We start from the raw sequence: 101,348 nt of genomic DNA on the forward strand, positions 1-101,348 counted from the left end.
GAGTGGTACCGAAAGAAACAACAAGGAGCCAAGTATGGGAGAGAGGAGTGGTTACCTATTGTGAATGAAGCGGGTGCTGTTGAAGGTAAAATGCCCAGAAGTGTGGCGCATTCAGGATCAAAGATATTACACCCTGTAGTGCATTTACAGGTTTTTAATAGCAGAGGAGATTTGTTTTTGCAAAAGCGAGCGATGAATAAATTAGTAGCACCTGGCAAATGGGATACCGCGGTTGGGGGACATGTTGCCGATGGTGAATCTATTGATTTATCGCTACAGCGAGAAGCTAGTGAAGAGATTGGGCTAAAACAATTTCAGGCCGAACCTTTTAAAACTTATGTGTGGGAAACGGATATGGAAAGAGAACTTGTGTTTGCTTTTACTTGCATTAGCGATGAAGCTCTGAGTTGTTCGCCCGATGAAGTTAGTGAAGGTAGGTTTTGGACTATCGAAGAGATTGAAGAAAACCTCAACTCAGGCATATTTACTGAGAACTTTGTGCATGAGTTTCCGATGCTGATGAAATGTATTAGTAGGTAGTGTATTGAAGAAGAATACCATTAGGTTTTTAACTATAAATAAATATAAATAGAAAAGGGTATCTAGCTAGATACCCTTTTCTATTTATATTTATTTATATGCTTAGTTATAGTAAGCAATCAACTTATTACCATCATACAAATCAATACGATGATTTGTGTTCTCATCAGCTCTCAAGTTAAAGCCAGGTTTTCGTTTCGATAGAAACTGATTCAGGCGTTTAATTGCCATTGTTGGACTTTTAGATATAAAATTATCTAATGCAATTAAAAATGAGATCTGGTTGTTTTTAGCTTTTGATGTGATTCGTAAGTTCATAATCCTACAGTTTTAAAATTCTAATGTTTAGTCAGAATTGATTGCACATATTAAAATCATTATGGTTAGTATAATTACTTATACTTATTAGTTATTGAAAAGGTTTTACTTTTAACCCTTATATTTTTATGATAATCAAAAATAATGCCAAAATAAATTACAACATGACAGAAGTCATTATATATGTGTGATTTTGCTCATTCATATTGAAATCAGTGTATTTCATTGGTGTTAATTAATTTTAAAAAAAATGGTAGTTCCTCTAGATATTCCCCAAAAGTCACAAAATTGTAGCTGTTCTTACTAAAAATGTAAACGTGGAATCAGGGTTATATTAGTCAAAATTGTTTAATTAGATTGTTAATTATCTAATATTAAGTTAAAAGTTAATATAAAACTAGAGAGGGTTTTTATTTACAAAGAGAGAATTTAGTAAAATAAGAATCTGCCATGCTAAAGCTATGCTCATACAGTCAGTATGATATGGTTTACAAAAGAATATATTTACTGAAAAGTACAGGGTTTAGATTCGCTAGTTCAATTGTAAATGAGTAAGAGTGTTAATTTGTGTTATTGAATAATATAACTGTATAACATTAAATAACACAAGATGAAGTTTATTAAAACAACAATTGTTGCCGTAATTATGGCATTTTCATTAAACGCTACAGCGCAAGATAATTTATTAAATAGCGATGTATATACCTTTGAGAATCCAGGTAAAGCATTATGGATACAGCACAAAGCAAATTGGGAGCTCACATCAGAGAAGGCATTTGAAGGTAAGCAAAGCTTAAAGTTTAACTGCGATGATTTATCTACAGTTAAAGGTAGTAATATGGCTGCGCAAATAGGAAATACTGGAAATAAGCCAAATGATGGTACAGTAAAATTAGATCCAGGTACCTACACAATTTCAATGATGGTTTGGCTTGGCGAAAATGCACCACTTTCGTTTGGTACTAACTTGGCAGCAAGTGGCTCTTCACCTTTTGTTCAACTTTCATGGAAACTTAAAAAAACCGTAAAGGGAGAATGGGTAGAATTAACACAAAAGTTTACACTTGAAAAAGCGGTGTCAACAAAAATGGCCATTCAAGTTTCAACAAATCCTAAATGGGGTGGCGCAGGAGTATTATATATTGATGATATTAAAATAACTCAATAGAAACTACATTTTTGAAGAGCCATGTTAAAGAGCAAATGTTTAACATGGTTACTTCGTTCAAAACAAAAACACCTACATACTACTATTACATGCGATTATTTAAAATTCAGTTTTGTCTATTTTTATTTATAGGCACAACAACTATACATGCACAAAACTTACTTGATGATGCCATTTATGGATTTGAAGAACCATCTAAATGGTTTATTCAATCAAAAGACTATTGGTCGTTTACAGATGAAAATGTTTTTGATGGAAATTTTAGTTTAAAATTTGATTGCGATGATTATTCAAATGTAAGTCAGAATATACAAATGCACTGTGGTGCAAAAGCAAATGCTGCAAAACGCGAGAAAGTTATATTGGAGCCAGGTGTATACAAAGTAACAGCATATGTTTGGATAAATAAGACCTATCCCAAAAGTTTTGGCATCAAGTTTAAAGAATCTGAGAACTCTCCTTTTGTAAATTTGGTTTGGAAACTTTATTCAGCACCAAAAGAGCAGTGGGTTGAGCTGGCACAACGGTTGGTTGTTGAAGAGCCTATTAATTCATCCATGATAATTTCTGTTTCTCAGAATCCTAAATTTGGTGGTCCTGGAGTTTTTTATTTAGACAGGATCATGATTCAGAAAATGTAAGTTTATTACTAAAAGTAGATCACTCATACACTCTAGCACAATGTTTGTACTCCTTAGCTCACATAAGGTAATCTTAGGTTGTAATTTTAAAATGTAAAAATAATTATTGAGCCAGCTTTATAGTTGAGGTTCTTACATATTTATAAAAATAATAAGAGATGAGGAGTATTTTGAGAGTAGCGTTATTGGCGATTGTTTTAACATTAGGAATGAGTAATGTATTTGCTCAAGAATTGAAACCAAAAATGCAGGCAAAACTAGATGGAGAAGTAAATGAGATGGTTGAGGTTATGGGATTAGATACTGACCAAAAAACTAAAGTTTACGAAATTAAAAAAGAACAATACATTCAGCGTGCAGCTGCTTACGATGAGCTAGGAAAAGGTACGGATGAGTTTAAAGCTAAAGTAAAAGAAGTAAATAAAGCTTCTATGACAAAAATTAAAGAAGTGTGTAGTAAAGAACAAATGAATAAACTTTACGCACATAAGAAGAAGAAATAAACCGCTTTTTTGCATTAGTTATTAAAGTCAGCACATAAGTGCTGACTTTTTTTGTTTGTAGATGTTATTGTCTGTTTGATAGTGAATTATATTGAGTGATAATTTCGAGTTTATCACGGAGTACAAGATTGTTATTGTACCGAACAAGCAGAAAATAGGAAATCTGTTAATTAGTGTTATCAAATATTGATAAATAATATTTACACAAACTACTTACATAAAATTTACAATTATGAAAAAACAATTACACTTTTATTTAATAGCTATCATGCTAACATTTGGGTTTAATGTTGGTGCTCAGGTAATGGATGCAGATTATTTTAACTTTAAAACTAGTGCCACATCAGATTGGTCATATACCAATAGTGGAGTGATTACCTTTGCTGAAGTCAGTGAGGATATAGCAACGGCATCATCTGGTAAGTGTATGAAGTTTGAAGTAAAGCACGATATGACTTCAGATGATAAGAAACAAGTTGCTACATCTAACCTTAATAAAGGTGGTACTTTAACACTTGTAGAAGGGAAAACTTATAAACTGTCATTAAGAGTTTTCTTAGGGGAAGGTGCAGATAAAGCCTATTTTTCTAAAGTTAGTTGCGCTATGAAGAAAAGCTCTGGAGGTACTGGCTATATGAACTTTCCTGCATTAAATGTAACATCATCTAGAGGTGTATGGCAGGAATTGGAGAGTAGCTTCACATATGCAGGTACGGATAATGAGGTTGATCAGGAAGTAAGTTCAACACTAGTTATTAATTTAAACCAAACAACATTAACCGGTTCTGAGGATGGTTTGATGTACATTGATGACATCCTTATTGAGGAAGTTATTCCAGATGAGACAGTTACATTTTTAATTCAAGATACTGAGGGTAACCCAATAGAGAGTGCCAATGTTACTATTAATGGTGAAACCTTATCTAGTCCTAAGTCTACAGATGATGTTCCAACTACAGGTATAGTGGAATTTAATGTACCACAAGGAACGTATACTGTTGCTATTGCTCGTAATGCTTACGACCTTAATATTATTGAAGATTTTGTAGTGTCTGATAACATGCCACAAGAAGTTGTTACCCTGCAAGCAGGAAAATCTGCCCAAATAATTGTTGAAGCAAAAGACGCAACTGGCGATGTATTAAAAGGTGCTATGGTTATATCTAAGGATAAGAATGGTGTTGAAGTTTATGTCAAGGAAACCAATAACGGTGCCGGAAGAGTGTGGATAGGTGGTTTAGGTGAAGATACATACACTTACGAACTTTTTGGAACCAATACTTTATCAGGTACAGTTGACTTTACTGCAACTAACAGAACTGTTCGAGTACAGGAAAGCATGTATAATGTAAACCTAGCAGTTATTAATTATGATTCGGGTATTGATATTAAAACAGCAATTGTTTCATTAACTGATGGAGCAGGTAATGATGTTTCATTAACGCAAGTTGATGCCGAATTTTATCACAATGGAGATGCTTTAACTCCGGGAACATTCTCGTATACAGTTAATGCCGATGGTTTTAATGAAGCAACAGGTTCTTTTGTCTTAGCTGATATGAATAATATCGACCTCCGCTACATTAAATTAGAGGAAACATCTACTAATATTAGTAATCCAAGCGATTTTGATCATGCAGTTTATCCAAACCCTGCAACATCTGTTGTAAATGTTGCAACGCCTGCGGGAAGTGTTGTTTCGTTCTATTCAATTTCGGGTAATAAAGCAAAAGTTATTAATACTACTTCTGAGCTAACATCAATTAGTGTTACTGATTTGGCTAAGGGCTTATACATTGTAGAAATAGTGAGCGAAGGTTCTAAAATAATTGAGAAGATTCAGATACAATAAAAATACATTGAATAAATATTTAAAAGCTGATAAGAGCCACTCTTATCAGCTTTTTTTGTTTGTGTTTTGCTTGGTAAAAGGAAATGATTGTTAATGTCTTTTGCTTGTAAGTTATAGGTTGTGAGTAGTGTATAAGTGTGATTATTCTTAAGTACACGGTATTTATTCAGCTATACATATTAACAAAATATCAAGTGTTAATTTGTGTATAAACGTAAGTTGAATAAGTAAAAATTACACTATGAACAAACAATTACAATTAGTAATGGCAATGGCATTATTGTTACTTTCAGTAAATACTAATGCGCAATATTTGCAATCAGATTATTATGGATTTGAAGATGCAGATATTAATGGAGATGGATCAAACTTAGCTTTTGGATGGTGGATTACGGCTGATGCTAATAACCATATGATACAAAGTAATGAGTTTGCATCAGAAGGTACTTATAGTTTAAAAATTGGGTCAGATGATTATTCGCTTAATGCAGATAAGGAGTGGCGTGCTGACTGCGGTGCTACAGCAAAAATAGGCTCAGAACCAAGTGTAACAATTCCAGGAGATTATGTGTTATCTTTCAAGGTTTATATACCATCTGGAGACAATACCATTGTAGATAAAATAAAAACTATTTATTCTGACCCTAAGGATAATTATGATGATGGTGTTACAAATGTATGGGCGCAAACGCAATGGGATTTATCAAGTGTTACTGTTCGTGATGCTTGGGTTACGCTTAGAGCAACTATAAATATACCAACAGTAGGTACAAAAGCAGAAAAACCAAAGCAGATACAGCTTCGTGTCTTAGGAGATTATCGTCCAAATTCAGGAGCAGGTTATATATATATTGATGATATAAAACTTGAAGATCCAATTGACACTGATAATCCTGATTTTATTATGGATTACTCTTATTTTGGTTTTGAGTATGGGCCAGATTCTTGGTGGATTAATGAAAAACACAGAACTCATGCAATGCTAAGTACTGATGAAGTAGCTACTGGAGCTTATGCTTTGGAGGTGATTGCAGATCCTGACTTTGCAGAAGATACAAAATTGCCTGTCTCTTCAACTTCAGGAAAAGGAGGTTACTTTAAGGTAATTAGCGGGTCTTATTATGCTGCATCTTTAAAAGTATTTGTAGAGAGTAATAAAACGTATTTTAGCGAATTCTTAACCAACGTGAAAGCAGCCTCTGGATCTGGTTATCAAACTATAAAGTGGGAAGTGCCTAGTGATATAGCAAGAGATGAGTGGGTTGAGTTAACACAGTTGGTGTACTATAATCCTGATGATGTAGTAGCTGGTGAGCCTGTTTTAACAGAAATGGCTATGACATTTAATATACCTAACGTAGTTGGTACAAATGTAGGCAGTATGTATATAGATGATATTTCGTTTGTGAAAACAGAGGCTCACCCTGTAACCTTTACTTTGGTAAGAAACGACAATGGTAATCCTGTATCAGGAGCGTCTGTGTCTATTAATAATCAAAACTACATAACCGATAATCAGGGTATGTGCACAACAGATGCGCTTGAAGTAGGAGAGTATTCTTATACAGCTACAAAGAATGGGTTTTATGATGCTACATCAACCATAACAGTTTCTGATGCCAGCACTGATTTTACTGTACCATTAACTGCTGATGATGCTACAATGGTAGATGGAAACGAGGATTTTGATTATAAAATATATCCTAATCCTGCAAGCGCATTAATTAATGTAGCTTCGCCTGTAGGAAGTACAATTACTATATATTCTATTTCGGGTAATAAAATTAAAGTTTTGACTAATAGTTCAAGCTTAACTACAATTAATGTAAGCGATATGGCCAAAGGTTTATACATTGTTGAAATTGTAAGTAATGAAACTAAAGTGATTGAAAAAGTACAGATAAAATAGTCTAATACTTATCGTAATAAAAACCTCAATGGAATAATTTCTATTGAGGTTTTTTTATTGTTTACAGGCAAGCTTTATCAAAAAAAAGCTCTGCAAGTCGCGAAAGGACTATAGGTTTAGTGAAATATTGGGTATCAACCTGAAATATTAGAGATTTTATTGAAAGGGTAATATCCAATGAAGAAAGGAGTGGGAATATCTTGATAAGATTGTACTCCAACATTGAAATATCAGCTTGCAAGTTGATGAGATTAATATGTAGTAGTGAAATATTGGCTTGCTAAATGAAAGGGAGGTATTCGTTAATGAAATCATTAAAAATAATGAGAGGATAATTGTATTCATGACTCGCAGGTACATTATATAAACCTTCAGACACGATTATATTTACAAATAAATGTTAATTTGTGTAAATATTAGTATTGATAGTTTAATTAGTCACCTGATTTTAGATATGCATTTAGTTCCATTCAAAATTGATTTAGTTTCACTTAAGCGAGGTAATAAGCATGCTTACGAGGCTATATACTTTGAGTTTTACGATGTTTTATACCACCTAGCACTGCAATATTTAAATAATCAGCAGCATGCACAAGAAATAGTGCAAGATGCTTTTTTAAAATTATGGGAGATAAGAGAGAGTATTAACGACAATACTAATATTCGCAACTTCTTATATACCATTGTAAAAAACAATAGTCTCAACTTTATCAGGAACAAGCAAACGGCGATAAGGCATTATGATATTATACAGCATCATGAGTTGGAAATGCAATACCAATCATTACAACGTATTGGTGATGAAGTGATGATTGCCGATGAATTACAAATTAAAATAGAAGCAGCCTTAGATAAATTACCAGAAGAGGTGCGAACTGTTTTTGAGATGAGTAGATTCGAAGACCTAAAGAATGCTGAGATAGCCGATAAACTTGGAATCAGTAAAAAAACTGTTGAGGCCCGAATGACCCGAGCATTAAAACATTTAAAGCTCGAGCTAAAGGATTATTTGTTGCTATTTCCATTAATATGGCAACAGCTGAGCTAGTTAAATTAGTTATCTAGTTCTAGTTCACTTGTTTCAGGTTCTTTTAGTTTAGCATCCTGACAAAGCAAAGTTCTTCCTTTGTATTTTTTAATAATATTGTAGTTGTGGGTAGCCATTATCACTGTTTTCCCTAACGAGGAAATCTCGTGTAATAATTTCATTAAATCATCAGTAGTTTCTGGGTCAAGGTTACCTGTTGGCTCATCTGCTAAAATAAGTTCTGGCTCATTTAATAAAGCTCTAGCAATACCAATGCGTTGCTGTTCGCCACCAGATAACATGTGTGGTTTTTTGTAACCCTTATGAACCATATCTACCTGTGATAAAACTTCACGGATCCTGATATCCATTTCCTTTTTATTTTTCCAACCAGTAGCTTTTAAAACAAAGTTCAGGTTTTCATAAACTGTTCTATCACTCAATAATTGAAAATCTTGAAAAATAATACCCATTTTTCGTCTTAAAAAGGGTATTTGTTTTGATTTAATACTCTTTAATTTATAACCAACAGCAAAGCCGTAACCTTCATGCAGCATCAATTCGGCATACATGGCCTTTAGTAAACTCGACTTTCCGCTACCAACCTTACCTATTAAATAAACAAACTCACCTTGCTTTACTTCAAGGTTAACATCCTTGAGTATAATATTTTCGCTGTGTCTGATTAGGGTATTCTTAAACTCAACAATATTTTGGTTGTCGTTTTCTATAGCTACTGCTTGCTTGCTCATATTTAAAGCTTAATTAAATTCTGCTGTGAAAATATAAAAATAATTAGGATTATTCGCGTTCACCCTCCCTAAATTAATAGGTTTAAATATGACTGTATAGAGCTCTTTAATCAACGTGGATACTAATAAAACTTTTATATCTTTAGCGCCGTTAAAAAATAAATCATTATGATAATCGTTATCATAGTGAAGAATAGAATGACTTTAATCTTATATTGAATGATAAACATTAAGCAGCTATCCGTAATAGTTCTCACTCTTTTAGTATTCAGTAATATAGAAGCTCAAAAATCATTGGGCGTTGTGCAGCCAATAAATTTATTTGATGAAGGTGTAGAATTATATCGTCTTGGAAAATATGGTTCGGCACGCGATCAGTTTGAAAAAGCTTTGAAAAATTGGCGCGATGCAGAAACCAATCAGTATGCCGAAGCAAAATATTACAGAGCTTTATGTGCTAAAGAACTTGAGAACGATGACGCAACTTATTTGTTTGAGAAGTTTATACATAATCACCCCGAGAGTAATAAAAAGGATTATGCGTATTTTCATTTAGGAGATCTTCAATTAAAGAACAAAAAATATCGCTCTGCACTTCGTCAGTTCGAAAAAGTAAACTCTCGAAGTCTCGATAAAGAAACACTTCAAGAATATAAATTTAAGAAAGGCTATTGTCATTTTGAGCAAGAAGAATTTGATGTGGCAAATCGTTATTTTAACGATCTGAAGAATATAGATGGTAAATATTACGAAGCTTCCAATTATTATTACGCGCACATACAATATCGCAAAGAAAATTACGACACTGCATTAAAGAGCTTTAATAAGCTTAACGATTCTCCATCTTTCTCAAAGGTAGTTCCGTTTTATATTGCACAAATATACTTTCTTCAGAAAGAGTATGATAAGGCCATAGAATACGCTTTGCCAATGCTCGATAATGGCAGTAACAAGCGCAAGGCAGATATGTATCGTATTGTTGGCGAAGCTTATTTTGCGAAAAAAGAATATGCCAAATCAATAGAGTATCTCGAAGAAACCATTCGTTTGTCGTCAAAGGCACGTCGCGAGGATTATTACCACCTTGGTTTCTCTTTCTATTATATGAAGGATTATTCAAAAGCTGCTGATAATTTATCTCGTGTAACGGGCGAAGCCGATGAAATGTCTCAAAATGCCTTTTATCATTTGGCAGATTGTTATATTAAGTCTGATGAAAAGAAGCGTGCACGTGTTGCATTTGATGCTGCATCAAAATATAGTTTTGATAAAGATATTCAGGAGGATGCTTTATTTAACACGATTAAATTAAACTATGAATTATCGTTTTCTCCGTTTAACGAAACCATCAATTCTTTTCTCGATTTTATTGAGAAATTTCCGAATAGCGATAAAATTGATTTGGCATACGATTATTTGGGTAGAGTATTCTTAACCACAAAAAATTACAAAAGTGCTTTAGATGCCCTCGAAAATATTCAAATGAAAAATGCGCGTATATACGAGGCGCTTCAGCGCGTAGCCTATTTTCATGCAATAGATTTATTTACAAACCTTCGTTTTGCTGATGCGATAGATTACTTTTCGTACAGTTTAAAATACAAAACATACAATCATAATTTAGAACTTAAAGCTTATTATTGGAGGGGCGAAGCAAAGTATCGATTAAGAAAATATGAAGCTGCAGTTGCTGATTATAATACGTATATTTTAAATCCGGGAAGCTTTAATACTGAACACTTCGATTTGGCACATTATAATATTGCTTACGCCGAGTTTAAACAGAAAAATTATACAGAGGCTCAATCGTGGTGGCGAAAATATATCAGTTTAGAAAAAGATAAATCATCTAGGACCATTGGTGATGCCTATAACCGAATTGGAGATTGCTATTTTGTACAGCGCGATTTTAATACCGCAATTTCTTATTATAATCAAGGGGCTTCTATTTCTAAATCATCTCCCGATTATGCAATGTATCAAGAGGCTATTTCTTTAGGGATTTTGAAAAAGCACGATGCTAAAATTGCAGAACTTCAGGATATTGTTCAAAAATATCCAAGTTCGCCCTATGTAGATGATGCCTTATATGAGATGGGACAATCCTATGTAACTATTGGGAAATATGATGATGCGATTCGAAAATTTAAAACAATTAAAGAAAAGTACCCATCAAGTAGTTATAGTAAAAAGGCGATGCTACAATTAGGTTTGGTTTACTATAATAATAACGATTATAATAATTCATTATCCTTTTATAAAAGAGTGATAAATGAGTATCCAAATTCTGAAGAAGCTCAGGCTTCGTTGCAAGGTGTGAGAAACATTTACATGGATCGTAACGATTTAAATGGATACGTAAAATATACAAAAGGCTTGGGTAGTTTTGCACAAATTGATGTTCGTGAGCAAGATTCACTAAGTTATGTTTCTGCTGAAAAATATTATATGGAGGGGAATAGCGAAGCAGCCGTTTCAAGTTTCAGAAAATACCTCGATAAATATCCTCAAGGTTTATTTGAAACAAATGCCAATTATTATTTGGCTGATTGCTTGTATAAAAAAGGAGCTAAAGCAGAAGCTTTACAGGCCTTTACAAATGTTACTCAGCGCGGTAAGAATATCTTTTCAGAAGATGCTTTATTACGCAAAGGCGAGATTAGTTTTGGGATGCAAAAATTTGCTGATGCCCTTCAGGCTTTTAAAGAATTAGAAAGTATCGCAGAGATTGCTGAAAATAAGGTAGAGGCTCAAATTGGAGTAATGCGCTGTTATAACGAATTAACCAATTACAACGATTGTATTGAAGCTGCCGATAAGTTAATGCTTAATAATAGGGTAGCTGCTGAAATTGTACGCGAGGCAAGATATCTAAAAGCAAAAGCTTTATTAAATAAAGGTCAGAAAGAATTAGCCATTGAAGAATTTAAGGTGTTGTCAGAGAGTCCACAAAGTGCTGAGGGCGCTGAATCAAGATACATTGTAGCCAATTATTATTTCGAAAAAGGTGAAAAAGAAAAGGCTGAGAATGAGGTGTTCGATCTTGCAAACAAAGGCACTTCGCACCAATATTGGTTAGCCCGATGCTTTATTCTTCTATCTGATATATATGAATCGGGTTCAGAGTATTTTCAAGCTAAGCAATACCTCGAAAGTATTAATGAAAACTATCAAGCAACCGACGATGATATTAAACCAATGGTTAAGGAGCGTTTGAAACTATTGGAAAGAAAAATGGCAGTAGTTAGCGAGCTAAAATCAGACAGTATCACTATTCAGTAAATTGACCTATTGTAATAAAATCCTTATGAATTCAACATACATCAATAAAATATCAATCTCAATTTGTTTCATTGTTTTATCAGCAAATTTATTTGCTCAAGATGATGTAAATAAAGATGTGAAAGTAGTGCGAGAATATACGCCTATTATATCTGATGCTTTTAAAATAAATGAGCTACCCAATGCTGAGGATGACAGTAATCAGCCTAACATGGATTTTGATTACGAAATACTTACCAAAGCAATGTCATCGGGTATAAGTATTGAGCCAATTACAGCAGCTAAATTAAAACCAGAACATAAAACGATTCTTGATAAGTCTTATGCCAAAGGTAGTTTAGGAAATTATACTACTGTTAATGGTGAGTTGTACTATAACATATTAAGGTCGAAAGATTATGCATTAGGATTAAATGTGGCGCATACCACTTCAATGGGCAAAGTAACATTAGAGGATGATACTAAATCAGAAGCACCTTTTCACGATACTTATGCATCAATGTATTTTCGTCGTTTTCTTAAAAAGAGCACCTTTTCTTTAGATGCTGATTTTTTACATAATGTATACCGATACTATGGATATCAAACTATTGATGAAGCGGCTAAATACACCAGTAACATTGGAAATAATGTATTAGGTAGTGATTTATTGCATGATGATAGACAACGCTTAAGTGGCTTTAAAACCACACTTGGCTTTAATAACAAAGAAATAGAAAGTAAGGATACTCCATATAGCATTAAACTAAATCTGGGTACATTCTCAAACGTAACTGGTGTGAGCGAAGGAAATATAGGTATACAGGGTGATGTTAAGTTTCTTGTGTCTAAAAACCTATCGGTAAACATTGATGGTGGTTTTGATTATTTTGGTGCTTCAGTTCCTGATTCTGACGAGATTTATCAATTTAACGAACGCAAAATGACTGTTGCCAACTTGTCTCCTAATATTGAATACGGATTTGATATGGGTAGCATTAGGATAGGATTTGATATGTTTGCTCAAACGGGAGTTGATGGTGAAAATGTTGGCGATGATTTTAATATTGCGCCTCATATCGAGGGTGATTTAGTTATTGCTGAAGGTATCGTAACTGCTTTTGGTGGTGTAAAAGGAGATTATTTTGTAAATAATTACGAAAAAATGCAGCGCGAAAATCAATTTATAGCAGCGGATCAAATGGTAGCTAATAGTTTTCATGGCTTACATTTATTTGGTGGTGTAAAAGGAAATTTTAGCTCATCGGTAAGTTTTGTAGCGCGTGTCGATCATTCTGTTTTTACTAATGAGCATTTTTATGTAAATAGATCTTATAGTACTTTTATTCCAGAGGATGCTAATGTTCTAAAATTTACCCATCAAACCAACTTATTTGATGTTGTGTATGATGATGGTAATTTGTTTAGTGCTTCAGGAGAATTGAAATATGAGCCTACTAAAAAGTTAAATGTGTTGTTTTTTGCAAAATACAATGGATGGAACTTAAATGATTTAGAATACGCTTGGCATAAACCAGAAGTTGAGATAAATGCACGTGCAAACTTTTCTCCAATGGAAGATCTTTGGATTACTATCGGCTTGAATACTCAAGGTAAAAGATATGCTTATGATGCAGCAACTAATGAAGCTAAAGAGTTAGCTGCTGTTTATGACTTTAATGTAGGAGGGCAGTATTTCATCAGTTCTAAATGGAATGTATTTGCTAACATTAATAATATGTTTGCATCAAAGTATTACCAATGGAATGGCTACCCGATGCAACGCCTTAATATGCATGTAGGGGTAGGTTATAGTTTCTAAAAAACTCATTTACTTAAGTTAAAGAAAAGTGGTTTAAGCTGCTAAAGTGAGATTCGGTTTCTTTAAAGAGTAATTTTCCGAATTACAGGCTTGTCAAATCAATGTATCCGTTGTTTCAATCAGTAAATATTTTATCTTTGCATTCAGCAAAAAATATACTATGGATTATATTGTTTCAGCCCGAAAATACCGTCCTTCTACATTTGTTTCAGTAGTAGGACAACAAAACATAACAACCACATTAAAAAATGCGATAATAGGAAGTCAGTTAGCACATGCATATCTATTTTGTGGTCCGCGAGGTGTTGGAAAAACCACTTGTGCTCGTATTTTTGCTAAAACCATCAACTGTTCTAATATTACAGATGAACACGAAGCCTGTAATGAGTGTGAGTCGTGTATCTCGTTTAATGAAAATAGGTCTTACAATATTCATGAGCTTGATGGAGCCTCTAATAACTCAGTAGAAGATATTCGTAGCTTAATTGATAAAGTACGTGTTCCTCCTCAAATAGGAACATATAGTGTATATATAATCGATGAGGTTCATATGTTATCTCAGGCAGCATTTAATGCGTTTCTTAAAACCTTAGAAGAGCCACCAAAGCATGCTATTTTTATTTTAGCTACAACTGAGAAACACAAAATACTACCTACGATTTTATCGCGATGTCAGATTTACGATTTTAATAGAATCACTATTGAAGATGCTGTAGGGCATTTAAAATATGTTGCTAAAAGTGAATCTGCTGAAATAGAAGAGGAGGGATTAACAGTTATTGCTCAAAAGGCAGATGGTGCCATGCGTGACGCTCTATCTATTTTTGATCAGATCATTGCCTTTTCAGGGAAGTCGGTAAGCTATCAACAAGTTATTGATAATTTAAATGTATTAGATTACGATTTCTATTTTAGATTGATTGATGCCTGTTTACAAGAGAATACATCCGATGTGTTGTTACTCTTCGATGAAATATTGAAACGAGGTTTTGATGCCCATCACTTTATATCTGGCTTAAATTCTCACATAAGAGATGTGCTAGTTTGTAAAGATCCGGCCACAATACAATTATTGGATGTTGGTACTAAAACCAAAGAACGATATGGCGAGCAGGCCAACAAGTGTGATGTGAATTTTTTAATGGATGCATTAGAAATAGTAAATGCATGCGACTTACAATATAGGGTAGCAAAAAATAAGAGGTTACATGTTGAGTTCTCCCTCTTAAAAGTTGCCCGGATATTAACTGAAAAAAAGTAAAGAAAAAGGCTGAGTTAAAACGCGGTTCCGGAACAAAGCAAGCCCCAAAGGTTGCAACCGGTACTCAAGCCACAGGTGTGCGAACACCTGCTAAGCCCGCAGTAAAAGCAAATAAACCAGAAGTAACACGTCAACCATTAAAAACCATTTCATTAAAGGCGGCCTTAAGCAATAATCCGCCTGCCCCTAATCCGCAGGTAAATCCTGAGAAAAGTAAGCAGGTTATAACCAGTAAGTTGTTTGTTGATCCTAATTGGAATACTGCTTTTAATCAGGACCAATTACGCGATGTTTGGTTGAAATTTGGTAGAGGCATAGAACAGAAAAATCCTAGGTTTGCTAGTATTATAGCTGTGCATGTTCCAAATATTATCGAAGGGAATAATATTGAGTTGAGTTTAAAAAATGTAACTCAAGAAAACGAAATAAAAACCAATAAGGGCTTGATATTGCAGCACCTTAGGCATCATTTACAAAATGCCAATGTGCAATTAGAAACAAAGTTGGTATTAGATAATAGTAATGATGGAAAAGCATTTACAGCAGCAGATAAAGCAAAAGTAATGCTAAAGAAAAACCCAATGTTACTCGAGTTAACAAAGAAGTTTAATCTTGATGTTGAGTAATTAAACAACGCATGTATTTAGAATTTAAATTTGGAGCATTTATACTTGATTGTATATTGAACCCTTCTTAAATTTACTTGTTAATTCTTTGGTTTGATATTGTTTAAACCAGAAATATTATAAAATTGATAAACTATAATAAGTCTATATAAAACGATGTTTTCAGGTATGAAACATCACAAATGATAAAATTGATTATGACAGAGACTTCAAGAATAATTTACACAAAAACAGATGAGGCACCAGCCTTGGCGACCTATTCTTTTTTACCAATTGTTAGAGCTTATACCGAGGCTGCAGAAGTAGCCGTAGAGTTAAAAGATATTTCTTTAGCAGGAAGAATTATTTCTACCTTTCCTGAGAAATTAACAGCTGAGCAAAAACAAAGTGATGCCCTTGCTGAGCTTGGAGAATTGGCAAAAACCCCTGAAGCCAATATTATTAAGCTCCCAAACATTAGTGCATCTATTCCTCAGTTAACTGCAGCAATTGCAGAGTTGCAGGATAATGGTTATGATATTCCTGATTTCCCTGTAGAAGCAACAACTGATGCAGAAAAAGAAATAAAAGCGCGTTATTCAAAGGTGTTAGGTAGTGCGGTAAACCCTGTTCTTCGCGAAGGAAATTCTGATCGTAGAGTAGCTGCTGCAGTGAAGCAATACGCCAAAGATAATCCGCATTCGATGGGTGCTTGGAGTGCAGATTCTAAGTCTCACGTAGCTCATATGACTGAAGGTGATTTTTACTCAAGTGAGAAGTCATATGTTTCACCAAAAGCAGATTCAGTTAGAATAGAGTTACATGCTGAAGGTAAAGTACAAGTATTAAAAGAAAGTACTGATTTATTAGAGGGCGAAGTTATTGACGGTTCTGTAATGAGTAAAAAAGCTTTGTGTGCGTATTTCGAAAAAGAAATTACATCAGCAAAAGATGAAGATGTATTGTTATCTCTTCACCTAAAAGCTACTATGATGAAGGTATCTGATCCAATTATGTTTGGACATGCAGTTACCGTTTTCTATAAAGATGTTTTTGCCAAATATGCCGATAAATTCGCTGAGCTTGGTGTTGACCAAAAGAACGGATTAGGCGATGTATACGCTAAAATAGCTAGCTTACCTGAAGCTGAAAAAGCTGAGATTGAAGCGGCTATTCAAGATGTGTATAAAACACGTCCTGAAATGGCGATGGTAAATTCGGATAAAGGCATTACAAATCTTCACGTACCTAGTGATATAATCATTGATGCTTCTATGCCTGCTGCATTGCGTACTTCAGGACAAATGTGGGGACCAGATGGAAACCTTAAGGATACCAAAGCTTTAATTCCGGATAGATGTTATGCAGGTATTTACCAAGAGGTATTTACATTTTGCAAAGCCAATGGAGCATTTGATGTAACCACAATGGGTAATGTTTCAAACGTTGGTTTAATGGCTAAAAAAGCCGAGGAATATGGCTCGCACGATAAAACTTTTGAGATTCCTGTAAACGGAACTGTTAAAGTAGTAAATAATGCAGGTGATGTTGTTTTTGAGCATGCTGTTGAAGAAGGAGATATTTGGCGCATGTGTCAAACTAAAGATGTTGCGATTAAGGATTGGGTTAAGTTAGCTGTTAATAGAGCTAGTGCAACTGGTAATCCTGCTATCTTTTGGTTAGATGAAGCGCGTTCTCATGATGCAGCTGTTATTGCAAAAGTAAATACGTATTTAAAAGATCACGATACTGCAGGTTTAGATATCCAGATTTTAACTCCAGTTGATGCTATAAAATATACTTTAAAACGTGTAAAAGCAGGAGAGGATACAATTTCAGTAACAGGAAATGTATTGCGTGATTACTTAACAGATTTATTCCCAATTCTTGAATTAGGAACTAGTGCTAAAATGCTTTCTATTGTTCCTCTTCTTGCGGGTGGTGGATTATACGAAACTGGTGCAGGTGGTTCTGCTCCTAAGCACGTTCAACAGTTTGTTGAAGAAGGGCACCTTCGTTGGGATTCATTGGGTGAGTTTTTAGCTTTAGCTGTTTCTCTCGAAGATCTTGGAATTAAAACAGATAATAAAAAGGCAATTGTTTTAGCTAAGGCTCTTGATAAAGCCAATGGATTATTCCTTAAAAATGATAAATCGCCTTCACGTAAAGTGAAGGAACTTGATAACCGAGGAAGTCACTTTTATTTGGCTATGTATTGGGCTCAAGCTTTAGCTGATCAAACTGAAGATGCTGAATTACAAATTCGATTCTCAAAATTAGCTACAGAATTAGAAGTTAAAGAATCAGTAATTGTAGAAGAGCTAAATAAGGCACAAGGTAAAGCAATTGATTGCGGAGGATATTTCCTTCCAAGCGATGCGAAGACTTCTGCAGCAATGCGACCAAGTGCAACATTCAATAGTTTGTTAGCAGCTTTATAAAAGTTGATAAATTTATTTTGTACCAATATATAATTACATATATGGTAAGTACAATATTTTTGAACGCCTCAAGGTTATCCTTGGGGCGTTCGCCGTTTAATATATAATTAACGGGTTGTAATGAAAACACTGTTGATGGTGATGAATTTAATTAACGTGAATTCGACGTAAGAAAAGTTCTATTTGAAGAGAAAATAAATAAAGTATTTGTTGTATTTATATGTCCGACTTTTAAATATATAGTGGCAAAAATTCAATCCCCATAGAGCATGTTATATTAAAAGAGAAAAGCAGAATAAGGTATTTGAAGACCTCGCTTAGAGAGGCAAATACTCAATGGGATGGTTTTACGGATTCAAACTACACTTTCATTGAAACGGTAAATGATGATCTAAAAAATATCTATCAGGTTGAACATACAAGAAAATGGTCATTTGAAAACTTTCTCGCAAATTTAATTGTCAGTTTAATAGCATATCATTTCTCACCTAAGAGGCCCTTTGTAAATATATACATCATAGATGATGACTATATTAATAAGGCTACTTAGATCGAACTCAGCTTATTTATTCTTTTTATCCCTTCATAAAAGTTATTTTCTCTTGAGTATATCCTTAAAATTCGATTACTAGCCTATCAACAAAAGCTGTATAACGATCATATGATTTTGTAATCTTGACCGTTTGCTTTTAAGTCTTTTCTGTTCATTTTGTTATTCATATCATCTTGTATTCTTAATACTATTGATGTGATATAATAATGGGTTTCTATTTTATGTGTTTTTTTACTTAAAGGTATTGTAATAAATGCTGCTTGAAAAAAAGAATCATCTGTTTTTGCAAAGCTATTAATAGTCTGCGATATTATTCCTAAGTCACTTTTATTAGAAATAGTTTTAATGTACGTAACTTTTATTTAACAGTATGTACATAAGTGTCCTTAATTACGTAAATTATGTTTACTATAAATTTGTGTATAATATGAGATTAGTGGAGTGATTATGTTTATTTATCACTACCAATTTTGTGTTCGTCAAATTAGATAGTTTATTAATGTAAAATATATATCGAGTTTTATCTAATTAATTTTACATATAAAAATAACGTCCTCTGAGTTGTAGGTAAATCACTGTAGCCCTGTGTTTACGGGCTTAATAGTAACAAAAGGTTAGTATTAAAACCAAATCAAAATATATGTTGTATAACATATAAAAAGTATTCTCATTATGAAAGCCCATGTATAGTTACTTACAACACTAAAAAAAACGACCATAAAAATGAATATCATTTATGTGTGTGTATTCTATTTTGAATATAACATAATTGTAATATTTTTGTCGCGTCATTTATTTTATTAATAATTATAATCTATTTTATGAGAAATTATGTTGCAACAGGTGCGTTGTTCTTAATTTTTTCCATTGGAGTATTTGCGCAAGGAAATTCTGATCGTACTGCTTCATTTGAAATTGGAACATCGCCATTTGTGGACAGCGAGGCGTTACTCACGCCCTCGTTTTTAAAAGCACGTTACTTCTTTTCTGATTTTGCAGCTCGTTTGAGCATTGGCACTGATATGCTTTTTGTAAGCGATCAGGAAAATAACGCAGAATCGGTAAAGAATTTGGCTGACTTTGAGATTAGGCCTGGTATTGAGTATCATATCTCGGCTAGTGAGAATGCTATACCTTTTATAGGTGTAGATTTTATTTATGCATCGCAAGCAAAAAGTTTTGATACAGAAGCTGGAGCTCCTGTTGATGGCGCTTGGGATGTAGATGATTACGAGAATTCAAGAGGCTTTAATGCCTGGGGTGTTAACCTAGTGGCTGGTGGCGACTACTTTATCAAAGGTGGTAATTTTTATGTAGGAGCTGAAGTTGGATTCGAGTTTTTAAACATTGATTACGCTGAAGTAAAATGGAACGAACAAGTGTTGAGTTCTTCTACTACTATGCGTCAATTTAAACCAACATTAAGTAGTATGCTACGTATTGGTGTTGCGTTTTAAACCTTTACTTAATTTTTAAAAGAAAATCATGAGAAACAAAAATTACACATTTAATGTGTATAGGTTGTTGATTGTATGTACCTTGCTATTTGGAGCAGTACATAACAATTCCTATGCGCAAAATTTTAGCATTGATGCAAGTCAAAGCTCAGACCCTGCTGATTCCAAGCCGGATAATGACGATGATAATCGAGTTTATCAATACGTTGCAGGGGAAACACTAATTAAAGCTGTTTTAGAAAACTTTGTTGGCCTAGATAATGGAGATCCACTTTATCTTTATTATAATAAGAGCAATGATGCATCTGATTTAAATAAAGAACAAATCATTAATACTCAAAATTTCGATACAAATTGGTCATCACGTTCTTTAAACGGTTTGATTAATACGGTAGGAGAGTATTCTGTATTTGCTGGTCACTTTTTAGGTCGTTTCGATAATTTAAGTGAATTGAATTATACGGATGATATAAATGATCTTGTTGGAGGTGAAAAGTTTGAAGGTTATGTGCTTGGTAGTGCAACAAGTACTTATACTTCTGGGCATATTCCAACATCATATAATAGCGTTAATTGTGACCCAAAGGCTCAATTAATAGTGACAATACCAGAAGGGGCTGAAGTTACTAGTGTAGATGTTAGCTATTCTATGACAGCTACTAATGGCGCTTATATGAGTGAGCAATATTCTAAGATTTCGTGTATCACTACAGGAGGTTTAAGCGAAAGTTCTTATTCTTCTGGAACAGGAAATAGTACAGGTACTTATTCTTACACTCGTTCGTTAGATATTGCTAATGGGGTTACAGCAGGTGGCTCTATTGTTTTTGAAATGGATGCATATAGAACCTGGGATTCAAATTCTGATACTGGAGGATGTGGAACTTCATTTAATAAGGTTGATAATGGAACTTGGACAATAACAGTAAACTATAGAGAAGCAGTTGTTGATTTCCCTATATCATTTACTAAAAGTGGTAACCGTTACCTAACTACTAATGCTTTTGCATTAAATGCTGAAATAGAAGGAGATGTAAATTTAGTTGTTGATTTTGATCTGCAAAATTCACAAACTTATCCTCTTGTGGTTGAGTATTCAACAAACGGAGGTAGTTCTTTTACCGCTTTAGAGTATAATAATGGTACTGAAGATGTAAGCGAAATATTCCCAACATCAAACTTCCCTGATGCATTTGAACTACCAGCTGCAGCTTTAAAATCAGCAACATTGTTTCGTGTACGTCAGGTCGATGCATCTGCTCTAACGCCTAATAGTAATTCTTTTACAATAAATTCTATGTCAATTGTAAAAGGAGAGGCTATTCAAGCAATTTACACGCAAAAATTAGGCGATTTTGAAATTGTATCAGAACATGTTAATACTGATCCAGTACCGTCCGTTAAAAGTATTTCTGCTGTAAATAACAGTGTTAAATACCCTGGAGAAGAGGTAGAATTCCAAATGGAAATTGAAAATATTGATGATTTTAATGGTTTATCTTTATTTGTAAAAGGGCCTTTAAGTGCATACCAAAAAGTAGTACCTTCTTCTACTGATTTAGCAAATGATCAATTGAATTTTAAGTACGTACTACCAAGTAACATTGAAATGTATTACGGTCAGGGAATGACAATTGATGCAATGTTAGTTGAGGGTGACGAAATTGTTGAAGGTTCTAACGGATACGATAATATTATTACTTACACAGAAATGTTCTTTGATGCGGAAAACTTAATGGGTTCTAATTCAATTGCTGGTAACGATATTGATTTTACCTTATCAGGTACAAGACAATATACAACTCTACCTATTGAGATTACTAACGCAAGTAATGCCATATTATCTGCAACAATAACACGTTTAAACGAAGCAGTACCTACTACAGGTAGTGATATTGTTATTGAGTATACCACAAATGGTACTACCTGGTTACAACTCGGTGATAACATAGCCTTAGGTGGAGATGATGGTGTTGGCTTATCAGGTAAAAGTTTCGAGTTTAGTCTTGATGAGAGTATTGTTTCTGAAATAACACAATTCCGTGCCCGTCAGATAACGGATAATAATCGTGAAGATATTAACACATGGCAGTTAAGAAATTTCCATTTGTTTATTTCTGGTAGAGGGGGGAATATTATTGAGAACCCTGTTTCTGCAGCTGTTTCGATTGCTTCTCCAACTATGACTGTTGAGTTAAAAGACAATAGCAATGAGCTTATTTATTCTGGTGATGAAGTAACATTTACTATTAAGGATGTAGACTCTGACTTTGTATTGCCTGACTATGCGTATATTGAAGTTACTTACACAAGTTACGATGATAATAGTAATGTTGTTGATAATAGGTTCTTACAAACTTTAGATGAGTTAAAGGACGGTGATTTTGATGTAAAGATCCCATTTGATAACGGAGGGTTTAAAAACTTATTTGTAAGTGTTGTGGCAGACGGATTTTCTAATAAGGCATCTGCACCGTTTACTGTTCAGTCTCCTTCGGTTGAAATTACATCTGTTTCTAATGATCTTGTTGATAATGATACTGAATTTAATGTTGCAGGCAAAAACATTGAGGTAGCATTTAAATTAGATGGTAATGTTGGTAGCGATATCGCTTATTTATCATTAGAGTATTTTGATGGTTCTGAGTGGATGAGTATTGCGCAACAAGAGCTTACTTCTGGAACAACAGGTACAATAGCAGGTGAATTACCAGTTGCTTATTTTGGTGATGTTTCTAGTATAAGAGTAGCATTATTACCAAAAGAGTGTGAGGATAGTTTTACTTGTTATTCATACGAAGATCAAACTTCGCATTTTCGTGATGATGAATACAGGTGGTACGATTTTTCATCGGCACTACCAGGCTCAAAGTATTTAACTGATGTTACAGTAATTACAGAAATAGAAACTGAGAGTTTTGATAATGTTTATCAGTATAGTTCTGATTGGGAAGTAATTTCAACAAATCCAATTGTTTCTAGCAATGTTTATCAATCATCCGTAATTAATTTTAATGATTATATCGCTGTTCCTGAAGATTTATTAGGTACTAGTGGTAAATTAGGAATTACTTATGATGCAGATGTTAATCTACGCAAGTTAAGAGTAATTACTCCTTACCAAGGAAAAGTTATATCTGCAGCAGAAGAAATTAATGTTGCTTATCCAACAGTTTCACTTTCTGATATTAATGAGTTTTATGGCTCACAGTTTTATTCAGCCCAAGAAATGGAGTTTCAATACTCTACCTTTGCTATAGAAGAGGGCGACGCTAAGTTTGCTATCTATCTTGAGCAAGGTTCTGAGTATATTATGTTAGATATTAATTCTAGCGTTGGTTTAGTAAATCGAATAGTAACAATGCCTACAAGCGCGGCTTTAACAGAGGCAGGTTTTGATCTGAATAGCAAATTTGATGTTCAAATTGTTGCTTTTGATCCAGCTGATGAAGAGGCTATAATCTCAGATATTGACAAAACGTTTGTAACAAGTGATTTTACAGGATATGGATATACCATTAATTCTGATGGATATGATTTTTATTTCTCTAAAGAAGGACAGCGTTCTATTGTAATAGTTGAGAAACTTGAAAATTTAGCTGATTATAATGAAACAGTTACTTTATCTTTTGATTATTACGCAAGCATCCAATATCCAACAGAGAGCACCTTACCAAAGGTTCAAATTTCAAGTGATAATGGAGAAACTTATACAAGTATAGAGATTCCTGAATCAGAATATGCTTCATTGGCTTGTCTTGATGCTTCAGGAACACACTCTTACGAAGTAGAGATACCTGTAGAGTATCTATCTGAAGGTAATTATATACGTTTTATACAAGATGTAGTAGCAGGAGCTGATATTAATACTTGGAGAGTGAGTAATGTACACCTTTCTGGAATTAATAATCTATTGGATTATGTACTTCGTTTACCTGGAGAGCGCGAAATTAATTACTTCGAGAATGATGAGTATGCATCATATATCAACTTTGATGCTTACCAAATGTCGGTAACTAGCTTCGATTATGATAATGAAAATAGCTTTTTACCAGAGGTTCATGAAGGGGAAACAATTACATTAGATTGGAAACCAGTTTATGACGAAGAAGGTGAGTTAGTACAAGGTATTGAGTGGCCAGCAAACACAATGTTTGAGTTCATGTTACCATGTAACAATGACGACGGCTATCATACTGTAACAGTTGACGCTGCAACACAAGAGTTTGATTTTACTTTAGCAGATTCAGTAGATGTTACTACAGGGCTTTATAATATTAAAGTTAAAGCTACTATTGTAGATGAAGAAGGAGAGGTACTTTATCAATATCCTTCTGAAGGGGCTTCATATTCGCATGTTAATATATTTACACGTGAGTGGGCAGATATGCAATTGTTATTTACTAACGAAACTACACCAACCTTACTTCGTTTAAATGCTGAACAATTAACAAGTACTGATTTCTATTTAGCAGATACAGCTGTAGTTAAATACGAATTACATGGTGAGTGGACTGAGGATATTCAAATGGCAGGTGTACTTGAGTTGTTTGACGCGTCAGATGATTTAATTGAAAGACAAGTGCTTGAAATAGCTGATGAACTAATTGGAGATTCAATAGCTGTTAAGATACCTAATTCGGTAGAAGAAGCTAATCGTTATGAATTAAAACTATACCCATATATTGGCGATGCTATCGAGTTTGGAACTACTATAAATATTGAAAATGATGAGCTAATTGTTGAAGGAGGTATTGATAATTCTTATTGGTACATGAATGCAGAAGGTAACAGATCTGTTACAACACCTTCATATGATTTATTCGGTAAGAATAATATGACATTGTCTTTTGTATATGCAACAAACTCTATTACTGAAAACCCAGCAACCTTACCTAGGTTAGAAGTTTCAATTGATGGAGAAAACTTTACGTTCTTAGAAATAAGTGAAGATCAATCTCAATTTGGAAATCTAGGTTACCTTCCTGAATCAGAAAACTGGAGAACATTTACTGTAGATGTACCTGAGGAATATTTGTCTTCTGCTACTCAGTTCCGTATTGCTCAAGAAACAAGTTTTGATGCAGACGAAGAAGTGTGGGCTGTATATAATTTTAAATATACTTACGGTACTTATAATATTGTAGAACCAAGTATTAATGTAAATGATGACGCTGAGGAAGAATTTAGATCTCAGGAAGTTAATATTCTTCAACCATTAGTTTCTGATTATACTTTCGAACTTGTGCGCGATGAAGATGGTTTTGAACCGGTATTATTCCCAACTGATGAAGCACAGTTTACTTTTACAACAGAGGCTGTAAACTATCCTGAAGGTACAGAGTTCTCTTTTTATATCGAAGATTATATCGAAGAGCCATTTATGATCGCTTCAGCGGCCGATACTGTATTTACATTTACATTGCCTAACGATATTGAGCGTGGCACTTACGATGTGTACGTACATGTTGCAAATGGTGAGTATGTATACGAGGAGTTATTGGATGAAGATGGTGATTTAAGATCATATGCTGGTTCAATTAATGTTTACAACCCAGTTCTTAAAACAGTAGTTAATGAAGAGGAAGTAATCTATGCAGGTAACACAGTGAGTGTATCTGGTGTTTACGAAAACTCTGATCGCACGCCAAATGCCGATTATTACTATAACCTAGTATTAACAGATCAAATTGGTGATCAGTGGTTATTAGCTACTAAACAAGGCAATGCTGAATTTAACAATGTTGTTATACCTACATTTGTTGGTGGTGCAAATCGTACATTCGAGATTGTAGTATCAATGAATAGTGCAGTTGGTGTTGTTGGCGAAAAATATGAGTCAATAGATGATAAAGTACTTAACAGTTCTGATGATTTTGAAGAGAGTAGAATTAATCTTCCAAATTATTCTGAAGGTACACGTGTTACATTAACTACTACAACAGAATTAGATTTAACAGATAAAGCTTTTGTTAAATTTGATATAGCAGCAACAGAATTAGCTGTTACTGATAATCAAAAAGTAGTTCTTGAGTATTCTATTGATGGTGGTTATACCTACGTTGCAATGGCTTCTTATCCTGATGAGCGTTTCGATGAAGAAAACATGAGTCAAGAAGAAAGAATTGCTATTCCATCTGAAGCTAATATCGAAGGTGCTCTTCTTCGTTGGAGAATTGAAGAGTTTAAAGAGTCATTTAACTTATCTAACATTGCGCTTGAGTATATGTCTACTGATTATACATACGCTCCAGTTATTTCTCAATCTGTTAGTGAGTTTGTATCATCTCAAAAAATTAACATTGAGGATGTGGTATATACACCAGGTTGTGAAGGTGGTGTACTTGATTTAACTTATAGTATTAAAGGTAAATTTGGAGCAGATGCAGAGCTTAAGTTAAAATCTACAAATGGTAGTTACTATGAAGATCTAGAAGGTGAAGATATTGTATGGACTAGTATTACAGAAGGTTCAGGTATTATCACGCTTCATTTAAATACAGTTGATTATTTCAGCGAGAGCGAGAATCAGACATTTGAATTTGATGTTAAAGATGAAACTGCTTCTGAATTATATGAAGAATCAGATTATGAGGTGTCTATATCAGGTGAGTCAAGTCGTATGACTGCAAGCTTATATAAAGTAGCTGAAATTAATAATGTTACTTTAAGCGCAGATAATCGTAATTGCGTTGAGGCTGATCGTATTGCAACTATTTCAGGGGTGCAAGAGCACTTTATTTATCAGCTACGTAATTATGTAACTGGTGAGCTTGTTGGAGATGCTGTTGTTGTAGATACAGAGGATGAAGACCTTATGGATAAAGAAACGTTCCCTTATTATAATGGATCTTCTTTAGATATTAACTTAGGTCTACTTACAGAAGAGTTAACTGTAGAGGTTCAAGTTACTTCTCAAGCTAACGATCATTCATTTACATGTGTTACTGAAATACCTAATGAACAAGCTAAATTTTATATAAATCCAATTCCGGCTATTCACTATACCGATGGTACAAATAGTGTAAAACAGCCTATTACGGAAGCTCAATTATTTGAAGTATGCGAAGGTACTTATCCTTATACTTTCTACTTTGGTTATTATAAAGATGGTGCTTGGAATTCGGTTTCTACAAAATGGTTACGTAATGGTACTACGGTAGCAACTTCATCTTACTACAATGATTATTCAACTAATGGTAATTATACTATTGAGTATGACTTAAATGAAAACTGTAGTTTACTAGAACCAGTAACATTCGCTATCGAAATATACGAAGTTCCAGAACAACCTACTGTTACAATGCCTGAAGAAGAGTTTACTTGTGAAACTGAAACAGTAACATTAACTGCAACAGAAGGGTACACATTCTATCGTTGGTACAAAGATGGTTCACAGCAGTATACTTATAACCAAACTCTTGAAGTTAATGAATCAGGAGTTTATCAAGTTGAAGTATCTAATGTTGCATTTGACAAAGAATGTGTAAGTGCTATATCAACTCCTGTAGCTATTGATTTACATACTTTTAATGATATTTCATTGTCTGCAACTTACATTTCTTTATGTGGCGATGATAATGTGGGCGAGTTAACAATGTATAACACTCAGGCAGAAGTTACTTACCTACTTAAGGATGAGGTTTCAAATGAGGTATTTGCCACTGTGGTTGGAACAGGTTCGACTGTAACATTTACTACAGAAGCCTTTGAGAAAGACATGCAACAACTATATGTTGAAGCTGTTTGGGATAACGACGAAAACTGTACTAAAATATTTGAAGAATTACTAGTTACGGTTGAGTTTACTCCTGAGTATGTGATGTTTGTAAATCATGAAACTGTAAATTCTTATACTGAGGTAACTGAGGATATGCAAGTTTGTTATGGTGCTAGCTTAAAAGTTTCAACAGCAGATGAGCAAAGTAACGGAACGAACATCACTTGGCACAAAGATGGATATACTTATTCTAGTTCGTATTATATTAATGAAGTTCCTGAAGGAATCTATAAAGCACGCTTTAGCAATGGTAATTGTGAGTATGATATCGCTACAGTTACAGTATTGCCAAAAGTTGAGAAACCTATGTTAACTGCTGATGGTGAGTCTCAATTCTGTGAAGGAGAAGGTGAGTATACTTTAATTGCTCCAGAAGATTTTGCTGGATATATTTGGTATAGAAACAGTACTTCAATGACAGATTATCCTTCAGATGTAAATACACTATCGCTAACCAATGGTGGAGGTTCGTACTATGTAAAAGTAAAGAACGAAGCTGGTTGTGTAAGTCCTATGTCTGATGCTGTTAGTGTTGAGATTTATTCTAAACCATCAGTTCCAGAGGCATCTCAAATTTGTGATCCAGAAATGGTTAAAGTTTCTGTGTCGAGTGTAACAACAAATGCAATTTATTCAATCATTAACTACGAAACTGGTGAGACTTTAAGTAACTCATATGTTGCAACAAGTAGCAGTAGTTTCACAATGCAGCTTTCTTCTGAAATATCGGGTAGAGTAACTGCTGCAATAGTTGCGCAAAAGGTTGGAGAAGAAGCTTGTTCTGTAGAGTCATTACCATTTGAAGTTAGTCCAAGTATGATAGAAATTGTTGCGTACGGTAATGTACTTGAAGTTGAAACAACTATTTCAGGATCGTACAGTTACGTTTGGTTCCGCAACGGAAATCGTATGAACAATCAATCAGGAAGTTCAATTACTATTTACGATGATGCTCAATATTCAGTTATTGCAACACCAAATAGTTCAGATGGATGTAAATTAGAAGCTACATTTGGTGAATTAGCAACTACTGAACCTGATACTGAGATCGAAGCATCAATTTATCCTAATCCAGCCACTAATTTTGTAAATCTTAAGCTTGCTAATTATGAAGGCGATGTAAATGTGAAGATTTACGATGTATCTGGTACTCTTTTCGGGTCATATACTTACGAGGCTGATGCTAGCTCTGATAAACAGATTGATTTAAGTAACGTTAGCAAAGGTTACTTTAACCTTGAGGTTACAGCTGGTGACAAAACTATTGTTGAGCGTTTTATTAAAAACTAAAAAAACAGTATTAAAATGAAGAATATAAAAATAGCAGTGTTATTGTTATTCATTGCAGGAGCTTTAAGCTCCTGCCTTGAAACAGAAACACCAGAGCCTGCAAGTATTTTAACAGGTGAATGGGAAGTTGAAAATGTAATGGCAGACGGAGAAGTAGAGTTTGTATCCATGTCATCACTACATTTAAATAATAATGGTAAATTTTTATTTATTAATGTAGATAATTTCGCTTCTGCTGGAGATTGGCAATCTGAAAGCACAGATAAGTTAACCTTAACGGGAGATGATGATTATATACAAGAGTATACAGTTGCATATGTTGATTGGGATAAGCTTGAAATATTTAGAGCTATGACAATTGGTGAAAGTACCGTAACAATTAGGTATTTGATGCGAAGAATAAACTAAGAACTAGTTTATTGTAATTTTTAATAATGATGCCTGGTAGTATTTTGCTACCAGGCATTTTTGTTTACTTATCTTTAAATTAAAATCTACTAAAAATAATAACCAAAGGCTTGTAATCTTTACTTAAAACCAATCTGCCAGAAATAAAATGTAAGTTCAATCGTTTGAAACGGCTTTTTTAAAAATATCTCTACTAGCTAGCACATAGAGCTTTTTATCTGCCAATAGCAGTTTATTTTTTAGTAGGTGCATTTATTTTAAAAATACAGCACTAATCAATTACGCAAAATTGTATTATAACATGCATAAGTTGATTTTAACCATGGTCTAGAAATGTACCTTTAATTTGTGTTAATTTAGGGGGGTGTATTGGTGTGTACATATATTGCTAAGTATTAATTCTTGAGTTATTGATCAAAGATTTTCATCTTTCAGGTAATAATCATTTTAAATAAATTAACTCTAATTGATATGTTATTTAAAAATTTCCATTTATTCTTTCTGTTGATGATATTTGGCACATTAGAAAGTCAAATAACTAATGAAACATTTAAAAATCCTATTTTATCTGGGTTCTACCCTGATCCGTCTATTTGCAGAGTGGATGACACCTATTATATGGTAAATTCTACATTTGAATGGTTTCCTGGATTGCCAATTCATAGAAGCAAGGATTTGGTAAATTGGGAAAAAATTGGGCATGGCTTACATCGTCCTGATCAGATAAAGTATAATGATGGCTTAAGAAACTCAAACGGGATTTTTGCGCCAAGTATTAGGTATAATAATGGTACCTTTTATATTATAACTACGATGGTAGGACAAAAGGGGAATTTTATAATTACTGCGAAATATCCTGCAGGACCATGGAGTGATCCAATGTGGATTAAGGATGCTCCGGGTATTGATCCATCATTATTTTGGGATGACGATGGCAAATGTTATTACACAGGAGCTGGTATTGTTGATGGAACCCAAGGGGAATGGCCCGGCAAAAATGGTGTTTGGATGCAAGAAATTGATCCGGATAAAGGTTTGTTATTAGGCAAGAAAAAGCAGTTAACTTATGGCCACGCTTCAAATGCACGTTGGGCTGAAGGACCGCATTTGTATAAAATTAATGGAGAATATGTATTACTAATAGGAGAGGGCGGAACAAGTGAGTTCCATGCTGTAACTATTTTTAATAGTAAAGATTTATGGGGGCCGTATGTGCCAAATCATGCAAACCCAGTATTAACGCATCGCCATTTGGGCTATACTTATCCCATCACACAAACTGGGCATGCTGATTTAGTACAAACCCAAAATGGAGAATGGTGGAGTGTTATGTTGGCAAAACGTCCTGTTGAAAAGCATGCAATTTTAGCACGAGAAACTTTTCTTGCAAAGGTTGAGCTTTGGAATAACGAAAGTGGATTAACATTAATGTACAATCCTGGTTTCGGATTACTGAAGGAAAAGATGCAAAGACCAAATTTACCCTGGACGCCAGTACCTGCTGTAAAAGAGCTTGATAATTTTGATGGCGACAATATTGATTTAGAATGGAATTGTTTGCGCACGCCAAATGTATCATGGTATGAGCAGGTAAAAGGTAAAATGCAAATTGATTTACGTCCGGAAACGGTTAATGAGTGGAAAAACCCTTCTTATTTAGCGCGCCGAGTTAAAAGTCATTATTGTGAAGCATCCACTCAAATGGAGTTTTCTTCTAAAAAGGATAATGAGAAAGCGGGTTTAGTGCTTTATCGTAAATCATCAACTCATTATCAATTACTTCGTCAGAAAAATGAGATTGTTTTGCTTAAAACAACGGCAAAAACAGTAAAAGGTGAAAAAGGAATAAGCGAAGAAATAGCTCGTTTGCCTTATAAAGGGAAACAAGTAATATTAAAAACTGTAGGCGATGGTTTGAATGTAACATTCTTCTTTGGAAGTTCAGACAAAGACTTAACACAAATTGGAGGAGTACAAGATATGTCTTCATTTAGTGATGAAGTAGCTTGGGGATTTAATGGAACCTATATTGGAATGTATGCCACGTCAGAAGGTAGTGAGAGTAATAAAAAGGCAGCTTTTGATTGGTTTAAGTTAAAGTCAAAAAAATAAGCTTTTAGTAACTTTTTAAATGCATCAGAGCCAATAGTATTAAACTGTTGGCTTTGTTGTTTTTAATAATAAAGTAATACACTAATAAATAGTTTAATATCTAGAGTTATTAAAACAAGTTTGCGATATCCTTTTTTTTAGTTTAAAATCTAGTAATTTTATGGTTACTTATAAATTGTAAATGAGAGCCAGTTTTCTTTTAATTTCCTTTGTATTTAGTCTTTTTCATTTGAGTAGTCAAAATAAATCTGATTCGCTTTATTTTACGGGTGATATAGGTACTTGGGTTCATAGTAATAATAACTATCCATTATCATTAGGAGCGCGTATAGTACCAAGCTTAACATATGACTATTCAAGTGAAAATAAGCATAAGTTTAGTGTTAATGCAGCTGCATATGCCTGGGGAGTTATAAATACTAATTTTGATGATTATACTTCTGATGGAGAAATTAGTTTGTATCGCTTAGCCGGAAGTTACTCGTATGATAACTTCTCATTTTCATTAGGCTTACAAGATATTAGTTTTGGATCGGCGCGTATGTTACGGCCATTAATGTGGTTTGATCTTCTCGATCCTCGAGATCCGATGAAGATTACAGATGGTGTTTATTCAGCCTATGGAACTTACACTTTCACCAACTCATCCAAGTTGAGTTTATGGTCACTTTATGGGAATAATAATCTTAGGGGATGGGATTGGTCTCCAAGCGTACCCACTATTCCCGAATTTGGCGGACGTTATAAGTACCCATTCGAGCGGGGACATATGGCCTTTAGTTATCATCATAGAATGATAAATGTGGAGCAAGAATCTCAATCAACCGTATTAGGAGAGCGAAAATACGGATTTGATATGAGACTAAACTATACTTTTGGCGCTTGGGTTGAAGCATCATGGAATAATATAAACAATAAAGGCTTATACTTATTTTCTAATCAATCACTGCTTACTATTGGTATTGATAGAGAGATTGAATTAGGAAATGGTCTTTACTTTGCTTTTGAGCATATGTTGGTATCCTATCATCAATCTGCTTTTTCTTTTGATAACAGCAGTAATATTTCTGCTTTAGAAGTTTCTTATCCTATTTCAAATAGAGATAAGTTTAAATCCATAATATTTTACGATTGGGATAATAAGCAAGGGTATACTTTTGTTGAGTGGGAGCGTACCTTCAAAAGATTATCGGCACATTTAATGGCCTATGTAAATGCTGATGATACTCGATTACCTAATCTGCGAAATTTGAAAAACATGTATCAAGGGCCTGGTATTCAATTAATGTTTGTGTACCGATTTTAATTGAAGTTTTTAATATAACTTTTAATAACATCAATTAATAAAGTTATTTGCCACCAAATCTTTTGTTCTCTAATTCTATGATTTCAAGATCTTTAACTTTTCCATTGTCTAAATTAAACCGAACAGCTGTTCTTACAGCATGAAACCCGCTAATGCCTGCTGCACCAGGATTGATATGTAAGCATTGCAATTTCTCATCATATATAACTTTCAATATATGAGAATGTCCTGCAATAAATAAATCTGGTGGATTATTAAATAATTCAGCTTTAACTCTTCGGTCATACTTTCCAGGATATCCACCAATGTGAGTAATCCAAACATCAACTCCTTCAATCATAAAACGCTCATTTTCTTTAATAGAACGCCTTATAATTGCATCATCAATATTACCATAAACTGCTCTTGTTTCCTTTAGCTGTTGTAATTTATCTAAAACTTTAATGTCGCCAATATCACCAGCATGCCATATTTCATCGCAGTCTGCAAAGAGATCGATGAATCGAGGGTCGAAATGAGAGTGGGTATCCGAAAGTAAACCAATTTTTATCATTAAAAATATATTAGTAAGTCGCTTCAAAAATAGGTAGAAATTTGTTTAACTCACAAAGTACTTTTTTAACTTAGCCATGTTAATAGTAAATAATAAAAAGACAAATGAAAAAGCTCATACTAGTTAGGCATGCTAAAACAGAACAGTTGTTTGATTATTCCAGATCAGATTATGATCGCAATCTCCTCCCAAGGGGCATTGAGGATAGTAAACTTATTGCAACACAACTTAAGGAAATTGGTTGCAAGCCAGATATATATATAAGCAGCAGCGCTAATAGAGCTAAACAAACTTGTGAATTGTTTTTAGAATACCTTGGTCCTATGGGAACAGAAGTTTTTTATGAGCGCTTTATATATGAAGGGTACACAACCGAAACGATGTTAAAATACTTATCTGGTATAGATAATAAGAAAGAGTCTGCAATTCTCTTTGGCCATAATCCTGATATTGCTGGGTTTACCGTAAATTTAACCTCCGAAGATTTAATTCACTTTCCAACAGGTGTGGCTGTAGTATTAAAATTTGATGTAGATTTTTGGGATCAAATAGAGGCCAGGCAAGGACGTGTTGAAACTTATTTATATCCTAGTATGTTTAAGGGTTCAAATTAATTGGAAAACTAAAATTGCAGATGCTTGTTTCATATTAAATGCAAGTAATTATGAAAGCAATCAATTTTATTATTTTACTATTGTTAATCTCTGTAAGTATGGTATCGCAAAATAAGAATTATAATAAGCTTACTGAAGAAGAACAGCGTGTTATAATAAACAAAGGAACAGAAATGCCTAATACAGGCAAATATAATAAACACAAGGCAAAAGGAGTTTATCAATGCAAGCGTTGTAATGCACCATTATATTTATCGCAAGATAAATTTGAATCTAATTGTGGTTGGCCTAGTTTCGATGATGAAATAGAAGGTGCTGTTAAAAAGGTTAGAGATGCCGATGGGTATAGAGTTGAAATTATTTGCAGTAACTGTGATGGGCATTTAGGGCATGTTTTCTATGGAGAAGGATTTACCGATAAAAACACACGTCATTGTGTAAATTCAATTTCATTAATTTTTAAGCCTTTAAAAATTGAAGACAAATAAAAAGCTTTATTTAAACTTCATTATTCTTGTTATTAACTTAATTTATCAAAAAAAAACTATTTTTGCTCAAATTTTGATTTGTAATAAAGATGTGTATTCCCTTGCGTTATCTACTTCAAGTATCTTGTATTTTTGTTTATGTATTTTTGTTAAATAGTTCTATCTATTCACAAGATAGCCTTCGTAATTCCACTCAAACTATCATTTTAAATGATAGTTTTGATTATGATGAAACTTTATTGCTATTTAAGAATTTAAATTTACAGGATTTTGAAGATCCACACGTATACCTTTCTGATTCAAATAGTATAATTAGAAATCAAATATTATTTAAAAATTTGGATGATTCTGATTACAGGGGCTATTCTTTATCGCTTAAGTATTATTCCGATGATAATTTAAAAATTGCTTACCAACCTACTCTTGAAAAAACTTATCTTTTAAGTTCTAAGCAGGGTTTTTTAGATAGTCTAGCCTACTTTAATAAAACAAGTAGTTTAATTGGAGAACCACTTAACCTTGTAAAAAGTAGTGAAAAGCTATTTGCAACCAATCCCGAGCTAGTTGAATTTGTTTGGAGTGAAATACCAGAACCACATCGTACAATAACAGATAGGAAGTATTTGAGTAAACGCTCTGCTGAAGAGGGTATTGCACTATTGTTAGATTATGATAACTATGAAACAAAAAAGCAATTAGAAAAGCGCGTTAGAAAAGAAGGTCCGTGGTACACCGGAGGCACAGAAAGTCTGCAGTTCGCACAAACTCACTTAAGTAATTGGACCAAAGGTGGAGAGAGTACCATTTCATTACAGAGTGATTTAATATTAAAGGCAGATTATAAACAGGGAAATGTTGAATGGGAAAATTATATAAGGCAGAAACTAGGTATTATTAGCTCTGAATCAGATCCTGCAAGGATTAATACGGATCAAATTGAGCTTTTCAATAAATATGGCTTAAAGGCATCTGAAAAATGGTACTATAGTTTGGTATCTAATTTTAAGTCGCAATTGTTTACTGTAGATGGTGATGAGGGAGAAAAGGCCGTATCTTCATTATTGGCTCCTGCATATATTACATTCTCGCTGGGTATGGATTATAAACCAAATGAGAATTTTACATTGTTATTTTCTCCTTTGTCTACTAAATTTACCTATGTGATGGACACGGTCAAAGTAGATCAAACTCGATATTCCATATCTGAAGATAAGAAATCTGCAAATAATACAGGTTTTTCGATGCTGAATACATTTGTATGGGATATATCAACAGAGTTTAAATTAGTATCTAATTTAGATGCTTTTGTTGATTATCGAATAGCACAAAACTTTTACCAAGTAGATTGGGAATTAATTTTTGACATGCGCATAAATAGGTATTTGTCTACTCGAATAAACACCCAGTTGCGATATTTTACTAATGAGTCTGATAAACTGCAGTTTAGAGAGTATTTTTCGGTAAGTTTCAATTATGAATTTTAAGAAAAATGTGATTTTTTTGACATTTATTTGCTTAAATATTTGGTGGATTAAAAAACAGACCATATATTTGTATCACACAATCAGAACAAACAATAGCAAGTAATGATTTGCTAAACAAAATATTAAAGGTCTTAAATTTTCTCATAGTTTAGGGTTAGGTTTGGTTAAAGATTGGAAATCGTCGAGGGTTCTGCCTGAGACGATTTCTTTATATAAGACTTAAAAAGAGGGTTAGGTTTGGTTAAAGATTGGAAATCGCCAAAGGCTCCTGCTGGAGGCGATTTCTTTTAATCAACTTCAAAATATTAGAGAGCAATCTCTTAAAGATAGGGTTAGGTTTGGTTAAAGATTGAAAGCCGTGATTAGATTAATCTAATCGCGGTTTTCTTTTTTATAAACACAGCCTAAAATATTATGGGATCACCGGCAAAAGTTCCGGATCACGGATACTTTACTTCACTAATTCCAACTTTACTTTTTGTCGGATATCGGCAGAAGAACTACCTATCCAAATTTCAAATCCTCCTGCTTCGGTAATCCATTTGTTTTCGTTTTCGCTGAAGAAAGAGAAAGACTCAGGAGCTAATTCTATGTCAATCACTTTTGTTTCATTGGGTGCTAATTGTACTTTTTTAAATGCTTTTAATTCCTTTAGTGGACGAGGTTCGCTCGATTTTTTATCTCGTACATAAACTTGAACTACTTCTTTACCAGCTATAGTTCCCATATTACTCAAGGGTACTTTTAGCTTAACAACTTCGCCTATTTTAGCTTTTGCTGATAAATTAGGTTTACCATAATTGAATTGTGAATAGCTTAAGCCATGACCAAAAGGAAATGCGGGTTCTTTTTTATACTTATCAAAAAATCTGTAGCCCACATAAATGCCTTCATCGTAAGAAATAGTTTCCTTGTTAGAATACCACTTATCAGGGAATTGCGAAACTGATTTAGGTATAGAAACTGTAAGTTTAGCCGAAGGATTAACGTCTCCAAAGAGTATGCTTGCCAATGCGTTTCCACCTTCTTGTCCTGGGAATCCTGCGTATAAGATTGCTGATACATTGTTTTTCCATTGCTCGCAAACTACACCGGCGGTAAAAGTAACCACAACCACATTCTTATTCACTCTGGAGACTTCTTTTATTAACCTTTCTTGTGCAGCTGATAAGGCTAAGCTCTCTGATCTGTTTAGTTTTTCATCGCGGTCTACTGCCTCGCGCTCCAGACTGCCAGATGTTCCAATAGGCATAATTACTACATCTGATTTTTTAGCCAACTCAATTGCTTTATCTAAATAGACATCGTTACCATAATCCCACATTAAGTGCAGTTGGTTGCGAGATGCTGATTTACGGAACTCTACTTTGATATCGTGATTTCCCTGTTCTAAATAAGCAGAGCCCATAGCATATCTATCCCATCCAACATCAGGCTTGGTTTTGTCAAGCACTAATTTTCCATCAATAAATACTTTGGTAAGTCCCTGTGCTTCCACTTCAAAAGTATATTTTCTGCTTATTGGAGCTTTTAATTTGCCTGTCCACTCTACCGAGAATCCGTCTTCAGAACCATTTTGTTTATCGTTACCTTGTTCTATAATTTCAGGTGTCTTTTGCCAGAAAAAACGAATGTTCTTATCGACCTTTACATTGGGTTTACCTTTTAGATTACTGTTGGCATAGTATTTAGCCTCTAGTCCTGGTTTATTATCTGTAGTTGTGAAAAATTCAGGTTGAATAGTTGTACATCCGTGGTCGCCATAACAGCCTGGTTCAAAAGTAACCTCAATTCCTCTGGATGCATTTTTAATTCCGGCAAACGGCGTTATCATTCGTCCTTGTTGTGGAGAAATAGAGGCACTACCTCCTCCTTGTAATAGCTGATAGCTTTTTTGTCCGTTACGGAAATGAGCTCCAAATTCACCATTAGGACCAATTACGGCAATGCTTTTCACCTTACCTCTGTCAAGTGGAAGAATATCATCGTCATTCTTAAGAAGAACAATCGCTTCTTCCGCCATTTTTCGTGCTAGTTCAATTGTTTCTGGTGTTGCCATTTCTTCAGGACGAATTTCTGGTTTAGCATCCATAACTCCAGTAAAATAGCTTACATAAAGAATACGTCTGACTTTCTCGTCGATTTCTGCTTCGCTTATTTCCCCTTGTTTTAGTGCCTTTAGAACATTGGCTGAAGTCAATGTTTTTGGTCTTGGCATCTCTAAATCAAGGCCAGCATTCAGCATTTGTGCTGCGTCATCATCAGAGCCAGACCAGTCTGTCATTACAATACCTTTAAAGCCCCATTCATCTTTCAAAATATCTTGAATTAGGTGCTTGTTGGCCGAACTATGGGAGCTGTTTACTGTATTATAACCCGTCATTACACCAAGTACTCCACCATCAATAACAGCCTGCTTATATCCCGGGAGATAAATTTCTCTCAAAGCTCTTTCGCCAACATTAACATCCATGTAATTTCTTTCGCGTTCCTGATTGTTACAGATAAAGTGCTTCATTATGGCAAAATTCCCTGGCGACTGAATCCCTTTTACATAAGCAGCAGCAATTTGTCCGTTCAAATAAGGGTCTTCGGTAAAGTATTCCATGCTTCGTCCTCCTCGCAAATCACGAATGATGTTCATTGCAGGTCCTGCGTTCGATTGTCCGCCTGCTGCCTTCAATTCTTTTCCCATTGATGTTGCAACTTCTTGCACCAATTCAGGATTCCATGTGCATGCCATATTAATGGATGATGGATAATAAGTACCATTCTTCTTAACATATCTGAGTGCACCAATGCCATAAGGGCCGTGATAAATTTTTATTGGCTCAATACCCAAGCGTTTGTTTTCTTTGGTGCCATCCCATTTGTTAGGGCCGTGTCCGCCAATGCGCATTCCGCTAATGTAATCAACCTTTTCTTCCAAGGTCATTCGCTTAAGCATATGATCCACTTTTGCATCAATTTCACTTGCTGTTTGCTGTGCAGAAACTCCAAAGCAAATGGCAAATGCAAAAGATGCGAAGATCAATTTTTGTAATTTTTTTCTCATTTCATAGAAGTTTGAAGCATTGGGCAGCTTGTTGCTGCCCAATTGCTATGTCTGTTGTTATTCAATAATAATCTCTTCAATCTCCCATGTTCCGTTGTAGGTATTCACAGCAGGTTGAACAGCCACTTGAAGCAGTCTGTCTTTGATATCTTTAAATTGAGAAAGTTTTATTTCGTAAGTCTGAAACTCAGTATCGTTAGCACTGATTGGTATGTTTATCCATTCTTGCTCATCCCAATTAACCGGATTTGCTGCACTGTTCCAAAAGTCTTGCCCCTTATTACGAGTAGCAAGAGAAATTTTCAGTATATCGGCATAACTTTGGTTACGAATTTTAATAATGACTTTTGTACAACCATCCATCGGTGTGAAAAGTACAGGCGCACTTGTCAGTAGAGCTTTCGGCTCTGAAATCTTACCAGATAATTTACCATCGTTCATGTAAATGCTGGTTCCATTTAAGGCTTTCCAGCCCATAGTACTGTTCTCAAAATGGAAAGTTCTTCCCGGTCCCGGATAAAATCTATCGCTTTTAGGAATGCGTATTGTTCCATCCTCATTAAAGAATACAGGTTTTAAGCTAGCTCCGCGATAGAATGCGCTAATATCGTGGTTTTCTTGCAGCACATATTTCTGACCGTGCCAATCGAAGAAACTGGTATGTCCGCCACTTAAAAAGGCGCCCTCGAAGGTATAGGGGCCATATAAATTATCGGACATCGCATAGCGAGAGCCAAAAACCAGATAGTAAATATTATTGCGCTTAAATAGGGTAGGCTTGTCTTCTGATCGGAATGGCTTGCCATCTTTATATTTTATCTCAACAGCTTTAGGTTCTGTTGTTAGCGACATCATATCTTCGGCCAAAGTTGCCATGTAGTATGTTCCTGCACCAAAACAGATTGTGTAAACGTCCTCCTCCTCATATATTTCAGGATCGTATGGGTTTACAGGAACAATATCTGCAGGCAATAATGGTTTGCTTAGTAGGTCTTTATAATCGCCATCAATTTTATCGGCTACAGCCACGCCAGTATCGATATGCTGATTGGAGAAGAACCAGTAATACTTGCCGTTGCGTTTTGTGATATCGCCTGCCCAGCAATGCGGAAGATCGCCAATGTAGGTATCCTTTGGTAAAATGCTATTGTGATATTTGTAGTTCTTCAGGTCTGTTGTTGACCATATTTCCCATCTGTCCATTGGGAATTTGTGTGAAGGTTCCCAGCTCTTATCATGGCCACAAATAAACCAAAGCGTATCGTTTTCAACCCATGCATGCGGATCAGCCATGCCGTGTTCCGGAACAATAAGATCTACTTTAATGGCATCAGGATTATAACCTGCAGCAGCATTGGAACGACGTAACAGTTCATCGCGCATTGCTTTTGCATTTTTAGCAAATGCCTCTTCGTTTCGTTTTTCAACATCTGGAAAGTTTAATCCATTGCTGGCGATATTATTTAAGGATACACCCCAATTACCTAGCAATGTCCAGTAGGTTGCACAATCAGAATCATCAACACGGTTTTTATTGAATTTCCCTTCGCGGAAGATCTTACCTAATTTACTTTCTGTAAATAGGTCGTAATACTGAGCACCTTTTTGAGCATTTTCAACGATGCCATATTGGCCAATTCCGCCACATTCGTAAAATTCGAAGCGACCATTTAGCGCCATTTTTTTTATGTAATCGCAAGCAATAGGATCGCCCATGCAATTGTGCGTGCGCTCAGGGTTAGCCTCATTACCCACATGAAAGTTTGATGAAGTCCAGTGACTAATAAACCGAAGTTTATTTAATAAATCGGTACGCTTTTTTTGAATACAGTAACTTACCAATATGGCTTGTTCGGTTAATGGGCCGAAACATAATACGTTTAGTGTTCCTTTGGTTTTTTCTAGCTCTTTGTATAGGGCCTGAATACTTGGGTAATCACTTAAATTATAGTTTTCGTTCCATGCGAAATTTTTGCCTTGTCCTTTAATGGATGACTCCATAAAACGAAACTTACTTTGGTATCCACCGATGTATTTGTTTAAGTTCGGAAGGTCGGCAGCATAAGCCTTTCCGTAGGTTTCTTCAGCCCAAAGTTTCATATCTTCGGTATCTTTGTTCCACGGGTGGGTTGTGCTTCCCAACACAATGGCCCGCGTATCAAACTCATTCGACATGAGTATATAGCTGGCTATTGCCGAAATATCATCTGGGTCGTTAATGTTTTTGCCGCCATCGCTAATTAACCAAACAGCAGGCTTTTGTGCATATAGGTTAAATGAAATGGCGAGTAGTAGAAGTAGTAGTAGCTTTTTCATTGTAATGTCATTATTTTTTTAATAGTTGGTAATTAGTACTTCTTTGATTTAATCTCGAAATAGTCTAAACGCATCAATTCACCCTCTTTACCTTTAAAAACTAAGTACAAGTTTTGCGGTGTTTTGAGTTTAGGCAATGCACAGCCCACATTTACGTATTTGTTCCAAGCGCCTGTAGGTTTAATTTTGCAAGAGGCAAGCAGTTTTCCTCCAGTACTTTCTGAACGTACCTCAATAGTTCCTCCTTTGGGGTGAGCACTTGAAACGCTGAATTCTATCTGAGCGTCATCAGTAATATTATATACTTTGGGATAAAATAAATAGCTTTTATTTGTGATGTTCTGAACCTCAAAACCTGTTGCGCCTTCCTTTTTCAGAAGTTCATCAGAAGCAGCAAAATAGCACTCGGCCTCAATATTTCCCAAACTCGCATCATATCGTGCAACACCTAAATCTACTTTGCCATTTAGTGGTCGCTTAACAACAATTTCTCCATTGTTTTTATAGTGTGCGTAGCATAAAAAGGTATATCTGAAATAGGGAGCTTGCCATGCTCCGGCGGTGTAGTAAGTTTGGTTGTGCCACGTAAAAAAAGTGCCATGGTCGCCGCCAGCTTCAAGTTCCCCTCGGTATTCATACGGGCCATAAAGATTATCAGAGCTTGCGTATTGGCCATGGTGGGCATTTAAATAGTATCTTCCGTTGTGCTTGTGCAGGTAACTGGCATCGCGTTTTATCTTGGTGTTGTCAGCCATTACCAAATCACGAGGTTCAGACTTAATGCTAAGCATATCTTCGTTAAGTTCGGCTATTTGGTACGAATTGTTATTCCAACCCGTTTGTCCCCAAATGATATAATGTTTACCATCATCATCTATAAATATGGTTGGGTCGTATTTTTTATTCTTTAAAGGCTTTATATCCTTTGTTAAAACAGGTTTTCCGGTATCAGTATAAGGCCCTCCTGGATGGTCACTAACAGCAACACCAGTGCTAATATTGAAATTGCTGAAATAGAAATAGTATTTGCCATTTCGGCTTGCTCCATCGGTAGCAAAGCATTTATCTATTTTCTTACCTATGTAGGTGTTTTCAGGATACAAAACAAACTCCTTCTCCCAATGCACCAAATCCTGCGAAGAGTAAATGTTCCAATTGGGCATCATGTAAGTGGTGTTTTTATCGCCAATAATGGTATCGTGACTGGCAAACAAATAGGCCTTATTATTAAAAATATGAATGTGCGGATCGTTTACTCCCGCATCGGGGATGATCCCTTTACCCAAATGGCCAATGTTATTGTTTGACCCAACATCTATTTTTATATCTTTCTGAGCACTGATTAAGCAAGTGCTTAATAGAGCTGATACGATTAGAATAAAATTTAGAAATTTCATAGTGTATATGTTTATTGCATTTACGGTATTTTACCGCTTACAAATGAATGTAAAAGCCTCTGTTTTTGGCTATGGTTATTGACCGGATTCTTTTAATTTTGACCACACAAATAATTTACCCCCTGTTGAGAGCGTGCATTATGACTGATTTAAAATTATTATATACTCAAAAATTAGTGAGGCTAAGAGTAATGTTGACTTTTATGTTTTTGTGCGTTTGTGCTTGTGTTTCATTAGCATCATCAACGCAAGTTTTTACGGTTAACGAAGGGCTTAGCTTAAATGAAGTTAGGGGAGTTTATCAGGATAAATATTTAAAGTACATCTGGATTTATACCCAAAATGGTTTGAATTGCTATAATGGGCACAGCATTGAGAAACTATATCTTGAGCGTGATAGTTTAAAGTCGAATAACTTTATAAATGATATTACTGAAGATAATTTGAATCAGCTTTGGCTTGCCACCAATATTGGTTTGGCTTGTTATAACTATGTGAGTAAGGAATGGATGCCATTACCACTTTATTTGCAGAAGGAGAAATACCAGCATATATGTATGTTTAATGATAGCTTATTATATGGAATAAGAAATCATGAGTTGGTAGAGCTTAAAATTCAGGGCGAAAATGTCTCTATGCATGAAGTATCTATCCCCGCCAAAGCGGTAAATGATATTACTGTTGTAGATGATCAACTTATTATAGCCTCGTCGAGAGGAATATTCGCATACAAACCCAATGAAAAGCAAGTAGAAAGTATCATCCCTGCAATAAAAAAATGTACTCAGTTAAAATACTTAGCTAAAACTAATAGTATTTGGATTAAGCAAAATAGTAGCAGTTTTATTATCCCAATAGAAAATGGGCACTTTGATGTTTCGGGCATGAAAGACTACCATATTTATTTGCGGAAACAGACTGGTATTGATTATAAAATTGGAGATGTTGCTTTTTCGGATGGTAAATATTGGTTTGCTACGCAGCAAGGTTTGATTTCGGTTGATAATGCAAGCCAAAATATTAAGTTTAAGAATCCTCCAAACTATTGGATGAATTCCTTGCTTGCGGATAATAAAGGTAATTTATGGTGCGGAACATGGCAAAAGGGCGTGGTGAAATATGCCAATCGAGAAACGCTTTTTAATACTTACAGAAAGACGGATACGGATAGTAAGATACCATCAGGCTTAATCAGTAGCATTTTAGAAATAGACAGCAATAGCATTGCTTTGGCTACAGAAACAGCAGGTTTAGTAATATATGACAGAGCCAAGGGCCAATTTAAAAGCGCAAAAGGCAATGACTACCAATTAAGCAGCAACATTATGCACTGCGTTAAAAAAGATTGGGAGGGAAGAGTTTGGAGCGGATATTACGACAATGGTTTTAATATTATTTCAGGAAAGAATAAAGAAATTTACAATACCGTAATTAATGCTTTCTTAAGTAGGAATGCTCGCATAACCTGTGATGATTTTTGCTTTGATGATAAGAACAAGATCATATACATTGCTACTACTTTTGGTGTGCTAAGCTTCGATACCGAATCGCTACAGATATCAACTTTGATAAAAAGTAATGAGGGATATATTTCCTCCCTTTTTAAGGATGAGAAAGATAACCTTTGGATAGCCTCTAAAAACGGATTGAAGATCTATGATTTAAAATCAGATTCATACAATATAGAATTGGAAAAGAAGGCTCAAAAAATGGGGCTAACTTCCGTTGGGATAACCTCCATTTACTGCGATTCAAAAAATAATATTTGGATTGGAACCTATGGCGATGGGCTTTATTATTACCAAACAAATAAGGGTTTTATTGAAGCAATACAACAGGCTGAGCATATCGATTTTAAGGTTGTATACAGTATTGTTGAAGATGATTTGGGTAGAATTTGGTTGGGCACAAATTCCGGTTTAGTAGCTTTTGATTATTCTACCAAACGCTTTTTAAATTATAAAAAGGTAGATGGCATACAAGACAATCAGTTTAACTATAATGCTGCAGCAAAAGCTAGTGACGGAACTCTATTTATGGGTGGTATCAATGGGTTTACTTATTTTAATCCTAAAAACATCAAAGCCAATATAGAGCTTCCTAGTCCTGTTGTTTCAGATATTACTATTGGAAACGATCACTACAACGTTGGTCAACTCGCCACTGGGTTGTCAACCAGCTACGATAAAAATAGCTTCGAAATTTCTTTTTTTACACCAGATTATACCTTTTCTGAAAGCTATATCTATAAATATTTTTTAGAGGGTTATTCAAGCGAGGAGCGGCTTTGTACTAAAGGAACCAATAAAGTCTTTTTTTCCAATGTTCCACCCGGCAAGTATAAGCTAAAGTTATGGGTTGCACTTCCTAATTCGGCATGGTCAGCGCCTACTTATAGTCCTGAAATTATTATACATCCTCCGTGGTATAAATCAAATGTGGCTTATATCCTTTATGTAGTTATTTTACTTGCACTATTTTTTATTACTTATCGCATTACTCGAAAGCAAGCCTTATACAAAAGTTCCATTGCATTGGCTAAATTAGAGAAGAAGCAAGCAGAAGAAATCAATCAGGCAAAACTTCGTTTCTTTACTGATATTGCACATGAAATCCGAACACCTCTGACTCTAATTTTGGGTCCGATAAAAGAAATATTTGTAAGCAGAAAGCTTGATTATGAATTGCAGCATTCATTAAGCACGGTGCATAAAAGTGCCAATAAGCTCACAAACTTAATGGATGAATTGCTCTTGTTTCGGAAAGCTGAAAACGGCGCACTTCCTTTAAAGCTGCAGGAATGTAATATTGCCCATCTTATTAAGGATAATTGCGAGTTGTATCAATATGAGTTGTCTGGCAAAAACATCGAGATCCATTATTTTATTGATGAGAATATAAAAATGGTATGCGATGCAGATAAAATTGAAAAAGTAATCACTAATCTTCTTAGTAATGCCATTAAACACACACCGAAGGACGGCACAATTAATATAAAGGTTGAGGAATTAAATAAGGGAATTGAACTTTCGGTACAAGATACTGGCAAAGGCATATCTTCCGATGAGATTAATACTATTTTTAATCGTTTTTACCAAACAGATAACAATAATCAGCATGGTTTTGGAATAGGATTGGCTCTTGCTAAAAAGATTATTGAGGCACATAATGGAACTCTGAATGCAGAAAGTTCACTAGAAAATGGTAGTACTTTTAGGGCTTTTATTCCTCAGCTTGTAGCTAATGTTCCGGGAGAATATAAATACGATAAGAATACCTCAGGTAAAGTATCTACTCAGAATACAGAAAAGGTGACGATGAAGAATGCTCTTAAAGGAAGCATACTAATTGTGGAAGATAATGATGAAATCAGTAAGTACATTGCAAGCATATTTGAAAAGTATTACAACGTGACCGTAAAGCCTAATGGTAAAGAGGGTTTTGAATATGCTACCAATCACATTCCTGACATTATTATTTCTGATTATCAGATGCCCGAAATGAATGGAATTACCATGTGCCAAAAGCTAAAGAGCGCGTTTATAACTTCGCATATTCCTGTTGTATTACTCTCTGCATACAACGAAGTGGAAGAACAACTTAAAGGCCTAGAGGTTGGTGCCGATGATTATATAGGAAAGCCCTTTAATAGTGATATTTTGTTACAGAAAATCAATAATATTCTTCAATCGCGTAAGCAATTAATTGAATCATTTAAAAAGGGTGATCATGTTGATTTATCTAATTTTGAGCAGCAAGACCAACGTTTTTTAGACAAGCTTAATAAAATTATTATGCGCGAAATGAAGCACGAGTATTTTGGTGTGCCCTTGTTATGTGAGCAAATTGGAATTGGCAAAACCACATTAAACGATAAGCTAAGGCGTATGCTTGATGTTTCAACAGCAGAATATATTAGAAAGATGCGCTTAAAAGAAGGTTATAGGTTAATTACTGAAGAGAATTTTTCGCCTTCAGATGCTGCTTATGCCTTGGGTTTTTCTCCTGCTTACTTTTCAAGTTGTTTTAAGAAAGAGTACGGTGTTTCACCGGGGAAGATTTAATGATGTAATCCTTGATAATCAACTCTCCTGAGTCTTCGTCCAATAGAATAGTACTAATTATCTTACACTTATAATTAATATAAGAACGTAATTGCGCCTTGCTCTTGTCTTCTTCAGTATAAATATGGTAATGCTTCGTTGTTGGTAGTTACTAATACGCGCTTATATGGTTCAAAATTTATGAGAAAATGTATATTAAGTAGGAAAAAATGTCTACCGAGCTTGCAAAAATGTCTACCAAGGAGGAAGAAATGTCTACCGAAGGCGAAAAAATGTTTACCAGATAGGAAGGAGACTCTACCAGACAGGAAGTAGTGTCTACCGAGCTTGACATTGTATCTACCGAATAGGAAGAAGCCTATATTACATACAATTGATGAAGTATATGGGTCTATTCAATAAACTGAATTACAGACTATGTGTGTAGTTCTGCCCTTTTAATGCACAGTGCCGAAGTTTTCGTGTCACTTATAAAGTTGGTCCAAAACAGACTCAGTAAATCGTTAGTGCAGGAAGTATTAATGCTAAAGTATTGTTGAATCAGAAGCAGCTCGTTGTAATCTATCATTTATTGTTTTTCCTAAGCCATTGTCAGGGAATCGCTCAGCAATAATTACATCTAAATTCATTTTATCCAAATTATGAAGCGTACTGAATAAATTGGAGGCAGCCTCTTCGAGGTCATTTTTATTGGATAAAGCAATTTGGTAAAAAACAGAATTACTATTTACTGTTGAATTGAATGTTATTAAACCAATGCGTTTGTTTCTATATTGTTCTATGCTCTGTTCAATGTTATCCGATAAACAAAATTTAGTTGTGGGAGAGTAGTGCTTTAATAACATTCCCGGAGCATCAGGGGTGTTTTCTGATGTGTTTAATACAGTTAATTCACCTGCAACTTCTTCAATATCTTCCATTGATAAAGCTCCTAAACGAAATAGGATAGGGGTATTATTCTTAAAACCAATAATAGTAGATTCAACGCCTTTTTCACAGTTACCACCATCTAAAATGTAAGGTATTTTGTCGCCTAATTGCTCTTCAACATGGTGTGCACTGGTTGGACTTAAATAGTTAAAAGGGTTCGCACTTGGGGCTACAAGGGGGAAATCCAATTGGTTTAATAACTCTAATGTAACAGGGTGTCCTGGTAATCTTACCGCAACAGTTGATTTCCCTCCCGTAACTAAATCCGAAATACAATCCTGCTTATCAAGCACCATTGTCAGTGGTCCGGGCCAAAAGGCATCTGCTAACTTATAAGCTAAAGGAGGAATATTTGTAGCTATTTTGGCTAAGTCATCAATACTTTTAATATGAACAATAAGCGGGTTGTAGAAAGGACGATTTTTTACTTCAAATATTTTCTTAATCGCTTTTTCACTGTAAGCACTACCTGCTAAACCATATACAGTTTCAGTGGGTATGGCTACTACGTCTTCTTGTTTTAAAAATTCCGCTGCTTGTTCTATATTGTTCATTTGATGGTATTGATATTTTTGAGAGCACAAATGTATAGTATTCCTTGATAATCTTAAAATACTGACACTTAATATTTATAGAAGTTGTTAAAAGTCATGCCGACAAACTGCGAGTAACATCTTAATTTTATGAGATTGAAACATGTATTTTATTTTGTCTCATAGAACTCTCGTTTCATTGACTTCAGCTAATTTTTATTCCGTAGCTAAGGCTACGCAAGAAAAATTGAGCTTTGCCACTGAAAACCAATAGGTCACTCTCGAAATTTCCAGATAACATTAAACAACTTTATAAAAAAGAAATACGGTAACTGCATAAAGCAATTACCGTAATTTAGGTCATCTGAGTTAATTATAAATTACTCAGTATTTCGTAATCTTATTTAAAATCTTCTACTTTTTTGAACGAGTAATCGTACTCAAAACTCATTGGTACAATTTGGTTGTACTCTTCAATAGTTGCATCATTTAAACAAGCCTCAATAATCTTACGTCCTGTTTCCATTAATCCTGGTTGTAAGTATTGCTTTAATTCTTTTTTAAAGAATTCAGTTAACTCAGCAGCACCTGCATCATAACCTTCAACACCAACTTCTGGTTGCTTGTAAACTTTTAATAATTGCTTAGGAATTTTAGAACCTTCAATTGTTAAGTAGTTTAACTCATATCCTAATAAAGGACAACGAGAATCTTGGTATTGATCTTCGCGTAACTTAGCAGCACCACGACGCGTCATGTACTCACGCATTAATAACTGAGGTTTGAAACCTACTTTCCAAGAACCAATGTTTTGATTAGGTACTAATGTAAATGTAGTACGTGGCGTATCAATAATTTGCTTTAATAACATGTTAGCATGATCCACTTTTTTACCAGTAGCAAATGGCCAGTATGAACCAACACCTTCACTCTGCATAGAACCATCACTTACAATAGATGGGTTTTTGTGTCCACGAGGAGCAACCAAACGCCATAACCAAGCTAATGCTGGCGGTAAAATATGGAACATACCTGCAATACCGTAAGTAGGCTCTCCTTTAGTACACTGAGGAGCACGTAAACCAAATGAGCGAACATCAACAGCTACTGGGCGGTCAATTACGTTTGGCATAATCTTACGAGGGATTACCACACGTGGGTTCGGACACTTTTTACCTGGCTCATCTTCGATGTGATCCCAAATAAGAGCAGTAGAATCTGGATTAGTATCAATGTTTAAGAATAATAATGGCTCTTTAGGATTAATACAAGTTTTCTCTAGTGTTGGATCATCACCATATTCGTTTACTGAATCCACACGAACGAACCAAGAGTTCTCAGCATCAACGATACGTAATTTACCATCAGCTTCTTGAACAGAAGGGTGACAGAAAGCCATATCATCAGCAACCGGACGGAAAGCACAAGACTTAGGAATCTCAACGTGCTTAGTTTCGCCAGTAACAATGTTCTGACCTAATAAAATACCACCTTCAGGCTCACGTAAAAGGTGTTGGTGTAACTCTGATTTACCACCACCAGAAGCACCCTCGTGCATAAACGTAGTAATGTTATCGTAAGGAGAAATAGCCTCTACTGCAGAACAGTGAGCTGTTACCCATCCTTCTTTTTCACCTTGAGTTAATAATACTCCGTAAACACCTTTTTTAGCAGATGGTCCTGGGTATAAGTTATATGAATATAATTCGTGAACTTCGTCAGTACGGTTGTGAACTACAACTTGTTTACCTTCAAAGTGTGTATGACGGAATACAGGAGCTACAAAAATAGAAGACTTAATTTCCATTCCTTCTTTCAAATCCTCAAGCGATTTCATTTCCTGAAGCATAGCCAAACCTAAAGCGAAGAATCCAGCATTAGCAGGAGCAATAGCAATACCTAAAGAACCAATTCCGGCACGACCTGCAAAATAGAAGAATACAGCTAGGTCTTGTGCTTTCATCCATTCAAATGTTTCGCCTTGAATTTTTGAGAACTCATACCCAAACTTATCTTTAAATTTAGTTTTGTCTGTTGGTTTATCATCAGCAATGGCCATAGTTCCAGGGTCTCTACGACGCATGTATGACTCTGTGTAGTTTGCTGAAATACCATTCTTTACACGATGAACAACAGCTTCTGTGTATTCACCTTTTCCAGGTACATCATATTTAACTTCGAATTCTAAATTTTCTTTACCATTGGTTGCAGCATTTGCAAGCTCCTCAGTACTATTAAAAAAAGTAACACTTTTTGCTTCATTTAAAAGCGTAGCAACATTATCTGGTAATGCAATCTTTAGTTTCTCAAGATGTTGTTGTAAGTCTGTCATCTTTCTTGTTTATTTTATGATTAATGTTATAATTTTCTATATTTCACTTATGCATTTGATTAATGCATGTCAGGAGGGGTTATTACCCATATCACTTCAGTGGTTTCATCAGATTCATTGTAGGCTTCGTGCGATCTATTTGAATTAAAATAGAAGCTGTCTTTTTCCTGAAGTGTATATTTCTTTTCTTTGAATTGAAGTACTATTTCTCCCTTTAAAACAAAGCAAAATTCTTGTCCAGGATGCGTTCTCATAATGTTTTTAGAGTTTGAACCCGGTTTAAACTCAATTAAAAAAGCTTCCATTTGTTTACCATTGCCATGATTCGATAACAAATACAAAGATGCACCTGATTGATTCTGCTCAACAAAATGCTTTTCATCAAATTTAACTAGGGGATTGTTCGTTACAACTTCATTCTCTCCAATTAGTTCTCCAACGGATGAGTGTAGGTTATCTGCAATAGATTTTAGAGTAACAATTGAAGGCGATGCTTTAGCATTTTCAATCTGAGATAAGGCACTTGAGCTAATACCAACTCTTTTTGCCAAATCATTAAGTTGCATATGTAATGCCTCTCTTTTTCTCTTTATTCTAATGCCCAATCTCTTCATTAATGTATGATTTTGTAATCGTTGCAAAGGTAATAATCGAAGGTAATTAAGCAAAGTTAAATGGAATTAAGCAATACTTAATTTCTATGTTATTGAGCATAATTTGTTAATATCAGATGTAATATGCTTACAATCTAGTTGTTTGTGTAGTTGTTTTGTTAAGAAGTGTAAATGAACTTCATTAAGTATCCAAGGATTTTTGGATAGTAGATACTAGTTATTAGTTTACTTAAATGGGAATGCGATTATGTAAATCTTATGCCTTGAAATCAATCTCTATCAGCGCATATACTTTACTATAAAGATAATGATATCAGGAGATCATTAAACGTGATATCAAAGGTTATTGTATGGAGCAAAAAAAAGGCTACCTGTTTCCAGATAGCCTTTGTATATATAATCAATTATTGATTATGCTTTGTAAAGAGGGTCAGCACCAATTGTACCAACAAGATCAGCCATGTAAGCATCAGAAGTGATGTAAGCTAATTTAGTTTTAGCAATTTCAATTCTTGAAGCCACATTCATATCAACAACTAACTCTGCATTTTCTGGCTGAGCAGCAAAATCTTCAAGATTTGCTAACTGAGAAGTGATAAATGCAGCAGATTGAGACTGACGTAAAGCCAAACGCTCTTTGTACCAATCGCTATTTACAACGTACTCACGATCGAAATATTTACGTAATTCAGGATCAGAAATTTCTTTTCCTTCGTACTCGCCGTAAGCCATAATGTTTAATAGAATCTTCAATGGAGGAATAGCTGCATCAATAGAACCATCAGCAAAATAAGCTTTTGCTACTTTCTCTTGTGCTTCGCAGATGTTGTTAATACCATCCACAAAATCTTCCATGCTTTGTACCTCAGGCTTCAACATTTCCTCGCTAAATACAGCTTTAGGCTCATCGAATAAACGGTTCATACAACGGAATGCGAAGTTTTCAGTAATTCTGTATCCTAAACGGCTACCTAATATTTTTTTACCTTCAAACTCGAAGTCTTCAATTTTCTCTAAACAACCTGTTTTAATTAATAACTCAGGATCTCTATCTTCAGGTACTAAACGTGCCCAAATTTCAGGAATAAGAAGACTGATATCGTGATCGAAACGGTTTTTACCCACATAACCTGCAGCAGAACTAAAGCCTTGGTACTCTGTTAAGATGTACGATAATAAAGCATTGTTAAGGTCAGCAGTTGGTGCTAACATGTTAAAAGGACCTTTTGTTAAGGCACCCTCTGAACCTGCACCTGTTGTTGATGGAGATTTACCAGTTAAACTACAGATGAAATCCATAAATAACTCTGGTAACTCTTGGTAATGAATCGGGTTATAAACACTTAATGGTCTAATACCGTTTTCTTTATCAACTGGGTTGTTTCTACGTCCTGGTAATACAGCATTTACTGGGTGAACAACTGCATCAGTAGCAGCAATTCTTCTGCGTAAACGGATACCTATTTCAGCTAAATAACTATCTTCAGTTTCTGTAGCGTAAACGTTTTTCTCTAAGTAACGTGGGTTTTTGGTAGGACCATCAGCCACAACACGTGTATGAGATGGAGTTACAAAATAACCGTCTTTATCGCTGTTAGCTACCTTAGTAATAAGATCTTTAACAGGTTGTGTATACTTATCAAAGTTGATTGCATCTTCAACTAACTCAATAGCATCTGCTTTACGCATAGGCTCATAGTTAGTTAGGAATGTTCCTGGAGTAACAATATCAAGCTCAGCACCTATATCGTAACCTCTAATTACAGCCTCATCCGGACGTTGGAATAAGTGAGCCTCACAGTTCTTAGTAATTTTCACACTCTTGTTAGCGTACTCTCCGTTTAAGTTAGGAATGCTGCTAGCAGGTAATGTAATAGAAGCTGTGATATCATCTTCCATCTGAATTTTATGAGAAGGAACAAAGTCAGAGCGTAACTTGTGTACTAACCAGTTGCCATCTTCTTTAAATCCAATACGAACGTAGCTACCCATTACTGGGTTGTTTTTGTAAAGTAATGTTGTGCCTTCGCGACCATTTACATACTCTACAGTCATATAATCTTTCCAGTTACCTGTTTCTTTATCGTTTCTGTAAAGACGTTTTACAAAAAGAACTAAAGTACGGATGTGTGCTGGAATGTTATTTAAGAATTCGTTGTACTCATCGCTATACTGTTCTGATGGCGTTAATAATTTAACTGCAGAACCTAAAGTACGTTTTGGGCTTAAGAAAGAACGGCTCTCACCACCTTCTCTTACCTCTTTCCAACGATCAGAGTAATCTTTATTGATTACTTCATCAGCTAATTTAAAATCAGCCTCTAAGTTTTGTATGTTAAAAGTACCATACTTAATAGCGTTTTGTAGTGATTTAGAAATCTCTGATTTACCACCACCAGATACTGTACATGGTTTGTGACAGAACATACCTTCTGCACTTGTGTGTACAATGCGCCATAATGCTTGAGTAGGGTGTTTTACCAACTGAAACTTGTCACCAGAAGGGTGTACGTAAGTTTTTTCAGGAGATAATTTTAAAGATCCGCCATCCCAGCTAACTGTAGATTTTTGGATATCGATATCAGCCGACTCAGGAATATAAATGATATTTGGATATTTTTTATCGATAGCATAACCTTCAGCTTTTACTTCAGCTTTGCTATTAATAAGGCTCATAGCCTCTTTGAAGCTGTATTTGTAATCGAATTTATCAGAGAATACATCCCCAAATACATTTTCACTCATAATACCACGAGGGAATGCAATGGCACCACCAGCATGCTCTTCTTCAACTAAACCGTAAAGGTTAGCAGAGAAACCGATTTGAGTTTTTACTTCTTTTTTAGAATAACCATAATAGTTATCTGCGATAAGCGTTATTACTTGTCCTTTTTCAGTTCTACAAGTTAATTTAAACGCACCACCTTCGTTGTATAATTCATCTTCGCTCTCGTAGCACATACCGTCTTTTTTCTGACGCTCTGTAGCTTCGCTAATATGCGGAAGACCAACATCTTTTTTCTTTAACTTAGTTAACTGAGGTGCAAGTACTACACAACCAGTATGACCAGTCCAGTGCTCTACATCTAATGCAGCATCGTTTTCTGCTAGGTTATGATCTCCAGCGTTACCGAAAATATTCTCAACAAAGTCAAGGTTACTAGCTAAACAACCAGGAGCGAAGAAACGAATCTCCATGCTTTTTTGCTCAATTACACCTGGAACCTCAGGACAAACAACCGGACGTAACATTAATGATAACATTACATTGGCTTTTTTCTCTTGATTGGCAGTAAAAGGCAATTGTTTTGACTCTACATCCGGATTTAATGCTGAATGTAATAAGTGTGCAAAAGTTACTCTTGGTACCTCTTTCTTGTCCAAAGGCACTGGCATACCACCATCAACAATGTGGAAAGTACCTTTAGTAGTTCTTTTATCAGCTTTAGGGTTGTTAAGAATACCTTGCTTTACTCTATAAGAGCTTACTAAATCATTCTTAAAAGTATCGCCGTTAGGTGGTAAACTAATTTCGCGAGCTAAACCTTTTTGATTTAATACAAATGTATTGTTAGGAATTTGTAATGATTTTCCGATGTTAACATCTTTAAGATAATCATCAATAAAGTTTTGAATTCTAGTGTCAACCGGAGAAAGGTGATCGGATAATAAACGTGACTTTTCTCTAAAGCTTTGGATTAAACCATCTGTTAGGTCTAAAAATTTTGCATTAGACAATTTTTTGTTTGAATCATTTTCATCATGAAACAAAGGTTGTCCAAGTGCAGCCAGCTGAAGATTTATGTACTGGATCATATCCTTACGATCCTTCTTAGTAGGCTTTAAATTTAATACTTCCTCTTTCATTATCTATTGATTTAATGGAATTTCTAATTTAGCGATGACAAAAATAAAAAATTAAAGATATTTTTCTTCATTTACTTTTAAATAAATAGTAGATAGGGTTTCTTAGATGATTGATTTATTTTTTTTCTTATGATTTAGTTACAGAATATTTTTTGAATAGAGTTTTTATAATCCTTATTCTATCATTCTTAAAATCAACCAAATTTACAAAAGGATTTCTTTAAACGGTAGAGATAATTGTTAAATATTAGTGAGCGAAAGTTATTAATTTCTAAATTTTGAGCGCGTGAATTATTAACAATGATTAACATCTCAGAAAGTGTTATTTTGAGGGTAGAGGCTTAAAATTACTGAATAAACTTTCATTTTTTGCATAAAAAAACGCCAGTATGTATGAAATACTGACGTTATTCATGTTTTTTTTGGTTTTTATGATCTATAAAAATTCCGATTCCCCAGTCTCAGAAACTTCTTCTACTTCTGAAATAGGTTTTAAGTTTTCAGGAATCTCTTCATTCACATCATCTTTAAAATAAGGGAATACATCCGCTATGGGACTTTCCATTATTTGTGTGATATCAAAATCAACAGTCATTCCACTCATTGACTCATTAATGCGCTCGTATGCTTCTTTAAGGTCAGAAGCAAGTACTAACATCATATTTGAAACTTTCTTTTCTTTACCAGCTTCTTCATCAATACTTACAAAAACAACTTTACATTTATACCACTTGTCTCCATCATCGTAAAAGAATAGGTCGGTATAATTTGCTTTTTTTATCGAGGGAACTGAAAATTCTCCACTTACGTATTGTTCCATTTCAGCATGAATTCTGCTTTCAGCTTCGGTATATGAAACGGCATCAATTAAATAGGGTAGGTTAACCTTTTTTTGTTTGCCTGTTTGTTCGTCTATTGCTTCGTATTTTACTTTACACTCAAACCAAGTATTCATTGTTTATCAATTTTCTGTTATTTTTTAAAGTATCGCAAAGATAGAATAATTCATGACTTTTTAATTGATGTTTTTGCGCAACTTTCTGTGCGGATAGTAATAGTAATTTTGGTATTTAATAGCTGATTTTTAAGATAAGGTGAAAAAATATTCACTCGTAAACTTCAATTATTGAGCGATTTGTAATAAATGTTTAAAATAAATCACATTAGAGTACGTGTAAAGTAATACTTGATTGTCTTTATTATGAATTACCAATATTGTAAGCTATAAGCATTAGTATATTGGACTAACATTTACCACTATGGAACAAACAGCAATAAGAAGAAATTTATATAAGGTTTTAAGAAAAACAGGTATTCCACGCGAAAGCATTTCAGAGGATGCAAATTTGCAAGAAGGAATATTAAAAGATGAGGTTGATTTAACTTGTTTCTTATTTTTATTGGAAACTAAATTTCAGGTTGAAATTGATAACTCTGAATTGAATAATATCCGATCGGTAGAATCTACAATCGAATATTTACAACAACATTGCGCATAATTAGAATAGGTGATTAAATAACAACTATTAAAAACCAGGCTGCTTGTCTGGTTTTTTTACATTAGGGACTAAGTATATTGAAATTGGTTTCTTAAAAACATTCTCTAAATCTTCATCGGGGGTGATTACATTATAATCTTTCCAAAAGGCAATATCCGTTTCCTTTATTTCATCTGCTAAAATATAATGGGTTTTAAACGACTCAGAATTTCTTAAAGGTTCATTATTATAGGTTGCATCGGAAATAAGCAATTCTGCCACAGCATGGTATTCTGAGCTTTGTTTGTTTCGTTTATCCGACATCCGAATTTTTAGTTCGCCTCTAACATTATTTAAAATCCATTTGTCATTTATGGGTCTGTAATTAACTCGATACTCTGTAAAGTAGGGGGTTGACTTTATTTTTTTTGCATGTTGTTTTATTAGGTAATCGGCGCTGTTCTTTAAAGAGCGTTTGGTCATTGCAAATTTCACAGAACTAAGAGCATAACTTTCTGTATCAATAATAAATTCGCCTTCGTAATACAAGTTATCTTCGGTTATAATAGGTTTAAACGATATTTTATACATGAGCCTATCATGTTCAATTATGTAGCCGTTGTGCTTATATACATATTCGGTATCCTTATCATTTGTATTAAAAAAAGATCGGTGTTTTACCACATCAAGTTTGGCAAATACAGCGGGGCCGCCAGCTAATTTGAGTCGTGCTACTGATACATCTGTTTCACTTTTTACTTTACGACCTTTAATAAATTTAACTCTTTCTTCATCGATGCTATTAGAGTATTCGCTTTTATCAATCTGAAGAACAGCCTCTGCTACATCAATATACTGACCATCCTGAATAATGGTTTCTCTGAAGAATGCTTTAAGCGTTTGTGGTTCGTTAATATAATTATCATTGAAGGCAGAAATGCAATTCTCAATTACCTCATCAGCTTTAATGTTTTTGATTTTAATTTCTTTAATCTGCACAAATTTTTCTCGCAGAGCCACAAATATACTTGTATCAGAATTTGGTACTAGATACCTTTTCTGATTATAACTTAATGACGAAACAACAATTGTGCTATGAGCCAGCGAATCGGGTATAATCAGAGAGAATTCTCCTTCAGCATTACTTATGGTTCCAAGTGCTTTTCCTAGAATGGAAATATTTGCATACGAAATGGGCTTATTGGTATTGGCTGAAAAAACAGTTCCGTTTACGATTAGGTTTTTACTACTAAGGACAGATTTCCGTTTTGCAAAATTATTAGTAATAATAATCTGATTACCTAAGGTATCTATTTTTGTATTGCTTAGGGTTTTGCCTAGAAGTTCGATTATTGAAATACCTTCCTCATTAATGCTAATGATAGAATCAGTAGGTATTGTGTTGGGATCGTATGAGAAGTCTACCTGATATTTTTTATTAAGCGAATCGAGTAGGTTCGAGATAGATATGTTTTCGTATTTAATACGAATTGGTTTTGTAATTTCCTTTTCACTTTGCGCTATTAGGGGTAATGTAGTAATACTACATAATATTAAGATGATAAGTATGTTTTTGATTTCATGCACAGATTTAGTTTATAATTTATATTGAGGTTTTTGAACTACTTACAAAGCTGACACTAATATTAAAGGTTTTTGAAATAACATCGCATATAAAATCAATATTACTTTGATTAAAGGTGGCACTAATTTGAGCTTCTTCAGAATTAAAATTCTCAGGTAATACAATTTCTACGTCATATATATCTTCAATTAAGCCAATAGCATCATTTAAAGGTTCTTTTTTAAACTTTAGCTTTTTAGTTTTCCATGCGATAAAATTGTTGTCGGTATTTTTAACTTTAACTAGCTTGTGACTTATCCTATTATAATATATTTTATCACCTGCAGTTAAATAATAAGCATCATCTTCGTTATTACTTTTAAATACTTCAACCGTGCCTGAAGCAACTGTTACAGCTGTTTGATTTTTGGTTTCTTTAATATTAAATGAAGTCCCAAGTACCTTAACCTTTATATCGCCAATATCTATGGTAAAAGGGGAAGAGGCGTTTCTTTTAACCTGAAAAAAGGCTTCTCCCGATAAACTAACTCTTCGTTCATTCTTATTGAAAGTATTATCAATTGATATGCTAGAATTTTTATTAATATCAACAACCGAACCATCAGGTAATTGATACTGTTTAACAATTAAATTACTTGTTTCAATTGTTTCAATATTATTAGAATTGAATACCGAGAATATACCAATAAGTAGTATTATTGCAGCTGCAGCAGCAAATACATAAGCAAAGCGTTGCTTTAATTTACTTTTATTAATTTGTGATTTTACTTTAGTATATGCATCGTCAACGTTGATTTGCTTGGTAAGCATAGCTTTATCGGTTTCGAATAAACCTGATGCAATTTGCTCCCACTCAACTTTGTTTCTCGGGCTTTGGTTTATCCAATCTTCAATATACAGTTGTTCGTTTTTATTGGCTTCACCACTTAAAACTTTGGTGGCAATATCCCAATCTAACTCATTATTTATATTACTAGTCTTCATTGTTCTTTCGTCTTTTATAACTACAACATTATTTGATATACTTGCTTCTTCAACTCACTAAGATTTACCCTTAGGTATTTTAGAGCTTTGCCCATTTGATTTTCTACTGTTTTGGGCGATATATTTAACTTGTTTGCAATTTCTTTGTATTTAAGTCCGTCAATCCTATTTAGCTTAAAGATTTTTTTCCTCTGTTCGGGTAATGTATCTATGATCGAATTTATTTTTCCTAGTACTGTTGAATCAGAATAATTGAGATATTCGATTTGAGATTCAGGATTTATTTTCGATCTGTATTTTTGTTCGTATTGTATCCGCTTTAGCTCATTATTACATCTATTTCTAACGGCGGAGAATAAATAGGCTTTTATCGATTGTATTTGGTATTTATGCTTCTTTTCCCACAAGAGCACAAATATCTCTTGGGTTATGCTTTCAGCCTTATCAATATCGTGCAGGTATTTATTGGCGAAAGCAACTAACCCGATATAATGCTCCTTAAAAAGCTTCTCGAATGCCCTTTCGTCTCCCTTTTTTATTAGTTCTATTAGTTCACTGTCCTTCATTAATCAAGGTGTTTATAGTATGACAAGGGAAAAAGAAAAATCCCCTATTAAAGTTATAACTTTTTTTAGAGGATGTGAATAAATAGGATTAATAATGAATTGTATAATAGGCTATTCCGTTATTTTAAAGGTGGTTAGTAGTGCACCTCGTTTTGAAGGAAAGAATGACTTTGAGCTGGTGATTACTTCTGCTTCTATGGGTTTTATAGAGGTGCCTTTGTAGTAGGTGTAATCCAATCTATCTTGGTATCCCTCAGTAAAAATAGGAGAGAATGTTGTGCCAAATACCTTAGTTTCATCAGGGAATATCTCGCGAAAGCTATCGGTATATCCCATTTTTTCAAAGTACATTGTGGCAGGGAAGGGGATTACAAGTCCATTCTTGTGGTCTTTGTTTTCAGCAGTCCAATCTAAATGAGATCCTGAATTAAGATCCCCCGAAATTATAAAGGCATCTCTTTTACTACCTTTATTACTTAATTGCTTCATTTCATTTAGAATGAACTGGACTTCTTTGCCTCGTGTGCTTTTCTCTTTTGAAACAATAGAATCTACATTAGATAATGAATTCATTAGTAATCCTCTAATGTTGGGTTTGTTGTTAAGCTTAATACTAGCAAGGTATAAGGATAAGTCTTTCTCAATATTAATTTTAACTACCCCAAAATTAGTTTCCTTATAAATATCAAAAGTTTGTTCGATGGGGTATTTACTTAAGAAAGAAAGGTTATTACTTCGTTTAAAATGATAGTATCCCAGTTTGTCTGCTATATATTCACCAGAATTATTAGTCTCCTGAAGGCTAACAAAATCAGCTTTAGAATTTTTTATAATTTCTGAAACCATATCTAGACCGGCTTCTCTTCCTTTTTCTTTACCACCATTCCATATGTTCCAACTCAGTACTTTAAAATCATTTTTGATAGGTTTTGTTCTGTCTACATCAATGCTTGAATTAAATTTATAGTACGATTCCTTAATGTTTGAAGGGAATAAAACTTTCGTCCATAAGCCTACCTCATCAATGCAACCGTAAAAGGAATCTTGTGCATAGTTTTTAGAATCAGGATCACAACCAATATGTATATTTCTGTTTCCAGATAAACTAGTTAGTTGAGCAATACTTAAAATGCCAACATTGTTGCCATCGTAATACAAATGAATTTCTTTTTGTGTTTTATTAACTACAACAGCAAGTTGGTGCCAGTTGCCATCGTTAATAATCTGTCGATAAGAGCTAGCTTTATAATTCCAAGTATTGGTGCCATCAGATATCTCAAATTTCCACGACCCTTCTTTGGTGGTTGATAGCATCCAGCCTTTTTCATTAGGCTTGTTTAAACTTTTATTTCCGATTATGGCATACTCTTCAAACGAACCGGATACTTGTTTAACCCATACAGCCATCGAGAATCCATTATACCGATCTAAATGCATTTTTTCTTTCGTATTTATAATCATCGGGATTCTTTGTTTGGCCGATAAGGATAAATCGAAGCACGAATCATTGATTCCACTTGCGTAGCTTAAGTATTGGCTTCCAATAGATGAAAACATTTCGATGCCAGTGTTTTTAACGCTGCCGTTAAAAGAATAATAAATTAAAGGGACTGAAGGGAGTTCTGTTTTGGTTTCAATAAAACGACAATTGGTAAATAAAAAAATAGATAAGATAATGTAGGTATACTTCATTAAATAGGGATTTATGTGTAGGTACTCCAATAAAAAGAATACTACTATTTTACGGTGTGTAGGTAACACCGTAAAAATAGTATTTATTATTCAATTTCTAAATATGGGGTATTTTTTAGCTTAAGAAGGAGCGCCTCTAGTTTTACTTCAAACAATTCTAATAATTCTTCAAAACGGGGATCTTTCTTTAAAAAAGCATTCTCCATTTCTATGGAAAGCGGATAAAGTTCAGTAGCTGCAATAGAGCCTGATATACCTTTGAAAGAATGTAAAAAACGAGAGGTAGTTTCTTTGTCCTTTTCTTTTATAATACTTTTTAGTTCCTCCATAAAACCAACATGGTCGTAATAGAAATTAACCAATAAGCGTTTGAAAAAGTGGTTTTTTTGCATAAATCGGTTTAATCCTTCTTGGATATTAATTCCATCAATTTGTGGGAATGTATCGGGAGTATCTTTAGATTCTTTTGCCTCCGATGAGGCACTAATTTCAATATTATTTTCATTTTTGAGGCTAGCGCAATACTTATAAATAGTTTTATAAAGCACTTCTGGTTCAATAGGTTTTGCCACTAAGCTATTCATGCCATAGCTGATACATTTTTCTCTTGTTTTTTCAACAGCATCAGCTGTTAAGGCAACAATAGGCAAATCTTGAGCATGTGGCAATTGTCTAATCTTTTTAGCAGACTCGTAACCATCCATAACAGGCATTTGAATATCCATCAATACTAAGTCGTATTGATTTGGGTCTTTTTTAACAGCTTGTAAGGCTTCTTGTCCGTTATTGGTTATATCAGCTTTGATATTTACTAAACCGAGTAATTCAGTGGTAATTTGTTGATTAATTGGGTTGTCTTCTGCAACTAATAGTCGCATTTCGCAAGTGCATTCGCTGAGTTTATTATAATAGAATCCTTCTTGGCTAGAATGTAAACTTCTGCTTTGAACTGATTTTCCCAATGACTTAAGAATAGCATCAAACAAATCAGAATAAGAAAATGGTTTGTATAAAATGCTGCTTACATTAAGCTCTTCTGATTTTACAATGATGCTTTCGTGCTGGTGGGCAGTAACCATTAGCATTTGTGGTAATTGAGTTTTAGAGAGTTTTGTAATCTCCTCAATGGTTTCAATGCCATCCATGTTTGGCATCATCCAATCCATTATAACCAACTGGAATTGATTACTATCATTCTTCTTTTTGATTTCTTCAAGTGCTTTTGTACCACTATTTACAGTGGTAACATGAAACTTGAAATTGCGAAGCATATCGGCAATGTTATTCAATACATGCTCGTTATCGTCACAGACAAGAATACGCAATCCTTTCATATCTTTAGGAATAACCGTGTTATTCTTTTTCTGAATCTCTTGCATATTTATGTTACACGTAAAGTAGAAAGTACTACCAACTTTATGCTCGCTTTCAACCCATATAGAACCATCCATTAATTCGGTGAGGTGCTTACAAATAGATAATCCTAAACCAGATCCTCCATAACGTCGGGTAGTAGAACTGTCTGCTTGTGTAAACGATTCGAATAATGATTTCTGTTGCTCTTGAGTTAAACCAATACCTGTATCCTTAACGGCAAAGAGTAATTCTATTTCATCGTTCTTAATAGAATTGGTTTTAACCTCAACAATAATTTCACCTTTCTCGGTAAATTTAATGGCATTGTTTACCAAGTTAACAAGCACCTGACTTAATCTTAAAGGATCTCCAATTAAGTTAAGAGGCACATCGTTATTTATGGCAAATACTAATTCAAGCTCTTTTTCATGGGCCTTTTGGGTAACTAATGTTGATAGTTCAGAGAATACATTCTCCAAATCAAAGTTTATATTTTCTAGAGTAAGTTTACCTGCTTCAATCTTTGAAAAGTCTAAAATGTCGTTTATAATCCCAAGAAGTGTTTTAGATGATAATTGTATTTTCTTTAAATAATCGTTTGTGGTATAATCTAAATCTTCTTTAACCAATGCTAGATGACTAAGCCCTATAATGGCATTCATAGGAGTTCGGATTTCATGACTCATCCTAGCTAAGAAGTCGCTTTTTGCATGTGTAGCTTGTTCAGCTGAGTTTTTAGCTTCTTTTAAATCAAGTGCATCATTTTCTTTATCGATAGTTATGCCAATTGTTGCAGTAAAGGCCTTTAGTAAGGATATGTTTGATTGAGAGATACTAATTGTACCCGATTGATAACCTAGGCCTAATACACCCCAAAAATGATCTCTGGTATGTATTGGTATTAGTAATAAATTAGTAAGCTTAAGACTTTTTAATGCAGGTTGGCTATTATCTAAATTAAAATCTATTACACTTTCTTTACCATCTTTTAAGGTAAAGTATTGGTTAGCTCCTAATTCTTCAAACGGTATTTTTTGAAGGCTTTGATTCACCGTTGGCTTAATTTGGTTTCTATTCCATTGAAATAACTGTGAAGTGATTACTTCATTGTTTTCTGTTTTTTCATTTTTCAGGATAAAACCAATATCATAATCGGAGCTGTCGGTGATTATTCGAGTAGCGATAGGCAGTGCCTCTTTTATGTTGGGTCTAGTAATTAATTCGTTAACAGAATCAGAGAGTCCAGTAAGGAAACGATCTCTTAATATAATCTCAGAAAATATCTTCTTTTGATCACTAACATCAATAATTACGCCTTGTAGCACATCCAAGCCATCACCTTTAGAGCGAATAGCCGTTCCTTTCTCACTCACCCAAAATTCTTTGCCAGTATTATCAATTAATCGATATTCAACTTTATACGAACTAAAATTAGTTTTTGCTTGAGTAATTATATTATTTACTTTCAGCAGATCATCTGGGTGAATAAAGTCGGTGAAATTAGATTTGCTTTCAATAAAATCAGCAGCTTTTGAGCCAGTAAGTTTTTCAACCTCATCACTAATGTAAAACATTTCTCTGTCGTAATCAGTACTCGATTGGAATACAATACCTGGAACGTTTGCTACAAGATTACGGAAAGTCTCATCACTTTTTTCGAGTGCGCGTTGTATCTTCTTTTGGTCGGATATATCGGTACTTACACCGCAAATGGCTGTAATATTTCCTTCTGCATCCTTAATAGGAAATTTGTTTGACAGATAAATAACATCTTGTCCCTTTATAAACAGCTTTTCCTCTTGTAGTAATGGTAGGCCTGACTCAATTACTTTTTTGTCGTTACGTGAAAAATTTTGGGCATATTCAATATCAAAAAGTTCAAAGTCATTTTTTCCAATAATATCTTCTTCCTTTTGATCTAATATGTTTAACCATTGTTTGTTAACCATAGTATAAAATCCATCTAAGTTTTTCAGATAAATTAGAGAGTTGCTATTATTTACTATGCTTGATAAAAGGTGTTTTGATTTTTGTAATTCTTGGTCTGACAAGTTTCTTTTTCTTTCATCAGCTCTAATGCTTTTAATAAAATAATTAAAAAGAAATATAGTCATAATAAGCGTTAAGGCTATAATTCCATAGAGTATTAATGCTCTGTTTTTAAGGTAGTAGAGTAGGGTTTGTTCTTCTATTTTGGTAGCCTCTTCTGCATAATATTGGGCTTTGTTAGCTATATTGAATATATGCTCTTCGGTTTTATTAATTTGAGTATTAATACTTCTTAATCGAACTAGAGCTACATCGTATGTTTTAACAAACGATTTAAGCTCCCCAAGTTTACTAACTATTAACTGATCAAAGTACTGTTCTTTCTTATTATCTATTCGATAAAATACTTTATTGATTCTATATTCAAGTTGTTTACTTCTAAATGCAACTGCAGAGTCGTTTGAGTATATAGGTGTAAAGTCTTGTAGTTCTATCAGTTCATAAATAGTGCTTTGTACAAAAGTAGCGTATGAATTGTAGTCTTTAATATCTACCTCATTCATTTCTTCAGGGGTAAATGCCCTGAGTTTATCGATGTTATTATATATTTTTCTTAAATCCTCAACTCTATTATTTCGTCTGTCGAGTAATAAAGAAAGTTCGCTATACAGTGAATTAATATTACTAACCGAAGAACTTACTTTGGTTAACAACTTTTGAGTTGATTTTTTAGTTACTTGTTCAGATGCAATTTGGGCTAAACTGTCAATCTTATTAGTAATCTTATACAAATTGTTTATTTCTAAAGTATCTACTCTTACAATGTCGCTATCATTTGCTAAACGCGCATGATATATGGAGTTTAGAAGAGAATTAACTGAATTATTTCGTTTAAGAATTTTGCTTGTTCTATTTGAACTATCAACAATAAGAACTGAGAGTAATATAGTTAACCCAAAGAAAAGTAAGAATCCCCAAAATACCTTTTTATAGGTTGGAGAATTATAGAGTTTATTTTGCATATATAGTAAATGTATGAGTTAGTAAATCTATAAGAATAGATTCTACCAACTATGTTCTAAAAGACTAAAATTTTGTATCATTGCTTTAACAAACCAAGTGCCAAAATTGTTAAAATATTATAATTTCATTGATGTATTTCGTAACTAATATAGCTTAAATGTTTTACCGTTTTCTTTTTATTGTTTTCTTTTTTTTTAGTTGTACTATTTTGTCAGCACAAACCCCTTCTATTGAGCTGCGAGGAGTTTGGGTAGCTTCAATTGCTAATATTGATTGGCCATCAAAAAAAGGCTTAAGCGAAAAGGAACAAAAGCAAGAGATTATTGATTTATTAGAATATTATAAAAAGTTAAATTTTAATGCTGTTTTTGTGCAAGTTAGGCCTTCAGCCGATGTTTTTTATAAATCTAAATTTGAACCTTGGTCAAGGTACCTTACTGGTGAGCAAGGAAAGAAACCTGGATATGATCCTTTAAAGTTTTGGATAAAAGAATCGCACAAACGCAATATTGAATTCCATGCTTGGATAAACCCATTTAGGATTACACAAAGTGCTTCAGAACAAATAATTGATAAGCATCCTGCTAAGCGGAATTCGAATTGGACTTTTAATTATGGAGGTAAATTATACTATAATCCAGGTGTACCTGAAGTAAGAAGGTTTATAGGTAACGTAGTTACTGAAATAGTAAATAAATATGAGGTGGATGGTATTCATTTCGACGATTATTTTTATCCATATCCTATTGCGGGAGAAGAATTACCCGATGCTGAAACCTTTAAACGATATAATGTAAGAAAATTATCAATTGAAGATTGGAGAAGACAAAACGTAAATGAAATTATTAAAGATTTAGGGAATATTATAAAAATAGAAAGCCCAAATGTTAAGTTTGGAATTAGTCCTTTCGGGGTATGGCGAAATAAAGATAAAGATGATCGCGGAAGTGCTACTAGGGCAGGTGTTACGAATTATGATGATTTGTATGCCGATGTATTACTTTGGTTAGAGAAAGATTGGATTGATTATATAACACCTCAAGTTTATTGGTCAGATGAAAATAAAGCAGTTCCGTATAATTACTTGGTAAATTGGTGGGCCCAAAATAGCTTTGGTAAGGACGTTTATGTGGGTCACGCACTTTATAAGGTTGATAGTAAAGATGGCGCTTGGCGAAATCCTTCAGAAATTCCAAATCAAGTTAAAAAAACAAGAAATACAGAAGGTGTTAAAGGAAGCGTTTTTTTTAGGCATAAATTCTTTTCTCAAAATAGTTTAGGGGTGTCGGATAGTTTATCTGTGCAATACAAATATCCAGCTTTGTTGCCAGTTTGTATAAATACTCCTAACAAAAAAGTTGCAACTCCTAATAAGTTAAACATCTCTAGAAACGGTAAAATTAAGTGGAAGTGTAAGGATAAATCGAGCGTGAAATATTATGCACTATATACAATTAAAGAAGGTGGTGTTAGACAATTAAAGTTAATTAATTCCGAAAAAAAAGCATTGCTAAATTCATTGCTTAAAGATGAAAATGGAGTAGTAGGAATTCAGATTACAGCGATTGATAATGTGAATAGAGAAAGTAAAGGATCGGATATCTATTATTTGTAAGTATAGTAAATAATTCTAGAATTGATTTTGATTTTAATTCTGAATCAATTAAGTGTGGTAGGTTAATAAGATATATGTTTATAATTCACTTAGAAAAAAGCGATTGATTATAAACAAAAGTAACGTTCAACTCTTTAATTATATGAAAATTGTCTGTAGGGAGTTTTCTTTATCAGCCTCTGAAAAATGAGAATAGAAAAGTGATTAACATATAATATTATCCCTAAAGTATTAATTATGAAAAAAATATTGCTTGCCGTATTAGCGGTTATTGTTTTAGCAATTTTAGGAGTTGCTATTTGGTTATATACCTTAGAATCACACTACAATGTAACACGATCAATTGTAATAAACAAGTCTGTTGACAAGGTTTTTCCTCTTGTAAATAATTTCAAAACATGGACCGAATGGTCGCCGTGGTTATGTATGGAGCCAGATGCAAAAGTAGATGTAACCGGAAGTGGTTCAGACATCGGTGATACATACTCATGGGAAGGTGAGTTGGTAGGAATAGGAACAATTGAGCATTTACAACTTGAAAGAAATAAACTTATCAACCAAGAGATTCGTTTTAAAACTCCAATGGAATCAAAATCGGATGTGTATTGGATATTTGAATCATTAAACGATTCAACATCGAAGGTGACATGGGGTATGAAAGGAGAGATGCCATTTTTTGCTCGATTTATGACTAAAATGATGGAGCCTTTAATTGGAATGGATTATGAGCGAGGTTTAAAAATGATAAAAGGATTGGCCGAAAAAGGTTATGTTGCTTCTAAAGTTGAGATTATAGGAGTAGTTGATATTCCTGAGATAGCATATCTTGGAAAGGCCCAAAGAACCACATTTGAAGATTTAGGACCTTTAATGCAAAAGGCCATGTACGATGTTTGGCAAGAGGTGGAAAAAAATAATCTTAAATCAACCAAAGGAATTACACTTTATACTCAGTTTGATATTTTTAATCCAGAGTTAGAGTTTGTTGCAGGTGGAGTTCTTGATGATAAAATTGAGGCCTCAGAAGGATTTATTTCTTCAACAATTGATGCGGGTAAAGCTGTTAAAGTTGTATTTACTGGCGATTATGAATATATAGGCAATGCGTGGTCAGCCGGAATGAGCTATATGCAAGGGCAAAAAATTATGCAATCGCAAGATTATGCGGGGTACGAATTATATATTACTAATCCGATGGATGAGCCTGACTCTCGCAAGTGGATTAGTGAAATTTATATTCCTGTAAAATAGATATTCTATAATATATTAAGCTTAATATGTAGCCATGCTAAACAAAGCATGGCTTTTTTGTGTTTGCCTGTAAATACTAATAAAATGCCTCAAAAAATTAAACAACTACATAAGCATTTGGTTACATCAGTTTCCGAAATAGCAGATAATTATTTTATACTGAGTTTTACACGTAAATTTAAATTCAAACCCGGTCAGGTTGTCGCTATTGCGCTTGATAAATCGCACGAACCTCGTTTGTATAGCATAGCAAGTAGCAATACTGCTAATGAAATGCGAATATTATTCGATATTAAACAAGAAGGCTTTTTAACGCCTAAACTAGCGAAATTAAAGGCTGGAGATTCAATAATGGTTACTGAACCATTTGGCGAGTTTATCCCTTCAAATTCAGAAGAGTGGTGGATTGCGACAGGTACCGGAATTGCCCCTTTTGTTTCTATGATTGAATCTGGCATTAAACCGCCTAAAAAACTAATATATGGAGCTCGATATCTCGATCAGTTTCTTTTTCAAGATCTGATGCTTAGTAAAATTGGTAATAACTATATGCGATTTTGCACACAAGAGAAAGCAGATAATATATTTAATGAAAGATTATCTGCTTGGATAGAAAGGCAAGATACTTTACCAAAGCAAATTAAATATTACCTTTGCGGCAATCCTGAAATGGTTGTAGATGTTCGAGACTTAATATTAGCAAAGGGCGTTCCTTTTGAAAATATTATGGCCGAGATATATTTTTAGTGCATCAATAATTAGCCATTTCGTTTAATTTATAAGATCATCATTAGCTAATGCTTTGATGTAAAAAAGAATAGTATGAGTAAGCAAGCATTGTTTGGAAAAACACTTAACGAGATAAAAGATATTTGCAAAGAGTTGGGTATGCCTGCATTTGTAGCCAAACAGTTGGCAGATTGGTTGTACAAAAAGAAGGTGAGTGAGTTTGACTCTATGGTGAATATCTCTAAAAAGAATAGAGCTATTTTAAGCGAACAATATATAATCGGTTTAACTAATTACAATAAGGTTCAGGAATCGGTTGATGGTACTAAAAAATACCTTTTTACTACTGTTTCTAATCAATTTATTGAAGCCGCATATATTCCCTCTGAAAACAGAAAAACACTTTGCGTGAGTTCGCAAGTGGGTTGTAAAATGGGTTGTTTGTTTTGTATGACAGGTAAACAAGGTTTTCAAAAGAATTTAACCACCGGTGAAATATTAAACCAAATGGTAAGTATTCCGGAAACGGATGAATTGACCAACTTGGTATATATGGGAATGGGAGAGCCCATGGATAATATTGAAGAAGTGATGAAAAGTCTTGAGATTATCACTTCCGATTGGGGTTTTGCTTGGAGTCCCCGTAGAATAAACGTATCCACAATAGGAGTTATACCTGCAATGCGTAAATTTATTGAAGAAAGTGAAGCGCATCTTGCCATAAGTTTACATAGCCCTTATAATGAGCAGCGTAAAGAATTGATGCCAATTGAAAATGTATATCCAATTGAGCAAGTGATGGATACGCTTAAGGAGTATGATTTTGGACGCCAGCGTCGAATTTCATTTGAGTACATAATGTTTGATGGGGTTAATGATAGTCCTGAACATGCAAAAGAATTGGTTAGGCTAATGTCTGGTGTAAATGCTCGTATAAACTTAATTAAATTTCATCCTATTCCTGACACACCTTTAACGGGTAGTTCAGATGTTATTATGGAACGTTTCAAAGAAGTTTTAGAACAGAAGAAAGTAATTACTACTATTCGAAAATCAAGAGGTGAAGATATTTACGCCGCATGTGGTTTATTAAGCACTAAAAAGATGTTAGAGAAAAACCAGGATAAAGATTATTAGAATACATATAGTAAAAATTATCAGGCCCTAAGTAAAGCACAATTCGCTGTACTTGGGGTTTTTGTTTGTGTAAATAGTTGTCTTGTTGAATTTTATGTGCTTTGATTTTTGGAGATTAAATTTTTTTGTGTAGCTTCAGTACTCCTAATGCAATTATTATTAATAAATTAAGTACGAGTAATAATTTAAACCAAACGGTTTTACTAATCTAAAGTTATGCTAAAAATTATTTTAAGTGGGTACGTTGGAAATGACGCCACTATAAAAGAAGTTGGGAATCAAAAGGCTATTAATTTTGATATTGCTGTTTCAAGGGATTATAAAAATAACAAAGGAGAAAAGGTTGAACGTACCGAGTGGATACGTGCTGCAATTTGGAAGAAGAGAGAAAGTGAAACAAATTTAGCTGATTATTTAAAAAAAGGAACAAAAGTTCTGATAGAAGGAGAACCAACATGTTCGGCGTATACAAGTCAAACGGGTGAAGCTAAGTCATCCATAAATGTTACGGTTAAAGAAATAGAGCTCTTAGGATAAGAGTAATTAATATTAGAGTAAGCGAGGTCAATTCTATTGGGTCTCGCTTTTTTTGTGGAGTAGAATTCGGAATTATTGACAGTATTAATCTTTAGGTTATAGTCATAATGACTTGGTTTATTGTATTTTAGTGTCAATAGTTCAGTAAATTAAGATTGGTTTGCCTTTTGATGGTTATGAAACGGAAATGAAATTAATCATAATCTGTAAGCATGTTTTTAATGGTTTAATTTCAGTTAAATAATTAACTAAAAAAAAAGGTATGAACTTAAATAATTATACAATAAAAGCACAGGAGGCCGTTCATAAGTCAGTAGAAATTGCCTCTTCAAATAGTAATCAAGCTATTGAGCCCGGTCATTTATTAAAGGGCGTATTAATGGTGGGTGATCAATTGGTATCGCATATTTTTCAGAAACTAGGAGTACGTTCAGTCGATTTAATCTTAGATCAGATAATAAATGCTTATCCAAAAGTTAGTGGAGGTGAGCCCTATTTATCAAGAGGGGCTAATGGGGTATTAAATAAAGCCACCGAATTAAAAACTGAATTAGAAGATCAGTATATAAGTATTGAGCATATTCTTTTGGCTTTAGTAAAGGTTAAAGGTGAAGTTTCTAATTTATTAAAGGATGCTGGTGTATCTTTTAAAGATTTAAAGGCAGCAATTATTGAATTACGAAAAGGTGCAAAAGTAGATAGCCAAACTGCGGAAGATACTTATAATGCCTTGTCGAAGTATGCGATAAATTTGAACGATCAAGCACAAAATGGAAAGCTCGATCCTGTAATTGGTAGAGATGACGAAATTCGCAGGGTGTTGCAAATTTTGTCGCGTCGAACTAAAAATAACCCAATATTAATTGGAGAGCCCGGGGTTGGTAAAACTGCAATTGCGGAAGGTTTGGCCATTAGAATAATGAATGGCGATGTTGCTGAGAACCTAAAAAATAAACAAATATTCTCTCTTGATATGGGAGCTCTTGTTGCTGGTGCTAAATATAAAGGTGAGTTTGAGGAGCGTTTAAAATCTGTTGTAAAAGAAGTAATTGAAAGTGATGGTCAAATTATCCTATTTATAGATGAGATACATACTTTAGTAGGTGCAGGTAAAGGAGAAGGAGCGATGGATGCAGCAAACATCTTAAAGCCTGCATTAGCTCGTGGAGAATTACGATCAGTGGGGGCTACAACTTTAGCAGAATATCAAAAGTTTTTTGAAAAGGATAAGGCCTTAGAACGTCGTTTTCAGAAGGTAATGGTAGAAGAACCTGATAATTTGAGTGCCATTTCTATTCTTAGGGGTTTGAAAGAGCGTTACGAATCGCATCATAAAGTACGTATAAAAGATGATGCAATTATTGCTGCAGTGGAATTATCTAGCAGATATATTTCTGATCGCTTTTTGCCCGACAAGGCTATTGATTTAATTGATGAGGCTGCTGCTAAGTTGCGACTTGAGATTAATTCGGTTCCTGAGGAGTTGGATGAGCTTGATAGAAAGTATAAGCAGTTGGAGATAGAGCGCGAGGCAATAAAGCGCGAGGGGGATAATACTAAACTCTCGGGTTTAGAGCGAGAAATTGCAGAGTTAAACGACAAACGAACTTTTATTAGAGCCCAATGGCAAGAGGAAAAAAACCTTGTGGATGCCATACAAAAGAATAAATCAGATATTGAGCATTTTAAGTTTGAGGCCGAAAAAGCTGAAAGAGAAGGTTTGTTTGATTTAGTAGCAGAGTTACGTTACGGAAAAATAAAACAGGCGGAAGAATCCATCATTAATTTACAAGCTAAACTTCTGGATAAACAACACGAAAACTCTTTAATAAAAGAAGAGGTAGATTCTGAGGATATTGCAGGAGTTATTAGTAAATGGACAGGTATTCCTATCACAAAAATGTTGAAAAGCGAGAAGGAAAAACTACTCAGTCTTGAGGCCGAATTACATAAACGTGTTGTTGGTCAGCAAGAAGCAATTGAGGCTGTTGCCGATGCGGTTAGAAGGAGTAAAGCTGGTTTACAAGATGAAAAGCGACCCGTTGGATCATTTATCTTTTTGGGGATGTCAGGAGTTGGAAAAACAGAATTGGCAAAGGCTTTGGCTTCATACCTTTTTGATGATGAAACAAAAATAACACGTATCGATATGTCAGAGTATCAAGAGCGTCATTCAGTTTCTCGCTTAATAGGAGCGCCTCCTGGGTACGTAGGATATGATGAAGGTGGACAGTTGACAGAATCGGTGCGTAGAAAACCGTATTCGGTAATTTTGCTCGATGAAATCGAAAAGGCCCATCCTGATGTGTTTAATGTTCTATTGCAGGTACTCGATGATGGTCGTTTAACCGATAATAAAGGTCGCGTTGTTGATTTTAAAAACACAATTATAATAATGACATCTAATGCGGGCTCTGATGTGATACAGAGAAACTTTGCTGAGTTGGGTTCGAGCATTGATACCATCGATAAAACAAAGGATGAGGTATTTCAAGTGTTGAGAAGTTCTATCAGACCCGAATTTTTAAACCGTATAGATGATATTATCATGTTTACCCCTTTGTCTGAAGCAGATTTAGAGCAGATTGTACATATTCAGTTTAATAGCATTAAAAAGATGTTAAATGAAAAAGGAGTTGATATTGAATTGACAGATGAGGCTGCTAAGTTTTTGGCTAAAGCCGGTTTTGATCCGATATTTGGTGCAAGACCCATAAAACGGTTGATACAAAAAAATGTGATTAATGAATTGTCAAAACAAATATTAGCAGATACAATAGAGCGAAGTTCTACCATCTATATTGATGCGGCTAATGATAATATTCTGTTTAGGAATTGATATAAAGTGTAGAGTTCTTAAATGACATTTCTCTATAGCGGAGAATAAAGTGAATGATTGATAAGTACTATAATACTTAAAATCCTCAAATAAATTAAAGCAGTAAAAGGTTTGTCTTTTACTGCTTTTTTAATACATGAGTTTCTGTTTTGTGAGATTTGTAAGTGTAGTTAATTGTATGTTAGTTCTTTATTGCGATTTCTTATTGTGGTGAGTTAGAGTTCTAGTATGTTTTTTTCAAAAGATATAGTAAAAGCTCACTTTTATTTACTCTCCAACTTATAATACGAATTGTACGTTTCAAACCTCTATTTCTACGCTTAAGCATTATAGTTGACTATCCAAAAATAATGTGCTATATTTTTGTTAAGCAATTATAACCATAGTGTATATATTAAAAATACGCTCTATCACACAGTTTATAATTCAGAATTAGTAGCTCATAATTTATAGGCATAATCCGAAATTTTAATGGAAATAAAACTATCTCTTGTACTGATTATATTATTAAGCATTGTATTTATACCTGTTAATGCACAGCACGATATAAAGTCGTTGAAATATAATGTAAAGGCTCTTGGTAAGAATGTAGGTGAATTTACTGTAAGTCAAAATACCAATGATGAAGGTATCTTAAATATAGAAAGTGTTACCGACATTAAGATTACGATGTTGGTTTCATATCACGTAAAATACACTTTACAAAGTACACATAAGAATGGTACTCTTATACAGTCGCATCTTCAAACAACTAAGAATAATAAGTTAAATTCTGACACATGGCTTATTGCTGATGCAAATAATTATATACGCATTAAAGACCAAGACACTACCATTATTAATAATCAAATTACCTATACAGGCAACCTATTATATTTTAATGAGCCAAATAATATTAAGCATGTTTATAAAGAAAAAAGCGGTGAAAAAAGATTAATAAAACCTATTGGTGACCATATGTATGCATTAGTAAATAGTAACGGCGATACCACCCATGAATATACCTATAAGGACGGTATAATGGTAAATGCCACAATAAAAAATTCTATAGCCGACATTTATCTAGAATACTGCAATTAACTCTACGCCATGTTTTTTTACTCTTCTATAGAACCTATTTATTATTTACTACCAATAGTAGGATTCGTTATTGGCTTATTTGCCACTGCCCTAGGAGGTGGAGGTGGTTTCTTTTTTCTGCCTATACTAACAATTCTTTTAGGTGTACCTACACAAACAGCTGTAATTACATCTTTAGTAGCTACTCTTCCCATAGGGTTAGTGGGTACTTACGGGCATCTGAAACTAAACAATATAGACTTTAGAACAGGGTTGCCATTTGTTATATTCGGACTAGTTGGGGCATTTATAGGCGCATATATCACATCATTAGTTTCTCCGCAATTACTCAAAAATTGCTTTGGAACTTACACAATAATCTTATCCTTAAGCATTGCTTATAAGGCTCTTATTAAAACCAATAATAGCAATCTAAATCAAACTCCTTTTTCTCGAAATATTAAATCATCAATATATGGTTTATTTGGTGGGGCAATTTCTGGCAGCTTTGGTACAAGCGGAACGGGTCCGGTTTTAGCCGGATTATTATCAATAAAGTTACCCTTAAAGCTAGTAATAGGAACCTCCTTATTTGTTGTTCTGATAAATACAATAGCCTCAATAACAGCGCATCTATTAATCGGTAAAATCGATTTAACGCTGATCTTATTTTTAACAGCAGGATCAATTATTGGAGCTTTCATAGGACCAAAAATAATTTCAAAAACAAACACCAACAATAAAGAATCTAAAGCCCGATTTATTTATGCTGTAGTTCTTTTTACTGTTGGAATAATCATGATTTTAAAATAAACCTTTAGTATGATAACAACTATATACATTATTATTTTAAGCTATTTTATTTTAGGCGGAATAGGTTTCTATGTGATTAACAGAAACAAACCCGCTGATGTTGCCAAAAAAAGCTATACCAAGTTTGGAACCTATTTTATAATTATAAACGCGCTGTTTTTCAGTATAGTTATAAACCCTATTGCGTTTAAGTATTTATGTGTTGCTATAATTGGTATAGGTTTAGCAGAATTGCTTAGGCTGTTTAATAAATCAAAGCAAAAGAACAAGGCATTTTTCCTGGCATCCCTCATACTATTTAGTTTACTCTCTATTGGCTTATATCGTTTTAGCGAGATTCCTAAAAACATCATATTATTTACATTTTTGGTACTATCCATATTCGATAGTTTTAGCCAAATCACAGGTCAACTTTGGGGTAAAACAAAGTTGTTTCCCACAATTAGTCCGAATAAAACATTAGGTGGTTTAGTTGGCGGAACAATTGTAGCTACAGCTAGTGCGCTATTGCTTAATAGCCTTTATAACAACTCCCCGCTTCATATCATTACACTTGCCATTGGCATTATTGTATTTGCCATGCTAGGTGACTTAGCTGCATCATATTACAAACGAAAATATAAAGTGAAAGATTATAGCAACTTAATACCTGGCCATGGTGGCGTGCTCGACCGCTTTGATAGCCTTATAGCTGGTGGTGCATGGGTAGCAGTATGTATAAATCTTTTCAACTTTTAAAAACATTAATAATGGGAAATATAATTACTCTATCGTTTTTCTATTTAATAGGAATAGTAATACTACTTGGCTTTAACGAATTAAACTACAGACGCTTTAAAATAAAGGGTGAAATAACACGGAAGTTTGCTCATTTTGCCTCGATAATTGCGGTAATACCGATGCCATATATGATTGAATCGCATTGGTATGTACTTGGGTTAGCACTCATATTTTTTGCAGGCTTGTATTTTACGCAACAAACCAAGCAACTTAAATCAATACACGATATAAAGCGTAAATCAGTCGGAAGCTATCTATTGCCTTTATCTATTTACATTACATTTTTGGCATCGAGCTACCTCGAAAACAAGTTTATTTATATCCTACCAATGTTAATATTAGCTATTTGCGATCCTATGGCTGCTATACTTGGTATGAACATTAAAAAATATAACAACCAAGTAGTTCTATTTGGTCGTAAATATCAGAAAACATGGTTAGGCACAGGTGCATTTGTTAGTATGAGCTTTGTGATTAGCTTAATTGCAATATACTACTACAGGGGAGTATTTGATATAAAAACATTTTGGCTATCTGCAATAATAGCCATTATTGGAGCTATGAGTGAACTATTCAGCTGGCGCGGGTCCGACAACCTTAGTATACCAGTAAGTATAGCATGTATACTACTTATATTTTTATAGTACCCACACTTTTCAAACAAGAAAAAAATACAACAATGAGAAAGATAATAATTAATGGAGCCAACGGATATGTTGCTTCTAACTTTATTAATGAATTATTAGATAAAGGTTATGAAGTAATTGCCTTGGTAAGAGGAAACAAAAAGCTATCAGCCAACGAGAGAATGTATAATGTATTGGAGGAAACTACTGATGGAAAGCACTCTAATAATAAAAATCTTAAAGTATTCTCATACGAGTTATTAGAGGCAGATTTTGGACTTTCGAAGGCTTTACTAAAAATCATATTTAGTGGCAATTTTGATTATTACCACTTTGCCGCTAATCTAAAATTAAAGTATGATCTTAAATCGAGAGATGAGATCTTTAGCACAAACATAGATGGATTAGAAAACTCATTAAACGTATACAATGAATATTCTAATGTAAATTCACGTTTTTTCTTTATTAGCACAGCATACTCGTGTGGTAAACACGAGGGTGTATTTGAAGAAAAATTCTACGATAATGCCGATATCAGTAAATTTAGAAACTACTATGAACAATCGAAGCGATATGCTGAAAATGTAGTAAAAAAGCATATTGATGATAATGGTACGAGAGCGCATGTTATAAGACTATCGCAGGTAGTTGGGCATAGTACATCGGGCATTACAAAAACCGATTATGGAATTTTTGATTTTGCAAAAAGGATGTATAGTTTATCTAATCGATATCCCAATAAAAAAGTTAGAATGGTAGTTGATTCTAATTCAACACAAAACCTGATTCCGATAGATACTGTAGTAAATTATTTAATGAGAACCGTTGAAGTAGAAAACCCTCCGGTTATTATTAATTGTATTGCTAAATATTCAACACCAAATCGTTATATAATTGATAGTATTGCTCAGTTAATGCCAATCGGTATTATACCTGTATCTGAGCTTGATAAAAACGAAATGGAACCTGTTGAGCGTTTGGTTTCGGTGGGTATGTCGTTTACTGGGAACTACATCAGCACCAATCTGAAATTTGATACAACGCAATTAGATTCATTAGACAAAGAAAACTACAATGCTGTTAAAGAAAATAATGTAGCTAAGATGTTAGAATATTTTATTAATACTCTACGCACTCCTAAAGGAGCACAGGAAATGCCAAAAGCAAGCTAATAGCATTATTACAAAACCATTTATTGGATTTATATACACTCAATTATCACGATTTAGTTTTAGCACTTAAATAGTGATATTAATTTTAAAAACGATGAAACGAGCATGCAAATATGATTATCCTGATAGGTACATCGGAGGATCATCAAATTTATTTGTGAGTTTCATATGACAAATGAAAACTAATTATTAGCATATGAAACAAATAATAGTAAAAGGAGAAAACGTATTAAACGTTCCTAACCTAATCAGTCTTTACCGCCTCTTGGTATTTCCTGTAATACTCGTAATGGCACTTATAGGAGAAGAGAGTATTTTTGTAACACTACTTTGTATAAGTTTAGTGAGTGATGTATTGGATGGAAATATTGCCAGATACTTTAAGCTACAAACCAACTTTGGAGCTGCCTTAGATAACCTTGCGGATATCTGCACTTACGCCATGGCTTTATTAGGTTTATTCATTTTTAAATGGACTGAAATAGAACCGCATGCTCTGATTTTATATATCTTTTTAACGGTGTTTGTATTGAGCTACTTTGTATCTTTTTTCAGATTTGGAAAAATACCAGGCCTGCATTTATACTCAGCTGTTTCAGCAGGATATGTACAGAGCATCTTCTTCTTCATTTTGTTTGTATTCGGGTTTTACCCTTGGATGTATTATCTAGCTGTAGGATGGGGAGCTATAGCATATACTGAGAAAATATTAGTACTGTTCAAGCTTGATGATATTAAAATTGGCGTTAAAGGACTTTATTGGTTAATGAAAAAAGATACTAGCAACTAAATTATATGTTTCAGAAAGGAATAGCTGGTATTATTTTATTCATTATTAGTGCTCAGGTTTACGCACAAAGTATTTCAGGGTATGTAAAAGAAAAGAATAGCCAAGAAACTATTCCTTTCGCTAATGTATGGATTAAAGGTACTATTCAGGGGGTAACTGCCGATGCTGATGGATACTTCTCTATTGCAAACCCAAGTGGTAATACGCTTTGTGCATCATCCGTTGGGTACATCAGTAATGAAGTATCAATTAATAAAAATAGTGATGCAAAAACTACCATACATCTGGCAAAAGAAGTACAAGTGATTGACGATGTAACCATTAATGCAAAAATGCCTATAGCAAAGGTTATATTTAAACGAATTCAGGAACACAAAAAAGAAAACCGCAGACAAATAAGGTCGGTTAACAACTATAAATCTGTTCAAAATACAACAGTATATACCGCCATTGATACCACCTCAATAATATCTCGTGCTTTTGATAACATAAACGATGTAAGCATAGAAATGGAAAACCAAACTCTACGGTTTTCTCCAGTATATTTAGCCGAAGAAGCTCAAAGAGTTGAGGGTGAAAATACTGAGGTGGTTTATAGTAAAAAGGACGGTATATTTCCACGAATTAATCAAGCCATTGAAAACTACATTTTAAGAAGTGTTGTTGTGGATTTAGATTTTTATAAAGATCAAATTTTCATACTTGAGCGCGGATTCATATCCCCAATTAGCAGCAGTGCAATGTTGCATTACAATTTATACTTTAACGATAGCACCCGGGTAAACGATAAAAAGTATTATCATTTTACTTATGCGCCTAAAAATAGATACAATTCTTTATTCTCGGGTCAGTTTGTGGTTGAAGAGGGCAGCTATGCCATTACTGAAATATCGGCTCAAATACCTAAAGAAGCCAACATTAACTTTGTAAATGGTTTTAAGGGTAAGGTTGCCTATAAGCAACTCCCCAATGGCGATTGGTTTTACGACAAGCAGAGTATTGATATAAATATGTCGTTAACGCTAAATAAAGATACTTCGCAATACGATTCTGAACGAATTGATCAGGTATCCAGTGGAAACTGGTTGGTAAATAAGTCAACTATTTACTCTACGTCGTCCAATCTTGATAATATAGAAGGAAACCAATGGAAGTTTCAAGATGAGTTTTCTTCCTCCTTCGTGGGAGATAGTACCTATCGAAAAGTAGAAACTTTAAAAGAAAACACTTATGTAAAAGCGGCAGATGGAGTAGGTGGTATGGCACTATCGAGCTATTTAAATGTTGGAAAAGTAGACATAGGCCCTGTATTCGATATTTATAGTACCAATAAAATAGAAGGCAACAGAATTACAGTTCCATTACGAACTAGTGAAAAACTGTGGGATAATTTTTATGTGGGTGGATTTTTAGGTTACGGAACCAAAAGCGAAGAATTTAAGTACGGTACAAATATAGCTTTCCGACCGTTACCTACTGATAAGGTAATTTTAAGGATGAGTTATTCTGATGATTACAACTTACTCTCGCAAGATAAATTTCTGCGATTTGTGAAGAATAATCCCAATAACAAAGGCAATAGTAACTTTATCGGAGCGCTTACTTCAACCGAAAGGAATCCTTACATAAAGGAGGATAAAAGTTTTGAAATGCGCTTTGAATATAATGCCGAGAATGATTTGCATATAGAGGCTGCGCCTTATTATACCAAAACCACTCAAACGCCTGATGTGAGTTTTATAAAAGATGGTGTGAGTTATAACGACTATTCAAATTACGGAGTGCTTTTTAATATGCGTTATGCATTCGGCCAAAAGTTTGACACTTATTTCTTTACCCGAGTGTATTACTCAACGCCTGTACCTATCGTAAATTTTGGTGTGGATATAGGACAAGTAAAACTTCCCGATGGAGATATTGGCGATTCGGGCTTGTATGCACACATTCGAGGTTCTGTGCAGGGCCGTTTAATATTAGGTCAGGCCTTTATTGTGTACATGGTTAATGGTGGATACCTTATGGGTGATGCTCCTTACGATATCTTAGATCAACCCGTGGGTTCAATGTCATTTGGTTACTCTAAGTATCAGTATAACTTATTGCACCACGCCTCTTTTGCTCATAACTTATATGGTAATGCACACCTCCATCTTAATGGAGGCGGTATGGTACTTAATAAGATTCCTTTAATTCGTGAATTAAAACTGCGTGAAATAGTGTCGTTAAAAACACATTATGGTGATTTAACCAATTCATATAATGGTGTTTTCGATCTACCAACTTATTACCATAATGACTCTACAGTACCTTATGCCGAAATTGGATTTGGCTTAACCAACATATTTAAAGTTTTGCGTGTTGAGTATGTACGACAACTTGGCGGAACATATATCGATAAATCTTATACTAATAAGCATGGTATCTTTTTTAGAGCTGAGATGAGCTTTTAATTTAGTCTTATAGACATGAAAGGAATTTTTAAGGATAAGTAACCTTAATTATTTTTTTCCGTTAAGGTAATAATTAAACTTTACTGAATTGTTTATGAATCCTATAGTTTTAAAAGCCATTTTAACCTTAATTGGAGGAAGTATTGCCCTTACCTTTATTTTAAAAACTGTTTTTAAAAAGAGTATTTTTTTTAAAATAGGTTTGCTTTGGGGTGTAAATATCATGTTGGTGGTTATAAATACACGTTTTGCCGAAAATTTTAGAGATGTATATCCTTATGGACTAGCATTTTTAATTACAGTTGCTATTACATTTATAATAGTATATATAACCAGTAAGATAGTAAAGAATCCATTGAATAATACCAAGGATGATTTAGAAAAGTTAGCATCAGGAAATCTTAGCTTAAGAGCTGATATGGGGCGTTTGAAAAGCGATGATGAAATAGGGGCAATACAGCGATCAATAGTTAAAATGGTTGATGTTTTTGGCGGTGTTGTTAAAGATATAGATCAAAATGCAGATGATCTAATGGAAGTAGGGAATGGCTTAAATGATACGGCATCTAGCATTGCAGATTCAGCCTCCAACCAGGCCTCCTCTCTAGAAGAGATTTCTTCGTCTATGGAAGAGATGGCTGCAAATATTGATCAAAGTACAGAAACATCAAAGAAAACCGAACAAATTGCGCAGGAAGCCAATATAGCAGTTGGTAAAGGAAACACTGCAGCCATGGTTGCATTACAATCGGTGTTGGATATTGCTGAAAAAATTAAAGTGGTTAATGACATAGCCGAACAAACCAATATATTAGCTCTTAATGCCTCTGTTGAAGCTGCGCGTGCAGGCGAGCATGGAAGAGGCTTTTCTGTAGTAGCAAGTGAAGTAAGAAAGTTGGCTGAGAGAAGTAAACAAGCGGCTCTAGAAATTCAAGAGTTTTCGGTACAAGGAGCTGAGCAATCAGAAGCAGCCATAGAACTTTTAAAGTCCTCAATGCCTTTGATGGAATCTACATCAGAATTAATTCAAGAGATTACGGCTAGTAGTATTGAGCAAAATGAAGGGGCAACTCAAATAAATAATGCCATTCAGATGTTAAATAGTGAAACGCAAAATAACACATCTTCAGCAGAGCAAATGTCACTAAGCTCTAACGAATTGAAAGAAAAGGCCGATAAGTTAACAGATCGAATATCATTCTTTAGCTTTGAGAATAAATAAACAAACTTGTTTAAATACTAAATATCACCGATTATGTATTCCTTAATTAGGGAATACATAGTTTTTGTAAATCATTTATATCACCATTAAAAAAGTTGCCATCAACAAATTCATTAGAACCTTTTATAATTATTTCATCAGTAAATTGGTGAAGTTTCCAATTTATGGAGTGCATTCTGTGCGATCCAGAATAGGCTGCAATCCAAAGTGTATAGTCCTTAATATGTCCACTTAAATGTTGCTTGTAAAAAGCACGACCTGTATAGATGATAGGTTTAACTCCATAATGTTTTTCAGCTAACTGCAGCCAATTCAGTACTCCTTTCCTCAAGTTCTCTGAACCATACTTACTGGCTTCTTCAATATCTAATACAGGAGGTAAGTTACCAGAACCCAATTTTACCTGCGATTTAAAATTGTTAAACTGTAAATTTGAATTCTCATTTGGTCGATAATAGTGGTAAGCTCCAACAATGTATTCGCGTTCGCTTGCTTTTTTCCAATTATTTTTAAATGTTTTATCCTTTCCGTCTGAACCCATACTAGCCCTAATAAATATGAATTCAACAGGATGTTTTGAAGTCCTCAGGATATCCCACTTAATTTTACCTTGATAATGAGAAATGTCAATACCAAAAAGGTGCTCTGATTTTGATAGGTAGGTATTTTCCTTTCGTGTGCTTGTATAATCCCCTTCTATATATAAATACGTACTTATTAGTATTAATATTCCTACGATCAACTCGATACAAGTTTGGATTCTTTTCTTGTTAATCTTCTTTTGCTTTTTGTTTGTGGCCTTTCTGAGTTGTTTAATTATAAGTAGGAGTATGCTAATGGCCAGAATACTTGAGCCCACCCATATTAAGAACCATTTTGGGTTAATTCCGGTTAATTCAAAAATATAAGACAAAGTGTTGTTGTTTTAAGATTTGATGCAAATTTAATACAGATTCTATTATAGTCCGAATAATACTATTCAAAAGAATATAAAGGGGTAACGAAGGACCTATAGTTTTAAAAATAGGATAATATTATCATCTCTAAATAAGTGAATTTTTATATAATTCTCAGGTAACTAATCATTTGTTGCATTTAAAAAGATTAGGGAATTAATTTATGGGGTAAAATAGTGTAGGTATGAGTTAAAATACGCTCACCTTGATAATTAAAAATTATAGAAATTTGTTACGATTTGTTAATCGCTGGCACGGTTAACAAATTAAAGCGAAATGTAACTACAAAACATGCGATTGTAAAAATCATGTAAATGCAGAGAGATGCTGGCACATCTCTCTGCTGAATACAATGTTTTGCGAACAAAACAATTTATTCACTCTAATGCAAAACTTATGAAAAAAATGCAGAAGTCAAAAGAGGAGCGTACTTATTTGCCTCTTTTAACCAAATTCTATTGTAACCGCTTTAGAATTGCTATTTTATTTGCTCTGGGATCTTCTCTTACTCCCACTTTGGCAAAAGCAGATCAGTTTATTGATCAACCAAAATTCGAAGAAAGTATTCTTCAACAAACCAAAACTATCAAAGGTACCATTGTTGACGATTCTGGCATGCCACTTCCTGGCGTTACGGTTAGTATTAAAGGTACAACAAACGGAACAATTACTGACATTGATGGAAACTACACTTTGCCGGGGGTAAACGATACCGACGTATTGGTTATTTCATTTATAGGTATGGCATCTCAAGAAATACCAGCTGCCGGTAAAAGTATAATTGATGCAACTTTAAAAGGAGATGCCGTTGACCTCGAAGAGGTAGTTGCCATTGGTTATACGGTTCGTAAAAAAGGAGAGGTAACAGGTTCAATTAGCACAATAAAAGCTGAAGAGATAAGCAATTCTTCAAGTCAAGATGTGGCTAAATCACTATCAGGTAAGGTTCCTGGTTTAATTATTTCCGATCGCGGAGGTTATCCGGGCGAAACCGATAATATGACATTATTGATTCGTGGTAAGTCAACATTAGGAAACAATGAACCCTTGATACTTATTGATGGAATTACAGCTAGCTCTTTCTCTCATTTATCTCCTCAGGATATAGAATCTTTAACGATTTTAAAGGATGGTGCAGCTGCAATTTATGGTGCTCGTGCAGCAAATGGCGTTATTCTTATTACTACTAAGAGAGGTAAAACAGGTAAGCCTACCATTAATTTGTCAACAACTTATAATGTTTCATCTTTTTCGGCCCAACCAGATTTAATGTCATCTGAACAATTTGCTATTTATGAGAATGAAATTGCAGATAGATATGGAAGAGATCGTCCTTTCTCACAAGAAGATATAAGCAAGTATGCTGCAGGAGATGACCCAATTAATTACCCTAGTACCGATTGGGCAGATTTAACTTTTGCCGATTATTCTCCAGAGTATCGTGCTACTCTCTCAATTTCAGGAGGTACTGAGAAAGTTAAATATTTTGTTAGTGGTGATTATGTAGATCAAACAGGTATGTATGAGTCAGGTGATCTTGGTTTTAATCAGTATCAAGTGCGTTCTAATCTCGATATTAAAGTTTGGGATAGTTTTTCTTTAGGAGTGGATTTGTCAGGTCGTTTCGGAACGCGAAATCAACCAGGAGTTGACGATGGATTTATTTACAAGCATATTTATACCAACTTCCCAACTGAAGTAGGTATTTACCCTAATGGACTTCCTGGTTGGGGTGGCGAAAATGGTGCCAATCCACGTGTAATGTCTAGTTCAGAGTCTGGTTTTCAAGAACAATCCGACAATGATATACGCGCTAAGTTTTCGGGTAACTGGAATCTTGATAAGCTAACACAAGGCTTAAGTGCCAAGGGTTTTGTTGGTATTAGAAAAATGAGTAATGATATTAAAGCGTGGTACACCCCATGGACTGTATATCAGTATCAGCAAGGTACTGATGAGTATGTGGCTACTCCAGGTTTTTCGCAAAGAGGAAACGAACGCATATTACGTGAAACCTTCTGGAAATTCGACGAGTTAATGCTAAACGCTACAATACATTATAATAGAACTTTTGATGAGAAACATACAGTACGAGGTTTTGTAGGGGTTGAGCAAATGACTTCAACTCAACGTACTTTCTGGGCCGAACGTAGAGGTTTTCCAAGTGATGATCATCCTGATTTATTTGCTGGTAGCGATGAAGGTCAGCAATCGTACGGAACTTCTGATGAATGGGCTCGATTGAATTATTTTGGGTCGTTTTCTTACGATTATGCCAAGAAATACTTTGTCGATTTAACATTACGTTACGATGGCTCGGGTAACTTTGCTGATGGCAAACGATTTGGTACTTTCCCAGGTGTTGCCGTTTCTTGGGCATTAGCCGATGAAAACTTCATGGATTTTACGGATAGTTGGCTTAACGATTTTAAAGTGCGTGCTTCGTGGGCTATTATGGGTAACGACCGCATTGATGCATTCCAACACCTAACTCGTTATGATTATAGCGGTGATACAAATGCTGCACAGCCTAATTACTATATATTTGGTAGTCCAGGAAGTCGTCAAAATGGGTATAGAAGTAATAATGTTCCAAATCCAGATGTAACTTGGGAAAAGGCAGATACTAAAAATGTAGGAGTCAACTTTACTGTTTTAGACCGAAGGTTAACAGCTGATGTTAATTATTTCTATCAAAAACGTACTGATATTTTAGTACAACGTACAGCATCTATTCCTGACGCGGCAGGGCTAACATTACCTGATGAAAACTTAGGTAAGGTTGATAACTTTGGATGGGAGTTTCAATTAGATTGGAATGATAAAGTTGGAGAATTAGGCTACAGTGTTGGAGCCAATTTTACCAATGCCAAAAATAAAGTGGTTTATATGGATGAAGCCGCTGATGTACCTGAATATATGAGACAAGAAGGGCACTCTTTAGACTCTTATATTGTTTACCCAACCTTTGGTATTTTCCGCGATCAGAACCAGGTTGATAATGCTACTGCTAAATTAGAAGGAACAGTTGAAGGAGAGCCACACTATGTAGATACTAATGGTGATGGAGTTATTGATGCCAATGATAGAATTAGAAAATACACCTCTAATGTGCCAGAAATTCAATACGGGGTATATGGTGGCTTACAATGGAAAGGTTGGGATTTTAACTTCCTTTTCCAAGGACAAGCCAAATCTGAAATATTAATAATGTTTGATCAGAATGGTGCAAAACCTGAATATGTATTTAATGAGCGTTGGACAGAAAATAACAGAGATGCACGCTATCCTAGAGCTTTTGGTCAAAATGATCCTTATAGTGGAAATCAAAGTGGAGAGGCTGATAACTTCCAAGGAGCTGATTTGTGGTTGCATGATGCCTCATACCTTCGTCTTAAACAAGTCGATTTAGGTTATACATTCTCAAAAGAGCAGATCGGTGTTGGAGATTTAAAACTATTTGTAAGAGCCTTTAACCTACTAACATTATTCTCTGATGTTCATGATTTAGGATTAGATCCTGAAGCAGTGGGTTATAATAACTTTAGAGATGCACGATATCCGTCTTTAAAGACTTATACAGTTGGGTTAAACTTTACTTTCTAGTATTGAAAACGAATGGCAAATTATAAAGTGATAAAAATGAAAAACTTACATAAAATATTCCTTTACGTCTCAATTATAATGGTAGCGTTTAGCTCTTGTAAAGATGTTTTGGAAACAGAAGCAAAAAGTGCTTTTGCTGAAGATTTAATTTATAGCGATCCTGCTCAGGTTGAGCGTTTGGTATTTACGGCTTATAATAGTACAGAAGGTTGGGCAATAAACCGTTTTGAATGGTGGGGACGTCATTTTAATATTGAGGGTGCTTCATTTGAAGCCAAATTTAATTTTAAAGATCTTGACTTATACAGAGTAAGAGCAGGATGGACTCCAGCTAATGTTGGCATCTTCGGTGATAGATGGAGGAATTATTGGGATTACGTTCGTTTGACCAATGAATTTTTAGATAGAATTGATGATAGTCCAGCAATGGCTTCTGACCCAGAGATGGTTGGCGTCTTAAAAGCTGAAATGCGCTTTTTAAGAGCAAATTTATACGCAAAATTAATAAAGAATTACGGTGGAGTTCCAATTATGGAACATGCTTTAGGGCTAGAGGATGATTTTAATTTGGTACGCAATAGCTACGAAGAGTGTGTAAATTTTATTGTAAGTGAATTAGACGAAATTGTTGATGTACTTCCTGAAACACGTCCGGATGCAGAATTTGGTAGAGCCACAAAAATGGCTGCTTTAGCAGTAAAATCAAGAACACTATTATATGCTGCGAGTAAATTACACGATCCGGTTAATGTGCCAGCAGAAAACTCAGAATTTTATTCGTATTCCAAATCAACTAAGTGGGAAGATGCTTCAAAAGCAGCAAAAGCTATAATTGATATGGTTGAAGGAAGAGATTTAATAGTAGTAGCTGATGCACAAGCTTATCAAAGTTTATTTCTTTCTCCAAATGCTGATATAATATTTGCTCGCCCATATAGTAGTGCATATTATGAGTTTGGTACAGATGTGAATACACTACCTGATATGAATCAAACACCTAATGGTTATGGTGGATGGGGGCTATCATCGCCTACACATAATTTTGCATTAGAATACAACATGAGCGACGGTAGTACTACAACGGCAGAAGATGGTACCTACGATGAGCTTTATCCTAATAGTGGCAGAGAAATGCGTTATTATGCAACACTTAATTATAATGGAGCCATGTTTAGAGGTAGAAATATAGAGTATTATCTTTCAGAGAATCCTTCTCAGTATCCGCATGGACTAGATTCGCCTCAGGGCCTTGGAAACACAGAACATTCATCAAAAACGGGTTACAATATCCGTAAGTTTCATGATGAAAGCCTAGATGAGGTTACGGACATTTCAGGAGAGCGCCCATATATTTTGTATCGTTTGGCAGAGGTTTATTTAAATTATGCAGAAGCACAATACCATTTGGATAAAGAAGGTGAAGCTCGAACATACTTAAATAAAGTATCAACGCGTGCATTGCAACCTGAAATAGACGCTAGTGGCGATGATTTATTAGAGGCTATTAAACGCGAACGACGAGTAGAACTATGTTTTGAAGGTCATAACTTTTTCGACGAGCGTAGATGGATGAACACTGCTCACCTTGGTTTTAATGTGCAAGGTTTAAAGTGGACAATGCTTGGCAGTGGTGCACTTTCGTTTGAAGAATATACTGTAGTTGAACGTGGTTGGTGGGACAAACAGTATTACTTGCCAATACCTCAATCAGAGGTTGAAAAGGCTCCTAAAATGCTTCAGAATTACGGCTATTAATAGGAGACAATTGTAAAATTCAAAATTGAAAAAAATGAAGAAAAATATAATATTATTTCTGAATATATTTATTCTTAGTGTATTGATAACAACCTTTAATAGTTGTAAGGAAGATGAATTGTTATTGATAAAAGAAGTAGTAATGACTTGGGAAAATCCATCTGAATTGGTTGAGGGCATCCCCTTAACAAGAGATCAATTAAATGCCACTGCTAATGTACCCGGTACAATGGTGTTTACACCAGCTTTGGGCGAAATATTACCCTTAGGCGATAATCAGGTACTTAAAGCAGAGTTTACACCGCAGGATACTAAAAACTATTCTAGTATGTCAAAAACGGTTACTATAAATATTGTAGATAAGTATACTCCGGTAATTATCTGGGAAGATCCTGCTGTTCTTTTAGAGAATACTAAGTTAAGCGAGAAGCAATTAAATGCCATTGCTGTGTATAGCGATACATCATCAATTGAACTTGAAGGTACTTATGTGTATACTCCAGCTTTAGGAACAGTATTGCCTTTGGGTACTCACGAGTTAAAAGTTGATTTTACTCCATCAGTTCCAACGCATAAGGCTACATCTAAAACGGTAAATATTACTGTTACAGATGTTTTACCTTTAAGTATTGTTCCAAATAGTGCTATACATACTGATCTGCTCGCATTTGAATTTGAGCTGTCAGGTAATATAGCAAGTCTAGGTGAGAATCCTAAAGCTGGGTTTACAGTTCATGTTACCAATAGCAGTAAATTTGTTGATAATGATATTGACATTACTGAGGTAACTTTTGATGCTGCTAATGCAAACATCTTACAATTTACAATTGCAGAAGAAATATATGCAGATGATATGATTACCATATCTTACAACGACGAAAATGAGGAAAATACCATTTTATCTGTTGATGGGTTGCCTATATTATCTTTCGAAGCTGAAAAAGTAGCTATTCCTGTAACAGGAGATAATATTTTAGCAGGAAATGATTGGGCTGGATTTGAAGCTGATGCCGACCCTAATTCGGCTGGTGCAGCTGGTTATTGGGTTGGTGCAGCATTACCTTGGCAACGAACAACCGATATGGCGGCCTCAGGAGTAGCTAGTATGAAATACACCGGTGGGTTTGATGTAAAAACACTTTATGGGATGAAATTTGGTGCTAATGTAGATATACAACCTGGTGCCTTTGAGGTAAGTCATAAAATTTATATTGAAGCAGGATCTGATTTGAAAACGCTACGAACTGATATTGCTCGAGAAGACAATGAATGGGCAACGGATGTTCAAGCCTTATGGGATGTTGAAAATATTAAACGCGGTGAATGGGTTACTATTAAGCAAGTTGTTAATATGCCATATGCATACAAAGAGGTTGATAAAAAAATAAGGTATAGTTATTATGTAGAGGTAAGTAACAATGCTGATGTTACAGGCGATCAAACCTTTTATTTAGATGATATGAGTTTGAGAAAGGTTGACGTACCAGTGCGTCCCTAAATAGAAACCTCATAGTACTACGATGATATTTATATCAATTTATGTCTATAATTATTAGATAAATTAGAGGAGGAAGCAATTCCTCCTCTTTGCATTTTATAGAAATTATAGCACTATAAATATTACTTGTCAAATAATAACGGTAAATCTGATTACTTATTGATAATAAATTAATCTTGTATCATATTCCTTTTTATAACAAAGTATTACTTGAAGCACTACAAATAGAAGCTAAATTCTATTCTTAAATAGAAATATAAAATATATTAAAGTGCTGTGGGGTAGGGAATGTGGTTTTCTTATTAGAAGTTTTGGGTGATATTGATAAAAAACAACATTTTGTAATTATTGAAGAAGGATTAATTATTAGTGGAAAGGTTTTTTTTGATATCTGCTGAGTTATTAAACTGAAATTATCAACAATCAATTCAAGGTATTGCCTGCCATTTTTTATGCAGCATGTAACAATTATTACAATAAAAAAAAGGATGACCAATATTCTGGTCATCCTTAACTACATTCACAACTACACAGTCACACTACTAACTGTAAATCTTTAATAAAATGTTTTATACCAATTCTATTTTAAAGTGAGCCTTAAATTGTTTTGTATATTTTTAGCTTAGGCAAGGCCAAAAATTGGGGCATAGCCATAGCTACGGCGATATTTTTTAACGATGGATAAGATAAAAAGAATGAAAGAATAAGGCTCATTTTAATGTAGTATTGGTTTTACTACTAGCCTTGGGCTACTTTATTTCACCCAAAGGCTAGTAGACAGTAAAAACCGAGCTTATGGTTAATAAGATTATCTATAAAGGATAATCGTTATTGTTGTTTTTCTCCACTAATTGCTTTTGTTATGGCTTCTACATTAAACGATGCTGGTTTTTGACGTTGTGGAAATTCTTCAAATGTGCTTACCATTTTCTGTACCTCCCATGCTGCCTTGTAAATAAAGTAAGCGTGATCTATATACCAATCGTAATAAGTATTTGAGGTTACATCAGCTTCTTCAAAAGGATCTTGACGCAGATTAAACAGTTTAGGCGTGCGTAAGTCGGTAAAATCTTCCATCCAAATTTGTAAAGTTCCTTGAGCTCGCTGTTCTGAGAACATAATTTTCCAATCTCCCATTCTAACTGCAGATAAATCGCCATCATCAGTAAAGTAAAAGAAGTTTTCTCTCGGACTCTCGTCTGTTTCTTCCGTTAAATATGGTAAGAAGTTATAACCATCAAGATGTACTTTAAATTTTTTGTCGCCAATTTGTTTTCCTTTTTTAAGTTCTTCAGTAATGTTGTCGTTACCAGCCGCTGCAGCAAATGTTGGCATCCAATCAAGGTGCGACATCATGTTATTTACTGTTTTCCCGGCAGGAATATGACCCTTCCACTGAATCATAGCAGGAACTCTAAAACCACCTTCCCAGGTTGTGTTCTTTTCACTGCGGAATGGTGAAGTTGCCGCATCGGGCCAAGTGTTTTTATGCGGTCCATTGTCTGTTCCGTACATAATAATGGTATTTTCCATTAACCCTAAACGCTCTAATTCATCTAGTATCATACCCACATGCTCATCATGCTCCATCATGGCATCAGCATAAAAGTTTTGACCAGATTTACCTACAGTTTCCTTTTTAACATGCGTGCGGAAGTGCATACGTGTTGAGTTGAACCATAAAAAGAAAGGTTCGTCATCCTTAGATTTTCTATCGATGTAATCAACAGCAGCTGCAGCAAATTCATCATCAACCGTTTCCATACGTTTTTTGGTAAGGGGGCCTGTATCTTTTACCGGACCATCAGCCTCAGAGTGAATTACGCCACGAGGGCCAAAGAGTTTTTTAAATTCAGGATCTTTCGGATAATCAACATTCTCAGGCTCTTCTTCAGCATTTAAGTGATAAAGGTTGCCTAAAAACTCATCAAAACCATGATTGGTTGGAAGGTATTCGTTTTTATCACCCAAGTGGTTTTTACCAAATTGAGCGGTATTGTAACCCATACCTTTTAAAACCTCAGCTATTGTAGGATCTTTTTCTGATAAACCAACTTCAGCACCCGGCATTCCTACTTTCGTAAGTCCGGTACGTACTGGCATTTGACCAGTAATAAAAGCAGAACGACCGGCAGTACAACTCTGTTCTGCATAAAAATCAGTAAATTTAACACCGTTTTGTGCAATGCGATCAATGTTAGGGGTGTTGTAGCCCATTGTACCCATGTTGTAAGCACTAATATTCCAAATACCTATATCGTCGCCCCATATTACAACGATATTTGGTTTTTTATTTTTTGCTGACAAAGAAACTGTCATAACCATAAACAGCATTGCTGTTATCGATAAAATTCTTTTGCTCATAGTATAATAACTTTTTTGTTTTTTACTGTGAGCAAAAGTATATTGCAATGGGGCGTGTTTTTAACTCCATTTATTCAGTAAAGTATTCCATTTAGTCGGAATGAATTGTATTTATGAAATTTTAGTTAATGAATAATAATTTTCCTTTAATAGTACGAGAATTCCGAAATAAACTAGGACTTAAGGATACGAATAATAACGATCCTATCATTTATAATGGAAAAAAAGGCGAGTTGTTTGCCTTTAATAAGGTATATGATGATGGATTGGAGATTTTATTATTGCATGGTAAACTTAGCGGTGATTTTTCGTTGCAGGGGATGCCAATTTCGAGTAATGATAAATGGGTGCTATCTTTTACCATAAATGTAAGAATACAAGTATTCGAAAAAGACATACTGCAAACAGAAATAAGAAATGGCGATGCAGTGGTGATGTACAATCATCATTTTGGTTTTAATATGCGTTTAAAAGCCAACGAAATGTTTTTTATTTGCTCTATTCGTTATCAGCAAAACAGCCTAAGTAAGTTAAAGCACATTATAGCACAAGAGGGTATTAAGATTTCCGCAGACCAAGAGAAATTCTTATTTGTGAAACTATTTGTGTCACCCGAAATTAGATCAATATTGACTCAAATTGGGGGTAATAGAAATATGGGCGTAAGTTTATTGCATGAATATTTATATGCTAAGGCCAAGGAATTGAGTATTCTGCATCTGTATGATATTTCGGTTGGGAATAGTAAATTATTAGCAATTAATGAATATAAAATGCAATTGGCACAAAAGGTACGTGATCTTATAATTAGCGATCTTAGTAAGCACTATTCTATTCAAGATTTATCAAAGAGGTTTTTAGTAAGTGGCACCGTAATAAAAGAAGCTTTTGTAAAGGTTTTTGGTATACCTATATATAGTTTTTACCAAGAGAAACGTTTAACCGTGTCTAAAGATTTATTGAATAAGCCTGATATGTCGGTTACTGAGGTAGCTTATAATCTTGGTTTCTCTTCGCCAAGCAACTTCATTAAGTTCTTTAAAGCCAAAACAGGTATGAGTCCATCGCAATATCAGAAGAAAGTATAGTTCAAGAGTTTCATATTTTAATATGGGGTAAAATAATGCAAGTATCTGATAAAATACATCAAGTAAGTAGCGTATGAAGCTTGTTTATTTGTAGTGCATTTGAAATAATATCTAAAATCTTAAGAAATATGGACTACAAGTTTAGCCACGTTGGTATACCAACTGCGGAGAATAAAAAATGGGATGGTTTTTATGAACCAGGAAAAATACATTATACTGATTTTGCTAATGATGCATTCAATATCGAATTTATTCAGTGTGATGCAGATAGTAATATGCCAGAAATGTTTCAGAATGTGCCTCACGTAGCCTACGAGGTAGATAATATTGAAGCTGCCTTGGAAGGCAAAGAAATACTGGTTGAAACCTTCTCTCCGGGCGAAGGAGTGCGTGTAGCTTTTATAGTACACAACGGAGCACCTGTTGAGTTTATGGAGATAGCTAAATAAAATAAAAAGCATAATTTTTAAACCCCAATTAAGTCTTCTTAATTGGGGTTTGTTGTTTGTATGCCTATTTTTCTATTCAGTATGCCTACGAAATGGAAGATGTGATAGTACAATCGTTTGTAGTTGATTATTAGTATTTTGATTGGTGGTTGTGGGGTAATTGTGTGCTTGTATGAGGTAAAATTAAGCTATGATATTTATCATGGACATGGTAGTTTTGATATAGTTAATTATTCACTTTCAATACATTAAACAGCTATGAAACAAAATTCTATTAAAAATCATCTACACTTTAGAGGTATTTATTTATGCCTTTTACTATTTAATTTTTTCTCCATAAATGCCCAGAATTGGGATGGAGTAGCGCTATGGGGCGGTAATATTAATAACAAAACCATTGCAGAATTGAACGAAGAACCAATTGATATTGCTCTTGGTGATTATGTTCAAATGTTTCAATGGTGTACAATTACAAAAGTTGGTATTAGTTTAGACTTAGTTTATATAAAAGTAGACCAGGTAATAGATGGTACGTTGGTAAATACTTGGAAAGAACCAGGAACTGCACTAGGTACCAATAAAAGTAACTTTAATGCTATAGCGCCTAATGAGGCTGCGCTCACAGCACCCGGTCCGGCGAAGTATATAACCTTTACAATTGCTTCACAAGATGCTGTAGGTAACGATTTGCCTACGGGCTTAGGTAACTTTAGAATTAGCGTTTGTAAAGTATCCGACGATTCAGAAGTCAGAGCTGCAGTGTATCAAGTTAACTTTATTACAAAGGTTAAAGATATTTTGGGCGGTAATACCGATCAATCTATTCATGGAACAGGCAGAAATCCCGAGAAAGATTACGAAAAGCCTTTCACATTAATCACTCCGTCCACAGTAATACCTGAAGCTCCTCTATCGCAATATGAGTGGTCACTTGCGGAAGAGCTATCAGACGAGTTTGATGGATCTACAGTAGATCAAAACAAGTGGGATAATAAATTACCCGATTGGGGAACAACACCTTGTTGGGTGTTTACTGAGGATAACACTGTTATTGAGAATGGCGAATTAAACCTACAAGTGACGGATGAGGGTGTTTATCAAGATGCTGGTCGTTCGCTCTACTTAAAATCAGGAGCAGCGCGTACATGGAATGTGGTTACCTATGGATATTTTGAGTGTAGAATGAAATCTACCGACCTCATACCCGGAACTTGTCCTGCCTTTTGGATGTACAGTAAAGGTGGTTATGGCGACGCTCCTTTTAATCATGGGAAAACCAGGGTTCAGTATAGCGAAATAGATGGTATAGAAGTAGGTCAATCTTACACCGATAAAAAAAGAGTGTTGCGCAAATTTGATATGAACCTGCATACTTATCATCTAAAGCCAAATGGAGCATGGGGCTGGACACGCGGGGTATCTGGCGGCGATATTACCAGGGGCGATTGGTTTCATCCGGATTTAAGCTTTGATATTAGAGATGATTATCACACATATGGTATCTGGAATAGGTCCGATTCTATTATTTGGTATGTGGATGGAGTGAAGCGTAACGCAAAGAAAAATCTGTATTGGCATTTACCAATGCGTGTGATAGTATCCTTAGGTATTCGTCCGCCTTATTGTATTTATAAAAGTGGAGGGTTTACAGAAGTTGATCCATCAAAGGTTGCCGGATATGTAAAGGGTGAAACCTTCAAGGTACCAATGAAGGTAGATTACGTTAGAGGATGGAAATTGAAACCACAAATTGTGGCAAAAGATCTTAATTTGTTATCCGATGTTAATACAAATTTTGGTAGCATAACTTTTGAAGGAGAGTTTAATGCCGGCAGTGGTGAGCTTGTTACTAGTGATAATGGAGTAGTTTTATCATTGATAGAAAAAGATGACAGCGGAAATGTTGTTCGTACAGTAAAAACCATTTCCGATGCTACTAAAAAAGACCTAGAATTAGGTAAACTTGAGATTACCATGGATTTGAGTGACGTGCCTAGTAGTGGTTCTTTACCTTCAAATCATTATTACGATTTGGCAGTGTCACTAACATCAAGTTATAATAAAGGCACTGAAGTAATACTAACTCCCGAAGGGCAGCAGAATATAACTACAGAAATTATAAAAACACAGCGTAACGAAAGTTGGATTATTTCGCCAAATCCAGCAAAAAGTAAATTGCAGATTAAAAATTTACCCGAAGGAACAATTGTTAAGGTGTTTGATATGGCCGGAAAGCTTCATTTATTCCATGCCTATAATAATTATGGTATTAATATATCCGAATTAAAGCCTGGCATTTATATGGTTGAAGCCAAAAATGTAACCCAAAAGTTATTGGTGAATTAATTATACCTAAAACAACTTCATAATGATGGTTGCTTCTGATAGCAGGAGCAACCATTTTTACTTTATTTTTAGCGATTTATAGAAATAAACTAAGGTGTTGGTTGACAAAACTATTCATTGGGTAGAGAAGGTCTTGTTTAATAAAAAAGATACCCGTTTACACCACCTTGTAAATACAACTTTGGCTTACGCACTTTTTCACCATCCTCAAAAAGATAGGGTAAACCATTTTCTTGCAACATAGGCACATGTGGGTTTCCGCCTAGTTTAGAGTCTTTGCTTCTTATAATCATATCATGCACCATTCTGTTCTGAAACAGATGGCGAATTTGCTCGGCATCAATACCTAACTCGGCATTATACGATTGCGAAAAATTGCCAGCCTGCTCATACCTAAACGCCATAATGCCGTGCGAAAAGCGTCCGTAATGTGCATCGCGTAAATCTTTGTATCCATACCTTGCGGGATAATCAGAATCTTTTACTTTTTTAGCTCTGCTACATTTGCCTGTCCAGGTGGTCGATTGCAAAGCCAATTGTTTATCCTCTTTGGTGTATAAAAAGGCAAAAGCACCGGTTCTGTATTTATCCTCGTGTCCCTTTATAAAGCCCAAAATGTCGTTTTGAAACAGGAAACTCACTTCATCAAAATGAAGCACCAATTCGCCAGTTGCCTGCGTGGTTTGTATATCGTTCCAATACCATCTGAAGTTATATCCGCCCGAATATTTATTGCTATTCATCAATGAATACTCATTAATGTATGTTTTATATTGGTTGGTTTGGTCGCCCGATATATGAAACCCAGCAAAGGTTTGAAACTCTTTACTGCTAATTTTAGGGCCAAGGTTTCGCCTGTTAAAGTATATGGCTGCACCTTGATTGAGCTGATAAAAGCTATCGTAGTAATAGAGCTGATAGCTTAGGCCGATGCGCTGTATGTGTGTTCCAAACTGAAATATAAGTCCAAACTTAGAGCCAAAGTCTGATCCCTTACAAAGGACAGGTATCAGCAATATAATGAGGATAGTGGTTGTTCTTTTCAACATCGATAGTTAGTGTTTTCAGTAAAGGTACAAATAAATTGTAAGGCTTAATATTTTCTGAACAGAGTCACTTTTAGGCAACATACCTGAGTTTTGCACCATCATATCTCACCTTTGCGACTTTGATTGGCCATAATATGGCAAAGATGCCAATCAATTCTCTTTAGGAACATAACATTGTAGATGAACATAACAGAAGTTTTGCTATTTTCATACCCGAATTAAATATTCTAGCTTGTGTATATCTCCATTGATGATGAGTATTCAGGAAATATATTAGGGTGGTATTGATAATGAATATTAATAGCATACGGTAGTTGGCAACGGTATGAAAAACAAACAGAAACAATATAATTTTTTGAAAGCCGCACTGCTAGAAGAAAGTGAAATTAATTGTGGATAAGAACTACTATCAATAAAAAATAAAGGCCATAGGCTTGAATAAAAGTTTATGGTTAAATGTTGATAATATTATACTAAACTGTGATTATACTTTAAACAAACAATGAGACAGATTCTTTTTATTGCGTTATTAATATTGGCCACATCTTGCAATCGAGCAGATAACTTTTCAACTTATACAAAGTTTATTGAAGGATATTATAATAAGGGTTTTGACAGTATTTCTGATTATCTGAGCGACACTATTACCATAAAGGATGATGGGTATGAAAAGAAATACACAAAATCAGATTTCCAAGTATACTACCAATGGGACTCCGTTTTTCAACCTACTCATGAAATTCTGGAAATTTATAGGTGTGATAGTATCATAGATATTGTTGTATCTATATCATCCAAACGTTTTGAATTTCTTGAAAACAATCCAATGATAACACGTCAGAATATATATTTAAGCGAAGGAAAAGTTACTGTAATTGAATTTGTTGAGAGTAAGAGTGCTGATTGGAAGGTTTGGAAAGAGCGACGTGATTCTCTTGTAAAATGGATTGACAATAACCATAAAGAATTATCGGGGTTTATATACGATATGACAAAAGAAGGTGCCGAAGATTATCTAAAAGCTATTGACTTGTACCAAAATGAATAGTTAAAACCCTCACAATAATCAGGCATAAAGCCCAAGTGTCAGTTATAATCAGCAGCGCATTATTAGAGTTATTGCACCTGGTGGCAAAAAGAGATAGCAGGAAACAAACAGTTAATGAATTTGAGATATGATAAAAAGAAAAGTTTTAATCTTATTAATCGGGCTAATGGGAGCCACTTTATTACACGCCCAAACTGAAAGTAAAATAATAATTAATGAAGATCTTCAATTAACTCAAATTCAAGATTCAATTTTTATTCATAAATCATGGAGTCATACAGAAAGCTTTGGTAGAGTTTCTGCAAATGGATTAATTGTAATAAGAAATGGACAGGCTATCATGATTGATACTCCCTGGAATAAAGAAATGACAAAACAATTGATCGAATTTATTGAGGATTCATTAAATGTTCAGTTTGTGAAATTTATTGCAGGTCATTACCATGAAGACTGCATTGGTGGTTTGGATTATCTTCAAACGCGAGGCATCGAAACAATTGCCAATAGTCTTACCGTAAAAAAATGCAAAGAGGATAAGCTCTATGTTCCTTCCACTTCATTTGTTGATTCTTTAATAATTGATTTTAACGGACTCAAACTCGAGTGTAGATTTCTGGGTGGGGGACATACATTTGACAATATCACAGTTTGGATTCCTAATGAACAGTTATTATTTGGAGGTTGTCTTATTAAATCTTCTGATTCAAGGACTCTAGGGTATATAGGAGAGGCTGTTTTAGAGGATTGGGATTTCACGGTAAAAAAGGTAATGGAGCAATATGAGAATATAGAAGTTGTTATTCCAGGACACGGCAACTACGGAGGTGCTGAATTATTATCACACACAATTGAGTTGCTTGAGAAACATAGGAATAAATAACCACGTTAGAGTGCATTTGAGCCTTATTTGCTCATACGAGTTTTGTGGTAGTTTAAGAGGAAACCTCAGGTAATCGACTACCATTGGTACTCACTATTTATAGTATAGCTAAAAACCACAAATGACTGCTAAAACATTAATACTTTTTATTACATCATCGCTATTTATGTACAGAAAATATTAAGTTTAAATAAAAGTTCGGCACAAGGGGATTTTAGAGCTTTGTTTTTTTAATTGTTTCTATCTTTTATCCGAGTCGTTCAAACCCATTAATCAATCAATTAGTTGTGGATAAACAAGAGTTTTTAGACGATTTACACCAGTTAAATGAAGACTTTAAAAAGTACTTTGAAGTAAAGGATAGCTTTACCGCAGACTTGTCTTTAAAATTATGCGACTACGCCAATAAACGATATCCCCAATTGTTAGAAAACGCAGAAGCTTTAAGCCAGATTAAAGAAAAATCGGAGGTGTTATCCTTAAAGGCATTCGATTACTTGATAAACGCTAGTGATAAGGAAGATGATATATTTGCTCAGAAAACAACATCTTATATCCCAAAAATTACTACACGAAGTGAAAGTGAAATTGAGTTGCAAGATTTCTTAAATGACATACCCATAGCTCTGCATGAATCTGCAACACGAATACATTGGATAGAGTATGAAGATGTAATAAAGCAACAGAAACTAGATAAAGAAGCTCACGATTTAGTTAAATCAGTACTTGTAAAACATTTCGAAGAAGAAATAATGGAGTTTAATAGCTCAGAATTTCATTATATAGATAACATAACTTGGTCATTTGTTACCGAATTATTTTTAGAGGAAGTTTATGCAAGTCTTCGTTAACTGAGGCCTCAATGGAAATAAGTTGATGGCTAAACTTACACAAAAGGATATTATTAATTTGAACCAAGGCTTGAAAAGCTTTTAATTAGAGCGCCTCCTGTTTCAGGAAATGGGGCTGTAGTTATAAGTGCTGTTAAAACTCTAGTTTGTAATTATTTCATCAGATACTATGGCATCACTCTCTTCGAGCATTGATTTAGAACTTCCGTAAATCACATAATCGTTGTAAAAAGCCTCGTTTTTGCCTTTCCAAATCAACTTACCCACTTCGCTGTTTCGTAAATTTGTTAGTTTAACATGATCAAACATAATTGTTTAGATTTTGGTTGATTTATATGAGGTATACGTAAGGCTATATTAAAATAATTTCACATCGTATAGCTGATAATCAGTGTTTTTAGGGTTGAATAATGAGCCTTCGTAGCTACTCTGACGCAAATCTGCTGCAAATCTGCAGGAAGTTTGCGTCAGCGACGCAAATCCGCCGCAAACTTGCGTGACGCAAATCCGTT

65 protein-coding genes and 1 pseudogene (1 of these 66 only partly in view) are annotated in these 101,348 nt (G+C 34.4%); 46 read left to right on the forward strand and 20 right to left on the reverse strand.

Annotation, left to right across the window (positions count from 1 at the left end):
* Positions 1 to 540, forward strand: the 3' portion of a protein-coding gene (locus tag A8B35_RS23625) for a septation protein IspZ (protein ID WP_071792538.1). The gene continues 528 nt to the left of window position 1, outside the view; only the last 540 of its 1,068 coding nucleotides appear in the window; the start codon falls outside the window, past its left edge; the stop codon is at positions 538 to 540.
* Between the two features lie 102 nt (positions 541 to 642).
* Here the strand turns inward: A8B35_RS23625 and A8B35_RS19900 are convergent, their stop codons facing one another.
* Positions 643 to 858, reverse strand: coding sequence for a hypothetical protein (locus A8B35_RS19900; protein ID WP_068475364.1), 216 nt, complete (start codon positions 856 to 858; stop codon positions 643 to 645).
* Positions 859 to 1,468: 610 nt separating this feature from the next.
* On the opposite strand from A8B35_RS19900, the gene A8B35_RS19905 reads away from it, so the two are divergent.
* The 6 genes from A8B35_RS19905 to A8B35_RS19930 all read left to right on the forward strand — a co-directional run bounded on the left by A8B35_RS19905 (position 1,469) and on the right by A8B35_RS19930 (position 7,979).
* A complete protein-coding gene (locus A8B35_RS19905) occupies positions 1,469 to 2,026 on the forward strand; it encodes a hypothetical protein (RefSeq protein ID WP_068475366.1) in 558 nt (185 codons plus the stop codon).
* An 89-nt stretch (positions 2,027 to 2,115) separates the two neighbouring features.
* Positions 2,116 to 2,667 (forward strand): hypothetical protein, encoded by a 552-nt coding sequence (locus A8B35_RS19910; RefSeq protein ID WP_075603796.1) that lies wholly within the window; start codon positions 2,116 to 2,118, stop codon positions 2,665 to 2,667.
* A gap of 158 nt (positions 2,668 to 2,825) precedes the next feature.
* Positions 2,826 to 3,170, forward strand: a complete 345-nt coding sequence (locus A8B35_RS19915; protein WP_068475370.1) for a hypothetical protein — start codon at positions 2,826 to 2,828, stop codon at positions 3,168 to 3,170.
* Positions 3,171 to 3,402: 232 nt separating this feature from the next.
* A complete protein-coding gene (locus tag A8B35_RS19920; protein WP_068475371.1) occupies positions 3,403 to 5,022 on the forward strand; it encodes a T9SS type A sorting domain-containing protein in 1,620 nt (539 codons plus the stop codon).
* A gap of 241 nt (positions 5,023 to 5,263) precedes the next feature.
* On the forward strand, positions 5,264 to 6,931 hold the full coding sequence (locus A8B35_RS19925; protein WP_068475374.1) for a T9SS type A sorting domain-containing protein: 1,668 nt from the start codon (positions 5,264 to 5,266) through the stop codon (positions 6,929 to 6,931).
* 397 nt (positions 6,932 to 7,328) lie between these two features.
* A complete protein-coding gene (locus A8B35_RS19930) occupies positions 7,329 to 7,979 on the forward strand; it encodes an RNA polymerase sigma-70 factor (protein ID WP_083634570.1) in 651 nt (216 codons plus the stop codon).
* A 5-nt stretch (positions 7,980 to 7,984) separates the two neighbouring features.
* Here the strand turns inward: A8B35_RS19930 and A8B35_RS19935 are convergent, their stop codons facing one another.
* Entirely contained in the window at positions 7,985 to 8,710 is a 726-nt protein-coding gene (locus A8B35_RS19935) for a cell division ATP-binding protein FtsE (protein ID WP_139314954.1), read from the reverse strand.
* A gap of 219 nt (positions 8,711 to 8,929) precedes the next feature.
* Here A8B35_RS19935 and A8B35_RS19940 point away from each other — a divergent pair, with 219 nt between their 5' ends.
* The 11 genes and pseudogenes from A8B35_RS19940 to A8B35_RS19990 all read left to right on the forward strand — a co-directional run bounded on the left by A8B35_RS19940 (position 8,930) and on the right by A8B35_RS19990 (position 33,006).
* Positions 8,930 to 11,992, forward strand: coding sequence for a tetratricopeptide repeat protein (locus A8B35_RS19940; RefSeq protein WP_068475375.1), 3,063 nt, complete (start codon positions 8,930 to 8,932; stop codon positions 11,990 to 11,992).
* Positions 11,993 to 12,017: 25 nt separating this feature from the next.
* Entirely contained in the window at positions 12,018 to 13,793 is a 1,776-nt protein-coding gene (locus tag A8B35_RS19945) for a hypothetical protein (protein WP_068475377.1), read from the forward strand.
* Positions 13,794 to 13,953: 160 nt separating this feature from the next.
* Complete coding sequence (locus tag A8B35_RS19950; RefSeq protein ID WP_068475379.1) at positions 13,954 to 15,054, forward strand: DNA polymerase III subunit gamma/tau; 1,101 nt, start codon at positions 13,954 to 13,956, stop codon at positions 15,052 to 15,054.
* Between the two features lie 77 nt (positions 15,055 to 15,131).
* A complete protein-coding gene (locus tag A8B35_RS23080; protein ID WP_083634572.1) occupies positions 15,132 to 15,680 on the forward strand; it encodes a hypothetical protein in 549 nt (182 codons plus the stop codon).
* A 182-nt stretch (positions 15,681 to 15,862) separates the two neighbouring features.
* Complete coding sequence (locus A8B35_RS19960) at positions 15,863 to 18,100, forward strand: NADP-dependent isocitrate dehydrogenase (protein ID WP_245820820.1); 2,238 nt, start codon at positions 15,863 to 15,865, stop codon at positions 18,098 to 18,100.
* A gap of 288 nt (positions 18,101 to 18,388) precedes the next feature.
* A pseudogene (locus tag A8B35_RS23725) lies at positions 18,389 to 18,650 on the forward strand (transposase); the annotation flags it as partial.
* A gap of 824 nt (positions 18,651 to 19,474) precedes the next feature.
* Entirely contained in the window at positions 19,475 to 20,110 is a 636-nt protein-coding gene (locus A8B35_RS19970; RefSeq protein ID WP_068475385.1) for a hypothetical protein, read from the forward strand.
* A 28-nt stretch (positions 20,111 to 20,138) separates the two neighbouring features.
* Positions 20,139 to 29,180 (forward strand): T9SS type A sorting domain-containing protein, encoded by a 9,042-nt coding sequence (locus tag A8B35_RS19975; protein WP_068475388.1) that lies wholly within the window; start codon positions 20,139 to 20,141, stop codon positions 29,178 to 29,180.
* Between the two features lie 15 nt (positions 29,181 to 29,195).
* Positions 29,196 to 29,588, forward strand: coding sequence for a hypothetical protein (locus A8B35_RS19980; RefSeq protein WP_068475390.1), 393 nt, complete (start codon positions 29,196 to 29,198; stop codon positions 29,586 to 29,588).
* A gap of 471 nt (positions 29,589 to 30,059) precedes the next feature.
* The gene (locus A8B35_RS19985; protein ID WP_222844193.1) at positions 30,060 to 31,700 is read left to right on the forward strand and encodes a glycoside hydrolase family 43 protein; all 1,641 of its coding nucleotides are present in this window, start codon (positions 30,060 to 30,062) and stop codon (positions 31,698 to 31,700) included.
* 181 nt (positions 31,701 to 31,881) lie between these two features.
* Positions 31,882 to 33,006 carry a hypothetical protein gene (locus A8B35_RS19990; RefSeq protein WP_068475394.1) on the forward strand — a complete coding sequence of 375 codons (1,125 nt, stop codon included), beginning with the start codon at positions 31,882 to 31,884 and terminating at the stop codon, positions 33,004 to 33,006.
* 43 nt (positions 33,007 to 33,049) lie between these two features.
* On the opposite strand, the gene A8B35_RS19995 is transcribed toward A8B35_RS19990, so the two are convergent.
* The gene (locus tag A8B35_RS19995; protein WP_245820821.1) at positions 33,050 to 33,586 is read right to left on the reverse strand and encodes a metallophosphoesterase family protein; all 537 of its coding nucleotides are present in this window, start codon (positions 33,584 to 33,586) and stop codon (positions 33,050 to 33,052) included.
* A gap of 77 nt (positions 33,587 to 33,663) precedes the next feature.
* Between A8B35_RS19995 and A8B35_RS20000 the strand changes: the two genes are divergently transcribed.
* The 3 genes from A8B35_RS20000 (at position 33,664) to A8B35_RS20010 (ending at position 36,145) form a co-directional block, all read left to right on the forward strand.
* Entirely contained in the window at positions 33,664 to 34,173 is a 510-nt protein-coding gene (locus tag A8B35_RS20000) for a SixA phosphatase family protein (protein WP_068475397.1), read from the forward strand.
* A gap of 50 nt (positions 34,174 to 34,223) precedes the next feature.
* Positions 34,224 to 34,661, forward strand: coding sequence for a methionine-R-sulfoxide reductase (locus A8B35_RS20005; protein ID WP_083634583.1), 438 nt, complete (start codon positions 34,224 to 34,226; stop codon positions 34,659 to 34,661).
* 89 nt (positions 34,662 to 34,750) lie between these two features.
* Positions 34,751 to 36,145 (forward strand): DUF3078 domain-containing protein, encoded by a 1,395-nt coding sequence (locus A8B35_RS20010; protein ID WP_068475399.1) that lies wholly within the window; start codon positions 34,751 to 34,753, stop codon positions 36,143 to 36,145.
* Between the two features lie 451 nt (positions 36,146 to 36,596).
* Here A8B35_RS20010 and A8B35_RS20015 read toward each other — a convergent pair whose 3' ends face one another.
* The 3 genes from A8B35_RS20015 to A8B35_RS20025 are packed head-to-tail and all read right to left on the reverse strand — an operon-like array spanning position 36,597 to position 42,913.
* A complete protein-coding gene (locus A8B35_RS20015) occupies positions 36,597 to 39,200 on the reverse strand; it encodes a beta-glucosidase (RefSeq protein ID WP_075603797.1) in 2,604 nt (867 codons plus the stop codon).
* A gap of 57 nt (positions 39,201 to 39,257) precedes the next feature.
* Positions 39,258 to 41,516, reverse strand: a complete 2,259-nt coding sequence (locus A8B35_RS20020; protein ID WP_068475403.1) for a family 43 glycosylhydrolase — start codon at positions 41,514 to 41,516, stop codon at positions 39,258 to 39,260.
* A 32-nt stretch (positions 41,517 to 41,548) separates the two neighbouring features.
* Positions 41,549 to 42,913, reverse strand: coding sequence for a family 43 glycosylhydrolase (locus A8B35_RS20025; RefSeq protein ID WP_068475405.1), 1,365 nt, complete (start codon positions 42,911 to 42,913; stop codon positions 41,549 to 41,551).
* A 140-nt stretch (positions 42,914 to 43,053) separates the two neighbouring features.
* Here A8B35_RS20025 and A8B35_RS20030 point away from each other — a divergent pair, with 140 nt between their 5' ends.
* Positions 43,054 to 46,977 carry an ATP-binding protein gene (locus tag A8B35_RS20030; RefSeq protein WP_068475407.1) on the forward strand — a complete coding sequence of 1,308 codons (3,924 nt, stop codon included), beginning with the start codon at positions 43,054 to 43,056 and terminating at the stop codon, positions 46,975 to 46,977.
* Positions 46,978 to 47,501: 524 nt separating this feature from the next.
* On the opposite strand, the gene A8B35_RS20035 is transcribed toward A8B35_RS20030, so the two are convergent.
* From A8B35_RS20035 to A8B35_RS20055, 5 genes are all read right to left on the reverse strand, one after another.
* A complete protein-coding gene (locus tag A8B35_RS20035) occupies positions 47,502 to 48,461 on the reverse strand; it encodes an L-threonylcarbamoyladenylate synthase (RefSeq protein WP_068475409.1) in 960 nt (319 codons plus the stop codon).
* 379 nt (positions 48,462 to 48,840) lie between these two features.
* Positions 48,841 to 50,772, reverse strand: a complete 1,932-nt coding sequence (locus A8B35_RS20040; protein ID WP_068475411.1) for a DUF4914 family protein — start codon at positions 50,770 to 50,772, stop codon at positions 48,841 to 48,843.
* A 59-nt stretch (positions 50,773 to 50,831) separates the two neighbouring features.
* Positions 50,832 to 51,386, reverse strand: a complete 555-nt coding sequence (locus tag A8B35_RS20045) for a helix-turn-helix domain-containing protein (RefSeq protein WP_068475413.1) — start codon at positions 51,384 to 51,386, stop codon at positions 50,832 to 50,834.
* A gap of 411 nt (positions 51,387 to 51,797) precedes the next feature.
* On the reverse strand, positions 51,798 to 55,253 hold the full coding sequence (locus A8B35_RS20050; protein WP_068475415.1) for a hypothetical protein: 3,456 nt from the start codon (positions 55,251 to 55,253) through the stop codon (positions 51,798 to 51,800).
* 436 nt (positions 55,254 to 55,689) lie between these two features.
* Positions 55,690 to 56,208: a DUF4494 domain-containing protein gene (locus A8B35_RS20055; protein ID WP_068475417.1), complete on the reverse strand. Its 519-nt coding sequence runs from the start codon at positions 56,206 to 56,208 to the stop codon at positions 55,690 to 55,692.
* 304 nt (positions 56,209 to 56,512) lie between these two features.
* Here A8B35_RS20055 and A8B35_RS20060 point away from each other — a divergent pair, with 304 nt between their 5' ends.
* Positions 56,513 to 56,752 (forward strand): acyl carrier protein, encoded by a 240-nt coding sequence (locus A8B35_RS20060; protein WP_068475420.1) that lies wholly within the window; start codon positions 56,513 to 56,515, stop codon positions 56,750 to 56,752.
* A 27-nt stretch (positions 56,753 to 56,779) separates the two neighbouring features.
* On the opposite strand, the gene A8B35_RS20065 is transcribed toward A8B35_RS20060, so the two are convergent.
* From A8B35_RS20065 to A8B35_RS20085, 5 genes are all read right to left on the reverse strand, one after another.
* Positions 56,780 to 58,318 carry a carboxypeptidase-like regulatory domain-containing protein gene (locus A8B35_RS20065; protein ID WP_068475422.1) on the reverse strand — a complete coding sequence of 513 codons (1,539 nt, stop codon included), beginning with the start codon at positions 58,316 to 58,318 and terminating at the stop codon, positions 56,780 to 56,782.
* A gap of 16 nt (positions 58,319 to 58,334) precedes the next feature.
* The gene (locus A8B35_RS20070) at positions 58,335 to 59,300 is read right to left on the reverse strand and encodes a FecR family protein (protein ID WP_068475424.1); all 966 of its coding nucleotides are present in this window, start codon (positions 59,298 to 59,300) and stop codon (positions 58,335 to 58,337) included.
* Positions 59,301 to 59,320: 20 nt separating this feature from the next.
* Positions 59,321 to 59,866: an RNA polymerase sigma-70 factor gene (locus A8B35_RS20075; RefSeq protein WP_068475425.1), complete on the reverse strand. Its 546-nt coding sequence runs from the start codon at positions 59,864 to 59,866 to the stop codon at positions 59,321 to 59,323.
* Positions 59,867 to 59,977: 111 nt separating this feature from the next.
* On the reverse strand, positions 59,978 to 61,558 hold the full coding sequence (locus A8B35_RS20080) for a LamG-like jellyroll fold domain-containing protein (protein WP_068475427.1): 1,581 nt from the start codon (positions 61,556 to 61,558) through the stop codon (positions 59,978 to 59,980).
* 86 nt (positions 61,559 to 61,644) lie between these two features.
* The gene (locus A8B35_RS20085; RefSeq protein ID WP_068475429.1) at positions 61,645 to 65,925 is read right to left on the reverse strand and encodes a hybrid sensor histidine kinase/response regulator; all 4,281 of its coding nucleotides are present in this window, start codon (positions 65,923 to 65,925) and stop codon (positions 61,645 to 61,647) included.
* A 209-nt stretch (positions 65,926 to 66,134) separates the two neighbouring features.
* Here A8B35_RS20085 and A8B35_RS20090 point away from each other — a divergent pair, with 209 nt between their 5' ends.
* The 14 genes from A8B35_RS20090 to A8B35_RS20155 all read left to right on the forward strand — a co-directional run bounded on the left by A8B35_RS20090 (position 66,135) and on the right by A8B35_RS20155 (position 82,946).
* On the forward strand, positions 66,135 to 67,541 hold the full coding sequence (locus tag A8B35_RS20090) for a glycoside hydrolase family 10 protein (RefSeq protein WP_171973242.1): 1,407 nt from the start codon (positions 66,135 to 66,137) through the stop codon (positions 67,539 to 67,541).
* Positions 67,542 to 67,778: 237 nt separating this feature from the next.
* Positions 67,779 to 68,792: an SRPBCC family protein gene (locus tag A8B35_RS20095; protein WP_068475433.1), complete on the forward strand. Its 1,014-nt coding sequence runs from the start codon at positions 67,779 to 67,781 to the stop codon at positions 68,790 to 68,792.
* A gap of 84 nt (positions 68,793 to 68,876) precedes the next feature.
* Positions 68,877 to 69,539, forward strand: a complete 663-nt coding sequence (locus A8B35_RS20100) for an FAD-binding oxidoreductase (protein ID WP_068475435.1) — start codon at positions 68,877 to 68,879, stop codon at positions 69,537 to 69,539.
* 75 nt (positions 69,540 to 69,614) lie between these two features.
* The gene (rlmN, locus tag A8B35_RS20105; RefSeq protein WP_068475437.1) at positions 69,615 to 70,658 is read left to right on the forward strand and encodes a 23S rRNA (adenine(2503)-C(2))-methyltransferase RlmN; all 1,044 of its coding nucleotides are present in this window, start codon (positions 69,615 to 69,617) and stop codon (positions 70,656 to 70,658) included.
* 216 nt (positions 70,659 to 70,874) lie between these two features.
* Positions 70,875 to 71,195, forward strand: coding sequence for a single-stranded DNA-binding protein (locus A8B35_RS20110; RefSeq protein ID WP_068475439.1), 321 nt, complete (start codon positions 70,875 to 70,877; stop codon positions 71,193 to 71,195).
* Between the two features lie 262 nt (positions 71,196 to 71,457).
* The gene (gene clpB / locus A8B35_RS20115) at positions 71,458 to 74,034 is read left to right on the forward strand and encodes an ATP-dependent chaperone ClpB (protein WP_068475441.1); all 2,577 of its coding nucleotides are present in this window, start codon (positions 71,458 to 71,460) and stop codon (positions 74,032 to 74,034) included.
* A gap of 471 nt (positions 74,035 to 74,505) precedes the next feature.
* On the forward strand, positions 74,506 to 75,114 hold the full coding sequence (locus A8B35_RS20120) for a DUF6134 family protein (protein ID WP_068475442.1): 609 nt from the start codon (positions 74,506 to 74,508) through the stop codon (positions 75,112 to 75,114).
* A 9-nt stretch (positions 75,115 to 75,123) separates the two neighbouring features.
* Positions 75,124 to 75,906, forward strand: a complete 783-nt coding sequence (locus A8B35_RS20125; protein WP_068475444.1) for a sulfite exporter TauE/SafE family protein — start codon at positions 75,124 to 75,126, stop codon at positions 75,904 to 75,906.
* 9 nt (positions 75,907 to 75,915) lie between these two features.
* The gene (locus A8B35_RS20130; protein ID WP_068475446.1) at positions 75,916 to 76,644 is read left to right on the forward strand and encodes a phosphatidate cytidylyltransferase; all 729 of its coding nucleotides are present in this window, start codon (positions 75,916 to 75,918) and stop codon (positions 76,642 to 76,644) included.
* Between the two features lie 11 nt (positions 76,645 to 76,655).
* Entirely contained in the window at positions 76,656 to 77,330 is a 675-nt protein-coding gene (locus tag A8B35_RS20135; protein WP_068475488.1) for a diacylglycerol/polyprenol kinase family protein, read from the forward strand.
* 35 nt (positions 77,331 to 77,365) lie between these two features.
* Complete coding sequence (locus A8B35_RS20140; RefSeq protein ID WP_068475490.1) at positions 77,366 to 78,484, forward strand: SDR family oxidoreductase; 1,119 nt, start codon at positions 77,366 to 77,368, stop codon at positions 78,482 to 78,484.
* A gap of 196 nt (positions 78,485 to 78,680) precedes the next feature.
* The gene (locus tag A8B35_RS20145; protein WP_068475448.1) at positions 78,681 to 79,274 is read left to right on the forward strand and encodes a CDP-alcohol phosphatidyltransferase family protein; all 594 of its coding nucleotides are present in this window, start codon (positions 78,681 to 78,683) and stop codon (positions 79,272 to 79,274) included.
* Positions 79,275 to 79,279: 5 nt separating this feature from the next.
* Positions 79,280 to 81,724: a DUF5686 and carboxypeptidase-like regulatory domain-containing protein gene (locus A8B35_RS20150; protein ID WP_068475451.1), complete on the forward strand. Its 2,445-nt coding sequence runs from the start codon at positions 79,280 to 79,282 to the stop codon at positions 81,722 to 81,724.
* A 94-nt stretch (positions 81,725 to 81,818) separates the two neighbouring features.
* Positions 81,819 to 82,946: a methyl-accepting chemotaxis protein gene (locus tag A8B35_RS20155; RefSeq protein WP_068475453.1), complete on the forward strand. Its 1,128-nt coding sequence runs from the start codon at positions 81,819 to 81,821 to the stop codon at positions 82,944 to 82,946.
* A gap of 46 nt (positions 82,947 to 82,992) precedes the next feature.
* Here A8B35_RS20155 and A8B35_RS20160 read toward each other — a convergent pair whose 3' ends face one another.
* Positions 82,993 to 83,859 (reverse strand): glycoside hydrolase family 25 protein, encoded by an 867-nt coding sequence (locus A8B35_RS20160; protein WP_083634577.1) that lies wholly within the window; start codon positions 83,857 to 83,859, stop codon positions 82,993 to 82,995.
* A gap of 448 nt (positions 83,860 to 84,307) precedes the next feature.
* Here A8B35_RS20160 and A8B35_RS20165 point away from each other — a divergent pair, with 448 nt between their 5' ends.
* The 3 genes from A8B35_RS20165 to A8B35_RS20175 are packed head-to-tail and all read left to right on the forward strand — an operon-like array spanning position 84,308 to position 90,761.
* Positions 84,308 to 87,508 (forward strand): SusC/RagA family TonB-linked outer membrane protein, encoded by a 3,201-nt coding sequence (locus A8B35_RS20165; RefSeq protein ID WP_068475494.1) that lies wholly within the window; start codon positions 84,308 to 84,310, stop codon positions 87,506 to 87,508.
* A gap of 36 nt (positions 87,509 to 87,544) precedes the next feature.
* Complete coding sequence (locus A8B35_RS20170) at positions 87,545 to 89,263, forward strand: RagB/SusD family nutrient uptake outer membrane protein (RefSeq protein WP_068475496.1); 1,719 nt, start codon at positions 87,545 to 87,547, stop codon at positions 89,261 to 89,263.
* 34 nt (positions 89,264 to 89,297) lie between these two features.
* Complete coding sequence (locus A8B35_RS20175) at positions 89,298 to 90,761, forward strand: hypothetical protein (RefSeq protein ID WP_068475455.1); 1,464 nt, start codon at positions 89,298 to 89,300, stop codon at positions 90,759 to 90,761.
* 828 nt (positions 90,762 to 91,589) lie between these two features.
* On the opposite strand, the gene A8B35_RS20180 is transcribed toward A8B35_RS20175, so the two are convergent.
* A complete protein-coding gene (locus A8B35_RS20180; RefSeq protein ID WP_068475456.1) occupies positions 91,590 to 93,125 on the reverse strand; it encodes an arylsulfatase in 1,536 nt (511 codons plus the stop codon).
* A gap of 128 nt (positions 93,126 to 93,253) precedes the next feature.
* Between A8B35_RS20180 and A8B35_RS20185 the strand changes: the two genes are divergently transcribed.
* From A8B35_RS20185 to A8B35_RS20195, 3 genes are all read left to right on the forward strand, one after another.
* Positions 93,254 to 94,213, forward strand: a complete 960-nt coding sequence (locus A8B35_RS20185) for a helix-turn-helix domain-containing protein (RefSeq protein WP_068475458.1) — start codon at positions 93,254 to 93,256, stop codon at positions 94,211 to 94,213.
* 128 nt (positions 94,214 to 94,341) lie between these two features.
* The gene (locus tag A8B35_RS20190) at positions 94,342 to 94,662 is read left to right on the forward strand and encodes a VOC family protein (protein WP_068475460.1); all 321 of its coding nucleotides are present in this window, start codon (positions 94,342 to 94,344) and stop codon (positions 94,660 to 94,662) included.
* Positions 94,663 to 94,920: 258 nt separating this feature from the next.
* A complete protein-coding gene (locus tag A8B35_RS20195; RefSeq protein ID WP_068475462.1) occupies positions 94,921 to 97,008 on the forward strand; it encodes a family 16 glycosylhydrolase in 2,088 nt (695 codons plus the stop codon).
* 137 nt (positions 97,009 to 97,145) lie between these two features.
* On the opposite strand, the gene A8B35_RS20200 is transcribed toward A8B35_RS20195, so the two are convergent.
* Positions 97,146 to 98,057, reverse strand: a complete 912-nt coding sequence (locus A8B35_RS20200; RefSeq protein ID WP_068475464.1) for a polymorphic toxin type 23 domain-containing protein — start codon at positions 98,055 to 98,057, stop codon at positions 97,146 to 97,148.
* 502 nt (positions 98,058 to 98,559) lie between these two features.
* Here A8B35_RS20200 and A8B35_RS20205 point away from each other — a divergent pair.
* The 3 genes from A8B35_RS20205 to A8B35_RS20215 all read left to right on the forward strand — a co-directional run bounded on the left by A8B35_RS20205 (position 98,560) and on the right by A8B35_RS20215 (position 100,836).
* Positions 98,560 to 99,105 (forward strand): hypothetical protein, encoded by a 546-nt coding sequence (locus tag A8B35_RS20205; protein ID WP_068475466.1) that lies wholly within the window; start codon positions 98,560 to 98,562, stop codon positions 99,103 to 99,105.
* Positions 99,106 to 99,232: 127 nt separating this feature from the next.
* The gene (gene bla, locus A8B35_RS20210) at positions 99,233 to 99,985 is read left to right on the forward strand and encodes a subclass B1 metallo-beta-lactamase (RefSeq protein WP_068475468.1); all 753 of its coding nucleotides are present in this window, start codon (positions 99,233 to 99,235) and stop codon (positions 99,983 to 99,985) included.
* 287 nt (positions 99,986 to 100,272) lie between these two features.
* Positions 100,273 to 100,836, forward strand: a complete 564-nt coding sequence (locus tag A8B35_RS20215) for a hypothetical protein (protein ID WP_068475470.1) — start codon at positions 100,273 to 100,275, stop codon at positions 100,834 to 100,836.
* Positions 100,837 to 100,977: 141 nt separating this feature from the next.
* Here the strand turns inward: A8B35_RS20215 and A8B35_RS23425 are convergent, their stop codons facing one another.
* Positions 100,978 to 101,145, reverse strand: a complete 168-nt coding sequence (locus A8B35_RS23425; protein WP_171973243.1) for a hypothetical protein — start codon at positions 101,143 to 101,145, stop codon at positions 100,978 to 100,980.
* Between the last annotated feature and the right edge of the window lie 203 nt (positions 101,146 to 101,348).

This window comes from Saccharicrinis aurantiacus (assembly GCF_001660705.2).
Classification (GTDB): domain Bacteria; phylum Bacteroidota; class Bacteroidia; order Bacteroidales; family Marinilabiliaceae; genus Saccharicrinis; species Saccharicrinis aurantiacus.

Bases quoted from the DNA above. Each gene is read 5' to 3' on its own strand.
- A8B35_RS19900 (WP_068475364.1), bottom strand. From the start codon at position 858: ATGAACTTACGAATCACATCAAAAGCTAAAAACAACCAGATCTCATTT.
- A8B35_RS19905 (WP_068475366.1), top strand. From the start codon at position 1,469: ATGAAGTTTATTAAAACAACAATTGTTGCCGTAATTATGGCATTTTCA.
- A8B35_RS19910 (WP_075603796.1), top strand. From the start codon at position 2,116: ATGCGATTATTTAAAATTCAGTTTTGTCTATTTTTATTTATAGGCACA.
- A8B35_RS19915 (WP_068475370.1), top strand. From the start codon at position 2,826: ATGAGGAGTATTTTGAGAGTAGCGTTATTGGCGATTGTTTTAACATTA.
- A8B35_RS19920 (WP_068475371.1), top strand. From the start codon at position 3,403: ATGAAAAAACAATTACACTTTTATTTAATAGCTATCATGCTAACATTT.
- A8B35_RS19925 (WP_068475374.1), top strand. From the start codon at position 5,264: ATGAACAAACAATTACAATTAGTAATGGCAATGGCATTATTGTTACTT.
- A8B35_RS19930 (WP_083634570.1), top strand. From the start codon at position 7,329: ATGTTAATTTGTGTAAATATTAGTATTGATAGTTTAATTAGTCACCTG.
- A8B35_RS19935 (WP_139314954.1), bottom strand. From the start codon at position 8,710: ATGAGCAAGCAAGCAGTAGCTATAGAAAACGACAACCAAAATATTGTT.
- A8B35_RS19940 (WP_068475375.1), top strand. From the start codon at position 8,930: ATGATAAACATTAAGCAGCTATCCGTAATAGTTCTCACTCTTTTAGTA.
- A8B35_RS19945 (WP_068475377.1), top strand. From the start codon at position 12,018: ATGAATTCAACATACATCAATAAAATATCAATCTCAATTTGTTTCATT.
- A8B35_RS19950 (WP_068475379.1), top strand. From the start codon at position 13,954: ATGGATTATATTGTTTCAGCCCGAAAATACCGTCCTTCTACATTTGTT.
- A8B35_RS19960 (WP_245820820.1), top strand. From the start codon at position 15,863: ATGATAAAATTGATTATGACAGAGACTTCAAGAATAATTTACACAAAA.
- A8B35_RS19970 (WP_068475385.1), top strand. From the start codon at position 19,475: ATGAGAAATTATGTTGCAACAGGTGCGTTGTTCTTAATTTTTTCCATT.
- A8B35_RS19975 (WP_068475388.1), top strand. From the start codon at position 20,139: ATGAGAAACAAAAATTACACATTTAATGTGTATAGGTTGTTGATTGTA.
- A8B35_RS19980 (WP_068475390.1), top strand. From the start codon at position 29,196: ATGAAGAATATAAAAATAGCAGTGTTATTGTTATTCATTGCAGGAGCT.
- A8B35_RS19985 (WP_222844193.1), top strand. From the start codon at position 30,060: ATGTTATTTAAAAATTTCCATTTATTCTTTCTGTTGATGATATTTGGC.
- A8B35_RS19990 (WP_068475394.1), top strand. From the start codon at position 31,882: ATGAGAGCCAGTTTTCTTTTAATTTCCTTTGTATTTAGTCTTTTTCAT.
- A8B35_RS20000 (WP_068475397.1), top strand. From the start codon at position 33,664: ATGAAAAAGCTCATACTAGTTAGGCATGCTAAAACAGAACAGTTGTTT.
- A8B35_RS20005 (WP_083634583.1), top strand. From the start codon at position 34,224: ATGAAAGCAATCAATTTTATTATTTTACTATTGTTAATCTCTGTAAGT.
- A8B35_RS20010 (WP_068475399.1), top strand. From the start codon at position 34,751: ATGTGTATTCCCTTGCGTTATCTACTTCAAGTATCTTGTATTTTTGTT.
- A8B35_RS20015 (WP_075603797.1), bottom strand. From the start codon at position 39,200: ATGAGAAAAAAATTACAAAAATTGATCTTCGCATCTTTTGCATTTGCC.
- A8B35_RS20020 (WP_068475403.1), bottom strand. From the start codon at position 41,516: ATGAAAAAGCTACTACTACTTCTACTACTCGCCATTTCATTTAACCTA.
- A8B35_RS20025 (WP_068475405.1), bottom strand. From the start codon at position 42,913: ATGAAATTTCTAAATTTTATTCTAATCGTATCAGCTCTATTAAGCACT.
- A8B35_RS20030 (WP_068475407.1), top strand. From the start codon at position 43,054: ATGACTGATTTAAAATTATTATATACTCAAAAATTAGTGAGGCTAAGA.
- A8B35_RS20035 (WP_068475409.1), bottom strand. From the start codon at position 48,461: ATGAACAATATAGAACAAGCAGCGGAATTTTTAAAACAAGAAGACGTA.
- A8B35_RS20040 (WP_068475411.1), bottom strand. From the start codon at position 50,772: ATGACAGACTTACAACAACATCTTGAGAAACTAAAGATTGCATTACCA.
- A8B35_RS20045 (WP_068475413.1), bottom strand. From the start codon at position 51,386: ATGAAGAGATTGGGCATTAGAATAAAGAGAAAAAGAGAGGCATTACAT.
- A8B35_RS20050 (WP_068475415.1), bottom strand. From the start codon at position 55,253: ATGAAAGAGGAAGTATTAAATTTAAAGCCTACTAAGAAGGATCGTAAG.
- A8B35_RS20055 (WP_068475417.1), bottom strand. From the start codon at position 56,208: ATGAATACTTGGTTTGAGTGTAAAGTAAAATACGAAGCAATAGACGAA.
- A8B35_RS20060 (WP_068475420.1), top strand. From the start codon at position 56,513: ATGGAACAAACAGCAATAAGAAGAAATTTATATAAGGTTTTAAGAAAA.
- A8B35_RS20070 (WP_068475424.1), bottom strand. From the start codon at position 59,300: ATGAAGACTAGTAATATAAATAATGAGTTAGATTGGGATATTGCCACC.
- A8B35_RS20075 (WP_068475425.1), bottom strand. From the start codon at position 59,866: ATGAAGGACAGTGAACTAATAGAACTAATAAAAAAGGGAGACGAAAGG.
- A8B35_RS20080 (WP_068475427.1), bottom strand. From the start codon at position 61,558: ATGAAGTATACCTACATTATCTTATCTATTTTTTTATTTACCAATTGT.
- A8B35_RS20085 (WP_068475429.1), bottom strand. From the start codon at position 65,925: ATGCAAAATAAACTCTATAATTCTCCAACCTATAAAAAGGTATTTTGG.
- A8B35_RS20095 (WP_068475433.1), top strand. From the start codon at position 67,779: ATGAAAAAAATATTGCTTGCCGTATTAGCGGTTATTGTTTTAGCAATT.
- A8B35_RS20100 (WP_068475435.1), top strand. From the start codon at position 68,877: ATGCCTCAAAAAATTAAACAACTACATAAGCATTTGGTTACATCAGTT.
- rlmN (WP_068475437.1), top strand. From the start codon at position 69,615: ATGAGTAAGCAAGCATTGTTTGGAAAAACACTTAACGAGATAAAAGAT.
- A8B35_RS20110 (WP_068475439.1), top strand. From the start codon at position 70,875: ATGCTAAAAATTATTTTAAGTGGGTACGTTGGAAATGACGCCACTATA.
- clpB (WP_068475441.1), top strand. From the start codon at position 71,458: ATGAACTTAAATAATTATACAATAAAAGCACAGGAGGCCGTTCATAAG.
- A8B35_RS20120 (WP_068475442.1), top strand. From the start codon at position 74,506: ATGGAAATAAAACTATCTCTTGTACTGATTATATTATTAAGCATTGTA.
- A8B35_RS20125 (WP_068475444.1), top strand. From the start codon at position 75,124: ATGTTTTTTTACTCTTCTATAGAACCTATTTATTATTTACTACCAATA.
- A8B35_RS20130 (WP_068475446.1), top strand. From the start codon at position 75,916: ATGATAACAACTATATACATTATTATTTTAAGCTATTTTATTTTAGGC.
- A8B35_RS20135 (WP_068475488.1), top strand. From the start codon at position 76,656: ATGGGAAATATAATTACTCTATCGTTTTTCTATTTAATAGGAATAGTA.
- A8B35_RS20140 (WP_068475490.1), top strand. From the start codon at position 77,366: ATGAGAAAGATAATAATTAATGGAGCCAACGGATATGTTGCTTCTAAC.
- A8B35_RS20145 (WP_068475448.1), top strand. From the start codon at position 78,681: ATGAAACAAATAATAGTAAAAGGAGAAAACGTATTAAACGTTCCTAAC.
- A8B35_RS20150 (WP_068475451.1), top strand. From the start codon at position 79,280: ATGTTTCAGAAAGGAATAGCTGGTATTATTTTATTCATTATTAGTGCT.
- A8B35_RS20155 (WP_068475453.1), top strand. From the start codon at position 81,819: ATGAATCCTATAGTTTTAAAAGCCATTTTAACCTTAATTGGAGGAAGT.
- A8B35_RS20165 (WP_068475494.1), top strand. From the start codon at position 84,308: ATGCAGAAGTCAAAAGAGGAGCGTACTTATTTGCCTCTTTTAACCAAA.
- A8B35_RS20170 (WP_068475496.1), top strand. From the start codon at position 87,545: ATGAAAAACTTACATAAAATATTCCTTTACGTCTCAATTATAATGGTA.
- A8B35_RS20175 (WP_068475455.1), top strand. From the start codon at position 89,298: ATGAAGAAAAATATAATATTATTTCTGAATATATTTATTCTTAGTGTA.
- A8B35_RS20180 (WP_068475456.1), bottom strand. From the start codon at position 93,125: ATGAGCAAAAGAATTTTATCGATAACAGCAATGCTGTTTATGGTTATG.
- A8B35_RS20185 (WP_068475458.1), top strand. From the start codon at position 93,254: ATGAATAATAATTTTCCTTTAATAGTACGAGAATTCCGAAATAAACTA.
- A8B35_RS20190 (WP_068475460.1), top strand. From the start codon at position 94,342: ATGGACTACAAGTTTAGCCACGTTGGTATACCAACTGCGGAGAATAAA.
- A8B35_RS20195 (WP_068475462.1), top strand. From the start codon at position 94,921: ATGAAACAAAATTCTATTAAAAATCATCTACACTTTAGAGGTATTTAT.
- A8B35_RS20200 (WP_068475464.1), bottom strand. From the start codon at position 98,057: ATGTTGAAAAGAACAACCACTATCCTCATTATATTGCTGATACCTGTC.
- A8B35_RS20205 (WP_068475466.1), top strand. From the start codon at position 98,560: ATGAGACAGATTCTTTTTATTGCGTTATTAATATTGGCCACATCTTGC.
- bla (WP_068475468.1), top strand. From the start codon at position 99,233: ATGATAAAAAGAAAAGTTTTAATCTTATTAATCGGGCTAATGGGAGCC.
- A8B35_RS23425 (WP_171973243.1), bottom strand. From the start codon at position 101,145: ATGTTTGATCATGTTAAACTAACAAATTTACGAAACAGCGAAGTGGGT.